The sequence below is a fragment of the Oceanimonas baumannii genome (assembly GCF_002245495.1).
GTDB lineage: Bacteria > Pseudomonadota > Gammaproteobacteria > Enterobacterales > Aeromonadaceae > Oceanimonas > Oceanimonas baumannii.
Genome location: NZ_NQJF01000001.1, coordinates 112,474 through 227,816 on the forward strand (window position 1 = coordinate 112,474; position 115,343 = coordinate 227,816).

General features: G+C 54.7%; 95 protein-coding genes, 2 tRNA genes, 1 other RNA gene, 2 pseudogenes and 1 other annotated feature (1 of these 101 running past the window's edge). Of the genes and pseudogenes, 38 read left to right on the top strand and 62 right to left on the bottom strand.

The window, feature by feature from the left end; translation table 11 throughout:
* Positions 1-31, bottom strand: partial view of an SRPBCC family protein gene (locus B6S09_RS00605; protein WP_094276562.1) — the beginning only. It extends 419 nt beyond the left edge of the window; only the first 31 of its 450 coding nucleotides appear in the window; it begins with the start codon at positions 29-31; the stop codon falls past the left edge of the window.
* A 137-nt stretch (positions 32-168) separates the two neighbouring features.
* On the opposite strand from B6S09_RS00605, the gene smpB reads away from it, so the two are divergent.
* The 4 genes from smpB (at position 169) to B6S09_RS00625 (ending at position 4,332) form a co-directional block, all read left to right on the top strand.
* On the top strand, positions 169-654 hold the full coding sequence (gene smpB / locus B6S09_RS00610; protein WP_094276563.1) for an SsrA-binding protein SmpB: 486 nt from the start codon (positions 169-171) through the stop codon (positions 652-654).
* Between the two features lie 48 nt (positions 655-702).
* Positions 703-1,063: a transfer-messenger RNA gene (gene ssrA, locus B6S09_RS00615) on the top strand.
* 432 nt (positions 1,064-1,495) lie between these two features.
* Positions 1,496-2,380 carry a restriction endonuclease gene (locus tag B6S09_RS00620; protein WP_094276564.1) on the top strand — a complete coding sequence of 295 codons (885 nt, stop codon included), beginning with the start codon at positions 1,496-1,498 and terminating at the stop codon, positions 2,378-2,380.
* A 389-nt stretch (positions 2,381-2,769) separates the two neighbouring features.
* Positions 2,770-4,332: a sensor domain-containing diguanylate cyclase gene (locus B6S09_RS00625; protein ID WP_094276565.1), complete on the top strand. Its 1,563-nt coding sequence runs from the start codon at positions 2,770-2,772 to the stop codon at positions 4,330-4,332.
* On the opposite strand, the gene B6S09_RS00630 is transcribed toward B6S09_RS00625, so the two are convergent.
* Positions 4,314-6,959 carry an EAL domain-containing protein gene (locus B6S09_RS00630; RefSeq protein ID WP_094276566.1) on the bottom strand — a complete coding sequence of 882 codons (2,646 nt, stop codon included), beginning with the start codon at positions 6,957-6,959 and terminating at the stop codon, positions 4,314-4,316. The genes B6S09_RS00625 and B6S09_RS00630 overlap by 19 nt on opposite strands.
* A 386-nt stretch (positions 6,960-7,345) precedes the next feature.
* Here B6S09_RS00630 and B6S09_RS00635 point away from each other — a divergent pair, with 386 nt between their 5' ends.
* The gene (locus B6S09_RS00635) at positions 7,346-7,945 is read left to right on the top strand and encodes a Yip1 family protein (RefSeq protein WP_094276567.1); all 600 of its coding nucleotides are present in this window, start codon (positions 7,346-7,348) and stop codon (positions 7,943-7,945) included.
* A 72-nt stretch (positions 7,946-8,017) separates the two neighbouring features.
* Here the strand turns inward: B6S09_RS00635 and purF are convergent, their stop codons facing one another.
* The 7 genes from purF to lrp form a co-directional block, all read right to left on the bottom strand.
* Positions 8,018-9,538 (bottom strand): amidophosphoribosyltransferase, encoded by a 1,521-nt coding sequence (gene purF / locus B6S09_RS00640; protein ID WP_094276568.1) that lies wholly within the window; start codon positions 9,536-9,538, stop codon positions 8,018-8,020.
* A gap of 20 nt (positions 9,539-9,558) precedes the next feature.
* Entirely contained in the window at positions 9,559-10,047 is a 489-nt protein-coding gene (locus B6S09_RS00645) for a CvpA family protein (protein WP_094276829.1), read from the bottom strand.
* A 177-nt stretch (positions 10,048-10,224) separates the two neighbouring features.
* Positions 10,225-11,523 (bottom strand): serine--tRNA ligase, encoded by a 1,299-nt coding sequence (gene serS, locus B6S09_RS00650; RefSeq protein WP_094276569.1) that lies wholly within the window; start codon positions 11,521-11,523, stop codon positions 10,225-10,227.
* Positions 11,524-11,644: 121 nt separating this feature from the next.
* On the bottom strand, positions 11,645-12,976 hold the full coding sequence (locus tag B6S09_RS00655; RefSeq protein WP_094276570.1) for a replication-associated recombination protein A: 1,332 nt from the start codon (positions 12,974-12,976) through the stop codon (positions 11,645-11,647).
* Between the two features lie 9 nt (positions 12,977-12,985).
* On the bottom strand, positions 12,986-13,594 hold the full coding sequence (lolA, locus tag B6S09_RS00660; RefSeq protein WP_094276571.1) for an outer membrane lipoprotein periplasmic chaperone LolA: 609 nt from the start codon (positions 13,592-13,594) through the stop codon (positions 12,986-12,988).
* Between the two features lie 2 nt (positions 13,595-13,596).
* A complete protein-coding gene (locus B6S09_RS00665) occupies positions 13,597-16,155 on the bottom strand; it encodes a DNA translocase FtsK (protein ID WP_094276572.1) in 2,559 nt (852 codons plus the stop codon).
* Between the two features lie 172 nt (positions 16,156-16,327).
* Positions 16,328-16,843: a leucine-responsive transcriptional regulator Lrp gene (gene lrp, locus B6S09_RS00670; RefSeq protein WP_439331554.1), complete on the bottom strand. Its 516-nt coding sequence runs from the start codon at positions 16,841-16,843 to the stop codon at positions 16,328-16,330.
* Between the two features lie 597 nt (positions 16,844-17,440).
* Here lrp and trxB point away from each other — a divergent pair.
* Positions 17,441-18,394 carry a thioredoxin-disulfide reductase gene (gene trxB / locus B6S09_RS00675; protein ID WP_094276573.1) on the top strand — a complete coding sequence of 318 codons (954 nt, stop codon included), beginning with the start codon at positions 17,441-17,443 and terminating at the stop codon, positions 18,392-18,394.
* Positions 18,395-18,455: 61 nt separating this feature from the next.
* Here trxB and dauA read toward each other — a convergent pair whose 3' ends face one another.
* Positions 18,456-20,201: a C4-dicarboxylic acid transporter DauA gene (gene dauA / locus B6S09_RS00680; protein WP_094276574.1), complete on the bottom strand. Its 1,746-nt coding sequence runs from the start codon at positions 20,199-20,201 to the stop codon at positions 18,456-18,458.
* Positions 20,202-20,308: 107 nt separating this feature from the next.
* On the opposite strand from dauA, the gene B6S09_RS00685 reads away from it, so the two are divergent.
* The 4 genes from B6S09_RS00685 to infA all read left to right on the top strand — a co-directional run bounded on the left by B6S09_RS00685 (position 20,309) and on the right by infA (position 22,183).
* The gene (locus B6S09_RS00685; RefSeq protein WP_094276575.1) at positions 20,309-20,479 is read left to right on the top strand and encodes a ribbon-helix-helix protein; all 171 of its coding nucleotides are present in this window, start codon (positions 20,309-20,311) and stop codon (positions 20,477-20,479) included.
* 9 nt (positions 20,480-20,488) lie between these two features.
* Positions 20,489-21,187 (top strand): leucyl/phenylalanyl-tRNA--protein transferase, encoded by a 699-nt coding sequence (gene aat / locus B6S09_RS00690; RefSeq protein ID WP_094276576.1) that lies wholly within the window; start codon positions 20,489-20,491, stop codon positions 21,185-21,187.
* Positions 21,184-21,894, top strand: a complete 711-nt coding sequence (locus B6S09_RS00695; RefSeq protein WP_094276577.1) for an arginyltransferase — start codon at positions 21,184-21,186, stop codon at positions 21,892-21,894. The genes aat and B6S09_RS00695 overlap by 4 nt, the downstream gene beginning before the upstream one ends.
* A 70-nt stretch (positions 21,895-21,964) precedes the next feature.
* Complete coding sequence (gene infA, locus B6S09_RS00700) at positions 21,965-22,183, top strand: translation initiation factor IF-1 (protein ID WP_014291892.1); 219 nt, start codon at positions 21,965-21,967, stop codon at positions 22,181-22,183.
* A gap of 156 nt (positions 22,184-22,339) precedes the next feature.
* Here the strand turns inward: infA and clpA are convergent, their stop codons facing one another.
* Both clpA and clpS read right to left on the bottom strand, forming a co-directional pair.
* Entirely contained in the window at positions 22,340-24,592 is a 2,253-nt protein-coding gene (gene clpA / locus B6S09_RS00705; RefSeq protein WP_094276578.1) for an ATP-dependent Clp protease ATP-binding subunit ClpA, read from the bottom strand.
* Positions 24,593-24,640: 48 nt separating this feature from the next.
* Positions 24,641-24,958: an ATP-dependent Clp protease adapter ClpS gene (gene clpS, locus B6S09_RS00710; RefSeq protein ID WP_094276579.1), complete on the bottom strand. Its 318-nt coding sequence runs from the start codon at positions 24,956-24,958 to the stop codon at positions 24,641-24,643.
* Between the two features lie 331 nt (positions 24,959-25,289).
* Between clpS and cspD the strand changes: the two genes are divergently transcribed.
* A complete protein-coding gene (gene cspD, locus B6S09_RS00715; RefSeq protein ID WP_094276580.1) occupies positions 25,290-25,505 on the top strand; it encodes a cold shock domain-containing protein CspD in 216 nt (71 codons plus the stop codon).
* 59 nt (positions 25,506-25,564) lie between these two features.
* Here the strand turns inward: cspD and B6S09_RS00720 are convergent, their stop codons facing one another.
* Entirely contained in the window at positions 25,565-26,161 is a 597-nt protein-coding gene (locus B6S09_RS00720; RefSeq protein WP_094276581.1) for a YqaA family protein, read from the bottom strand.
* A gap of 109 nt (positions 26,162-26,270) precedes the next feature.
* On the opposite strand from B6S09_RS00720, the gene glnD reads away from it, so the two are divergent.
* From glnD to dbpA, 3 genes are all read left to right on the top strand, one after another.
* Complete coding sequence (gene glnD / locus B6S09_RS00725) at positions 26,271-28,901, top strand: bifunctional uridylyltransferase/uridylyl-removing protein GlnD (RefSeq protein ID WP_094276582.1); 2,631 nt, start codon at positions 26,271-26,273, stop codon at positions 28,899-28,901.
* Between the two features lie 51 nt (positions 28,902-28,952).
* Positions 28,953-29,984 (top strand): 2,3,4,5-tetrahydropyridine-2,6-dicarboxylate N-succinyltransferase, encoded by a 1,032-nt coding sequence (gene dapD / locus B6S09_RS00730; protein WP_094276583.1) that lies wholly within the window; start codon positions 28,953-28,955, stop codon positions 29,982-29,984.
* 153 nt (positions 29,985-30,137) lie between these two features.
* On the top strand, positions 30,138-31,517 hold the full coding sequence (dbpA, locus tag B6S09_RS00735) for an ATP-dependent RNA helicase DbpA (RefSeq protein ID WP_094276584.1): 1,380 nt from the start codon (positions 30,138-30,140) through the stop codon (positions 31,515-31,517).
* A 15-nt stretch (positions 31,518-31,532) separates the two neighbouring features.
* On the opposite strand, the gene B6S09_RS00740 is transcribed toward dbpA, so the two are convergent.
* Together B6S09_RS00740 and B6S09_RS00745 are read right to left on the bottom strand one after the other, a co-directional pair.
* Positions 31,533-31,799 (bottom strand): DUF3081 domain-containing protein, encoded by a 267-nt coding sequence (locus tag B6S09_RS00740; protein WP_094276585.1) that lies wholly within the window; start codon positions 31,797-31,799, stop codon positions 31,533-31,535.
* Positions 31,800-31,815: 16 nt separating this feature from the next.
* The gene (locus B6S09_RS00745; protein ID WP_094276586.1) at positions 31,816-33,693 is read right to left on the bottom strand and encodes an SLC13 family permease; all 1,878 of its coding nucleotides are present in this window, start codon (positions 33,691-33,693) and stop codon (positions 31,816-31,818) included.
* 231 nt (positions 33,694-33,924) lie between these two features.
* Here B6S09_RS00745 and B6S09_RS00750 point away from each other — a divergent pair, with 231 nt between their 5' ends.
* Positions 33,925-34,761, top strand: coding sequence for a CvfB family protein (locus B6S09_RS00750; protein WP_094276587.1), 837 nt, complete (start codon positions 33,925-33,927; stop codon positions 34,759-34,761).
* A 56-nt stretch (positions 34,762-34,817) separates the two neighbouring features.
* Positions 34,818-35,969, top strand: a complete 1,152-nt coding sequence (locus B6S09_RS00755; RefSeq protein WP_094276588.1) for a patatin-like phospholipase family protein — start codon at positions 34,818-34,820, stop codon at positions 35,967-35,969.
* Positions 35,970-36,055: 86 nt separating this feature from the next.
* Here B6S09_RS00755 and B6S09_RS00760 read toward each other — a convergent pair whose 3' ends face one another.
* The gene (locus tag B6S09_RS00760; protein WP_094276589.1) at positions 36,056-37,426 is read right to left on the bottom strand and encodes a LysM peptidoglycan-binding domain-containing protein; all 1,371 of its coding nucleotides are present in this window, start codon (positions 37,424-37,426) and stop codon (positions 36,056-36,058) included.
* 63 nt (positions 37,427-37,489) lie between these two features.
* Positions 37,490-38,257, bottom strand: coding sequence for a hydroxyacylglutathione hydrolase (gene gloB / locus B6S09_RS00765; RefSeq protein ID WP_094276590.1), 768 nt, complete (start codon positions 38,255-38,257; stop codon positions 37,490-37,492).
* Between the two features lie 50 nt (positions 38,258-38,307).
* Here gloB and B6S09_RS00770 point away from each other — a divergent pair, with 50 nt between their 5' ends.
* Positions 38,308-39,024, top strand: a complete 717-nt coding sequence (locus tag B6S09_RS00770; RefSeq protein ID WP_094276591.1) for a class I SAM-dependent methyltransferase — start codon at positions 38,308-38,310, stop codon at positions 39,022-39,024.
* Here B6S09_RS00770 and rnhA read toward each other — a convergent pair.
* A complete protein-coding gene (gene rnhA / locus B6S09_RS00775) occupies positions 39,012-39,479 on the bottom strand; it encodes a ribonuclease HI (RefSeq protein ID WP_094276830.1) in 468 nt (155 codons plus the stop codon). The two genes, B6S09_RS00770 and rnhA, sit on opposite strands and share 13 nt — an antisense overlap.
* A gap of 134 nt (positions 39,480-39,613) precedes the next feature.
* Between rnhA and dnaQ the strand changes: the two genes are divergently transcribed.
* From dnaQ to B6S09_RS00795, 4 genes are all read left to right on the top strand, one after another.
* Positions 39,614-40,348: a DNA polymerase III subunit epsilon gene (gene dnaQ / locus B6S09_RS00780; protein ID WP_094276592.1), complete on the top strand. Its 735-nt coding sequence runs from the start codon at positions 39,614-39,616 to the stop codon at positions 40,346-40,348.
* Positions 40,345-41,469 carry a choice-of-anchor X domain-containing protein gene (locus B6S09_RS00785; RefSeq protein WP_094276593.1) on the top strand — a complete coding sequence of 375 codons (1,125 nt, stop codon included), beginning with the start codon at positions 40,345-40,347 and terminating at the stop codon, positions 41,467-41,469. The genes dnaQ and B6S09_RS00785 overlap by 4 nt, the downstream gene beginning before the upstream one ends.
* A gap of 115 nt (positions 41,470-41,584) precedes the next feature.
* Positions 41,585-41,661 (top strand) — tRNA-Asp (locus B6S09_RS00790).
* A gap of 528 nt (positions 41,662-42,189) precedes the next feature.
* Positions 42,190-44,712, top strand: a complete 2,523-nt coding sequence (locus B6S09_RS00795) for a TonB-dependent siderophore receptor (RefSeq protein ID WP_134113948.1) — start codon at positions 42,190-42,192, stop codon at positions 44,710-44,712.
* Between the two features lie 548 nt (positions 44,713-45,260).
* On the opposite strand, the gene B6S09_RS00800 is transcribed toward B6S09_RS00795, so the two are convergent.
* The 5 genes from B6S09_RS00800 to B6S09_RS00825 all read right to left on the bottom strand — a co-directional run bounded on the left by B6S09_RS00800 (position 45,261) and on the right by B6S09_RS00825 (position 50,507).
* A complete protein-coding gene (locus B6S09_RS00800) occupies positions 45,261-45,758 on the bottom strand; it encodes a sigma-70 family RNA polymerase sigma factor (RefSeq protein WP_208321659.1) in 498 nt (165 codons plus the stop codon).
* 779 nt (positions 45,759-46,537) lie between these two features.
* Entirely contained in the window at positions 46,538-47,362 is an 825-nt protein-coding gene (locus B6S09_RS00810) for an endonuclease/exonuclease/phosphatase family protein (RefSeq protein ID WP_094276596.1), read from the bottom strand.
* On the bottom strand, positions 47,343-47,738 hold the full coding sequence (gene yciA, locus B6S09_RS00815; protein WP_094276597.1) for an acyl-CoA thioester hydrolase YciA: 396 nt from the start codon (positions 47,736-47,738) through the stop codon (positions 47,343-47,345). Before yciA ends, B6S09_RS00810 begins: the two co-directional genes overlap by 20 nt.
* A 65-nt stretch (positions 47,739-47,803) precedes the next feature.
* Positions 47,804-48,613 carry an NAD(P)-binding domain-containing protein gene (locus B6S09_RS00820; protein WP_094276598.1) on the bottom strand — a complete coding sequence of 270 codons (810 nt, stop codon included), beginning with the start codon at positions 48,611-48,613 and terminating at the stop codon, positions 47,804-47,806.
* Positions 48,603-50,507, bottom strand: coding sequence for a transglycosylase SLT domain-containing protein (locus B6S09_RS00825; RefSeq protein WP_094276599.1), 1,905 nt, complete (start codon positions 50,505-50,507; stop codon positions 48,603-48,605). Before B6S09_RS00825 ends, B6S09_RS00820 begins: the two co-directional genes overlap by 11 nt.
* Before the next feature lie 251 nt (positions 50,508-50,758).
* Between B6S09_RS00825 and hpf the strand changes: the two genes are divergently transcribed.
* Positions 50,759-51,088 (top strand): ribosome hibernation-promoting factor, HPF/YfiA family, encoded by a 330-nt coding sequence (gene hpf / locus B6S09_RS00835; RefSeq protein ID WP_094276601.1) that lies wholly within the window; start codon positions 50,759-50,761, stop codon positions 51,086-51,088.
* Positions 51,089-51,272: 184 nt separating this feature from the next.
* Positions 51,273-51,394, top strand: a sequence feature (Phe leader region).
* A gap of 33 nt (positions 51,395-51,427) precedes the next feature.
* Positions 51,428-52,588: pseudogene (locus B6S09_RS18605) on the top strand (chorismate mutase); the annotation flags it as partial.
* 803 nt (positions 52,589-53,391) lie between these two features.
* Here B6S09_RS18605 and tilS read toward each other — a convergent pair.
* The 19 genes from tilS to rpsB form a co-directional block, all read right to left on the bottom strand.
* Positions 53,392-54,696: a tRNA lysidine(34) synthetase TilS gene (tilS, locus tag B6S09_RS00845; RefSeq protein WP_094276603.1), complete on the bottom strand. Its 1,305-nt coding sequence runs from the start codon at positions 54,694-54,696 to the stop codon at positions 53,392-53,394.
* A 2-nt stretch (positions 54,697-54,698) separates the two neighbouring features.
* Positions 54,699-57,575, bottom strand: coding sequence for a ligand-binding sensor domain-containing diguanylate cyclase (locus tag B6S09_RS00850; RefSeq protein WP_094276604.1), 2,877 nt, complete (start codon positions 57,573-57,575; stop codon positions 54,699-54,701).
* 155 nt (positions 57,576-57,730) lie between these two features.
* Positions 57,731-58,687, bottom strand: a complete 957-nt coding sequence (gene accA / locus B6S09_RS00855; protein WP_094276605.1) for an acetyl-CoA carboxylase carboxyl transferase subunit alpha — start codon at positions 58,685-58,687, stop codon at positions 57,731-57,733.
* A gap of 9 nt (positions 58,688-58,696) precedes the next feature.
* A complete protein-coding gene (gene dnaE, locus B6S09_RS00860; RefSeq protein WP_094276606.1) occupies positions 58,697-62,170 on the bottom strand; it encodes a DNA polymerase III subunit alpha in 3,474 nt (1,157 codons plus the stop codon).
* Complete coding sequence (gene rnhB, locus B6S09_RS00865) at positions 62,167-62,760, bottom strand: ribonuclease HII (protein ID WP_094276607.1); 594 nt, start codon at positions 62,758-62,760, stop codon at positions 62,167-62,169. The genes dnaE and rnhB overlap by 4 nt, the downstream gene beginning before the upstream one ends.
* Positions 62,757-63,902: a lipid-A-disaccharide synthase gene (gene lpxB / locus B6S09_RS00870; protein WP_094276608.1), complete on the bottom strand. Its 1,146-nt coding sequence runs from the start codon at positions 63,900-63,902 to the stop codon at positions 62,757-62,759. Before lpxB ends, rnhB begins: the two co-directional genes overlap by 4 nt.
* Positions 63,895-64,668, bottom strand: coding sequence for an acyl-ACP--UDP-N-acetylglucosamine O-acyltransferase (gene lpxA, locus B6S09_RS00875; protein ID WP_094276609.1), 774 nt, complete (start codon positions 64,666-64,668; stop codon positions 63,895-63,897). Before lpxA ends, lpxB begins: the two co-directional genes overlap by 8 nt.
* Positions 64,669-64,688: 20 nt before the next feature.
* A complete protein-coding gene (gene fabZ / locus B6S09_RS00880; protein ID WP_014293049.1) occupies positions 64,689-65,150 on the bottom strand; it encodes a 3-hydroxyacyl-ACP dehydratase FabZ in 462 nt (153 codons plus the stop codon).
* A gap of 25 nt (positions 65,151-65,175) precedes the next feature.
* On the bottom strand, positions 65,176-66,198 hold the full coding sequence (gene lpxD, locus B6S09_RS00885; protein ID WP_094276610.1) for a UDP-3-O-(3-hydroxymyristoyl)glucosamine N-acyltransferase: 1,023 nt from the start codon (positions 66,196-66,198) through the stop codon (positions 65,176-65,178).
* A gap of 13 nt (positions 66,199-66,211) precedes the next feature.
* Positions 66,212-66,712: an OmpH/Skp family outer membrane protein gene (locus B6S09_RS00890; protein ID WP_094276611.1), complete on the bottom strand. Its 501-nt coding sequence runs from the start codon at positions 66,710-66,712 to the stop codon at positions 66,212-66,214.
* 124 nt (positions 66,713-66,836) lie between these two features.
* Entirely contained in the window at positions 66,837-69,242 is a 2,406-nt protein-coding gene (gene bamA, locus B6S09_RS00895; protein WP_094276612.1) for an outer membrane protein assembly factor BamA, read from the bottom strand.
* 29 nt (positions 69,243-69,271) lie between these two features.
* Complete coding sequence (rseP, locus tag B6S09_RS00900; protein ID WP_094276613.1) at positions 69,272-70,621, bottom strand: sigma E protease regulator RseP; 1,350 nt, start codon at positions 70,619-70,621, stop codon at positions 69,272-69,274.
* Positions 70,618-71,811 carry a 1-deoxy-D-xylulose-5-phosphate reductoisomerase gene (gene ispC / locus B6S09_RS00905; RefSeq protein ID WP_094276614.1) on the bottom strand — a complete coding sequence of 398 codons (1,194 nt, stop codon included), beginning with the start codon at positions 71,809-71,811 and terminating at the stop codon, positions 70,618-70,620. The genes rseP and ispC overlap by 4 nt, the downstream gene beginning before the upstream one ends.
* 1 nt (position 71,812) lies before the next feature.
* Complete coding sequence (locus B6S09_RS00910; protein WP_094276615.1) at positions 71,813-72,667, bottom strand: phosphatidate cytidylyltransferase; 855 nt, start codon at positions 72,665-72,667, stop codon at positions 71,813-71,815.
* Positions 72,668-72,739: 72 nt separating this feature from the next.
* Entirely contained in the window at positions 72,740-73,501 is a 762-nt protein-coding gene (gene uppS, locus B6S09_RS00915; protein ID WP_094276616.1) for a polyprenyl diphosphate synthase, read from the bottom strand.
* 72 nt (positions 73,502-73,573) lie between these two features.
* The gene (gene frr / locus B6S09_RS00920) at positions 73,574-74,131 is read right to left on the bottom strand and encodes a ribosome recycling factor (RefSeq protein WP_094276617.1); all 558 of its coding nucleotides are present in this window, start codon (positions 74,129-74,131) and stop codon (positions 73,574-73,576) included.
* A 58-nt stretch (positions 74,132-74,189) separates the two neighbouring features.
* On the bottom strand, positions 74,190-74,921 hold the full coding sequence (gene pyrH, locus B6S09_RS00925; RefSeq protein WP_094276618.1) for a UMP kinase: 732 nt from the start codon (positions 74,919-74,921) through the stop codon (positions 74,190-74,192).
* Positions 74,922-74,993: 72 nt separating this feature from the next.
* Positions 74,994-75,872, bottom strand: coding sequence for a translation elongation factor Ts (gene tsf, locus B6S09_RS00930; RefSeq protein ID WP_094276619.1), 879 nt, complete (start codon positions 75,870-75,872; stop codon positions 74,994-74,996).
* Between the two features lie 104 nt (positions 75,873-75,976).
* Positions 75,977-76,702, bottom strand: a complete 726-nt coding sequence (rpsB, locus tag B6S09_RS00935) for a 30S ribosomal protein S2 (protein ID WP_094276620.1) — start codon at positions 76,700-76,702, stop codon at positions 75,977-75,979.
* A gap of 277 nt (positions 76,703-76,979) precedes the next feature.
* On the opposite strand from rpsB, the gene map reads away from it, so the two are divergent.
* The 7 genes and pseudogenes from map (at position 76,980) to aceK (ending at position 84,133) form a co-directional block, all read left to right on the top strand.
* Positions 76,980-77,765 (top strand): type I methionyl aminopeptidase, encoded by a 786-nt coding sequence (gene map / locus B6S09_RS00940; protein ID WP_094276621.1) that lies wholly within the window; start codon positions 76,980-76,982, stop codon positions 77,763-77,765.
* 86 nt (positions 77,766-77,851) lie between these two features.
* Positions 77,852-78,466: pseudogene (locus tag B6S09_RS00945) on the top strand (pseudouridine synthase); the annotation flags it as partial.
* A 5-nt stretch (positions 78,467-78,471) separates the two neighbouring features.
* Positions 78,472-78,918, top strand: coding sequence for an NUDIX hydrolase (locus B6S09_RS00950; RefSeq protein WP_094276623.1), 447 nt, complete (start codon positions 78,472-78,474; stop codon positions 78,916-78,918).
* Between the two features lie 199 nt (positions 78,919-79,117).
* Positions 79,118-80,224 carry a tRNA 2-thiouridine(34) synthase MnmA gene (gene mnmA / locus B6S09_RS00955; RefSeq protein WP_094276624.1) on the top strand — a complete coding sequence of 369 codons (1,107 nt, stop codon included), beginning with the start codon at positions 79,118-79,120 and terminating at the stop codon, positions 80,222-80,224.
* Positions 80,221-80,841 carry a high frequency lysogenization protein HflD gene (gene hflD / locus B6S09_RS00960; protein WP_094276625.1) on the top strand — a complete coding sequence of 207 codons (621 nt, stop codon included), beginning with the start codon at positions 80,221-80,223 and terminating at the stop codon, positions 80,839-80,841. The genes mnmA and hflD overlap by 4 nt, the downstream gene beginning before the upstream one ends.
* A 44-nt stretch (positions 80,842-80,885) precedes the next feature.
* Positions 80,886-82,256, top strand: coding sequence for an adenylosuccinate lyase (gene purB, locus B6S09_RS00965; RefSeq protein WP_094276626.1), 1,371 nt, complete (start codon positions 80,886-80,888; stop codon positions 82,254-82,256).
* Between the two features lie 161 nt (positions 82,257-82,417).
* Complete coding sequence (gene aceK / locus B6S09_RS00970) at positions 82,418-84,133, top strand: bifunctional isocitrate dehydrogenase kinase/phosphatase (protein WP_094276627.1); 1,716 nt, start codon at positions 82,418-82,420, stop codon at positions 84,131-84,133.
* A gap of 80 nt (positions 84,134-84,213) precedes the next feature.
* Here aceK and B6S09_RS00975 read toward each other — a convergent pair whose 3' ends face one another.
* Entirely contained in the window at positions 84,214-84,705 is a 492-nt protein-coding gene (locus tag B6S09_RS00975; protein WP_094276628.1) for a putative 4-hydroxy-4-methyl-2-oxoglutarate aldolase, read from the bottom strand.
* A gap of 425 nt (positions 84,706-85,130) precedes the next feature.
* Here B6S09_RS00975 and arcA point away from each other — a divergent pair, with 425 nt between their 5' ends.
* Entirely contained in the window at positions 85,131-85,847 is a 717-nt protein-coding gene (gene arcA, locus B6S09_RS00980; RefSeq protein ID WP_094276629.1) for a two-component system response regulator ArcA, read from the top strand.
* A gap of 105 nt (positions 85,848-85,952) precedes the next feature.
* Here the strand turns inward: arcA and fbaA are convergent, their stop codons facing one another.
* The 10 genes from fbaA to B6S09_RS01025 all read right to left on the bottom strand — a co-directional run bounded on the left by fbaA (position 85,953) and on the right by B6S09_RS01025 (position 99,330).
* On the bottom strand, positions 85,953-87,032 hold the full coding sequence (gene fbaA, locus B6S09_RS00985; RefSeq protein ID WP_094276630.1) for a class II fructose-bisphosphate aldolase: 1,080 nt from the start codon (positions 87,030-87,032) through the stop codon (positions 85,953-85,955).
* 60 nt (positions 87,033-87,092) lie between these two features.
* A complete protein-coding gene (locus B6S09_RS00990; protein WP_094276631.1) occupies positions 87,093-88,256 on the bottom strand; it encodes a phosphoglycerate kinase in 1,164 nt (387 codons plus the stop codon).
* Positions 88,257-88,300: 44 nt separating this feature from the next.
* Positions 88,301-89,320, bottom strand: a complete 1,020-nt coding sequence (gene epd / locus B6S09_RS00995; protein WP_094276632.1) for an erythrose-4-phosphate dehydrogenase — start codon at positions 89,318-89,320, stop codon at positions 88,301-88,303.
* A 158-nt stretch (positions 89,321-89,478) separates the two neighbouring features.
* Positions 89,479-89,646, bottom strand: a complete 168-nt coding sequence (locus B6S09_RS18395) for a hypothetical protein (RefSeq protein ID WP_166670250.1) — start codon at positions 89,644-89,646, stop codon at positions 89,479-89,481.
* A 104-nt stretch (positions 89,647-89,750) separates the two neighbouring features.
* Positions 89,751-91,139 (bottom strand): MFS transporter, encoded by a 1,389-nt coding sequence (locus tag B6S09_RS01000; RefSeq protein ID WP_243832748.1) that lies wholly within the window; start codon positions 91,137-91,139, stop codon positions 89,751-89,753.
* Positions 91,140-91,351: 212 nt separating this feature from the next.
* A complete protein-coding gene (locus B6S09_RS01005; RefSeq protein WP_094276633.1) occupies positions 91,352-93,529 on the bottom strand; it encodes a malate synthase G in 2,178 nt (725 codons plus the stop codon).
* Between the two features lie 354 nt (positions 93,530-93,883).
* Positions 93,884-94,588 carry a phosphate signaling complex protein PhoU gene (gene phoU / locus B6S09_RS01010; RefSeq protein WP_094276634.1) on the bottom strand — a complete coding sequence of 235 codons (705 nt, stop codon included), beginning with the start codon at positions 94,586-94,588 and terminating at the stop codon, positions 93,884-93,886.
* A gap of 10 nt (positions 94,589-94,598) precedes the next feature.
* On the bottom strand, positions 94,599-95,417 hold the full coding sequence (gene pstB, locus B6S09_RS01015; protein WP_094276635.1) for a phosphate ABC transporter ATP-binding protein PstB: 819 nt from the start codon (positions 95,415-95,417) through the stop codon (positions 94,599-94,601).
* A gap of 32 nt (positions 95,418-95,449) precedes the next feature.
* Complete coding sequence (pstA, locus tag B6S09_RS01020) at positions 95,450-97,099, bottom strand: phosphate ABC transporter permease PstA (RefSeq protein WP_094276636.1); 1,650 nt, start codon at positions 97,097-97,099, stop codon at positions 95,450-95,452.
* An 11-nt stretch (positions 97,100-97,110) separates the two neighbouring features.
* The gene (locus tag B6S09_RS01025; RefSeq protein WP_094276637.1) at positions 97,111-99,330 is read right to left on the bottom strand and encodes an ABC transporter permease subunit; all 2,220 of its coding nucleotides are present in this window, start codon (positions 99,328-99,330) and stop codon (positions 97,111-97,113) included.
* Between the two features lie 155 nt (positions 99,331-99,485).
* On the opposite strand from B6S09_RS01025, the gene B6S09_RS01030 reads away from it, so the two are divergent.
* The 3 genes from B6S09_RS01030 (at position 99,486) to ppx (ending at position 103,611) form a co-directional block, all read left to right on the top strand.
* Complete coding sequence (locus tag B6S09_RS01030; RefSeq protein ID WP_094276638.1) at positions 99,486-99,986, top strand: glycine cleavage system transcriptional repressor; 501 nt, start codon at positions 99,486-99,488, stop codon at positions 99,984-99,986.
* A 76-nt stretch (positions 99,987-100,062) separates the two neighbouring features.
* Complete coding sequence (gene ppk1 / locus B6S09_RS01035; protein WP_094276639.1) at positions 100,063-102,117, top strand: polyphosphate kinase 1; 2,055 nt, start codon at positions 100,063-100,065, stop codon at positions 102,115-102,117.
* A 6-nt stretch (positions 102,118-102,123) separates the two neighbouring features.
* The gene (gene ppx, locus B6S09_RS01040) at positions 102,124-103,611 is read left to right on the top strand and encodes an exopolyphosphatase (protein WP_094276640.1); all 1,488 of its coding nucleotides are present in this window, start codon (positions 102,124-102,126) and stop codon (positions 103,609-103,611) included.
* A 63-nt stretch (positions 103,612-103,674) separates the two neighbouring features.
* Here ppx and tadA read toward each other — a convergent pair whose 3' ends face one another.
* Positions 103,675-104,181, bottom strand: coding sequence for a tRNA adenosine(34) deaminase TadA (gene tadA / locus B6S09_RS01045; protein WP_094276641.1), 507 nt, complete (start codon positions 104,179-104,181; stop codon positions 103,675-103,677).
* Positions 104,182-104,348: 167 nt separating this feature from the next.
* Here tadA and B6S09_RS01050 point away from each other — a divergent pair.
* A tRNA-Pro gene (locus tag B6S09_RS01050) sits at positions 104,349-104,425 on the top strand.
* A 129-nt stretch (positions 104,426-104,554) separates the two neighbouring features.
* Here the strand turns inward: B6S09_RS01050 and B6S09_RS01055 are convergent.
* The 7 genes from B6S09_RS01055 to B6S09_RS01085 form a co-directional block, all read right to left on the bottom strand.
* A complete protein-coding gene (locus tag B6S09_RS01055; RefSeq protein WP_094276642.1) occupies positions 104,555-105,016 on the bottom strand; it encodes a GNAT family N-acetyltransferase in 462 nt (153 codons plus the stop codon).
* A gap of 122 nt (positions 105,017-105,138) precedes the next feature.
* Complete coding sequence (arsJ, locus tag B6S09_RS01060) at positions 105,139-106,347, bottom strand: organoarsenical effux MFS transporter ArsJ (RefSeq protein WP_243832747.1); 1,209 nt, start codon at positions 106,345-106,347, stop codon at positions 105,139-105,141.
* 12 nt (positions 106,348-106,359) lie between these two features.
* Positions 106,360-107,373 (bottom strand): ArsJ-associated glyceraldehyde-3-phosphate dehydrogenase, encoded by a 1,014-nt coding sequence (locus B6S09_RS01065; RefSeq protein ID WP_094276643.1) that lies wholly within the window; start codon positions 107,371-107,373, stop codon positions 106,360-106,362.
* A gap of 132 nt (positions 107,374-107,505) precedes the next feature.
* Complete coding sequence (locus tag B6S09_RS01070; RefSeq protein ID WP_094276644.1) at positions 107,506-108,474, bottom strand: PstS family phosphate ABC transporter substrate-binding protein; 969 nt, start codon at positions 108,472-108,474, stop codon at positions 107,506-107,508.
* 232 nt (positions 108,475-108,706) lie between these two features.
* Positions 108,707-110,023 (bottom strand): phosphate regulon sensor histidine kinase PhoR, encoded by a 1,317-nt coding sequence (phoR, locus tag B6S09_RS01075; RefSeq protein ID WP_094276645.1) that lies wholly within the window; start codon positions 110,021-110,023, stop codon positions 108,707-108,709.
* A 7-nt stretch (positions 110,024-110,030) separates the two neighbouring features.
* Positions 110,031-110,720 (bottom strand): phosphate regulon transcriptional regulator PhoB, encoded by a 690-nt coding sequence (phoB, locus tag B6S09_RS01080; RefSeq protein ID WP_094276646.1) that lies wholly within the window; start codon positions 110,718-110,720, stop codon positions 110,031-110,033.
* A 90-nt stretch (positions 110,721-110,810) separates the two neighbouring features.
* A complete protein-coding gene (locus B6S09_RS01085) occupies positions 110,811-111,245 on the bottom strand; it encodes an N-acetyltransferase (protein WP_094276647.1) in 435 nt (144 codons plus the stop codon).
* Between the two features lie 176 nt (positions 111,246-111,421).
* Between B6S09_RS01085 and rdgC the strand changes: the two genes are divergently transcribed.
* The 3 genes from rdgC (at position 111,422) to trhP (ending at position 114,505) form a co-directional block, all read left to right on the top strand.
* Positions 111,422-112,330, top strand: a complete 909-nt coding sequence (rdgC, locus tag B6S09_RS01090) for a recombination-associated protein RdgC (RefSeq protein WP_094276833.1) — start codon at positions 111,422-111,424, stop codon at positions 112,328-112,330.
* Positions 112,331-112,611: 281 nt separating this feature from the next.
* Positions 112,612-113,016 carry a YgiW/YdeI family stress tolerance OB fold protein gene (locus B6S09_RS01095; protein ID WP_094276648.1) on the top strand — a complete coding sequence of 135 codons (405 nt, stop codon included), beginning with the start codon at positions 112,612-112,614 and terminating at the stop codon, positions 113,014-113,016.
* Between the two features lie 100 nt (positions 113,017-113,116).
* A complete protein-coding gene (trhP, locus tag B6S09_RS01100) occupies positions 113,117-114,505 on the top strand; it encodes a prephenate-dependent tRNA uridine(34) hydroxylase TrhP (protein WP_094276834.1) in 1,389 nt (462 codons plus the stop codon).
* Positions 114,506-114,561: 56 nt separating this feature from the next.
* On the opposite strand, the gene B6S09_RS01105 is transcribed toward trhP, so the two are convergent.
* Positions 114,562-114,984 (bottom strand): hypothetical protein, encoded by a 423-nt coding sequence (locus tag B6S09_RS01105; RefSeq protein ID WP_134113946.1) that lies wholly within the window; start codon positions 114,982-114,984, stop codon positions 114,562-114,564.
* Positions 114,985-115,343: the final 359 nt, after the last annotated feature.

Sequence of the window (115,343 nt, forward strand, 5' to 3'; positions counted from 1 at the left end):
TCACCAGTGCGCTTCGGGTAATACTTGGCATAACCTCTCCTGGCATTCTGACCCGGCGATTTTAACACTTTCGGAAAGCAAGCTCACCTGAGACAACTGCTCAAAAAGACACCGGTCGCCAGTTCACCAATTCCAAAGCCTCAACGGGCACCGTATAATGGTTACACTATGGCAAAAAACAAAACCAAAAAGAAACCCGGCTCCAACACCATTGCGGTTAACCGCAAGGCCCGGCACGAATACTCCATTGAGGAAAAATTCGAAGCAGGACTGGAGTTACAGGGATGGGAAGTGAAAGCGCTGCGGGCCGGCAAGGCCAACATCGGCGATGCTTACGTATTTATGCGAAATGGTGAGGCCTTTTTGTTTGCCGCTACCATCAACCCGCTGAATATGGCGTCTACCCATGTGGTATGTGACCCCATGCGAAACCGCAAACTGTTGCTACACAAGCGCCAGCTGGATCGGCTGACCGGCCTGATAGAACGGGAAGGCTATACCCTGGTCCCTCTGTCCCTGTACTGGTCCAAATCCTGGGTTAAGGCAGAGATCGGTCTGGTAAAGGGTAAAAAAGCCCACGACAAGCGCCAGGACGTGAAGGAACGTGACTGGCAACGCGAAAAGGCACGGATGATGAAGCACAAGGGCCGCTAACACCCCTTGTGTTTTAGGAACATTTGAAATATCATCAAACTGTTACTTGGGGCTGATTCAGGATTCGACGAGATTCTCGAACTCCTAGGTGCATGCCGAGGTGCGATAGGCCTCGTAAAAAAATCGCAAAAAAATAGTCGCAAACGACGAAAACTACGCACTCGCAGCTTAATAACCTGCTGAGAGCCCTTCTACCCTAGCTTGCCTGTGACTTAGGGAATCGGAAGGTCATCCTTCACAGGATCGCGTGGATGCCGTGCCTGACGGTTGAAGCGTTAAATCCAATTCAGGATAGTCTGTCTGTGGCGTGTCAGTCCGCAGCAGCTGGCGAATTTAATGACTGACTAAGCATGTAGTACCGACGACGTAGGTTTTTCGGACGCGGGTTCAACTCCCGCCAGCTCCACCAATCGATTGGAAAGGCCCCGCAAGGGGCCTTTTTGTTTTCCAATCAATCACTTATCTTTTCATTAGCTCTTCCTGAAAAATCACCCGAAACCCGCTTACTGTCACACCTACTGTCATACCTGAAACACACTCCAGGGGCAGTAATATCACGCTAATCTCTTCCTCAAATTTTTCCAGCCCCCGTGACTGACGGTGGCTTTTGCTGTTCTCTCAGCAAGTAGTAGAGGCTGCATAACCTCAGTAAGCTGCGGATATTGGCCAGGATTAGCTGACCACTACAAAGACAGCTGCTCCGACTGTAGTTCTGTGACTGGAGCGCATACCAACAGAGACTCATTAGGTCATAATAATTCCTCCTGAACACTGAAGAGCATTATTCAAGTTGTTTCTGCGCTTTCGGTTGATACGCCCATCACCTCTGAAGGACATAGAAATGGCTAGAAAACGCCGGCAGTCCCCTCTTGAAGACATGATAGACATTGCTGCGATGCTACCCTGGTGGCTGAGCCTGTTGCTGGCACTGGTCAGCTACCTAATACTTAATCACTTTGCAGGCAGACAATTTGAAGTAGAAATGGCAGCAGGTTCCGGTGTGCCGACCCATCTGACCGAACTGATACTGCGGCCATTCTTGATAGCCATGCAGTTCTTTATTCCGCTGGCGTTCACTTTTGGTGCTGGAGTATCTGCCATCAAAGCGCTCAAGGGCCGGCGCCTTGCCCACCGATACGTCGCCGCTTCAGCAAAGCCCTCTACCTCCCCTCTTCCGGCTTCACCTGCTAACGACATGAGCTGGAAAGAATTCGAGCTGCTGGTGGGCCAGGCATTCCGACAACAGGGATACAGTGTCATTGACGGTGGTGAGCATGGCCCCGATGGTGGTGTGGATGTTCAACTGAGAAAGGACGGCCAATGCTTCTTTGTTCAATGCAAGCACTGGAGGGCCAGAAGTGTGGGTGTATCAGTGGTTCGCGAACTTTATGGTGTGATGGCGGGCGCCGGTGCAGACGGTGGATTTGTTGTAACCTCCGGTGATTTCACGGAAGAAGCCAAAACATTTGCCAGTGACAAGCGCCTCAGCCTGATCGATGGAAAAGCACTGGATTACATGCTTATGCAAACCAAAATAACGCTGGCCGAGGAAGGACTCAAACGTCAGCGACCTTCTTCTACCAATAGCTGTCCGCCAGCCCAAGTGCTCTGCCCCAGATGCACAGCTCCCATGGTAAAGCGCAAAGCACGCCAGGGAACTAACGCCGGGCAACTGTTCTGGGGCTGCACCAGATTCCCCAAATGCCGGGGAACCCGTTCACTATAAGCTGACTGCTATCAGTGAGTAACAATATCGCTTAAGACCGTGTATGCTCGCCTCCGTAAAAAAGAGTCACTGTATATGTGGCATGGGGAGTTTCAATTCATCCCGGTTTTCAAAGAAAGCTGACAGATTTATTGAAGCATTTTCAATCGGTCTTACCGGCTCCATCGTCGATCAGTATCATCTCCCTCAGCTCACCGAACATAATTCACCGGTTTACCTGTGTAAGCCCTTGATTTATCGCGTGGCTCATTGACTGGCAGCGAACCACGTCAGCCCCACTACTCAAGTTCAAAAGGCTTCAAATGGTACCTTTTTGTTTTGTCCATTTTTCATTAAACTACTCGTAAACCAATCCGCCGGCAATCTGCCACCGTTTCAGGTCCGTGTTCATGTTTTCTCGTCCTCTGCCTCGGCTTACCTTGCGCAACCTGATGCTGGCTATGGCCGTTTTCAGTGTCATCATTACATTGTGCAACAGTTTTTATGCTACCTATGAAGTACAGCGCACATTGCTGATCAATAACACCCTGGAAGCGAATCGGGTATATGCCGCCAAGCTGGCCGAGCTGACCGAAAGCTTTATTCAGTCCACCCGCCGTCAGCTTGCCTACAGTGCGGGCCTGTTAAACAATAATATGAATAATGAGCAGATGCTGATGGCCGAAGCCAGGCGCCTGCATGAACAGAGTAACGCCTTCAATTCTGTTGTGATAGTCAATGCCAAAGGCATTATCATTGCAGCGTCTCCGGACACCCTGCAGGTAAAGGGGGTTCAGCTTAGCTCAGCCAATGCCCGCCAGTCATTACAGGCTCAGGCTCCGCTGATAACCGACCCTTTTGTATCACCATCCGGAAATTATATTATCAGTCTGTCTCACCCAATGTTTTCAGATAATGGCGATTACCTGGGCTATGTAGCCGGCACAATTTATTTACAGCGTAGCAATATCCTGGGAGAAATTCTGGGCAAGCATTACTACCAGGACGGCTCTTATCTGTATGTGGTCGACAAACATAAAACCCTGATTTATCACCCTGAAGAGCAGTACATTGGCGAGCGAGTTAGCAATAATGCTGCCATTGACACAGTTCTGGCTGGTAAGGAAGGGGTACTAAATGTGGTCAACTCCCATGACGTGGATATGCTTACCGGGTTTGCGCCTGTTGCCAGCACTCACTGGGGAATAGTGGCACAGCGGCCCAAAGAAGCTACTCTTGCCAGTATCAATAATCATCTGTTCAACGTGTTTGTAAAAAGCATACCGATTGCTTTACTGACGCTGGCCGGGATCTGGCTGTCCGCGATATTTATTTCACGACCGCTCTGGCAGCTGGCTAAATCAGCAGAAAAAATGAATAAGCAGGATGTGCAACAAGATATTTCCGGTGTGCGATCCTGGTATTTTGAGGCAGCCCAACTTAAAAGTGCCATTCTACGCGGTATTGCCCTGTTCCATGATCACATTAATAAACTACATACCGATAGTCACACCGATGCCATGACTGGCCTGCTGAACCGCAGGGGCATGCAGCATATGCTGGATAGCTATGAACAACGCCAGACTCCCTTTGCACTGATAGCTCTGGATATTGATCATTTCAAAAATGTAAACGATACCTTCGGACACGATATTGGCGACAATGTCATTAAGCAGCTTGCCCTCATCATGCAGGAGCAGGCTCGCCGGAATGACATACTGTGCCGCAGCGGAGGTGAAGAATTTATGATTTTTCTGCCCGCCACTGACGCCACCAATGCGCTGGAAGTTGCCGAGCGCCTGCGCCGGAAAGTGGAAAATACCATCATGGATGATGTGGGCAGTATCCGCATATCTCTCGGCGTATCACATTGGCCGGGAAGAGCGATGACAATTAGGCGCGCACTGAAACAGGCAGATATTGCCTTGTACCAGGCCAAACATCAGGGACGCAATCAAAGCGTACTCAACTGATCAGAAAACAGTTGCTGCTCAAGCCACGCTTCCAGTTGTTCCGCCGGCTTGGGACGTGCCAGCAAATACCCCTGATAATGCTGGCAACCATGCAAGTGCAGCAATTGCCGCTGTGCTTCCGTCTCTACTCCTTCGGCAATCACTTCCAGCCTTAAACTATGCGCCATGGCGACAATCGCTTTAATAATATTCAGGCTATTGTCATCATCCGGAAGTGCTCGCACAAAGGACTGGTCAATCTTAAGCTGATCAAGGGGAAGCTGCTGCAAATACAGCAAAGACGAATAGCCAGTGCCAAAGTCATCAATGGCAAACCGTACCCCATACTGCTTCAACGTCTGCATGCGCTGAATGGCCATGGGCATATCATTCAGCAGCATCGACTCCGTAATTTCCAGCTTAATCCGCGCCGGATCCACTCCGGTTTGCTCAAATATATTCAGCACGTCCGTGATAAATTCCGGCTGATAAAGACGAGCGGCACTGATATTCACCGATAAGGTAAATGAACTGAATGCCGGTATATCAGCCCATTCCGCCATTTTCCGACAGGCATACTGCAATACCATGCGATCAATACAGTTCATTAAACCTGCTTCGTCGGCAACATCAATAAAGGCTCCCGGGGCCAGCACACCACGCTTGGGGTGATACCAGCGAACCAGAGCCTCTGCACCAATAATGTTGCCATGGTAGTCAAACTGCGGCTGAAAATAAGGCACAAACTCTTCAGCATCAATGCCACGGACCAAATCTTCCTGCAGCCGCAATCGCTGTGACACCACTTCCTGCATTTGCGGATCAAAAAATCGTAGCTTGCCCTTACCACCAGACTTGGCATCATACATGGCAAGCTCGGCCTGCTGAACCAGCTCGTCGGGTGTATGATCTCGACTGGTAAGCACCACCAGTCCGAGGCTGGCACTACACCTTAGCAGGTTTCCTTCATGGGTATACGGTTGCTCCAGCAAGGTCAGCAGACGATGGCTGACATGCTCCAGCTGGGCAGCTGCACGGTGCTGCTCGGCCGGTAATCCGGAGAATAGCACCACAAACTCGTCTCCGCCCAGACGGGCAACCATGTCACCCTGCTGCAACGTCTGGCTTAATCGCTGGGCAGCCTGCTGTAACAGCTGATCGCCTACCTGCAGTCCCCACAGATCATTAATAGCCTTGAAATTGTCCAGATCAATAAACACCAGACCAACACTATCCTGGTGCTCGGAAGCCAGGTAATTCTCAATGCGCCGGTTCAGGAAACGGCGATTAGGCAGCCCGGTTACTCCATCATAAAAAGCCAGATGATTAATACGCTCGGCATCCTTTTTGCGCTGTGTAATATCGGTGATGGACGCCACATAATGACTCACCTTCTGGTTATCATCTCGCACCGCACTAATAGACAGCCACTGGGGATAAACCTGACCGGACTTACGCTTATTAATGATTTCTCCTTGCCAATGACCCTGCTCGTTAATGCTTCGCCACATTTTCTGATAAAAACCGCTGTTGTGTTCACCAGAGCTGAGCAGCGAGGGCTTCTGGCCAATGACCTCTTCAGCTGAAAAGCCAGTGATTTCGGTAAATGCACGGTTAACCCGCAAAATACGGCTGCCTGCATCAGTAATGATCAGCCCCTCAAAACACTCAAAAGCAACAGCGGCAATGCGCAGCTCGGTTTCATTACGCACTCGCTGCGTTATATCACGGGTCAAAATAACCACGGCCGGCTTATCAAAACCGCAAGTTTCCATGACCTGAGCCTGGCTCTCAAAAATACAGAGGCCTTCATAAGTCTGAAGTTCATAGACCAGCCTGCTAGTATCATTACTGGCCAGTGTATTACGTATAAAACGGACAAAACGATCGGCAAGCTCGGGAGCAAACAACTCATGTACCCGCTTACCGATAAAGCCATCATTCGCGGGATAAAATAGGGAAGGCCTGGATGCCATGGCATCCAGATAGCGGCCATCTTCGTCCATCACAAACATCAGATCCGGCAATGCTGCCGTAATCGCTCTTAAGCGGGACTCACTGGCTTGAAGTTTATGCTGCTCCTTCTGCCTTTGTATCGCATCCTGAAGAATCATCGCCAATATCAGTGTTAATGGCACCATGATGGTCAAGGTTGGCCAAATATTAGCCAGCAAGCTAAGTCGCTCTTGTGCCCCCAACAATGTGGCGATGACTAACAAGCTGATGACATGTACCAACAGAATCACCGGCAACAAATTCAGCGCCCTGATACTGAGCCAGCCGCGAGAAACGCCCTCACGAAACCCCAGCCCCAGCAGTACGGGCAATATCATATTCAGGATACCGGTAAGTGCGCCATCACCTCCGATACCATAACGGAAAAGAGCTGCCATCAGGGTTGCCAGAGCGGCAGACACAGGACCGCCAAATAATCCTGCTACAAATAACACTCCGTTGCGGGCATCCAACAACACCCCCGGCGCGACATGAAATGGCTGCAGCATGCACACTATCGCGGCCACTCCGAACCAGAATCCTGTAGTCAGTATATACAGACGGGGGTGATGCCAACTCTTGCGCACATTCAGCGTAAGAATCCAGCCCATGGCCAATAAAATAATGGCTTGTTGAATAACGGATGTGAGCATGTGTCTCGAAAAATGACTGCCGGGAAAACACGGTAGTATGCACTCAAAAGCCACGCCAGACTCAAGGCATGATCCTATTTACTATTAGCGTAAATCGCGGGCAGTTTATCAGAAACCCCTGATGTTCCCTACAAAAAACAAGGGTTTGATCAATGTTCCATGTCCACAGCATGACTCCTACCCCGCTGTCTGCAGACGTCAGCGCACAGCCTGGTACGCAGCAGACAAAACATTAGAAAAAACTAATAACTGTGGTTTATACGTAGGAAAACTTGACGCCAGTCAAGGCATGACCAATAACTAACCAGAGGTGAGGAGAATCACTGTTGCTTCTTCTTCTCACATCCGCCAAGCCGGCGCACTTAACGCATTTGGGGGAAAGAGCCATGTTATTGAACCACATCTGGGGTTTGTATGCCCACCCCAAGGATGAGTGGCATACCATAGATGATCATCACGAAAGCCTTTCTTACAGCCTGACACATCTGGCATTCATTGCCCTGATACCGTCGTTTTGCACCTTCCTCTCTGCCACTTTGATTGGCTGGAATTTTGGCACTCAAAATACCATCATGATGACCACTCAAAGTGCGTTTATCATGTCGGCAGGCATGTATGTCACCCTGATCGCGGGTGTGTTTGCACTCGCCTACCTGACTTACTGGATGGCCAAAACGTTTGGTGCCACTCCTACCTTTACACAAAGTCTTGAACTGGCTGCCTATACCGCTACGCCATTGTTTATGACCGGGCTGGCAGTACTCTACCCAGAGCCGGTATTTCTGATGATGGTGGGTCTGGCAGGTCTGGCCTATTCGGTATACCTGCTTTACTCCGGGGTTCCTATCATCATGCATATTCCCGAAGAGCGCGGCTTTATCTACGCAAGCTCGGTAGTGACCTGCGGGCTGGTCTTGCTGGTGTGTATCATGGTGGGCTCAGTCATTGTATGGAGCTGGGGACTTGGACCCATCTATACTCACTGAAACAAATGATACGCATAAAAAAGCCGGGATACCCCCGGCTTTTTAACATGCTACTGTCTGCCAGACTACAGCTTAAGACTGGCCTTCGTTATACATTTCCAGATGGCTGTTATCGATACAGTCCTGCTGTTTGGCGGTGTCGTTACGCTCTGCATTGAGTGCATCCAGGTATTCCTGGTTTACATCCTGAGTCACGTATTCACCGGTAAACACAGAGGTCTCAAAACGGCGCAATTCAGGGTTGAAATGACGAACCGCATCTTCCAAATCTTCCAGCTCCTGAAAAATCAGGCCATCGGCCCCGATCAGCTTGCAGATTTCATCGGACTCACGGCCATAGGCAATCAGCTCGTTCACCGAGGGCATATCAATCCCGTAAACATTCGGAAAACGAATTTCCGGTGCGGCTGAGGCAAAATATACTTTTTTAGCGCCGGCATCCCGGGCCATTTCAATGATTTGCTCGGAAGTAGTACCACGCACAATAGAGTCATCCACCAGCAGTACGTTCTTGCCGGCAAACTCGGACGGAATGGCATTAAGCTTTCGCCGTACCGATTGGCGACGCTGCTGCTGACCGGGCATGATAAAGGTGCGGCCAATGTAGCGGTTTTTCACAAACCCCTGGCGATAAGGCAACTGCAGGTTATGAGCAATTTCCAGGGCTATATCACAGGAAGTCTCAGGGATAGGGATCACCACGTCGATATTAAGATCTTCCCATTCCCTGGCAATTTTGGCACCCAGTTTCTGCCCCATGCGAACCCGGGCCGCATACACAGACACCTTGTCAATAAAGGAGTCGGGACGGGCAAAATACACATACTCAAAAATACAGGAGTTATGTCCGGGCTCGGCAGCACACTGCTCGGTAAACAGCTGGTTCTGCTCGGTAATATACACGGCCTCACCGGGTGCCACATCACGGATCAGCTCAAAACCCACCGCATCCAGCGCCACACTTTCGGACGCCACCATATATTCGGTATTGCCCTCTTCCGTTTCACGCTTTCCCAGCACCAGCGGCCGGATACCATTAGGATCACGAAACGCCACCATGCCATGACCGATAATTACCGCCACTGCCGCATAGGCTCCGCGAACCTTCTCGTGCACCTTGCTGATGGCAGCAAAAACATGCTCCGGCTCGAGGTGCAGTTTTTGCGTCTGTTGATCGAGCTCGTGTGCCAGCACGTTAATCAGCACTTCCGAGTCGGAAGTGGTATTGATATGCCGGCGTGCCACACGAAACTGCTCTTCTTTCAGCTCGGCGGCGTTGGTCAGGTTACCGTTGTGTGCCAGCGCAATACCAAAGGGGGAGTTAACATAAAAGGGCTGTGCCTGAGCAACACTGCTGCTGCCGGCGGTGGGATAGCGCACATGACCAATGCCAACATTACCGATAAGGCGTTCCATGTGGCGCGCTTCAAACACGTCCCGGACCAGGCCGTTGGCCTTGCGCTGACGGAAGTTGTTACCGGAGATGGTTACGATGCCGGCAGCATCCTGTCCTCTGTGCTGAAGCACTGTAAGCGCATCGTAAAGCGCCTGGTTGACCGGGGTCGTACCTTGAATACCGACTATCCCACACATGTCAAAATTTCCTCGAATTACTATAGCTTGGGGGGTAAAAAGCTGGATGAATTCTGCAGCATATTAAAAAACCACTGTATAACGATGCCAAACTCGGGAATAAGCACCGACTCTTTCCACCACGGACTGTGAGAAAAAGCGGTCATGGTATCGCTAAACAGCAGCAGCGCGGCCACAATAAAAACGCCGCGCACGGCGCCAAAACAGACGCCCAGCACACGGTCAGTACCCGACAGACCGGTGCGGATGACCAGCTCGCCGATGATATAATTGACCAGAGCGCCCAGGATCAGGGTAAGCACAAACAAGATGGCAATGGCAGCCCCATTGCGGAACAGCGGATCGGTGATATCGAGAAACACAGCCAGATCGGCATAGAAACGGCTGGCAATGAAAAAGGCGGTCACCCAGGTGGCGAGCGACATGGCTTCCTTAACGAAGCCCCGGACCAGGCTGATGAGGGCCGACAGGCCTATAATGCCAAGTATTACAAAGTCTATCCAAACCATCATGTTAGTGCCGAAGCCCTCCTGATTGCCGCGCATTCTACCAAAGACACCGGGTAAAAGGCGACGAAAAAGCGGATAAAGTTCATTCAATATAAAAGTAGTCGGTCGTCATACAGCGGTGTTTCCATATAAAAAGGCCGGGGTACTGACCCCGGCCCTGTTACCTGAAAACGCACCTCAGCCAATAAACTCCAGGCCGCCCATATAGGGTTTGAGTACCTCAGGAACGCGAATACGGCCATCTTCCTGCTGATAATTTTCCAGCACTGCCACCAGGGTACGTCCCACCGCCAGGCCAGAACCATTCAGCGTATGCAGCAGCTGCGGCTTGCCATCGGCACCGCGCACCCGGGCCTGCATACGACGGGCCTGAAAATCACCGCAGTTAGAGACGGAAGAAATTTCCCGGTAGGTATCCTGGGCCGGCAGCCATACTTCCAGATCGTAGGTTTTGGCAGCACCAAAGCCCATATCGCCGGTACACAACGCCATCACCCGGTAAGGCAGCTCCAGCAGCTGCAGCACCTTTTCAGCGTGGCCGGTCATTTCTTCCAGTGCATTCCAGGACGAGTCAGGATGCACCAGCTGCACCATTTCCACCTTATCGAACTGGTGCATACGAATAAGTCCGCGGGTATCACGGCCATAAGAGCCGGCTTCGGAGCGGAAACAAGGCGTATGAGCAGTCAGTTTCATCGGTAACTGGGCCGGCTCAAAAATTTCGTTACGGGCCATGTTGGTCAGCGGCACTTCAGAAGTAGGGATCAGTGAAAAGCGGCGTACCTTGCCCTCTTCTTCTCCCTCGCCCTCAATGGCGGTATGGAACAGATCGGCAGAGAACTTGGGCAATTGACCGGTACCATACAGGCTGTCGCTGTTCACCAGATAAGGCACATAGCATTCGGTATAGCCGTGTTCCGTGGTGTGCAGATCCAGCATAAATTGCGCCAGCGCACGGTGCATGCGAGCAACCTGACCCTGCATGATCACAAAGCGGGAGCCAGAAAGCTTGACGGCCCCTTCAAAATCGAGGCCGGCCAGGCTTTCGCCCAGTGCCACATGATCCTTCGGCTCAAACCCCAGCTTGGCAGGCTCGCCCCAGGTGCGTACGGTGACGTTATCGTCTTCGCTCTTGCCTACGGGAACCGACTCATGAGGCAGGTTGGGAATCGCGGCACAAAAAGCCTGAATATCACTCAGCAGCTCATCCAGCTTGCCCTTGCAGCTATCCAGCTCTTCATTAATCGCAGTGACGGCAGCCTTCAGTGGCACTATGTCTTCACCGTTACGCGCGGCCTGACCAATGGCTTTGGAGCGGGCATTACGCTCGGCCTGCAGTTCCTGAGTACGGGCCTGCAGCGTTTTACGCTGTTCTTCAAGACGGTTGAACAATTCAGTGTCCAGCGTAAAGCCACGGTTGGCCAGCTTCGCAGCCGTGTCGTCAATGTCGCTGCGCAGATATTTGGAATCCAGCATGAGTTACCTTAAATTCGTCTAGTGCGTTGGTACGCAAGGGCTTGAAATCGGTTCAGAATACAGTTTATCAGCATCGGCCGCACCGGGCCAAGGACACCGGCCCTGAGCGAAGCCGGTTTGCTCAGGAGCTGTGCTTTGCCTGCTCGTCCAGCTTGCTCAGATAATCGAGCTTGGCCTGGATTTTCTGCTCAAACCCCCGCTCATTGGGCACATAATAGCGCCGTCCAGCCATGGCATCTGGCAGATAAGTTGCACCGGCAGCATAAGCACCAGGCTCGTTATGGGCATAACGATATTCAGCCCCGTACCCCAGCTCCTTCATCAGTTTGGTAGGCGCATTACGCAGGTGCACCGGCACCTCAAAATCGGGCAGCTCCCGAGCATCCTGCAGTGCGGCTTTCCAGGCGGTGTAAAGCGCATTGCTCTTGGGGGCACAGGCAAGGTACACAATGGCCTGAGCGATGGCCCGCTCACCTTCCGCTGGCCCGACCCGGGTAAAACAGTCCCAGGCGGCCAGCGCAACATCCATGGCTTTAGGATCGGCAAGGCCGATATCTTCCGACGCAATGGCCAGCAGCCGCCGGGCAATATAGAGCGGATCACAGCCGGCGGTAATCATGCGGGCATACCAGTAGAGACCCGCATCCGGACTGGAGCCACGGATGGACTTGTGAATGGCGGAAATTAAATCGTAATAGAGATCGCCCTGATTATCGAAGCGGGCCAGCTGCTCGCCGGTGACCTCTGCCAGCAGAGGCTTATCGATACAGCGCACACCCTGTTGCTCTTCTGCCATATCTGCCAGCAGTTCAAGATAATTGAGCGCTTTGCGGCCATCCCCCTCCACCAGCGTGGCCAGCGCGTGCTGAACACCGTCAGCCAGTTGAATGTTCTGCCCTGCCAGGCCACGTTCATCATTAAGTGCCTGGGCTATCATTGCTTCCACCTCATCGGTGTCCAGCCGCTTTAACAGATAAACCCGGGCCCGGGATAGCAACGCATTGTTCAGCTCAAAAGATGGGTTCTCGGTGGTGGCACCGATAAAAGTCACTGTGCCGTCCTCAATGTGAGGGAGAAAGGCGTCCTGCTGGGACTTGTTGAAGCGGTGCACCTCGTCCACAAACAAAATGGTACGCCGTCCGGCCAGTTTGTGTTCACGGGCCCGTTCAATGGCGGCGCGGATCTCTTTTACTCCGGAAGTGACCGCCGATACCCGCTCCACCTGAGCATCGCAGTAATGAGCAGCCAGCTCAGCCAGCGTGGTCTTGCCGGTGCCTGGCGGCCCCCACAGGATCATGGAATGGCAATGACCTGCTTCAAGGGCCCTGCGCAGCGGCTTGCCCGGCCCCAGAATGTGTTGCTGGCCCAGATATTGCTCAATACGCTCCGGACGCATGCGCGCCGCCAGCGGACGGAAGTCATCCTGCTCAAAATCCAGGCTCAGGGTACTCATATTGCTTCCTTAGCGCTGATCATCCACCATCACGCCGGCAGGCGGAGTAAAGTGAAAGGCACTGGCGGCCAGTTCGGGACTGTCATTAAACCCGTTCAGGGTAAATTCGCTGCGCTGGCCGCCCGACTCTACCACGGTAAACCGCGATAACCGGCCCTGGTCGTCAAAACGCAGGGTAAAACGCTGGATCAGCTCTGCCGGATCCTTACTGGTGACCTCATAATTGTCGCTGTTCTTGCTGACCTCATAGCCCTGCCAGCGGGATGAGTCTCCGCCGGAAATTAACAGAAACGGGGTATTTCGCACCGCCTGTTCAAGAGGAACAATACTGACCTGCTCCACAAAGGGATCATACATCCACACATCAGTACCGTCAGACACAATCAGGCTTTCATCGGGTGCCGTGGTATGCCAGCGAAAACGATCCGGACGGGCCAGTTGCATACTGCCTTCGGCAGTTTGCATGGGATCACCGCTTTCATCATATACTTGCTGGGTAAAATCGGCAGAAAAGCGTCCCAGTGCCGACAGCTTTTGCTGTAAGTCTGTCGCCGCACCGGCCTGCGCCAGTGTACTGGCAGACCACAATATCATGCCGGTGGTTATCAGTAGTTTCATGCTTATCCCCTCGCCGGCGGTGGTGCCAGCACTTCCCGTTGACCGTTGCTGCCCGCCGGGCTGACAATGCCCTGGGCTTCCATCTGATCGATGATTCGGGCAGCCCTGTTATAACCTATCTTGAACTTGCGCTGCACACTGGAGGTAGAGCCACGACGCGTTTCCGCGACAAAAGCTACCGCATGGTCAAACAGTTCATCCAGCTCCCCATCCGCACCTTCCGCGGCTTCACCCGGCAACAAGCCATCAGCCCCGACATCGCCGCTGAGAATATCTTCTATATAGTCGGGCTCTCCCCGCTCCTTCCAGGCCGCCACAACCTTGTGAACCTCATGATCATCCACAAAAGCACCGTGTACCCGGGTAGGATTGCTATCGCCGGCGGGAAGATAGAGCATGTCCCCCATTCCCAGCAAGGATTCGGCACCCTGCTGATCTAGAATGGTGCGGGAGTCAATCTTGCTCGAAACCTGGAACGACATACGGGTAGGAATGTTGGCCTTGATAAGACCGGTGATTACATCCACCGAAGGTCTCTGGGTAGCCAGGACCAGATGAATACCCGCAGCCCGGGCCTTCTGTGCAATACGGGCAATCAGTTCTTCCACTTTTTTACCGACAATCATCATCATGTCGGCAAATTCATCGATCACCACTACTATATGGGGCAGTTTTTCCAGCGCCGGCGGGTAAGTGTCCATAGACTGAGTGGGTTGCCACAGCGGATCCCGCAGCGGCTCACCGGCATCAATGGCGTCCTGCACCTTGGTATTAAAGCCTTTGAGATTACGCACACCCATGGCCGACATCAATTTATAGCGCCGTTCCATTTCCCCCACACACCAGCGCAGGGCATTGGCCGCCTCCTTCATGTCGGTGACCACTTCGGTCAGCAGATGCGGAATACCTTCGTATACCGACAGCTCCAGCATCTTGGGATCGATCATGATAAAACGCACGTCTTCCGGCGTAGCCTTAAACAGCATCGACAGAATCATGACGTTCACTCCCACCGACTTACCCGACCCGGTGGTACCAGCCACCAGCACATGGGGCATTTTGGCCAGATTAACCACCACCGGCTCACCGGCAATGTCCTGGCCCAGTACCATGGTCAGCGGGTGCTTACTGTTATGAAACAGATCACTGTCGATCACTTCACGCAAATACACGGTTTCACGGCGGGTATTAGGCAGCTCCAGCCCGACATAGGGCTTACCCGGGATCACTTCCACCACCCGCACGCTGATAGCAGACAGAGAGCGGGCCAGATCCCGGGCCAGATTGGTAATTTTGCTGACCTTAACTCCAGGTGCCAGATCCAGCTCAAAGCGGGTAATCACCGGCCCTGGATACACACCTACCACATTGGCCTGCACGTTATAATCCGCCAGCTTGGCCTCTACCAGACGGGCAATACGCTCCAGTTCTTCTTCACTGACCGCATGCTGACGCGGCTTGGGTGGATCCAGCAGAGTGACTTCCGGAACCGCGCTCAGCTGGCTGTTACGAGGCCGGGATAGCGGAACCGCTGCCGGCGGTTTGGCAGCCGGCACAGGAGGTGTATCCTGCTCCTCCTCAGCCGCCCAGGGAAGGTCCAGCTCGTCATCACTGTCATCATCCAGGCTCCAGCCATTGCTCTCGGCCAGGGTCGCGACAGGCTGCTCGTCTTCGTCAGCGGGTGCGGCATGCAATACCGGCTCACGGCGAACGGGAGGCGCTTTTTTCTTGATGACCGGACGGCGGGAAGGGGCTTCCGGAACCGGCTCCAGCAAGGGATCCAGCTCATCGCCCTCATCATCGCTGTCGGTGTCGGCCTCCTGCTTGCCGAGCTTGTCCCGAAAACGCCGCCAGCCGGAAAAGCCGGTTTCTTTGGACTCAGCAGCAGGTGTTTCAGCCGGTGCCGGCTCGACAGCCGCTTCCGGCTCGGTGCCGCGACGGGTCTGCCAGTCAGCAATACGGGCCGGTAATGCGGCCAGCCAGCCCGGTGCTTCCATCACCAGCGCTCCCAGGCGCTCGACAATCAGCAACCAGGACCAGCCGGTAAAAAAGGTGATGCCAGTGGCCAGGCAGCATAACAGCACCAGCGTGGTTCCCAGATTACCAAACAAAGGACCCAGTGCTCCGGCCAGCATGTCACCTATCAGGCCGCCGGCAGAAAAATAGTAAATATTACCGATATTCATGCTGGCCAGCGCCAGCAAACTGAGCAACACCATCAAAAACCCGATGATGCGCAGGCTGAGGGTAAGGTAGCAGATATCGATCAGCCCTTTAGGCCGCCACAGGGTTACCCAGCCCACAAACACCATAAAAGGTGGTAGCAGATAAGCGGAAAACCCGAATACAAATTGCAGAATGTCGGCCAGCCAGGCCCCTGCAGGTCCTGCCGCATTGCTGATGTCACCGCCCCAGGCAGTCTGCGACCAGCCCGGATCCGACGGGTGATAAGACACCAGTGACAGCATCATGAACACGGCCAGTAGAATAATGGCTATCAGCCCGGCCTCAAAGAGACGCTGCAAACCAGACATGGGAGTAAACAGCTTTTTCTCCGCCAAACGTCCGCTCCTCGTTGTGATGATTGTGCTCAGGTTATCAGGGGAAAGCGACAGGAAAAGTCGTCACCGTACAGTAATACAACGGCAAACGAGCGGCCGGGGCCGCTCGCTGGATAGTGGTCTTCTCGTCCCGCCGGTATCAAAATACCAGAGCGGGATACAATAGCACAGTTTAACGGGTATTGATTACCAGCCTGTTGCTCTGTTTGACCTCTTCCATCACCACATAGGTGCGGGTATCGTTTACCCCCGGCAGGCGCAGCAGGGTCTCTCCCAGCAGCTTGCGGTAGGCAGACATATCCGCTACCCGGGTTTTCAGCAGGTAGTCAAAATCCCCGGACACCAGATGGCACTCCTGGATTTCCTCCAGCTTCTGCACGGCATCGTTAAACTCATCAAACACATCCGGTGTGCCACGGTTCAGCGTAATTTCCACAAACACCAGCAAGGAAGCATCGAGAAACTGCGGATTGAGAATAGCGGTATAGCCTTCGATATAACCCTGCCGCTCCAGCCGGCGCACCCGCTCCAGGCAAGGAGTCGGGCTCAGGCCAACCCGCTTGGACAACTCCACATTGGAAATTCGGCCATCCTGCTGCAGCTCATTCAGTATGTTGCGGTCAATCCGATCAAGTTCCTTGAGGGGGCGATTGTTCGCATCCAACACTTCATCCATCCTTTGGCTCATTTTAGGTTCATTCCACTTTAGATACAGGATTTAACTGCATAAGGCATACCCGGCGGGGACCTGCTTTATGCGCGCTCAGAAAGTTTTTTGGTCGTCCGCACCATGACAGTGATCGCGACATTTGCTCTTGCCAAAATAAAAATTTGAAATTATTGATTACATATACAGTACATGGCAATCAGAAGCTTAACATGATAAATATCAAACAGGTAGCACAACTGTTTGTTTGTTACGATAAAAATGCCTTAATTTACACATTTTCCACAAGCTTGCAGGGGTTTAACCTGAATACAATAAAAAAACACCACCTGAAAGACACCCATCAATCCTGCTGACATTGAGGGACCATTTGTCGCAGACAGTCCATCAATATGCCAAACCAGGAAAGAGAAGCAGCATTTTATCTCGCCCTCTTCGCTTTTCAACCACACTTCATATATAACAAAGTCACATTGCATAACTATGCGTTATATCCCCCCTGTTGCTTTATTCACTGCTTACCGTGGCCAAAGGCGGCCTGAGTTCTTTATTCCATTTTCTCAATCCCCTACAATCTGAAGCCAAAATTATCGCCCATATGCCGAGGTTGGAAAAATCATGAGTCAAGCCAAACACGCCAAACTGCTTATTCTGGGCTCAGGCCCTGCCGGCTATACCGCCGCTGTTTATGCCGCCCGCGCCAACCTGAGCCCGGTACTGGTCACCGGTATTCAGCAGGGTGGACAGCTGACCACCACCACCGAAGTGGAAAACTGGCCCGGCGATGCCGAAGGTCTGACCGGCCCGGCCCTGATGGAACGCATGAAGGAACATGCCGAGCGTTTTGAAACCGAGATCGTATTCGACCACATCAGCAGTGTTGAACTGACTCAGCGCCCTTTCCGCCTGAAAGGTGACAGTGGTGAATACACCTGTGATGCTCTGATCATCGCCACCGGAGCCTCGGCCAAATACCTGGGCCTGCCTTCAGAAGAAGCTTTCCAGGGCCGCGGTGTTTCCGCCTGCGCCACTTGTGACGGTTTCTTCTATCGCAATCAGAAAGTCGCGGTGGTCGGCGGCGGTAACACAGCCGTGGAAGAAGCCCTGTATCTCTCCAATATTGCCTCGGAAGTTCATCTGGTCCACCGCCGGGATCAGTTCCGCTCCGAGAAAATTCTGATCGACCGGCTGATGGACAAGGTGAATAACGGCAACATCATTCTGCACACCGACCGTACCCTTGAGGAAGTGCTGGGTGATGATATGGGCGTAACCGGTGTACGCCTGAAAGACACCCAATCCGATGCCACTGAGCAGCTGGATGTGGCCGGCGTGTTTATCGCCATTGGCCATCAGCCCAACACCGGTATTTTTGCCGGGCAGCTGGACATGGAAAATGGCTATCTCAAGGTACAGTCAGGCCTGCACGGCAACGCCACACAAACCAGTATTGAAGGTGTATTTGCCGCCGGTGATGTCATGGATCATGTTTATCGTCAGGCCATTACCTCTGCCGGCACAGGCTGTATGGCTGCTCTCGACGCCGAGCGTTACCTGGACGCCCAGCTGTAAGCTCTGACCGCACAAGTTGAAGACTCACAACGGCGCTGTACACAGCGCCGTTTTTAATGCGTCATGCGCTCCTGCTCACGGGCCGGGGCCGCTGCACATAGTCCAGTGCCTCTCTCAGGGTGCCATAAAAGCTCAGCTGGTTTGCTACCGGTGCCATACCGGCCCGCGCCAGCGTTTTCAACGGCTGAAACTGCAGATCTGCAATCACTACTTCGGCGCCCAGTGTCCGGCAGTCATCAATAAAACGATGCAGAGCCAGCAAGCCCCCCGCATCCAGCACCGGTACCGCATCCATATACAGCACGACCCCCCGGTATTCCCGGGCCAGCAACGACAACTCGCTGAATACCTTATCAGCTGCGGCAAAAAACAAGGGACCGTTGATCTTGTATACGGCCCAGTCCGCCGGCAACGGGGTGGGCACCATTCTTTCATGACGGGAAATATCCACAATGCGGGTCATATCGGCAATGTTTTTCACGAACAGTACCATCGCCATCAGCATGCCGGCGGTAATTGCAATCACCATGTCAAAGGCAATCGTCAGCAAAAAGCAGGTGAGAAAAACCAGCAAGTCCCCTTTCGGCGCAGTTTTAAACAAATGGACCGCCTTGGGCGCTTCACTCATATTCCAGGCAACCACCAACAGCAAGGCAGCCATGGCCGGCATCGGCAGATAAGCCAGCAAACCGGCCAGCAACACCAGCCCAGCCAGCACGATCAAGGCATGCACCATGGCGGCCACCGGCGACACCGCCCCGGCCCTGAAATTAGCCGCCGAACGGGCAATGGCAGCCGTCGCTGGTATCCCACCGAAGAAAGGAGCAATCAGGTTGCCAATGCCCTGCCCCAGCAGCTCGCTGTTGGCACTGTGCTTCTTGCCGGTCATGCCATCCAGCACTACAGCACACAACAACGACTCAATGGCACCCAGCATGGCGATGGCAAATGCCGCCGGCAGCAGATCCTGCAATAACTGAACACTGACACCAACGGGATGACCATCCGGGCCCGGCTGCTGCCAGGGCCAGATAAAGGCCGGCAATACCGGCGGAATACCGGCTCCCGACGTGCCGTCGGGCAACAGATAACTGAACCGGCTGCTGATGGTGTCAATGCCGAACCCCTGCTGGTTCAGCAACACCGCCAGCAGACTGGCCAGCAGCACCGCCGGCAAATGGGGCGGTACGCCTGTTTTAAGACGGGGCCAGAGCAGCATGATGACCAAGGTAACACCGGCCACCAGCAGACTGGGCCAGTGCAGCTCGGGCAGAGCCTGCGCCAGCGCAGCCATTCTGGGAAAAAACGCCTCAGGCAGATCTTGTGTGGCCAGCCCGAAAAAATCTTTCAGCTGCAGGCCGGCTATTACCACGGCAATGCCGCCGGTAAACCCCAGGATCACCGGCTCAGGAATGTACTCTACCAGCCGCCCCAGCCGCAGCAATGCCATCAGCACCAGCAAACCACCGGCCATCAGCGTTGCCAGCAGCAGGCCGCCCAGACCATAGCTTTGGGCGATAGGATAAAGAATCACCACAAAGGCCGCTGTAGGACCGGAGATACTCAGCCGGGAGCCACCTGTCAGGGCAATGACAAAACCGCCGATAACGGCAGTATAAAGCCCGTATTGAGGCGCCACACCACTGGCAATGGCCAGCGCCATGGCCAGTGGAATGGCAATAATGCCCACCGTAATCCCGGCCAGCACATCGCTCAGTAATTGCCTGCGGCCATAGGGTGTACGCAGACAGGCCTCAACCAGGGCATGGCCGGGGCGCAGGGAAAACAGGTGGCTACGATGGGACATGGCTGGCTCCGCAATGGGTTAAGGCATGAACAGACTTCGATTGTATTCTCATCACAAATGCATTCAATGTTAATATGATTAACATGTGATATGCCCCGGAGGTTTTTATGGAGCAACGTACCGCCCGCCTGACCCTGCTGATCGATCCGCACAAAAAAGCCTTGTTTGAACAGCTGTGCGCCGAAGAAGACGTTACCCCGTCCCAGAAAGTACGGCAGTTTATTCGTGACTATATTGAGCAGAAAACCGGTGAAGACTGGCAAAAACCGGCAGATTGAGCGTTTATCATGTTCCTGACCCAACTTGATCAGCGGCTGTGGTTTCCCGACCCTGAGACCGCCCTGCACGATCCCGAAGGGCTGCTGGCCATCGGCGGTGACCTGCAACCAGAGCGGCTGTTACTGGCCTATCGTATGGGCATATTCCCCTGGTATGACCAATCCCAGCCGCCGTTGTGGTGGTCGCCGGATCCCCGTGCCGTTATTGAGCCCGATCGGCTGCACGTCAGCCGTAGCCTGGCCAAACTGAGCCGGCAACAGAAATACCGCATCACGGTGAACCATGCCTTTGAGTCGGTGATCCATCATTGCCGGGTACTGCGCGAAGACGGCCCCGGAACCTGGATAACGCCCGACATTCAGCACAATTACTGCCGGCTTCACCACCAGGGATACGCCCATTCGGTGGAAGTATGGGATGATCAGCAACTGGTAGCCGGGCTATATGGCATTAGCCTTGGTAAGCTGTTTTGCGGCGAGTCCATGTTTCATCTGGTGAACAATGGCTCCAAACTTGCCATGCTGGCCCTGTGCCGGCATTTTTCCCGGCAAGGTGGGCAGCTGATAGACTGTCAGCTGCCCAACCCGCACCTACACAGCCTTGGCGTCACAAGCTGGCCCAGGTCACACTTTCTGCATAAACTCAAAGAGCTGCAAACCGAGTCCGTTTCTGCCAGTTGCTGGCAACCACAAGAGCTGAGTATATGAGGGAAGTAAATCTGAAAGTGGGGCTGACCCCCAAACATCCCTGCAGTTATCTGCCCGGCCGGCAGGAACAGCTTCTGGTTCTGCTGGACCGTGAACTGCTGTGTCCCGAAGGTTATGAACAGCTGTTAACAGCCGGTTTTCGCCGCAGCGGTTCCGATATTTACCGCCCGCGTTGTCAGGCCTGTCAAGCCTGTGAATCATTGCGCATACCGGTGGCCACGTTTAATCCCAGCCGCAGCCAGAAGCGTATTCTGCGTCATAACCGCGATGTCACCATGGTGCTGAGTGACGCTGACAAGCCGGAATATTTCGAGTTGTATCAGCATTATATAGAGCAGCGCCATCAGGATGGTGCCATGTACCCCGCCAGCCGCCAGCAATACGAGGGCTTTTTGCTGTGCCAGTGGCTGCCTCCGCTGTTTCTGGAGTTTCATGCCGGTAACCGGCTGATTGCCGTGGCCGTGACGGACTGCCTGAATGAGTCGCTCAGTGCCATGTATACCTTCTATGATCCTGCTGAAGAGCAAAGATCCCTGGGAGTATTTGCCATTCTCAGCCAAATCCGGCTGGCTCAGCAATTGAACAGGCACTGGCTCTATCTCGGTTACCAGGTTGATGACTGCCGTAAAATGAATTACAAGCAACATTTCAGGCCCCATCAGCGGCTGCTCGACGGACACTGGCAAACAATGAAAGACAGAGCCTAATCTTTACACTGAATGCGAAATCCGGCATGATCGCAGCCGTTTTTATTGCCTGCGCTAACAAGAGGACTCAATGGCTAAAGAAGACAGTATTGAAATGCAGGGTACCATTCTGGAAACCCTGCCTAACACCATGTTCCGCGTTGAGCTGGAGAATGGTCATGTGGTTACCGCTCATATCTCCGGCAAAATGCGCAAAAACTATATTCGCATCCTGACCGGTGACAAGGTCACTGTCCAGCTGACTCCCTACGACCTGTCCAAGGGCCGCATCGTCTTCCGCTCCCGCTAAGCACTCTCCCCATTCAGGTTTAAGGCAACAGGCTTTACAGCCAGGGGCGAGCTCTCGCCCTCCATCGCCAGGCACTGCTTCATTTTGTTGCAATAAAAATGCCCGGTGCCTGAACGGCACCGGGCATGCAGCAAATGATCTGCCCCGGCTCGCGGGTTATGCCATGGATGCTTCCGACTGGAACTCGAAGTGCAGGTCATCGTCTTTCAGACTGACCCGTACCGAACCGCCGCCCACCAGCTCACCGAACAGCAATTCGCTGGCCAGCGGCTTTTTCAGTTGCTCCTGAATCACACGCCCCATCGGACGGGCTCCCATTGACTTGTCATAACCTTTTTCTGCCAGCCAGTGACGAGCCGTCTCGCTGACCTCCAGCGACACTCCCTTGGCATCCAGCTGCGCCTGCAGTTCAACAATAAACTTGTCTACCACCCGGTGAATGATGTCAATATCAAGGTGGTTGAACCAGATGATATGATCCAGCCGGTTGCGAAACTCGGGCGCAAAGGTGCGGTTAATTTCGGTCATGGCATCATGACTGTGGTCCTGTTGCTGAAAACCGATAGATTTGCGCACGGTTTCCTGCACACCGGCGTTAGTGGTCATGACCAGAATCACATTACGGAAGTCCGCCTTGCGTCCGTTATTATCAGTCAGGGTACCGTTATCCATCACCTGCAGCAGAATATTGAACACATCCGGATGGGCTTTTTCCATCTCATCAAGCAGCAGCACCGCATGAGGATGCTTGATCACGGCATCGGTCAGCAAACCGCCCTGATCAAAGCCCACATAGCCCGGCGGAGCACCAATAAGACGGGATACCGTATGGGCTTCCATATATTCAGACATATCAAAGCGGATCAGTTCAATGCCGAGAATACGCGCCAGCTGCTGAGTCACCTCGGTTTTTCCCACCCCGGTAGGTCCGGCAAACAGGAAGGAGCCAATGGGCCGCTTCTCGTTGCCCAGCCCGGCACGGGTTAACTGAATGGCATCGGTCAGCACCGAAATGGCCTTATCCTGACCGAACACTACCATTTTCAGGTTGGACTCCAGATTCTTCAGCGCTTCCTTGTCGGTGCTGGAGACCGACTTCTCGGGAATACGGGCAATTTTGGCCACAATGGCTTCAATATCGCTCACGCCAATTGTCTTTTTACGTCTGGAAGGCGGCAGCATGCGAATTTGCGCGCCGGCCTCGTCGATCACATCAATGGCCTTGTCGGGCAGGTGGCGGTCATTAATGTATTTGGCCGACAACTCGGCGGCCGCCCGCAATGCCTTGCTGGTGTAGCGCACATCATGGTGCGATTCATAACGGCTTTTCAGCCCCTGCAGGATCCTGGCGGTATCGTCCACGGACGGCTCCAGAATATCTATTTTCTGGAAACGCCGGGCCAAAGCCCTGTCTTTCTCAAATATCTGGCTGTATTCCTGATAGGTGGTAGAGCCCACGCAACGGATTTGCCCTCCCGACAGCAAAGGCTTGAGCAGGTTGGCTGCATCGAGCTGGCCACCGGAAGCGGCTCCGGCACCGATAATGGTGTGGATTTCGTCGATAAACAGAATGGCACCCTTCTGCTTTTCGAACTGCTTAAGTACCGCCTTGAAACGTTTTTCAAAGTCACCACGATACTTGGTGCCTGCCAGCAACGACCCCATATCCAGGGAGTAGATAGTGCTGCCGGCAATGATCTCCGGAACGTCGTCGTGCACGATACGGTACGCCAGGCCCTCGGCGATGGCGGTTTTCCCTACCCCGGCCTCGCCCACCAGCAAGGGGTTATTCTTGCGCCGGCGGCATAACACCTGAATGGTACGGTTTACTTCCTGATCCCGGCCGATCAGCGGATCGATACGTCCATCTTTTACCCACTGGTTCAGATTAATGACAAAGCCTTCGGTCTGATTGGTGGCCGCTTCATCATTTTGCTCTTCCTGCTGTGACGCAGGAGCATCTTCCTGCTCGCCATCCTTGCGAATGCCATGAGACAAAAAGTTGACTACATCAAGCCGCCCCACACCGACTTTTTTAAGCAGATAAGCCGCCTGCGACTCCTGCTCACTGAAAATGGCCACCAGCACATTGGCCCCGGTCACTTCGGCATTACCAGAGGACTGAACATGGAATACGGCCCTCTGCAGCACCCGCTGGAAGCCCAGCGTCGGCTGGGTTTCAATTTCATCGTCACCCACAGGAATAAGCGGTGTGGTCTGCTCAATAAAGCTGTGAGTTTCACGCTTCAGTTGCTCCAGATCCGCACCACAAGCCATTAATGCTTCCCGTGCGGCCGGGTTTTCAAGCAGGGCCAGCAACAGGTGCTCCACCGTCATGAACTCGTGGCGAGAGCGACGGGCTTCGTTGAAGGCATCGTTCAGTGTGCTCTCAAGATCTTTGTTCAACATAGGCACCTCCCCTAAAAAACCTCGATAACCCCTGACTACAGGTTATCTTCACGCCTGCTCCATGGTGCACAACAGCGGGTGTTCGTGCGTACGGGCAAACTTGTTCACTTGCGCAACCTTGGTTTCTGCAATCTCTGCGGTAAATTCTCCGCATACTCCTTTGCCCTGATAATGAACCGATAACATCACCTCGGTGGCTCTGTCCATGTCCATGGAAAAAAATTTCTGCAACACTTCTACAACAAAATCCATGGGTGTGTAGTCGTCATTGTTCAGGATGACTTTATACATAGGAGGGGGCTGCAGCGCTGTTTCTTCCGCCTCTTTCAGTTTGTCATCAAGGGTATGCTGTGTTCTCCTGCCCATATCATTACTCTAAATCACGGGATTGATTCCTGCTACCGGAGTAGCGTAACGGTCGCTTTTTCATTGCCCTTGATTCCACCCTACCGACTGTACCGAGCCTGTCAACCATGATGCCTTGCAGGCCTTGGGTTTTGCATTGAAGCGCCGCGCTTCATTCATGCAACACTTGACTCCCACTCCGGTTGCTCTAGAGTGGATAGCTGGCAGTCAATTAAGCTTCGAATGAAACTTAATTGTATGGCCGCATCCGGCGAAAAAGCGCTGTATTTATAATGGGCCACTGCCATTTTCTCAATGTTGTTTAGGATGTTTGAGTAAAAGGATGCACACTATGACAACCGGAACGGTTAAGTGGTTTAATAACGCGAAAGGGTTTGGTTTTATCTGCCCGACTGAAGGAGGAGAAGATGTGTTTGCACATTTTTCCACTATTCAGATGGACGGATACCGTACCCTGAAAGCGGGCCAGGTCGTTCGATACGAAATACAAAAAGGCCCTAAGGGTAACCATGCCGTGAGCATAGTACCCGATGGACAGCCTATATAATAAGCACGGGAAGCACACCATTTCCCAGTAAGAAGGGGCGCAACTGCGCCTCTTCTTCGTTATAGGGAATTCAGCCAGTAACTAACGCCATATCCCAACAGGGCCAGCCCCAACAGGGCAACACCCAGCGTTCTGGCATGCTGCTGCCACAACAACAGGGCCCGTTTTCCGGTCAGCCGGACCAGCAGCGCCAGCCCGAAATAACGAACGCCCCGGCCAATGGCCGATGCCAGCATAAACAACCAGAGTGAATAACCCACCGCGCCGGCAGCCAGCATGGCGACCTGAAACGGCACCGGGGTAATTCCCACCATCACGATGGCCATAAAGCCATCCTGCTTCAGCGTGTCACTGAAGGTATCAAACGCATCCTGCCCACCGGCAAACTGCAAAATCCCCACTCCCAGGCTGTCGAACAGCCAGGCCCCAAGGCCATACCCTGCCAGGGCACCGGCCAGGCAGCCGGCCAGGGCGGCAGCCGCCAGTTGCCACAAGCGCCGTTGCTCAATTAAGAACAGCGGGATCAGCAATAACTCCAGAGGAATGGGCACAATCACGGCCTCCAGCATAGAGGCCACAAACACCACCGGCAGTAACCGGCGAGAGCCGGTAAACTTCTGCAGCCAGCCCGGTAACTGCATTTGCATATCACTCATCATCCGGCTCCCTGTCTGTAAATGTTTCAGTGTGCCAGAGTTCTGGCGGCTTTTCCCCGGCGGTGGGCTTTGTTAAGTTAAAGACTGACACTTAACGTGGACCCAGCCCATGGACGCCAACCTGCTCGCCCCAGCCCTGTTATCCCCTGATGAACTTACCATTTCACGCTGCAAGGAAATACTTTCCCGCCTGCAAAGCTGGCTGGAACAGCGCTTTGAAGCCGGAGACGATATCAATGAACTGGTCTGTCTGCGTTCCCAGCATATGGATCAGCTGCTCACCGGGCTGTGGGCCCGCCATGGTCTGGCACAGCAGAATGAGTTGGCTCTGGTCGCCGTCGGGGGCTATGGTCGGGGCGAGCTGCACCCTTGCTCCGATATCGATTTACTGGTGCTGAGCCGGCACCGGCACCATGAAGCGTTCAACGAGCGCATCGGACATTTTGTCACTCAGCTGTGGGATCTGCACCTGGAAGTCGGCCACAGCGTACGTACCGTCGCCGAGTGTGTGACACAGGGCGAGCACGACATTACCGTGGCCACCAATCTGATTGAAGCCAGGCTGATCACAGGTTGCTACGACACCTTTGCCGATCTCTCACAGGCCACGGCACCGGATCGGTTCTGGCCCAGTCAGGCATTTTTTGAAGCCAAACGCAGCGAACAAGAGCAGCGTCACCGCCAGTTTCACGACAGCAGCTACAAGCTGGAGCCGGATATTAAGAACAGCCCCGGTGGACTGCGGGATATTCAGACCATCAGCTGGGTAGCCCGGCGGCACTTCGGCGCCACAACCCTGGGTGAGATGGCCAGTCATGGTTTTCTCAGTGATGCAGAATTCGACGAGTTGCAGGACTGTCAGAACTTTCTGTGGAAACTGCGTTTTGCCCTGCACACCGTGACCGGCAGGGCCGATAACCGCCTGTTGTTTGATCGCCAACGGGCCGTGGCCATGGCGCTGGGCTATGCCGGTGAAGGTAATCAGCCCATCGAATACATGATGAAGCGTTATTATCAGACGGTACGCCGGGTGGCCGAACTGAACGAACTGCTGTTACAGCTGTTTGACGAAGCCATTCTCGGGCACATTGCCATGGATGTAAAAACCCTCACACCGGAGTTCCGTCTGCGTGGCCGGCTGATCGATCTGGCCGATCCCGAACTGTTTATGCACGAGCCGGCCGCAATATTACGGTTGTTTTATCAAATTGCCGCCTGCCCGCAGATCACCGGCATCTATTCCAGCACCCTGCGCGAGTTACGCGAAGCCCGCCGGACCCAGCACATTTTTTTATGCGAACGGGCCGACTGCCGCCGTCTGTTTATGATGCTGTTACGTCATCCCGGCAGCGGCCGCCTGGCCCTGCCCCTGATGCATCGCTATGGCGTACTGGCCGCTTATTTTCCGCAATGGAGCAAGATTGTGGGCCAGATGCAGTTCGATATGTTTCATGCCTACCCGGTAGATGAACACACCTATCGCGTCCTGAAAAACATCAACGGCTTCCGCGAGCCCGGTAGCCAGCGCCGGCACCCGCTGTGTCATAACATCAGCAACCGGTTACGCAAACCCGAACTGTTACTGCTCGCCGGCCTGTTTCATGACATAGCCAAAGGCCGGGGCGGTGACCACTCCACTCTGGGGGCCGACGATGCGCTGGCATTCTGCATGGCGCACGGGCTGGATCGCTCCGATGCCCGCCTGGTGTCCTGGCTGGTACGCCAGCATCTGCTGATGTCGGTCACTGCCCAGCGCCGGGATATACACGATCCGGACGTTATTCGTGAATTTGCCACTCAGGTACGGGATGAGCTGCATCTTGATTTTCTCTATTGCCTGACAGTAGCCGATATTTGTGCCACCAACGATACGCTGTGGAATGACTGGAAAGGAAGCCTGTTGCGCGATCTCTACTTCTCTACTCAGAAAGCATTACGACGGGGACTGGAAAACCCACCGGATCTTCGCCTGCGCATTCGGGAAAACCAGCAGCAGGCCCGCCGTCTGCTGGATCATCTGGATACATCTTACGAACAGGTCAAATCCCTCTGGACCCGGTTTCCTGCAGATTATTTTCTGCGCCACACTCCCGAGCAAATCGCCTGGCACAGCCGTCATATTCTGGCTCATGCAAAAGAAGAACATCCGCTGGTGCAGATCAGCCAGCAGCCTGGCCGGGGCGGCAGCGAGCTGTTTATTTACAGCCCCGACTCCCCCAACCTGTTCGGCCGGGTGGCGGCAGCACTGGATCAAAAGAACCTGAATATTCATGACGCCCAGATCATGACCTCAAAAGACGGCTATGCACTGGACACCTTTATTGTGCTGGAGCCCGATGGTCAACCGGTCAGTGGCGACCGGCTGACTGATCTTTGCCGGGATCTGGCCGACGCCCTGGCCAGTAGCCTGGCACCGGTCATTCGTGCCAGGCCCCCTTCCCGCCGTCACCGTGAATTTTATGTCCCCACCCAGGTTCACTTTCTGCAGCCGGCCCGTCCCAGCAAACGTACCCTGATGGAACTGGTAGCGCTCGACACCCCCGGTCTTCTGGCCCGTATCGGTGCCGTTTTCAGCCGGCTGAGTCTGAATCTGCACGCCGCCAAAATCACCACCATCGGCGAGCGGGTGGAAGACTTTTTCAGCCTGACCAATGCTCAGAATTGCCCACTAACTGAGCAGGAGCAGCAGCAATTACGAGAAAAGTTGGTGGATGAACTCAAACAAAGAGACAAAATGTGATAAAAGGTGCATCAATATCAGGAACAGCTAAAAATTAACGGAGTGAACACCATGGCAAACTTTGCTTTCGGTCTGGGTGTGGGCACCAAGTCCGCCAAGGGAGACTGGCTGGAGGTTTATTACAACCAGCCGCTGCTGAACGCCGATGAGGCACTGCTCAAGGCCGTTGCCGGCAAACTGGGCTACGAAGGCGGTAATGCAGCCATTGAGATCAACGCCGCTCAACTCAGCGAACTGAAAACCGCTTTTTTGTCTGTTGATGCCAATGAGCAGGCCGATATTGCGGACATCCTGGAGGGCACCGCTCAGCCGTTGGTGGTCACCATTCTGGAAACAGACAGTGCTCCCGCCAGCACCGCCGAGGTATACCTCAAGCTGGCGCTGCTGTCTCATCGCCTGGTCAAGCCCCATGGGCTGGATCTGTCCGGCATGTTTGGTCTTCTGCCCAACGTGGCCTGGACCAGCGAAGGAGCGATTGCCGTGGACGAGCTGGCCAGACGCCAGCTGCAGGCCCGTGCCAAAGGACATACCATCAGTGTGAACTCCGTAGACAAGTTCCCCAAAATGACCGATTACGTTGTGCCTGCCGGCGTACGTATCGGCGACGCTTCCCGCATTCGTCTGGGCGCTCATGTGGGCGAAGGAACCACAGTGATGCACGAAGGTTTCATCAACTTTAACGCCGGAACCCTGGGCGTAAGCATGGTGGAAGGCCGCATCTCTGCCGGTGTCGTTGTCGGCAACGGTTCCGATCTGGGCGGTGGCTGCTCCACCATGGGCACCCTGTCCGGTGGCGGTAACATCGTTATCTCCGTGGGCGAAGGCAGCCTGCTGGGTGCCAATGCCGGCCTCGGCATTCCGCTGGGAGATCGCTGCACCATCGAGTCCGGCCTGTATATCACTGCCGGTGCCAAGGTCAGCGTACTGGATGATCAGAACAATGAAGTTCAGACGGTAAAAGCAGCCGATCTGGCCGGCAAACCGGATCTGCTGTTCCGTCGCAACTCCCAGACCGGACGCATTGAAGTAAAAACCAACAAGTCTGCCATTGAACTGAACGCCGAGCTGCACAAGCACAACTAAGCGTTCTTTATTATGGAAATAAAAGCGGTGCTGTTAATAACAGCGCCGCTTTTTTATGCAGGCGTCTATAAAAACATCAACCTGAATATAATTCTGTTATGATGCGTGCCCGCCGCTTTGGCCTTTTTCACCCTTAATACAACAGAGCCTTTTGTGACCAATACTGATTTCTCCACGCTGCCACTGTCTCCCGCCCTGCTTGACAACCTCGCCAGCCTGAATTTTACCCGGATGACCCCCATTCAGGCCCAGGGCCTGCCTCTGGTGCTGGCCGGCAAGGATGTAATCGCACAGGCCAGTACCGGCAGCGGCAAAACCCTGGCCTTTGGCCTGGGTCTGTTAATGCGCCTGAATACCCAACACAACCGGGTGCAGGCCATGGTCTTATGCCCTACCCGGGAGCTGGCGGATCAGGTGGCCAGAGAGCTGCGCAAACTGGCCAGAACCATGCAAAATGTAAAGCTGGTCGCCTTATGCGGTGGCTCTCCGACCTCGGCACAAACCGCCACTCTGCAATTTGGTGCTCATATCGTGGTTGGCACCCCCGGCCGCATTCTCAAGCACCTGCAACAAGAAACCCTGACGCTGGACGCACTCAACACACTGGTGCTGGATGAAGCGGATCGTATGCTCGATATGGGCTTTGCCGAAGACATTCAAAAGGTCGTCGCCTTTGCCCCCAAGGAACGCCAGACCCTGCTGTTTTCTGCTACCTATCCGACGGAAATCAACGAGCTCAGCCGGGGGTTACAGAACCAGCCAGCCTCCATCTCTGTGGCCGACGAGCAAAACGGCGGAAATATCGTGGAGTTGTTGTTTGAGGTAACCCCGGAGCAACGTAAAACCGCGCTCTCGACTCTGCTGGCTCATTATGCTCCCGCCTCCGCGGTGGTGTTCTGTAATACCAAACGGGCCTGTCAGGAGGTGGCCGATCATCTTAACAGCCAGGGCTTTGCCGCCCTGGCCCTGAACGGTGATCTGGAACAAAGAGAGCGGGATCAGGTACTGGTGCGCTTTGCCAATGGCAGTGCCAATATTCTGGTCGCAACGGACGTTGCTGCCCGGGGACTGGATATTCACGAGCTGGAGGCCGTCATCAATTATGAGGTCACTCAGGATCCTCAGGTACATGTGCACCGCATTGGCCGTACCGGTCGTGCCGGTCATCAGGGCCTGGCTCTCAGCCTTTACAGTGCAAAAGAAGCATACCGGGTGAACATGATTGAAGAGTATCAGCGCACGCCCATGGCCCATGGAGACCTGAGCTCGCTCGATGCGGCAGCGCTGCCCCGCAGCCCCGATATGGTTACCCTGAACATTGCCGGCGGCCGGAAGACCAAGATCCGCGCCGGCGATATTCTCGGTGCCCTGACCCGTGATGCCGGCATCAATGGTGAGCAAGTCGGCAAAATCGACATCACCGACATGCAGTCTTATGTGGCCATCCACAAAGATGTGGCCAGGCAGGCACTGAAGCACCTGCAACAAGGCAAGATCAAAGGCCGCAGCGTGCGGGTCAGCCGGCTGGGCTAACGCTCAGTAACAGGACTACGACTCGTTAAAATGATGGTGAATGTAATCAATCTTGGCCATAAACTGGTCTTTTAACGCACCGGTGGCGTAGTCAAAGTGATAACTTTGATGAAAGTTCAGCTGTAACTTAACGCCACTGCCTTCCAGCAACACGCTGTAACCATCAAAATCACTTTTGGCCACAATGCCTTCCAGCATGTGGCCCTCTTCATAAGGCTCACCAAAACGCCGGATTTTGTCGAACACTTCGAGAATAATGCGGTTATCCAGTTCATTTTGCATTGATTTTTCCTCTGTGTTAAAGCGGCCATACCCACAATAGCATGGGTAAGCTGACGGCCACCACCAATAACTCCAGCGGCAACCCCATGCGCCAATAGTCACCAAACCGAAAACCGCCCGGCCCCAGAATAAGGGTATTATTCTGGTGGCCAATGGGGGTCAGAAATGCACAGGAGCCCCCAATGGCCACCGCCATTAAAAAAGGATCGGCGTTCACTCCCAGCTGATTAGCCGTGCCCAGGGCAATCGGGCACATCACCGCCGCGGTAGCCGCATTATTCATGACATCAGACAAGGTCATGGTCACCACCAGGATCAAGGCCAGCGCTACCAGGGCACTGCCCTGAGCAACACCATCCAGCAGCCAGGCTGCCAGCAGACTGGCAGTTCCGGTGGTTTCCATCACCTCTGCCACCGGGATCAGTGCCGCCAGCAACACCACGACCGGCCAGTCCACCGCGTTATATACCGACCGGGGAGGTACTGTGCGAAATACCATGGAGGCCAGTACGCCACTGGCAAAGGCAACCGCCGCTGACAACCACCCCAACGCCGCCACCGTGACCGATGCCGCCATGATCACGCCGGCGACCAGCGCTTTTTTCTTATCGGGAATACGCAACTCCCGCTCAGCAAGAGGAACACAGCCGGTGCTCGACGCAAACTCCGCCACCAGCTCAGGAGAGCCCTGCATCAGCAGCAAATCACCGGCCCGAAAAGCCAGCGCCCGCAAGCGCTTGAAAGATCGCTGCCCCTGGCGGGATACGGCCAGCAGGTTCACGCCAAAACGGGTGCGCAATTGTATTCCCCTGGCGGTCCGCCCCAGCAATTCCGAACTGGGCAGAATCACCAGCTCCATCAGGACAATTTCATCGGAGGTATCAGCATCGGGCTTATCTTTTCTTTCTTTAACACCCGAGTCCGGTTCATTGTCGGCCTCGCTTTTGGCACTTTCCCGGCTTTTTTCTTTTTTGTCTTCCTTTTCCTTGTCTGCTTCCTTGGTGGCCCTGTCTTCTTCCAGTTTCAGCCCCAATGACGACAAAGCCTGAGACAGGGCGTCGGCTTCCGCTTCCAGCATCAGAATATCACCGGCTCGGGTACGCCGGCGCGGACTGGGCGGCATGACCCGGACCGAATTGCGCACCAATCCCAGTACCTGGGCATCAGCCTCAGTCAGTGCCTGCTCCAATTCACGCAGGGTCAGCCCCTCCGCCTTACTGCCTTCAGGCACCCTGGCCTCGGTAATGTAAGCCCCCGATTCAAACCCTTCCATACCGGCCTGCTTGCGGGCCGGTACCAGACGCCAGCCAATCAGCACAATAAAGACAATACCCAGCATGGCCACCGCCAGCCCGACCGGCGTGTAGTCAAACATGCCGAAACCGCCGCCGCCGCTGGCCTGACGAAAACCTGAAACAATCAGGTTGGGCGGTGTACCAATCAGGGTCGTCATCCCCCCCAATATGGTGCCAAACGCCAGAGGCATCAGAATTTTACCGGGAGGTAATTGCTGACGGCGGGCCATTTGCAGGGCGATTGGCATCAACAGCGCCAGCGCGCCAACATTGTTCATAAAGGCAGAAAGAATCGCCCCCAGAGCAGTCAGCGCGGCAATAGACATCACCGGACCGGACTGGGCTGGTAAGCAGGTTCGGGCCAGCACATCCACGGCACCGGAACTTTGCAGCCCCTTGCTCAGCACCAGTACACAGGCCACGGTAATCACGGCCGGATGTCCCAGGCTGTCAAAGGCCACCTCACTGGGCACCAGCCCGGTGAAAATACAGGCGAGCAGGGCTCCGGCCGCCACCATATCGTGACGCCAGCGCCCCCACATAAACATCACTATGGTAGCGGCCAGAATAATAAGAATGGTGATCTGTGATTGATCCATACCTGTTGTTTCTCCCGGGGTGGTATCCCGCTCAAACGGGGTTACACAATCACCAGCATTTTTCGAGTGTAGCAGCCTTTTCTTCTCGGGGAAGATAAAAAAGTTGATAAACCATTGAACTTTAAGGTTTATATTTTAACCATATGGCATGTCAGGAATCACCACCAAAGATGGTTTTTCCCCCTTTGGCACGCTAAGATCCCCACTCTTTTATACCGATTGGTGACTTCCATGATAAAGCTTGGCGATAACAACTCCCTTCCCCTGTTACGACTGGACGACAAGGGTGGCTGGCTGGACGGCAGCGACTATGGCGAGCTGTTTTTGCCCAAAAGCCAGTTGCCTGCGGGCTGCCAGCCGGGCGACAGCGTCAATGTTTTTATCTATCTGGATGCCGATCTGGAGCCGGTGATCACCACAGACAGACCCAAGGGACGGGTAAACCAGTTTGCTTCCCTCAGGGTGGTCACCGTTAACCGTCTGGGGGCGTTTCTGGACTGGGGAATGAAAAAGGACATTTTTGTGCCTCAGCGCAACCAGGCCAGCCCCATGCAAACAGGGCGGCACTATGTGGTATACCTTTATCTGGATCACGAAGGTCGCATGGTGGCGACCAGCAAACTGGAGCCGTTTCTCAGCAAAGACACGCCGGACTACCAGGCCGGAGATGAAGTCAGCCTGCTGATTGTGGCCGGCACCCCGCTGGGGCTGAAAGCCATCGTTGATGGCCGCTTCTGGGGGCAGCTGTTCAAGTCGGAACTGCCCGAACGTTTGCCCATGGGTAAAAGCCTGCGCGGATATATCAAGCAGCAGCGCAGCGACGGCAAACTGGATCTGACCCTGTTCAAACCCGGCCCGGGAAAAACCGACGAAGCGGCAGACAAGGTACTGACCCGGCTGGAGGCCGCCGGTGGCAGCCTGCCGGTCAGTGATAAAACCGATCCCGATACCATCTACCGCCAGTTTGGCATCAGCAAAGGTACCTTTAAAAAGGCCATCGGGGGCCTCTACAAGCAAGGTAAAATTGTGATTGAAGCGACCGGGATCCGACTGGCATCAAAAGACTAGGATGAGTCTGCCCTCCGGTTAACATCGCGGATACCTGATAAAAAGGGAGGTTTATCATGGAGCGGGAAGCCAGCAACGCTTGTGCCCTGGTACTGACCGGTGGCGGTGCCCGGGCGGCCTATCAGGTAGGAGTACTGAAGGCAATCGCCGAATGCTACCCCAGAGGCCATGCCATCCCTTTTCCTGTCCTGTGCGGCACCTCAGCCGGTGCCATCAATGCCACGGCACTGGCCTGTTATGCCTCTTGCTTTCACCTTGGCGTCCGCAAGCTGGAATATGTATGGCGGCATCTGCACACCAGCAAGGTGTTGCGGCTGCAGCTGGGCCGGATAGCGGCACATTCTGTCAAAAGCCTGATCAAAGGGGCTTTGGGTCAGCCAGCCCAAATTGCCTTGCCGCTGTTCGATAACAGCCCCCTGGAGCGATTACTGGAAACCCTGATCGATTTTCAGCGCATAGATAACAACCTGCTATACGGGGCGCTGGAGGTGCTGGCCATTACCGCCTCCAACTATAATACCGGCGACTCCACCACCTTTTTTCAGGGCCGGCCCTACCACGAACCCTGGGCCAGAGCCGGCCGTTCAGGCCGTTCTTCCATTATTGCTACCCCCCATTTAATGGCCAGCAGTGCCCTGCCCTTTGTGTTTAAACCCTGCCGGCTGCAGAATCACTTTTATGGAGATGGCTCCATTCACCAGCTGAATCCGCTAAGTCCGGCCATCCATCTGGGCGCCAACCGTATTTTAATTGTCAGCCTGGCCCATGAAGAGCTGGACCCGGCTCATTTGCCCAGCAACCCCAGCAGTTCGGATATTGCCGGCCATTTGCTCGACACCGTGTTTACCGATGCTCTCACGTCAGATATTGAACGTCTGCAACGTATTAACAGCACTATTGCCCTGATACCGGAGCGAAAACGTGAGCAGCTGTCACTGCGCCACATTGATAACCTGGTACTGAAACCCAGCAAAAACCTGGACGAACTGACCCATAAACACTTTCACCGGTTGCCATGGAATATTCGTGCTTTAATGCGTCTGTTTGGGGTAGAAGCCGGCGATGCCACCGGACTTGCCAGCTTTTTGCTGTTTGAACAGGAATATTGCCGGGAACTGATTGACCTGGGATATCAGGATACCCGGGCACGACTGGAAGAAGTCTGCCTGTTTCTGGAGCTGGATGAAGCGATAAGAAAAACGGGCTAGAACAAGGCATTAAGATTAAAGCCGCGGTTTAACCGCGGCTTCAGCATTATGAATGAGGCGTACCGGGCATCAATCCCGTCTGTGGTTCAGCCAGCGTTGGCGGCCACGATCAGTGTCTGGCCGGTGCGCAGAATGTGCTTACTGCTGAGCTGATTCCAGCGCAGCAGATCGGCAATGCTGACACTGAAACGGCTGGCTATCACAGACAGTGAATCACCGGCTTTCACCAGATATGTGCTGGGTTGCGCTGCAGCAGATGCTGATGCACTGACGGCAGGCACCAGCAGGGTCTGGCCAATGCGAATGGTATTGCCACTCAGGTTATTGGCCTGCTTGATGGCACTGATCTGGGTACCATGACGGCGGGCAATCACACCCAGACTGTCACCGCCTTTTACCCGGTAGCGAGCGTAGCTCATGCGCTCTTCGGCAGGCAAGTCGGCCATGGCCAGCTCAAAGGTTTGAGCATGACGTACCGGCACCAGAATTTCGGCATCAATCAGCGGCGAGGTTGCCGTTTGTTTATAAGCCGGATTCAGCGCTTTTATCTGGCTGCGGCTGACACCGGCCAGATCGGCGGCCATGTTCAGATCCACCTGCCCTTCTACCGTCACGGCAGTCACTTGCGGGCGGTTGGGAATAACCGGTACCGCCATGCCGTAGTGACCCGGACGTTTAAGAATATCAGCCAGCGCCATCAGCTTGGGCACATAATTCTGGGTTTCTTTCGGTAAAGACAAAGACCAGTAATCGTTGGCCTGGCCATGACGCTCGTTGGCACGAATGGCACGCTGCACCCGGCCTTCACCCGAATTATACGCCGCCAGGGCATGAACCCAGTTACCGTCAAAGAACTTGTGCAGGTATTCCAGATAGTCAAGCGCAGCCCGGGTGGAAGCCATAACATCGTACCGGCCGTCATACCAGCTGTCGTAGTGCAGACCGAAGTGTTTACCGGTACTTTGCAGCATCTGCCACAGGCCGGCCGCATGGCCATGAGAATACGCTGTGGGGTTAAACGTACTTTCCACTACCGGCAGCAGGGCCAGCTCCATTGGCATGTCCCGTTTTTCTATCTCTTCCTTGATGAGATAGAGAAACGGTCTGGCACGTTCGGTAACGGAATTCATATACTCGGGTTGCTTCAGGTACCAGTTACGCTGAGCAACAACCCTGGGGTGATCCACCGGGATCTCTAGTTCCATACTGTCAGCAATGTACTGCCACAAATCCTGCTGACTGGCACCGGCCTCAGAAGCCTGCGGCCGCTCATCAGCCGAGTGCCTGGTTTCCCGGCCAGCGGCTTTGCGTGAGGCGTAGTCTGCGGATTTGGGGTAGAGTCGCTTGCTTGTTTGCTCAGTACCGCCATGACCATGGGTCTGGCGCGTTGAATCGGTGGATACCGCCTGGCAACCGGCCAGGAGCAAGGCACCGGATAAAAGGCAAAGTCTTATCATCGTGTCTGCTTCTCAAAAAAACGGCGGCCAGTGTATGCTTTGTGAGCAGTTTAATCAAGTTCGTTAAAAATCGTCTTTCCAGCGTCTAAGTGCAGCGAATACCGCGTGCTCTTCATTTAACTCCCTTAAAGCAAACATTTCGGCGGCCGCCCTGACATCGGGCTGTGCCACCCGCAAAAACACATTGATGGCTTTTTCGCGCTCTATGCTTGATGGCAACGTGGGGACGTCTTGCTGACGACATTTCGCGACTTCTTTCATATAAGTCAGCAACCGGGAGTTGTCCGGCTCGACGGCATGACAGAAGGCCAGGTTTGACTGCGTATACTCATGCGCACAATACACCCGGGTGTGATCCGGCAGCGCAGCCAGGCGGGACAGTGAATGATGCATCTGCTCCGGCGTACCTTCAAACAAACGCCCACAGCCCCCCGAGAACAAGGTATCGCCACAAAACAACAGATCGTTGCCGTAATAGGCGATATGGCCCAATGTATGTCCGGGCACCTCAAGCACCGTCAGATCCAGTGCCAGTTCCGGCAGCAAGACCCTGCTACCTTCCTGTACGGCAATGGCAGCGGGAGCCGGCATACGCTCGCCGGCCGGGGCAAACACCTGGGCATCAGGATATGCCGCCAGCAGTTGACTCACCCCGCCGGTGTGATCCTGATGGTGGTGGGTAATCAAGATAGCCACAAGCTCAAGTTCACGTTCGGCCAATGCCGCCAGCACCGGAGCGGCATCACCCGGATCCACCACTGCCGCCTTATGACCATTGCCTATCAGCCAGATATAGTTATCGTTAAAGGCACGAAGCGATATTACATTCATTGTTATTACATCCTTGGCATTCCTGAGAGCCAAAGCTTACCAGAGGGATTATGGACACAGCCAGCCACACCGTTATTCCGGCCCCGCACAGCTGGAGCAGCCTGCCCCGGGGTCGCTATATTGCCGAGCAACTGCAGCACCGGCTGGATGAATGGGGGCCGGGTCTGTTTGGCTTCAGCCTGCTGAAAGTGGATGCTCTGAGTGCCGCCTTGTCGCTGAAGAGCAGTCGGCTGCGCCAGGATGTGGTCATGGCTCAGAGAGAGCTGGAGGGCGTTGATTTACTGGGGGATCTCACCGCCATGCCCTTTGCTCCGGGCAGCCTGGACGCTTGTTTGCTGGCTCATGTGCTGGAATACAGCGCACACCCTCATGCCATTCTGCGGGAAACAGAAACCGCCCTGCGCGATGATGGCTGGCTGATCCTGACTGGATTTAATCCCTATGGCAGTGCCGGTCTTGCCCGCTGGCTGCCAGGCTGGCGCAAACGTCTGCCTCACTGGCGCACCATGGTGGCACCGTCTCGGGTAGAAGACTGGCTGAAGCTGCTGGGATTTGAGGTGATTAAGCGGGATTACATCGGGTTTACCGGCCTGATGCCCTGGCTGGCCCACTGGCAGCGACAACGCTGTCCGCAGTTTTGTCCTTCCCCGGCCGCCGTATATATTTTGCTGGCCCGCAAACGCCGCTTTCCGCTTACTCCGGTCCGGGAGCAGCGAGCGGTGGCCCCCCCGGTAACCAGACCCGAAATGGCCCGTCAGCAAGAGTAACCGCTGTCTTCCTGATGTTGACTGCTATTCATCGCGGCTTCGCGGGCCAGATCGTCACAACGTTCGTTTTCAGGATGGCCGGTGTGACCTCTTACCCAGTGCCATTCCACCTTGTGCAGCTGGCACAACTCGTCCAGCTGCTGCCACAGATCCGCATTTTTTACCGGCGTTTTCGCCGCCGTTCGCCAGTTATTCCGCTTCCAGCCCTTTATCCACTGCGTGATCCCCTGACGTACATATTGGCTGTCGGTGGTTAAATCCACCTCGCAAGGATGACTCAGTGCTTTCAGCCCTTCAATCGCAGCCAGCAGTTCCATACGATTGTTGGTGGTCATGCTGTAACCACCGCTCAGCTCTTTGCGGTGCTGCTTGTAAATGAGCACGGCTCCATAGCCTCCCGGCCCCGGATTGCCAAGGCAGGAGCCATCGGTAAATAGCTGAACCTGTTTCATTATTGTTTTTCCGTAAGATAAAAGCTGTAAGCCCCGAGTCTGCCATAAGTTCAGGGTATGGAGCCAGCAGGTACTCTTATCATGGCGCAGCACAGGCGATATACTGACAAGCTGCATTTACCGGAGGAATAAAAACAGTGCTCACTGAATCTGGCTATCAGCGCCAGGTGGTTCTCGATACCGAAACCACCGGTATGAATATGGACTCCGGTCCGCATTACCTCGGCCACAGAGTCATTGAAATTGGCTGTGTGGAAGTGGTGAACCGGCGCTTAACCGGCCGGCATCTGCATATGTATCTCAAACCGGATCGGCTGGTCGATGAGGAAGCCATCCGGGTTCATGGCATTACTGATGACTTTCTTGCCGATAAACCGCTTTTTACCGACAAGGTTGATGAATTTCTCGACTTTATTCGCGGTGCCGAGATGGTGGCTCATAATGCCCCCTTCGACGTGGGCTTTCTTGATTATGAAATGGAGCTGCAGGGTCGCCCCGAACGCATGGCTGAGCTGTGCAAGGTAACCGATACCCTGGCTCTGGCACGCCAGCTTTATCCGGGCAAACGTAATAACCTGGACGTGCTGTGCGATCGTTACGGCATCGATAACAGCCACCGGACGCTGCACGGGGCCTTGCTCGATGCGGAAATCCTGGCTGATGTTTATCTGTTAATGACCGGCGGCCAGACCAAGCTGAATTTATACAGTGACGGCGGTGAACGCAGCAGCAATGGTAGTGAACTACGCCGCCTGCAATCCGGCCGGACCCCGCTGAAAATTATTCGCGCTCAGGGTGCCGAGCTGGAAGCGCATGAAAGCCGGCTGGATTTAATCGAAAAGAAAGGCGGTAGTTGCCTGTGGCGCCCATGATGATAAAAACCCTGTTTTTTGTTCTGACGCTGCTCCCCTTTACGCTGCTCGGTAAAGAGCAGCACGCCCGCTGGCTGAGCAACACCTTCCGGATTGATCCATCAATCAAGGAAGTAACGCTGTTTATTGAACGGGAATCCTCTTCGGTGCCCGTGGTGTTGATCAAACCCGACGGCAGCAAGCTTTATTACCAGCGCCATCCCGACAATGTGAGCTGGGCTTCCACCCCGGAGCGCGATGTCATTACCCTGTGGAAACCTCAGCCCGGCCCCTGGCAGGCCACGGGCAAAATTGCCGGTGAACATGGCATTACCCTGCTCAGCGTGTTCCATTTGCAGATGGATGCGCTGCCCACCAGGGTATTTCAGAATGAAGTCACTCAGCTGAATGGTCAGCTGGCCTATAAAAACACCACGTTGGATGCCAATTACTATCTTGATGGGCTAAGCCTGAAGGCGCTGCTTTATGCAGAAGACAATAACGCCGATAAAGACGCCTTCAGCCTGGCACCACTGGAGCTTGGCACTTTTAAAGACGACGGCACCGGTGCTGATACCCTTCCCGGGGACGGGATTATGACTGCCGAAATCATTTTTGATGCCCTGCCGGGGAATTATCTGTTTCAGGCGGAGATATCAAACGGCGTACTGGCCCGCTATGTTCAGAATAAAGTGCTGCTCTACCCGCAACCGGTGCGGGCCCGTTTTACCACGCCCGACTCTTCCCGCCAGTGGCGGCTGGAATTCGAAACAGACAGCGATGTACTTGTTGACAGCCTGACCATCACCGGTGAACTGATTAACCCGCTGGAGCAGTCAGTGGCCATTTCCGGCCAGGGCCGGAGTATTGACCTGCCGCCAGCCCTCCAGCCCGGCAACTACCGCTGGCGAGGCCGGGCATATGTGACCACCATGGACGGCCGCGAAATTCAGATCAAGTTGAAAGATCAGGTCGTGCGGGTAGTGCCCCCCCTGCCTGGCCCGGACGAAAACCACACGCTGGCTGCCACCTCTTTTCCTCTGTGGCAACAATGGTGGCTGTGGGCTTCTGCGGCGCTGGCGCTCATGCTCACCGTGGCCGGAGTGTGGTGGTGGCGCAGCAGAAAAGGTCATCAAAAGTGATGTTTTTAAACATCAGTGTATGAAAATCAACCTGACGGTTTAAAACAAACACTTTTGTGCTTGACGGAACAGGCCGCCGGCCATATTATTCGTCCCGCTTGCAGCGACAAGCACCGGAGCGGTAGTTCAGTTGGTTAGAATACCGGCCTGTCACGCCGGGGGTCGCGGGTTCGAGTCCCGTCCGCTCCGCCACATTTAAAAAGCCCTTAGCTAGTTGATAGCTAAGGGCTTTTTGCTTTCCTGTCGTTAGTAAAATCACACATCAACATTCTGTCAAGTCACCCCTCATGTCCAAACCGGGCTCTTTCTGGACCACTCCCGACACAAATCAGAACGATTATAAGTAGCCTATTTACCCGAATATCACAGACAGTTTAAGTGAGTTCTTTTTAAAATCAGCGGTATGACAATGAATTTATCTTAATCATGCCCTACTCCTTCTCCGGAGTGGTGCTGTTAACTACCTTTCTCTGTACCCGAAAACAGGTATCGCCATCCCTCTCATCTATTACTATCAGGGGGACAGTATGCCCTCCCCAGCACACAACCCTGGCATGCCAGGAAATTTTAAAGATTTAAAATCAATAACATAACAAATAACCATGTAATTTTAAGGTCATTATTGTCGAACAGAATCAAATAATAATGATTTTCATTGAGCTTTTTTCTCAACTTAAGGGGCATTAGGGAAAAGTTGCAGAAAATGTTCAGGAGAAACTCGTGCGGAAAAAGAAGTTAGCCTTTTGCATTCGGAGAGAAATTGAGAAAACAGCGCGTCACGTGACGACTGCTTCAAAATATCTTGGTATCGGCGTGACCCTCTTAAACTTGTCATTCATGCCGCAAAGTGCGCTAGCCGCCACCGAAACATCACAAATCGTCAATCTTCCAGAGGCTCCTCTCACAACCAGCCTGACTACCTTAGGCCGGCAATACGGCGTCAATCTGGTATTTACGGCCAGTGAACTAGACGGGTTAACAAATAGTCCTGTTCGCGGACAGCTCACCCTGCCAGAAGCACTGGACAGCCTATTGCAAAACATTGGCTTTGTCGCGGAAAAAAGCGGCGACAGCTACCTGATTCTCAGGCAGCAACCCCTGATGTTTGATAGCCATGTAACAGTGCTTGATCAACTGTTGGTCAAAGGACGAGCAGGTCTTGACCAGGTTAACAAGACTGCGACAAAAATGGATCTCAGCATCAGAGACACGGGGCGTTCAATTGTTGTACTGGATGAGCGCGCATTGCGCGAAATGAATGCAACAGCAGTTGATCAGGTCCTGGACTATGTACCTGGTTTCAGTAACAACGATACGGCAGCAGGCTCCCTGATGGTACGTGGCTTAGTAACAGACTATAACAACGTACTGATAGACGGCCTGCGCACACTGCAGGGAGTCAATGATGGAGATGGAGGGCGAACCGGATCTATTCTGCCAAGTACCTATAACCTTGAGTCAGTGGCCTTTCTCCGGGGGCAAGATGGCTTGTTATACGGCTCTGGTATTGGCGGTGGCATGATCAACCTGACCACCAAAAAACCGGAAGCTGAAGCGTCCACCAGCTTGGGAGTACATGGAACCTCTTATATTTCCAGTGATGTTGGCTACTTTGATCGTAATCATCTGGCGTTCAACCTGGATAGTACAGGCCCGCTCTCCGATAATGTGCTCTATCGTGTCATGGCTCAGCGCACTCCATCGGGAGACTTCTTCCAGAAAGGCTTGGAAGTAGACGAAAAGCTGCTTGATACATCAATGACATTCCTGATTGGAGACAATACACGCATCACTCCTCGCATCGAATACGCCGAGCGTAATTTTTCAGGCACTGGCAGCGTTGGCAAGGTATTTGAAAAGGGCTACTTCTCTTCGAATGAAGACTATGGGACCCCCACACAACGGGAATATCAGTACGGCAGCCCCGAAGATTTCAACAATAACACCACCATTAATGCTGACCTGACTCTTCAGCATGATTTTAACGAAGACTGGTCCCTGTCTTCACGACTGCGTTACAGCGAAACGGAAGCAGAGCAACGCTCCCTGGAACTGAGTATCCCCAGAAACCCGCTTGCCGGTGCACCGACCCAAGACAGACGTTGGCGCGGATATAAAAACGATGATAGCTACAAGTTGCTAGACATTGGAGTGCAAGGTCAGTTCACAACCGGCCCGCTTTCTCACCATTTACTATTTGGAGGAAGTTATCGGGACTTCAGTACTGACTACGGCGGTAACTACCAAAGCTCTTCGTCGTCTGAACATAACGAAGTTGATGTCAATAACCCGAATGATCAGATTACAGGTCCGGTACCAGACAATGTTCTGAACTATGAAATTACGCCAAAATCGGTCAAGGATATCAACATATACCTGAAAGATCGTATTACTTTCGGTGATCTTGTCATCACCCCGGGGGTGTCTTATGTTCAGCAGGATCAGGTACGTTCCAGAAGCAGCCGGCTGAGCTTCGTTAAAGTGTATGAAGACTCCTACAGCAAGTTCATCTGGGACTTAGGGCTGCTTTATAAGCTGAGCGACGATTTCAACGTTTTCGCGACGTATAGCTATGCCTATGATCCGCTCAACGTGCGTTACATTGGGCAATATGGTTATGAGTATCATGGTCTGGGCACAGACGACTATGTCCCGGTCGAAGGCAACAACTATGAAGTTGGCTTCAAGGCTGATTTCTTTGATAATAACTTGACCACGTCCGTCACTGCTTTCCAGCTCGATCGTGAAAATAAAACCAGCTTTGATTGCAACCTCGATGGAATCGAAGGGTGCCTGCTGACTCAGGAAAAGGGCCCCAACTTCCGTTCTAAAGGTGTTGAAGTCGATCTCACATTTACTCCAAACAGCCAGTGGTCAGGAAGCCTTAACTATGCTTTCACTCGATCAGCCTTTACTAAAGGAGCAGACAAAGGCATACAGTCTGATAATAGTCCCAAACACAGTGTTGCCTTATGGAATCGTTACCGATTGACTGGTGATTTAAATAATTTCAAGCTGGGTCTTGGTTTGCGTTATGAAAGTGAACGCCGTTTCAGTAGTAATGTTGTCCCTGCCTACATTGAAGCAGATGCAGGCGTTTATTACGACAATGAAGACTGGGAAGTCGCACTTCTTCTGAAAAATGCGTTCGATGAAAACCGTGCCGAAACTGGTAGCAGAAACTTTTTGGTTACCCCAAACGCCCCCCGCGCACTGACATTTTCCGTTAAACGCCATTTCTAAAGCCCTGACTGAGCCTCCTTACTGGTGCCCCCACCAGCAAGGAGGCAACAATATAATAAATAAGACTAAAACCTTACTCCCCCCTACAAAAGGTGATTAAACGCCTATTCATTGCAATAAAGTTTAGCCATTTATTAACAAACGCGCTCTCCAGCGACCTTACTTATACACTTTCAATAAACAATAGAGCAGCTGTGAAGAAAAGTTATTTATCGGGATTCACCCTTAATTTATTTTCCAGCCACTTTAAAAGGAAAGTACCAAAAACTCTGTCATCAAAGATGACCATTTCCCTGCTGGTAGTGAGAAAAAGCGGCTCATTTTCAATCCCAATATCATCTCACTTTCTTGTCCGCCTTACCTCCCCACCCTTCACTATCAAGGCGTCATCATAAAACACCATACTCTGACACCATCAGCACTCTGAAAAACTGATATTGGTTTCTTCAGGAGAAAGTTTCATACAACCAGGTGAATACCCTATGCCTTTTCCTTTCCTTGAATAGTCAGCAATAAAGTTATATCTCTGAGCACGAAATATCGGCTGGTTACGGCAGGAGCAATAATGCTTTACTGATATACCGTTTTACAGTAGACAGAGAAATATTGAGTCTGGTCGCTATTTCATTCTGAGACAGCCCATCAAGCTGAAAAAGAAAAAATGCCTGTCTAACCGGTTCATCCAGCTGCTGCAGACAACGCTCTATTCCCAACAATGTTTCAAGTGATTGATATTTTTCTTCCTCTGAAGGGAATACACTCTTGGGAATCACTTGAAGAGCGGACAGAAATGTACGTTCAATATCCTGACGCCGATAAGCATTGGCTATCAGCCCCTTTGCTATTGTTATTAAATAAGCACGAGGCTCCCTGATATTTATCGCTTCATTGCGGCGCAACACACGAATGAATGTATCTTGCGCCAAGTCTGCTGCTTGTTCACTGCATCCCACCCGGTATATCAGCCATCTGCTGAGCCAACCGTAGTAATCTGCATACAACTCTTCAAAGGCAAATGAACAGCCTTTGTATCCTGGCGACATCATAAAAGCCAGTTCCCTTTTATCCATTTGTAAGTAAATTTAATTTTCGATGTACATGTAAGTTAAACCACGCTTCACGATATTCTCAGTTACCGTAACGTTTTAAAGACTCCGCAAAAAAGCGGGAAATTAACGTCTGTAGGTTAACCCGGTAGTTGAAATAGTGCCGAAATTACGACGCGTAGTACTATGCATACATAAGGTGCAGCATGGCTTGGCAAAGCCATAAAACATAAACGCAAATAATAATGATTTCTAAATGCAATACTATCATTTATTTTCTATGTGACAAGTCAATCTTGAGCAGCACTGCTCACGTTAAGTGGGATGACCGGTTATCCAGCTCACAGGGCCGAAGGCAAGCGGATGTCAATGACGTGGTCGTCTGGTTCTCCGGATACACAGGGTCATCAGCCCATAAGAGGATGCACATGCTAACTCAAGGGGCAACTGATACCTGCCTAACTGAGCTTCAAGGATCCGCTGTGGAATCCGTGCAGTCTGTTAACCAGGCCGCCAGAGGGCTGAATGTATACGCCAACAAGTTACTCACCCGGTTCGGCTGAGTATTGCCATCAGCCGGCGACAGAAGGTAATAGCAAAATGGATAAGCGGCATCTCGTTTGCCAGAGAGCGCCCGGTCAGGAGAAGCGAGAGAAATTAAAAAGACAACCGTCTTCTTCGCCAAAGAGTTCAACTATCAATACGGCTTTTTATCCCGGATGAATCCAATTTTCCGGCGGGCACAAGTCAAATGTATCCGCCTGATACGCCAGCCGTGTTTAAAACGCAGCGGCACTGAATGTTGCCTTGAGCGGTGTGTGATCAGAGGCGTGGGTGCCGACACTGTGAGCCTGGATCAGGGTAAGATCACGGTAGAAAATAGCGTCCAGCGGATATCCCCAGAAACGGGTGCGCACATCCGGTGAAGGCATGGCTTCTGTCAGGTTTTCAGCCTCTGCCCAGCGACTGAGCTGCTGTTGCCGGCGGGCATTCCAGCGGTTAAAGTCACCCGCCACAATCACAGGACCACGGTGGCCGGCCATGGCCTTACTGATCATGTCGAGCTGCGCCTGATAGGTGCGTCCTCGCAGTGAAAAATTGACAGCATGCAGGTTAACAACCAGCAGTTGTTCGGCTGATCCCTGCAGAGAGTAACGGCTGAATAACAAGGATTTGGGAATACGGGTCGCCGGCTCTGTCATGCGTCCGGCACATACTTGTGCGGCGTGACTGCGGCTTGCGGTTAACACGCCGTTGGGCAATTGCTGCCAGCTGAAGGCTGCGGCCTGAAACCAGTCCAGCTGCTGCTGTGCCAGCCACTGATACAGGCCTTGCCGGCCGCTGGCTTCCTGCAACAGCAGCAAGTCCGTGTTTTCCATCCAGCGAGAGAGCTCCGGCTGCCATTCCCCCTGCTGCTTGTAAATATTCCAGCTTAGCAACGAAAACTGCGCCGGCAAAGGCGTGGAAGCCGTCAAAGAGGGATAGAGACAGTCATCGGCAGGCGTAAAGCGCTCACTCAGCAACGCCTGGTCCGGCACTTCGAGGCAGCCGGCAAGAGCAAGAGCGCCAGCCAGCACCAGCCCCTTAGTCACCGTTAACGGCACGGGGGCGTCCGTTTTCGTCTATGGCCACATAAACAAACTCGGCCCCGGCCACCGGGTAACGCGGCCCGCTCTCCGGTGTTAATACCGGTTTCACCCAGACTTCGACTTTAATGGTGATGGAGGTACGCCCTACTTTCACCAGATCGCCATAACAGCAGATAACATCACCCACCTGTACCGGGCGGGCAAATACCATTTTGTCTACAGCCACGGTGCACACCCGGCCATGGGCTATTTCGTTAGCGAGCAGACTGCCCCCCAAATCCATCTGAGACATGATCCAGCCACCAAAAATATCGCCATTGGCATTGGTATCGGCTGGCATCGCCATGGTGCGCAGCAACAAATCGCCTTGCGGATTCCGGGATTCACTCATTAAATACTGACTCTTGGTTCTTAACGACAGGCGCGCATCATAGACCGGGCAAGCCAATACCGCAATTACCGCCGGGCTCGCTGCGAAAGCCATTGAAACCAATCGGTAACCAGGTAGTTCATGTTCAGCCAACGACTGATGGCACTGCCATCGATGGTTTTGCCTTTTCCTCCGCCACTGAATATCGGTGGCGGCAGCGACTGCAACTGCGCAGCTTCACGGTAAAAGTCATGACGACTCGGATGATGAGGTGCACTTACATTCAGCACAGCCGGCCAGTCATCACGTGCCAGAATAGCCGGAATAAAGCGTAACAGATCCTCCTGAGCCACCAGATTGACCGGCTCGTCTCCCCCGTCAAAATGTCTGCCTGATAAAAACCGCCCCGGCTCACGATTACCCCCTACCAGCCCGGACAAGCGTAAAATAAGCACTTGCTCGGCTCCGCACCCCTGCACGGCTCGCTCTGCGGCGAGCATGCGTTCACCTCTGGGACCATCAGGTGCAGCATTCTGTTCGGTATTCACCCCACTGCCGCTGTAGACCGACGTAGCGCTGGTGAAAATAACCCGCTTTACCCCGCCGGCCACCGCTTTTTTGGCCAGCACCCCGAGGGTCCGGGCATAGTCGTTTACCTTTCCCGGCGGCACGCAAAGCAGCAGGGTCCGGGCTGACAGCACCACCGGCCATTGAGCCGGCACAGCTTCGCTGACATCCATTGCTACAACCGTCAGGCCCTGCTCTGTCAGCCGTGCTGCTTTATCCGCAGCACGGGTTGTACCGGATACCCGCCAGCCCTGCGCGTGCAAGCTGAGCCCGAGGGGCTCCCCCAGCCAGCCCAGCCCCAGAATCGCAATACTCTGCTCAGTAGACATCGTTCAGCTCTTTCGCGTTAAGAAAACGTTTGGGCTGACCCAGCATTTCCTGATAAATCACCGAATAAGCCAACACGTTCTGCACATACCCGCGGGTTTCACGATAGGGAATATTTTCCACCCACACATCCACCGGCCGGCTGCCGCTGTTTGCCAGCCAGCGGTTTATGCGCCCTGGCCCCGCATTGTAGGCAGCAATGGCAGGAATCCGGTTTCCGTCGTAACGCACCAGCAACTCACTGAAATAGCTGGATCCCAGCTGCACGTTGATCCCCGGCACATACACATCACTGCTGCGACGGTAATCGCTGATACCATGCTTGCGTGCCGTCTCTTTGGCGGTGGCCGGCATTAACTGCATCAGTCCCCCAGCCCCCACCGGCGAGCGGGCATCTTCATAAAAGGCACTTTCCTGGCGGGCAATGGCAAACAGAATGGGTTCATCCAGCTTCAGCGCTTTGGCCTGCTGGCGGAAAATATCCCGATAGACGATGGGAAAACGCAAATCGAGCTGATCCCAGGCCTTGGCACGAATACTGGCAAGAATGGATTTATCGTGCCAGCCCCGTTCCAGCGCCAGCGCGCCCAGTGCCAGCTGTTCAGGCTCACTGACTTTACTCAGCAGGTGATACCACTCACTGCGTGCTGCCGACTTGTTACCCAATGCCAGCCATTCTTCCACCCGCGGTAACGCTGGCCAGGTGTTAACAGCCGAGCGCCACTCGGGAGCCGGTGGCGGAGCCTGACGGTTCAGTGAATAAGGCCGCTGACTTCGCTGTGCAGCCAGAAAACCATAGTAATCGCGCTCACCGGCGGCCTTGGCCCAGGCTTTATCGGCAGCCTGTTGCTGGCCGGTTTCCGCCAACGCCCGGCCACGCCAATATTGCCAGCGACTGGTGTTTTGCTCGTCTGCAGGCAGCCTGTCTATCCAGCCAATCAAATGTTCCCAGTCCTGCTCCCAGATGGCGAGCCGCGCCCGCAGCTCAAACAGCGCATCGCTGCCAACCTCAGGCAGGCGCTTATCAAGCCAGCGACGATACTCATGGGTGCGGTTAAACATCAGACGACGAGCCAGGCTGCGTTCTATTTCTGCCTGTTGGGCCGCGTTCAGCCCCGGGTGACGCTGAAAACGCGGGTACAGCTCCATGGTCAGGGAAGGATCCTGATTGGCCAGCCGGGTCAATGCCACCGCAATGGCATCACTGTGGTGTTTGCCGGTATCAAAACGCTCCCGCTCGGCAAGAATGGCCGGGTTACTATCCAGCGCCATCAGCAGCTCGCCATCAGGGCCGGCCGATTTACTCAGCAGGCCGGCAAGGTATTTAATCAGCCCGCTCTCACCATTTTCATAGGCCAGCAGCATACGCTGCCAGATGTGTTCATCGGTCTGACCGCCCTGGGCCTTCCAGGTTTCAAATAACGGATCACAGGCATTGGGCCGGGAACGGCCGTATTGCCACAGCTTTTCGGCCCCTTCCAGGGCGCCGGCCTTATCGCCGGTTGCCCATTTGGCCCGGTAATGAGCGCATTGCAGCTCGGTGCTGTTGGGCAGGCTGGGATAAAGCGAAAGAAATTCGCGCCAGCGTTGCTCCCGGGTCAGACGAAACAAATATTGCCGCTCCAGCCGGTCAGCCAGTTGCGAGTCAGGATAACGCTCCATAAAGTCCTGAACGTCTTTGGTGCTGATCGAACTCAACCGGCCGGCCAGATAACGATAATCCAGATAAGGCACCAACGGATAGGAATCCAGCCGGGCTCTCAGTTCCCGGTATTGTTCGTTGTTGTCCTGCTTAAGGGCCTGCTCGGCCTGACGATATTGCTCTCGAAGTGGCGAAGCCTGAGCCGTCAGCCCCAGACTCAATAATAAAATGCCGATTCCTGCCCGTTTGAACACGCTGCTTACTCCCGCGACGATATGATGTCGCTATCGTAAGAAATGGCGGCGATGCTGCCAATGGGCTGGCCATAATTTCTTTTGATGAGCAAGACAGCTGGCGTCGTTTGATCCAGTTTCTCCGTCTGGCTCACACTTATTTCCCGGCCCCTGCTGATTGCGACGATTACTTGATCCAGCTCACGAAATCCTTTTATCAAGGGAGTAATCTGAAACCGTAAAGCAAAAGACAACAGCCAAGGGGGTCCTTTATGTCCATTGCCATTACCAGCCATGTTATTGACATCACTCCCGCCATTCGTGAACGGATTGAGAGTCGTTTTGAAAAGCTGAACCGTCGTCAGATTGCCTTAATCACCCCCCATGTGGTGATCCAGAAAGAAGGCCTGAACTATCAGGTAGAAGCCAGCGCCGGCCTGCCTGGCGAAACATTATTCGCTCAGGCCGAGGATGAAAACCTGTATGCCGCCATCAACGATCTGGGCCAGAAACTGGAACGGCAGCTGACCCGCTATGCAGAAAAACCGCTGGCCCAGCGCAGCCAGACTGCTCAGCCGGTAGCAGAGCAAGAAGAAGAATAAACACAGTACTTCGAGAGTATGCCAGCCGCGGTTTATCCGCGGCTAATCTCTTTCCGCACAACCTGAACTTCCCGCTCTTCTTTTTTCCCGGCAGGAGATTTTGCCCGATATTTCGGGAAACCACTTGCCAGCAGCGCCGCTTTTCAGTATTTCTATAAGTTGCATCACTTAAGAGTCACATTTATATGCTTATTCAGCTGTTTTTCTTTCGCTTCTTTTTTGCATCCTGAACCGGGAGGCGGCTGTCTGGCGAAAAACAAGCGAAAGACGAATAGCAAAGCCTCCCACCAGGGAGGCTTTTTTTATTGATACATGCTGGCGAGGAAGGACACCCTATTCATGAATCTGGACGACATTAGAAACAACATCACCCGCCTGGACCAGGAACTGCTGAGCCTGTTGGCACAGCGCAAAACCCTGAGCCTGGATGTGGCCCGCTCCAAACTGGAAAACCCGCGCCCCATTCGCGATCAGGAACGGGAGCAGGCATTGCTGGTGGATCTGGTCAGTCAGGGTCGTCAGCTTGGCCTGGATGCGCACTTTGTTACCCGCATTTTTCACACCATCATTGAGGACTCCGTACTGTCACAGCAAGCGCTGCTACAGGACTTGCTCAACCCCAGAGACAGCGTTCCCGCCATCAGCGTGGCCTTTCTTGGCCTGAAAGGCTCTTATTCCAATATGGCGGCCCGGAAATACCTTTCCCGCTTTCAGGCACCACTGATTGAACACAATTGCGAGAGCTTTCAGCAGATTTTTGAAACCGTGGAATCCGGCCAGGCCCAGTACGGCATCCTGCCCATCGAAAACACCAGCTCCGGTGCCATCAATGATGTTTTTGACCTCATGCAGCATACCCGTCTGTCGATTGTCGGTGAGCTGACCCAGCCTATTGAACACTGCCTGCTGGTGGCCACCGATACCCGCGTAGAGCAAATCAAAACGCTCTATACCCATTCTCAGCCTTATCAGCAATGCTCTCAGTACCTGAGTCGTCTGGCCGATTTGGATGTGAAATTTTGCGCGGCGTCTTCTAATGCCATGGAGCAGGTCGCCAGACTAAGCCGCCCGGACGTAGCCGCACTGGGCAGCGCCGACGGAGGCGCGCTGCACGGGCTGGTTCCGTTGGTAGAAGGACTGGCCAACCAGAAACAAAACATGACCCGCTTTATTGTAGTGGCCCGCAAGCCCATTGAAGTGGCAGAGCAAATCCCGGCCAAAACCAGTTTTATTATGTCTACCGGTCAGCAAAGTGGTGCTCTGGTGGAAGCCCTGCTGGTGCTGCGCAACCATGGCATCACCATGACCAGGCTGGAGTCACGTCCCATTATCGGCAATCCCTGGGAAGAAATGTTCTATGTGGATGTCGCTGCCAACGCCAACAGCGGCGATATGCAGAGCGCCATGAAAGAGCTGGGCAACATTACCCGCTTTATCAAGGTCATGGGCTGCTACCCCAGCGCAGAAGTGTCTCCCACTCGTATTCCTGCGCGGCTGCTGAACAAAACGCAGACCCCAAAGCAAAATGAGCCGGTACGCTACAGCCGTCACTATAAGGCCGATAACACCCGGGTACAGGTTGGCCCCTTCACCCTGGGAGGCGACGAGCCCTTGCTGATAGCCGAGCTGGAAAGCTGGCCCGGCTCGCAGCTGGATGAACTGGCCCGCAGCATTAAAGAGCAGGGCGGCCAGGTACTGGCACTGGACTGCTTTACCGACGTCGGCACGGAGCTGGGACTGGACAGACTGCAGCAATTGCACGCGACGGCCGAGCGATTCGATCTGGCGGCCATGACCCGGGTCACCAATGCTGAGCAGGTGCACAAAGCCGCCGAGCAGGTAGATTGGCTGCTGCTGGATGCCAAAGCGTCCTCCAATGATGAGCTGCTCAGTGCCGCCGGTCGTTGTACCCGCCCCTTGCTGCTGGAGCTGGCCGAAGAGCCGGAGCACAGCCTGAAAGTAGCCCAGCATATTTTGCAGCAGGGCAATCAGCAACTGGCCTTGCTGGACAGCCAGGCACTGCCTCTGTCCAGCCTGCTGGAGCTAAGCAGCCGGACACACCTGCCCTTGGTCAGCCGCTTAAGCGGGGACGCCACTACCCTGCCACGCCTGGGCGATGCCCTTCATGCTGCGGGCGTCAGTGGATTCTCCATCGCCGTCACCGACAGCAACCGGACACTGGAGCAATTGGCGCAAAGTCTTTACCGATAACAAAAAACGGACACCTGGCAGACTAAAAAAAGTCCCGACATGATGGGGTTATCCGGAATGACCGGTGCCTGCCTGTCGGGACTTGCTGCATTTTACCGCTGATATTGTATTTGCCAGCCCGACTCGTCGGGACGGGCAAGGTAATCGTCGCAGATAAACACTCCCAGCGCCGCCACCAGCTTGTCTTCATGCATCAGCAGCGGCACCCGTGGACGTTGCCAGGGAGGGATCCCATATTCCTGCCAGAGCTTCTTTAACGGACGCGAGCCACTGCGGCCCGCCGGGCAGGCGCGAAGACCGGTCACACCAAAGGCAATGTGCAGTTTTTCAGGCGCAATATCGGCCCGAACCGCCACCAGCTCTCTTCCCCAAGACAGACACAGGCGTCCGACGCCCAAATCCTGCCATTGCTCTGGCTGAAGTACAGGGACGGCCACCGGTTCATGTTCCAGTGCCGGGACATACAGATAACCCTGATAACGGCGCAGCGTTTTTTCGCCAATGTTAAGCACGGGATCGGCATCCTCACGGGCCAGTGCCAGTTCTTGCCAGGCCACTGCCAGCTGACTGCGGCTGAGCAACATGCCCTGTTCGCTCAGCCAATAACGCAGAACGTTATTGCGCCGGGCGGTACTGAAGGTCTCGAGACCGGCAATGCTGAGTCCCTTCGCGGTATTCTGCAGCACCGACATGTCTTCTTCCGCCAGCGCCTGCGAAAGTTCCAGTTGCTCGGCACACAGCGCTGCGCTGCGGCTGGCTGTTCTGGAGAAAGCAGGCCACTGCTTTAGCAAGCGCGGGACTATCTCATTACGCAAAAAATTGCGGTCAAAGCGATTGTCGGCATTGGACGGATCTTCCACCCAGTTTAACGTCTGCTCAGCGGCAAAGGCCTCCAGCTCGTTCCGGGAATGCGCCAGCAACGGCCTGATCTGTATCCCCTGCCCCAGCGCCCTGCACTCCGGCATGGCGGCCAATCCGGCAATACCGGCACCACGCTTAAGCGCCAGCAACAGGGTCTCCACCTGATCATCCAGGTGATGGCCGGTCAGCAGAGCGGCACCCGCCGGCAATTCAGCCGCCAGTGCGGCATAACGGGCGTCACGCGCGGCAGCCTCCGTGCTGATACGCGCGCCGGTGGCTACCTTCACCGGCAAAATCCGGCAGGGAACACCCAGAGAGCCTGCCAGCCGCAAACAGTGTGCCGGCCAGGCATCGGCCGCTGCCTGCAGGCCATGATGCACGTGCAGGGCACAAAGTTTGCGATCCTGCTCAGCAGCCAGCCGTGCTGCCAGTACCAGCAGCACCGTGGAGTCTAGCCCGCCACTGAAGGCAATATATATCGGACCTTGTGGATAGTGATCATGCAGGCACCGGCACATGCGCTCATACAATGTCATACTCACATCTCCACCCGGTTTCGCCCGCCACTCTTGGCATCATAAAGCGCCTGATCCGCCAACGCCAACAGCCGGTCTGGACTGAGTGCATCACTCGTATCTGCCACCCCCAGCGACACGGTCAGGCTCAGGCCCTCGGCAATCGGGCTGCAGTCAAGCTCAGCCACAGCCCGGCGAATACGCTCACAAATACGGGCGGCATCTTTCAGACTGGTATCGGGGAACAACAAGGTAAATTCTTCTCCCCCCCAGCGAGCGAGCTTATCCTGACTGCGGATCTGCTCCTTTAATACCTGCGCCACAGCCTTAATCGCTTCATCTCCAACACTATGCGACCACCGGTCGTTTACTTGCTTGAAGTAATCAATATCCACCACCGCCAGACAAAGATCATGAGCACTTTGCCCGGAATAACCATAAGCCTCAGCCAGCCATTCATCAAAGGCCCGGCGATTGGCAAGGCCGGTAAGCTGATCTTCCCGCGCCTGGCGTTCAAAGGCCTGAGTCTGCTGTTGCAGGGCATAGGTTTTTTCATCCACCAGCCGCTGAAGGGTAATGGCACTGCTCTTCAGCATGCGCAGGCGCAGTTGAAACAAGCCCCATATCAGCAACAATCCACCTCCTCCCAGAAGGATCCAAAACGCAGGACGCTGCCAGAAAAACGGCGCAATACTGAAACTCAGGCTGGCTTCCCGGTCACTCCAGGGGGTATAAGGATAAGATGCCGCCACGTTAAGCTGGTAATGACCCGGTGACAGGTTGGTATATTCCGCCAGGTTCTGGCTATCGCGCGCAACCCATTCCTTGTCGAATCCTTCCAGCCGGGTGCGATAACGGATGCGCTCGGGCATCACATAACCCAAGCCAGCAAACTCAATTTGTATACGCTCGCTGCCAGCTGGCAGGTCCAGGGACGGCTCCGGCAATACCGATATACCGTTGACCTTGATATCTTCCAGCACCACCGGCAGATTATTTCGCACCAGACTGGCCAGCCGTTTGGGCTGCACTCGTGCCACCCCGATGGCCGTCGCAATCCAAAGGCTGCCATCAGGGGCCAAAGTGGCTGCAGGCCCCGCCCCTCCATTGGCCTGGCTGCTGGCCATACCATCTCCTTCTCCGAACAGTTCAAAAGGAATGACATCCAGCTCACCATCTGCCACCTGATGCGCCTGCTGCAAGTCCAGCCTCAGTATTCCCCGGTTGGTGGTCAGCCAGAGCCCGCCTTGCTGATCGGCTACCGGCTGAAACATTTTTTCAATGGGTAACCCCTGAGGACGACCGACGATGGACAGACTGTCATCCCGATACCGGTAACGCAGCAGACCGCGGTCAGTAGCAACCCAGACGGCATCGCTGCCCGCTTGCTGATAAAAGCCAAAGGCATATTCGGCACTTTCCTGACTGTGTAAATCAAGTGTTCTGATCTCTGCCGGATCCCCCCGGCTCAAAATCGCCACCCCGACCCCAGTGCCAACCCAGATATCGCCGTTTTCCGCCTGGTGCAGCGCCATCACAAATTCACCGGGCAAACCGTTTTTCCTGCCATAAGTGGTCACTCGGCCCTGGTACAAACGGTTAAGTCCGTCGGCAGTACCTATCCACAGACTGCCATCCCGGGCCGGTAATATGGCGCGAACTTCATTGGCACTGAGACCCTGCCGGCTATCAATAATCTGCGGCGGCCGGTCAGGCGTGAGGCCGATAAGGCCATGAATAAAGGTCCCCAGCCAGAGGGTATTATCCTGCTGGGCGAGACTCAAAATAGATGGCACCTTACCGTCGGGAAGTTCAACCGGCACCGACTGCACGCCACTGGGGCGGATCTGACTGAGGCCGTTGCTGGTACCCGCCCAGATTTTCCCATTTTCATCGGCGAGTACAGTACGTACATAGTTTCCGGACAGCCCCTGTTCTTGGGTAAAACTGGTAAAAGGCGCGTCACGCAAACGCATCAGGCCACCATTGGTGCCCACCCAGATATTGCCCTCCGAGTCCTGCAGCAATGACACCACCCGGTTGTTGGGCAGACCCTGTTCCGTATCCAGCCGCTCCAGTCCATGCCTGCCCAGACGCACCAGCCCCCGGTCAATGGTGCCAATCCACAATTCACCGTCACTATCTTCCAGCAGAGTGCTGATGGCTTCCTCGGCCAGTTGCGGATGAAGAGGGGCAAAGCTGCCGCTCTTGTCACTGCCATACAACCCTCGCCCTGAACCCACCAGCAACTGTCCTTGCTGTGTTTGCAACAACGCCTGTACCGGAACAGCCGGGATCTGCCTATTCACGGTGATTTCCAGATCAGGCCCGATCTCCACCAGCCCGAGAGAGGTTCCCGCCCAGATCCGCCCGTCTTCTGTTTGCAGCAAACGGTAAACCGCCAGCCCAGGCAGACCCTGAGATGATGAAAAATGATGTTGTGTCCCTTGCTGGTCACGCATATAAATACCGTCACCTTCAGTCGCAAACCATAACCGTCCTTTCTGGTCACGCAGTACATGGTTCACCATGGCCGGCAGGCTTCTCTGGGGTTGCCAGTGAGGATGTTGATAACGACTGAAACTCCCCCGGGCCCCCACTACCAGCAAGCCATCGCCATCCGTAGTCAATCCACGAATTCCCGAGTCAGCCAAGCCGGTTTGCTCACCACGCACAAAAGTATGAAACCTCCGTCCGTTATAGCGTGACACTCCCTCCCAGGTTGCAAACCAGAGATAACCTTCGGCCGTTTGTGCCATGCTGTTGATACTGTTGTGAGGCAGACCATTACGAGTGGTCCAGCTGTCCTGATAGTAATCCCTCAATGGTGAATCAGCGGCGCTCAGTGGCAACAGCGGGAAGTAAAAGCACACAAGCAGCAGTAAATAACGAAGGTTCATACAAGACATTCCCTGGTAAGTGGTTCTATCTCAAGACAAAATATAACAGTTTAAAAAGCGGACATGAGGAAGAACCAACGGGTTCGGCGGGAAAGAAAAAAGCGCCTCTGAAGGCGCTCATGCAAGCTATAGACGTGCCCCTGGCAGCCGGCCTATCAGCAATAACCGTATTTCATCAGACGCTGGTAACGCTGCTCCAGCAACGCATCGGTATCGAGCTGCTCGAGATCGGCCAGATCAGCGATCAGACGCGCTTTCAGGCGTTCAGCCATCAGCAGCGGGTTGCTGTGGGCGCCGCCCATGGGCTCTTCCACCACATTGTCGATCAGACCCAGCTCATGGATCCGGCCTGCGGTAATGCCCATGGCTTCGGCGGCCACGGAGGCCTTCTCGGCGCTCTTCCACAGAATAGAGGCACAGCCTTCCGGGGAAATCACCGAGTAGGTAGAATACTGCAGCATATTAACCCGGTCACCCACGCCAATGGCCAGGGCACCGCCAGAGCCACCTTCACCCACTACGGTGCAGATAATGGGGGTTTTCAGACCGGCCATGACTTTCAGGTTACGGGCGATGGCTTCACTCTGACCGCGCTCTTCAGCACCCACGCCCGGGTAGGCACCGGGAGTGTCGATAAAGGTCAGGATCGGCATTTTGAAACGTTCGGCCATCTCCATCAGCCGCAGGGCCTTACGGTAGCCTTCCGGACGGGGCATGCCAAAGTTGCGTTTGATTTTTTCCTTGGTTTCACGGCCTTTCTGATGACCAATCACCATCACCGGGCGGCCTTCAAAACGGGCCACCCCACCGACAATAGCCTTGTCGTCAGCGTAGGCACGATCGCCGGCCAGCTCATCAAATTCGCCAAACATCATATCCAGATAGTCCTGAGTGTAAGGACGACGGGGATGACGGGCCAGCTGGGAAATCTGCCAGGGACCCAGGTTGCCGAATACTTTTTTAGTCAGCTCGTCGCGCTTCACTTCCAGACGACCGATCTCTTCATCCAGATCGATGTCGAGGCCTTCGCCTTCGCCCACATGGCGAAGTTCTTCAATCTGGGCCTGAAGTTCGGCGATAGGTTGTTCAAAATCCAGAAAATGGTGGCTCATGGCTGCCCTCTATTCAAACATCAGTTCGACCTTGTCCGGCCCCAGCAGGCCTTTCAGCGAGTCCAGCATCTGATCGGTGGGGGTTACCCGCCACTCGGTGCCCAGAGTGAGCTCGGCTCTTGCGCCAGGTCGGTTATAGGTCACACGCACAGGACATACGCCCGCCCTAACCGGCGTGAGTATGTCCAGCAATTGAGTAAAAAAGCCCTGATCGATGCGGCTTTTATCTATATACAATGCAAGGCCACGGGCAAAACGCTCCCGGGCATCGCTGATATCAAGCACTTCTCTGGCCGACATTTTAAGGCCGCCGGAGAAGTCGTCAAAACTTACCTGTCCGCTAATAACCAGAATTTTATCTTTTTCCAGCAAAGACTCATAGCGTTCCAGTGCATCAGAGAACAGCGTGACATCCAGACGCCCCGATTTGTCATCAAGGGTGAGAATACCCATACGGTTGCCCCGCTTGGTGGTCATCACTCTGGCGGCAATCACCAGCCCTGCCACCGTGCTGATGCGATCACGGCCACCGGGCTGCACTTCATTCAGACGGCCGCTGGTATAGTGCCGCAACTCTTTGGCATATTGATTAATGGGGTGACCGGTGAGATACAACCCCAGTGTATCGCGTTCACCGTCAAGCCATATCTTATCAGGCCAGTGAGGTACATCGGCAAAAGCGTGCTCAACACTGTCTTCTTCCACCAGCACGCCGAACATGTCACCCTGACCGAGAGCCTCGGCCTTGGCATGCTGATCGGCCGCCTGCATGGCCTCGCCCAGGCTGGCCATAATGGCCGCCCGGTGCGGGCCCAGCCGATCCATGGCCCCGGAAAGAATCAGCTTTTCCATCACCCGCTTATTCAGCTTTTTCAGATCCACCCGGTTACAGAAGTCGAACAGGTCCCGGAACGGACCGCCAGCTTCACGGGCAGCGAGGATAGACTCGATAGGGGCTTCACCCACCCCCTTGATGGCACCAATACCATACACAATGTGGCCATCTTCATTCACCGTAAAACGATAACGCCCGGTGTTAACATCAGGTGGGATCAACGTCAGCCCCATCCGCTGACATTCGTCCACCAGGGTCACCACCTTGTCGGTGTTGTCCATATCGGCGGTCATCACCGCCGCCATAAACTCGGCCGGGAAATGGGTCTTCAGCCACAGGGTCTGGTAGGACACCAGGGCATAAGCGGCAGAGTGCGATTTGTTAAACCCGTACCCGGCGAATTTCTCCACCAGGTCAAATATTTTCATCGCCAGCTCGCCGTCGATACCGTTGGCAACGGCCCCCGCCTCAAAACCGGCCCGCTGCTTGGCCATCTCTTCCGGCTTCTTTTTACCCATGGCCCGGCGCAGCAAATCTGCCCCCCCCAAGGAGTAACCCGCCAGTACCTGTGCAATCTGCATCACCTGTTCCTGATACAGGATGATGCCGTAGGTGGGTTCCAGAATAGGTTGCAGCGATTCGTGCTGCCACTGTTCATCGGGGTAGGACACCGCTTCCCGGCCGTGCTTACGGTCGATAAAGTTATCCACCATGCCCGACTGCAGCGGCCCCGGACGGAACAGGGCCACCAGAGCGATCATGTCTTCGAAGCAGTCCGGCTGCAGCCGTTTAATCAAGTCCTTCATGCCACGGGATTCCAGCTGGAATACCGCCGTGGTTTCATGGCGCTTGAGCAACTGGAAAGAGGCTTTGTCGTCGATGGGGATGGCGGCGATGTCGATCGCCGGCTTGCCTTCCTTCGCCAGTCTGGGGTTAATCATGCCCAGCGCCCAGTCAATGATGGTCAGGGTACGCAAGCCGAGGAAGTCGAATTTCACCAGGCCGGCGTATTCCACGTCATTCTTGTCAAACTGGGTGACCGGGTTATGGCCCTCAGCATCACAGTACAACGGAGAAAAGTCAGTGATCCTGGTCGGTGCGATCACCACCCCACCGGCGTGCTTGCCAGCATTACGGGTTACCCCTTCGAGGATACGTGCCATATCGATCAGCGCCCGTACCTCTTCGTCCTGATCGTAGAGTTCGGGCAGCTTGGGCTCGGCTTCAAAGGCCTTGGCCAGGGTCATGCCGGGATCGGGCGGGATCAGCTTGGAAATACGGTCGACAAAACCATAGGGATGGCCCAGCACCCGCCCCACATCACGCACCACCGCCTTGGCGGCCATGGTACCGAAGGTAATGATCTGGGATACCGCATCACGCCCGTACAGCTCGGCTACGTGATCGATCACTTCGTCACGGCGATCCATGCAAAAGTCGATGTCGAAATCGGGCATCGACACCCGCTCGGGGTTCAGGAAACGTTCAAACAGCAGATCGAATTCGAGCGGGTCAAGATCGGTGATTTTGAGCGCATAGGCCACCAGGGAGCCGGCACCGGATCCTCGTCCGGGCCCAACAGGAATACCGTTGTCCTTGGACCACTGGATAAATTCCATCACGATAAGGAAGTAGCCAGGGAAGCCCATCTGGTTGATCACGTCGAGCTCAATTCTCAGCCGCTCGTCGTATTCATCGCGCTTGTCCGCCCGTACTTGCGGATCCGGGAACAGAAATTCCAGCCGTTCTTCCAGGCCCTTTTCGGAGCATTTGACCAGAAAATCTTCAATGCTCATGTCGCCGGTGGGGAAGTCCGGCAGAAAGTATTCGCCCAGCCGTACCGTCACGTTACAGCGCTTGGCGATCTCCACACTGTTTTCCAGCGCCTCGGGAATATCGGCAAACAGCTCGGCCATTTCCTCCGGGCTTTTCAGATATTGCTCGGGGCTGTAACGCTTGGGCCGGCGCTTGTCGTCCAGGGTGTAACCATCATGAATGGCCACACGAATTTCATGAGCGTCAAAATCACTCTTGTCGAGAAACACCACTTCGTTGGTGGCCACCACCGGCAACTGTTGTTCCGTGGCCAGCTCCACCGCCATGTGCAGGTAACTTTCTTCGTCGGGACGACCGGTGCGCAGCAGTTCCAGGTAGTAACGGTCGGGAAAATGCTGCTGGTAAAACGCCAGGCATTGCCCGGCAAGCTCCTGGTTACCCTTTAGCAAGTAAGTGCCCACATCCCCTTCCCGGCCGCCGGACAGCACAATCACCCCCTCACTGTGCTCCGCCAGCCAGGCTTTATCGATAACGGGCCTGTGCTGAATATGGCCACGCAGATAAGCCTTGGATATCAGCAAGGTAATATTCTGGTAGCCGGTGTTATTCATGGCCAGCAGAGGCAGACGAAACAGCTGCTCGCCCATTTCCTCGCTTTGCACCCAGAAATCGGCCCCGATCAGCGGCTTGAGGCCTCTTTTATGGGCATCGCCGTAGAAACGCACCAGGCCGCACAGGTTCATTTCGTCGGTCAGGGCCAAGGCCGGGTAGCCCTGCTCCTGCACTCGTCCGGTAATGGGACCGATTTTGGTGAGGCCATCCACCATGGAAAAATCAGAGTGAATACGCAGATGGATAAAGCTAGGGATCATGCGCCCTCCAGCGCTCTGGCCACGGGCTTAAAGCTTTTCCGATGCTCAGGCAAGGCACCGTGCAGAGCCAGTGCAGCCAGATGCTCCTTGGTGGGGTATCCCTTATGACGGGCAAAACCATATTGTGGGTGCAAGATATCCAGGGCCAGCATTTCGTTATCCCGCTCCACTTTGGCGAGTATGGAAGCGGCGCTGATCTCGGCCACCCGGCTGTCACCCTTGACCACGGCTTCAGCAGACATGGGCAAACGGGGGCAACGGTTGCCATCAATAAATACAAAACCGGGCTGTACCGGCAGAGCAGCCACGGCCCGGCTCATGGCCAGCAAGGTGGCCTGCAGGATATTAAGCTCATCAATTTCGGCAGCCGTGCAGCGACCAATGGCCCAGGCCAGAGCCCGTTCGCGGATCAGCGGTGCCAGCAGCTCCCGCTTCTTTTCACTGATCTTCTTGGAATCGGCAAGGCCCGGAATGGGGTTGTCGGGGTCAAGGATAACTGCCGCGGTCACCACATCGCCAACCAGCGGGCCACGCCCGACTTCGTCAACCCCGGCCACCAGCACGCCGGAGGGATAAATAATATCGGTCATGTTTTTTTTGCCAGTTCCAGCACCGCCAGAGCGGCCTGTTCATCGGCATTGCAACGAATCTTTTTATGCAGTTGGGTAAAGTGAGCCACCAGCTCACTGGGATCGTTATCCAACAGTTTGCCGACTTCATCCACAATGTGCCCCGGCGTACACTCATGCTGGATCAGCTCTGCCACCAGCGTTTGATCTGCCAGCAGGTTGGGCAAGGACACATAGTCGGTTTTTACCAGCCGCTGGGCCAGCCAGTAGCTGAAATCTTTGAGTTTATACCCCACCACCATGGGTTTTTTGGCCAGCATGGCTTCGAGGGTGGCTGTGCCTGACGCCAGCAGGATCACGTCAGCGGCGGTCATCACTTCCCGGCCATGCCCTTCAATCAGGGTTATATCCAGTCCGGGGGCGATCTCTTGTTTGATATCAAGAAATTCCTGACGGCGCTTTTCACTGACCAGCGGCACCACAAACCTGAGATCCGGGTAACGCACCTTCAGCTGTTTACAGGCCTCCAGGTATACCGGTGACAACAAGGTCACCTCGGCATGACGACTGCCAGGTAATAGGGCCAGGTAGCGCCCCTCGGGATCCAGCCCCAAGCGTTCACGGGCACCCAGGGTGTCGGGTACCAGCGGCATCTGGTCGGCCAGGGTATGGCCGATAAAACGACAAGGAGCGTCGAAACGGTCGTAAAAGGCTTTTTCAAACGGCAGGAAAGCCAGCACCATATCGGTAGCGGCCTTGATTTTGTGAATACGGCCCTGCCGCCAGGCCCACACCGACGGGCTGACGTAATGTACGGTGGCAATGCCTGCCTTGCGCAGCTTCAGCTCCACGCCAATATTGAAGTCAGGCGCGTCAATACCGACAAAGACATCGGGCGGATTATCGCTGAAATGCTGAATAATACGTTTGCGGATCTGCAGAATGCGCGGCAGGCGTCCCAGAACTTCCACTATGCCCATCACCGCCAGTTCATCCATTTCAAACAGAGCCCGGCAGCCTTCAGCCTGCATCTGCGGGCCGGCAATTCCTTCAAAAACGGCATCGGGATGACGACGGCGCAGCTCGCGGATAAGCCCGGCACCGAGGGTGTCGCCGGAGACTTCTCCGGCCACAATCCCAATACGAAGCGGGGCGTCAGGCACGGATAATACCGCGCTCATTGGCCTTGAGGAAATCAACCATAATGGCCACCTCAGGCTGCTGTTCGCTCAGCTCCTGCAATGCCGGCAGCACCTCTTCCACGGTTTTGCCGCTGCGGAACAGCTCACGGTAAGCCTGCTTGATAGCCGAAATACCTTCTTTGCTGAATCCACGGCGACGCAGACCTTCGGAATTGATGCCAAAGGGCTTGGCATAATGTCCGGCAGCCATCACATAGGGAGGAACATCTTTATTCAGCGCGGCACAACCGGCGATAAAGGCATGACTGCCCACCCGGCCAAACTGATGAATCGCGGCGTGGCCACCAAAAATGACATGATCGCCAATATGAACATGTCCTGCCAGGGTGGCATTGTTGGCAAAGATGCAGTCACTGCCAATACGACAGTCGTGCGCCACATGCACATTCACCATAAACAGGTTACGACTGCCCACTGAGGTCAGGCTGTCATCCTGGGAAGTGCCCCGGTGAAAGGTGCAGGATTCACGAATAATGTTGTCGTCGCCAATTTCCAGCACGGTGCGCTCGCCGGCATATTTTTTATCCTGGCAATCTTCCCCGATGGAGGCGAACTGAAAGATGTGATTGCGCTTGCCAATGCGGGTTGGGCCCTTGATCACCACATGAGAGGCAATCCGGCAATCGTCACCGATCTCGACTTCCGGACCGATCAGGGTCCAGGGGCCAATTTCCACGCCGCTGCCGATTTTGGCATCGGGATGGACAATGGCGGTTTCATGGATCATTGCACCTTGTTCACTCACACTTAACCCTCGCGTTTGGCGCACATCAGCTCGGCAGTACATACCACTTCGCCGTCGACGCTGGCAACACCGGTAAATTTGGCAATGCCTCTGCGCTCTTTCAGATAAACCACATCCAGTACCAGCTGATCTCCCGGTACCACGGGACGTTTAAAGCGGGCATTGTCGATGGAGGCAAAATAATACAGCTCGTTGGGCTTGGGTTTGCCGACCATTTTAAATGCCAGAATACCGGTGGCCTGAGCCATCGCTTCCAGGATCAGCACACCGGGGAACACCGGCTTGTTGGGAAAATGGCCGGTGAACATGGGCTCGTTGAATGACACGTTCTTGATACCGCGCAGGGTCTTGCGCTCGGGGCTGATTTCATAATGAGCCACCTTGTCCACCATCAGAAAAGGATAGCGGTGCGGCAACAGTTCCAGGATTTCCTGGATGTCCAACTGGTTCAGTTCGTTACTCAAAATTTAACCCTACCAAAAAGAGTGCTTAGTCGTTGTTGTTCAATTTTTTTTCAAGGCGGCCCAGCCGCTTGTGCATATCGTCAATGCGCATAACGCGCGCCGCCGTTTTACGCCACTCCTTGTTGGGCTGCAGCGGAATACCGGAGGAATAGATGCCGGGCTCGGTAATGGGTCTCATGACCATGGCCATGCCGGTGATGGTGACACCGTCACAGATCTCCATATGACCATTGAACACCGAGGCACCGCCAATAATACAATATTTACCGACCTTGAGACTACCGGCCATGACGGTCCCCCCCGCCATGGCGGTACCGTAGCCAATCTCCACGTTGTGGGCGATCTGACACTGATTGTCGATAATCACATTGTCGGCAATACGAGTGTCTTCCAGCGCACCTCTATCGATGGTAGTACAGGCACCAATTTCAACCCGGTTACCAATCATGACTCCGCCGAGCTGAGGGATCTTGATCCACTCGCCCTTGTTGTTGGCATAACCAAAACCATCGGCTCCGATCACTGTCCCCGCCTGAACCAGACAATCGCTGCCCAACGTCACATCATGATAAATCGTCACATTGGCCCAGAGTCTGGTCCGTGCACCCAGGCGGGTGTTTTTGCCGATAAAGCATCCTGCTCCGACGATAACGCCGTCTTCCAGTACCACACCAGACTCAATCACCGCATTGGCACCGATAGCGACCCCTTCGCCGAGACTGGCGCACTCTGCAACCACCGCGCTGGGGTGCACATCCACCGCAGGAGCCGGAGTGGTATCCAGCGCCTGCGCGGCCAGAGCAAACCCCAGATAAGGATCGCTCATCACCAGACAGGCTACCGGACAGACGGCCTTGTCTTCCGGCCTGACAATCACCGCTGCTGCTTGTGTCTTTTCAAGCAGGTGTCGGTACTTACTGTCCGTCAGAAAGGCGATCTCACCGGAACCGGCCTTATCGAGCGTATTCAGCTTGTGGATGGGCTGCGCCGGATCTCCGTGCAGCTCGGCGCCCAGTGCCTGGGCCAGTTGTTGCAGTGTGATACTCATGGACTTGCTCTTATTACTTGCTGACGCGGCTGATCACTTGCTGAGTGATATCGAGAGAAGGATTAACATAAATCACGGCTCCCCGCTCAATCACCAGATCCAGCCCCTTCGCCTTGGTTATCTCATCTATCGCACCCTTGATGCGCGACAGCATTTTCTGACGTTCTTCCTGCTCACGTCTGGCTCTGTCCTGCTCCAGTGAGCGGGCTTTCTGCACAAAAGTGGATTGCATTTCATTCAGTTTTTTCTGGGCCTCGGCTTTTTGCTGATCGTTCATAAAAGCCATGTCTTTTTGCTGTTTTTCCACAAAACTGCGGCCCTGCTCTTCCAGCTGTTGTACTTCCTTCACCCGAGAAGCAAACTCACCTTTCAGTTTATTACGCACAACGTCACGCTGCGGCATTTTCTGAAATACTTCGGCAGTATCCACGACTGCGATTTTACCCTGTGCGTGAGCCAGGGTCGCCGTGAACACCAGCGTCAGTGCACCGGCCAGTTTAAGCAGTTTGTTCATTTAATTCTCCTTGTGGGGCGTTTTCACGTTGGGATTCGCTATGCTCTTCCCAACGTGCTGTTATTAATAACGGCAGATCCGATACATGGTTAGTCTGCCACTCTCCAGGCCTCAGTCTGCCTCTTCAGAAGGTACGGCCAATGTTGAAGTTAAACACTTCCGTCCTGTCACCTTCGACCTCGGTGATGGGGGTTGCCAGGGAAAACACCAGCGGGCCCAGCGGCGACAGCCATTGCATGCTCACACCGGCAGCAGCACGATACTCTCCCGGATCACCAAAGTCATAACATCCCTTCACGCAACCGGAAAAGTCAGCCGCATCGTACTCGGTATCCCATACCGTACCGACATCTACAAACAGGCTGGTACGCAAGGAGCGCTGTAGATCTTCACCGGCAAAAGGTGTTGGCAAAATCAGCTCGAGAGAGCCAGCCAGCAGGGCATTACCGCCAATGGCACTGCCGTCAGTGGTGAGCTGTCCATTTTCGTTATACACCGCCCGAGGACCGACCGAGTTGCTCTTGAAGCCCCTCAGGGTACTGAAGCCACCAGCATAATAGTTTTCAAAGAAAGGCAGTCGGTTGGTATCACCATAACCATCGGCAAAGGCAGCACGGAACTTACCGTGCAGTACCCAGTTGTGCTTGCGATCCAGCGGGAAATAATGGCCGTTATCGAAACTCAGCTTGTAATACTGCAGATCGGAGCCGGGCACCGTCACTTTGGCGCTCAGATTCTGACGGCTGCCAGCGGTGGGAAAAATGCCCCGGTTCAGAGTGTTGCGGGTCCAGCCGGCGGTAATGTCAAAATCATCAAAGCTGACCTTTTCGCTATCCAGCGCCTTATTATCGGCCCAGAATGCACGCAGCTGTTCCGACGGACGATCAGGCTGGCTCAGAGTATTGTGCTCATAGCCCACACTGAAGTTCAGACTGTTGTTTTCGTTCACCGGGAAACCGGTGAGACCACGAACACCATAAGTCGTGCTTTCATAGTCGATCGAGGCCAGATCATCATCGGGTTCAAACGAACGATAATAAACGCGGCCACCCAGGCTGACACCATCCACGGTGAAATAGGGATCGGTATAATCCAGTGACACGTTCTTCGAGTAGTCATTCATCTGGGAGTTGATACCCACCCGGTTACCGGTACCCAGGAAGTTATCCTGCTGTAATCCGGCCTGAATACTGAAGCCTGAGTCGGTACCGAAACCCACGCCAAAGTTGATGGAGCCGGCAGGCTGCTCTTTCACTTTGACATCCAGATCAACCAGGTCGTCCTGACCGGGGATACGCTGGGTGTTTACTTCTACATTTTCGAAGTAACCCAGACGGTTCAGACGAGTGCGGGACTGCTCCACATTCTCGCTGGACAACCAGGTGCCTTCCACCTGACGCATTTCCCGACGCAGTACTTCATCTTTGGTGATTTCGTTCCCGCTGAAATTAATGCGGCGCACATAGATCCGGTTACCCGGTTCAATATTCACCACCAGCTCAACCTTCTTGCTGGCTTCATCGATCTGAGGGAAGGTATTAATGCGCGGATAGGCGTAGCCAAAGCGGCCCAGAAAACGCGACAGCAGCTCTTCCATGTGTGCCGTATCGGCGGCAGAGTAAAGATCGCCCGCAGCAACAGGCACCAGCTCATTCATTTCCTGCTGGCGATCAATCAGGTTGCCCCGCAGACTGACGCCGGAGACGGTGTATTTCTCCCCTTCGTCCACGTTCAGCGTGATATAAACCCCTTCCTTATCAGGCGACATGGACACCTGAGTAGAGGTGATTTCAGCCTTGAGGTAACCCCGGTCACGATAATAGGAGCGCAGGGCTTCAATATCACCGGCCAGTTTTTGTTTCTGATAGCGCTGATCGCCCAGAATGTTCCACCAGGGCACACTGTCAGACAACTCCAGCTGATCCAGCAACTGCTCTTCACTGAACGCTCTGTTGCCCACAATATTGATTTGTTTGATCTCGGCAGCGTTGCCTTCAACGAACTCAAACTTCAGCTCAACCCGGTTACGGGGCAGAGGCGTCAGTACGGCTTTTACATCAGCAGAATATTTACCCACACCGTAGTAAAAGTCTTCCAGGCCTTTTTCCAGCTCACTCAAGGTGGTGCGATCCAGTGGTTCCCCCACCCGAACCCCAGCCCCTTCCAGGCTTTCGCGCAGCTGTTCTTCTTTAATTTCCTTATTACCGCTGAAACTGATACCAGCAATGGTAGGGCGTTCGGTCACCTGCACAATAAGGGTATCGCCATCCCGCAACAGCTGAACCTGCTCAAAGTTACCGGAAGCATAAAGGCTGCGAATGGCCTCGGCCAGACGAGCCTGATCCACTTCTTCACCTACCCTTACCGGCAGGCTGAGCAGCGCCGCGCCGAGCGTCACCCGCTGCAGCCCGTTAACCTGAATATCATCCACTACAAAGGGGGCCACACCGCTTTGTGCCTGGGCCAGCATGCTGGCACCCAGCAGGCAAGAAGCGGCGAGGGTATTTGTTACAGCCCTTGTTTTTGCCATAGCCTGACTTAATCCTTGTGTCTTGCCGCTCACAGGCGACCAATATCGTTAAACAGTGCCAGCCCCATCAATAACACCAACAGAGCCGCTCCAATTCTGAATCCCAGTTCCTGTACCTTTTCCGGCACCGGCCTGCCGGTGATGGCCTCAATCACATAAAACAACAAGTGACCGCCATCGAGCACCGGCAGCGGCAACAGGTTAATAATGCCGAGGTTGACGCTGACCAACGCCATAAAGCTAAGGAAATACACCAGCCCGAAACCGGCACTGGCACCCGCCCCCTTGGCAATCGAGATGGGGCCGCTCAGGTTATCTACCGAGACAATACCGGTCAGCAGTTTGCCAATCATGTTAAAGGTCAGCACCGTCAGTTCCCAGGTGCGTTCAACCCCTTGCCACAATGCCTGTAACGGCCCGTAGGTCAGCTCAAAACGGTAACGTTCATCTACCGGTGTGACCGCAGGCGCAAGCCCCACATAGCCCAGCACCTGGCTGTCGGTTTCTCGCCGGTCCGGAATGAGTGTTACGTTGAGCCTCTGACCGTTACGGGACACCACAAGTTCCACCGCTTGTTCCGGTGATGTCTGCACCAGCGCCACAAACTGTGACCAATCTGACAAGGTCTCGCCGTTTGCGCTTTGTAATTCGTCACCTGCCTGCAAACCGGCCTGTTCACCGGCACCACCGGACAGCACCTGCTCCAGCGTTAAGGTAGCCACCGGTCCTTCCGGCGTAAGCCCGAGTGCAGTAATAGGAGACTCACTGTCGGGATCAAACTGCCAGCGCTCAAGAGGCACTGTCAGTTGCTGCTGACGCCCACTGTTGTCCCGTACTCCGAATGTGCTCTGCTCTGCGCCGATGCTGCCAATAAGAGCAAAATTAACGTCTTCCCAGGTCAGGATGTCATTACCGTTAATCGAGGTGATTTCCATCCCGGGCTGCACACCAGCCATGGCAGCCGGTGATTCCGGCAGCACATCCCTGACCACCGGTTTAACCGATGGAACGCCAATCAGAAACATCAGCCAGAAAGCAAAAATGGCAAATAAAAAGTTTGCCATCGGCCCGGCCACTACAATGGCCATGCGAGCCCAGACGGACTTATTGTTAAAGGCCTGATCCGCCAGTTCCGGCGGAACTTCGTCCACCCGGCCATCCAGCATTTTCACGTAACCACCAAGCGGGATCATGGCCAGCACATATTCGGTGCCATCACGCCCGGTTCTGCGCCAGATTGGCTTGCCGAAGCCAATGGAAAAACGCTCTACCTTAACGCCATTACGCCGGGCCACCCAAAAATGGCCGTATTCGTGCACGGCGACCAATATCCCGAGCGCAACAATAAAGGCTCCAAGATTCCACAGTATTCCGGTCATGAATGTATCCTGATCAGTTGTGCGGCCAGCCGGCGCGCTTCCGCATCCAGCGCCAGTATATCTTCCAGCGTATGTGCCCTGACAGAGTTCAGGCGATCCATCACACTGCGGTTAATACCGGCAATATCCATAAAGCTGATTTGCTCGTTCAAAAAGGCCGCCACGCCTACCTCATTGGCGGCATTCAGCGCCGTAGTCGCTCCCTGCCCGGTATCACAGGCTTCTATCGCCAGTTGCAGGCAAGGGTAACGTGCCATATCCGGCGCCATAAAGCTGAGTTCCCCTAAACGGGTGAAATCAAGAGGGGCCACCCCTGACTCAATGCGCTCAGGCCAGGCCAGCGCATGAGCAATGGGCGTCATCATATCCGGCTGACCAAGCTGGGCCAAGACAGAGCCGTCCGAGTATTGAACCATAGAGTGGATAACGGATTGCGGATGCACCAGCACCTCAATCTGCGAAGGCGCAGCGTTAAATAACCAACGCGCTTCAATATACTCCAGTCCCTTGTTCATCATGGTGGCGGAGTCGACCGAGATCTTGGGCCCCATGGACCAGTTGGGATGATTGATTGCCTGCGCCGGCGTCACCGCAGCCAGCTCCTCAACCGGCGTGTAACGGAAAGGACCGCCGGAGCCGGTCAGCAAAATTTTACTGATCCCGGCCCCGGACAGGTTGCCGCGGCCGATCTGATGCTGCAGTCCGTCCGGCAGGCACTGAAAAATGGCATTGTGTTCACTGTCTACCGGCAGTAATTCGGCACCACTGCGATGCACAGCCTCGATAAACAGCTCGCCACTCATCACCAGTGCTTCTTTATTGGCCAACAACACCCGCTTGCCGGCGTTCACCGCAGCCAGTGTCGGCAACAGGCCGGCAGCACCGACAATGGCTGCCATCACCACATCTACCTCGGGTGCAGCCGCCACCATACAAATAGCCTCACTGCCCTCCAGTACTTCGGTCGCACTGCCGGCCTGCGCCAGCTCCCGACGCAAGCTGGCAGCGGCGGCAGGATCTGCCATCACCGCATAGCGGGGAGCAAATTCCAGACAGTCGGCCAGCATGGCATCTGTCCGGCGGCTGGCCGTGAGCGAAAATACCGAAAACAGGTCGGGATGGCGACGCACCACCGCCAGTGTACTCTGGCCAATGGAGCCACTAGCACCTAATATGGTCAGCTGTTGCATATCAGCTTTGCCCCGCCAGTTGATACACCACAATAAAGATGGGCAGCGCAGCAGTCAGACTGTCAATTCTGTCCATCATGCCACCATGACCGGGCAGAATATTACCGGAATCCTTGAGCCCGGCTTCACGCTTGAACATACTCTCAACCAGATCACCCAGCACCGACGCCAGCACGGCGACAACCGAAGCCAGCAGCACCGCATTACGCTGAGCGACAGGCAGCTCAACAGCAAAGGTAACAATCAACGCCAGCAGGCAAGCCGCAATCAGACCACCGACCATGCCTTCCATGGTTTTCCCCGGACTGACCCGCGGGCAAAGCTTGTGTTTACCAAGGGTTTTGCCGGCAAAATAAGCGCCGGTATCGGCCGCCCACACCAAGGCCATAACAAACAGCAATAACCAGGCACCATAGTACGGGTCCTGCTCATAGTGGAAGCTGCGCAACACCAGCAATGACCAGAAAAACGGCACCAGGCTAAGCAGGGCAAACAGCGCCTTAAGCCAGGGTCTGCTCTGCCAGAGCGCGGCGCTGGCTGGGTAACCCAGTACCAGCGGAACCGCACACAGCCACCAGACAGCACCGGCGTTTAACACCATCGAAATCCAGCCATGCAAGCCATCGGCCCAGATTTGATCAATGGGTACACTGGCCATCAATGCCACCAGTACCAGTGCCAGAAACACCATCACCGCATTGGATTTTCCGGTGTCGATAAAACGCCCCCATTCCCGGCCAGCCAGCAGGTAAACAGCGGTGGCAAAGAGGGCAAAAAACGGCAGAGGCAGCAAAAAAATAGCCCCCAGCACCACAGGGATCAGGCACAGGGCCGTGATAATACGAAGCTTTAGCAAGAAATGTCCTCTTTCAGACGGGTGATGGCATTATTCACTCACCCTTGTCATTTTTATCCGCTCGGCTCAGCTTTACTCTTGTTTCAGCATGCCTCTTATCTGGGCGCCGGTGCACCCAAAACGCCGCTCCCGACTGACAAAAGCGGCAATGGCATCGCTGAACGCCTCTTCGCCAAAATCAGGCCAGAGCACTGACGTAAAATACAGCTCTGCGTAGGCGAGCTGCCACAACAAAAAATTGCTGATACGCTGCTCTCCTCCGGTACGGATAAGCAGATCCACCGGAGCCAGATCGGCAAGCTGAATATGTTCGTTGATAAGTTCTTCGGTGATGGCTTCAGGTGTCAGCTCGCCTTGCTGCACCCGCCCGGCAAGCTGCTGCGCAGCCTGTGTAATGTCCCAGCGCCCACCATAATTGGCAGCAATATTGAGCGTCAGTCCGGTATTGTTGGCGGTAAGACTCTCTGCATCGTTGATTTTACACTGCAGATGAGGGGCGAAGGCACTGCGATCACCAATGATACGCAGCCGAATATTGTTACGGTGCAGTTTGCGCACTTCCGAGCCCAGCACAGCAATAAACAGGCTCATCAGCGCACTGACTTCATCTTCCGGACGCCGCCAGTTCTCACTGGAGAAAGCAAACAGGGTCAGCGCATCCAGACCGAGCCGGTAGCCAACACTGACTGCAGCCCGAACCGATTTTACCCCGGCCTTGTGACCGGACACCCTGAATTTTCCTCGTTGCTCTGCCCAGCGTCCGTTACCATCCATAATGATGGCCACATGACGGGGCAGACGCGCGTCGTCATTCGATGCTGCCGTAGCTGGCATAATCACTCCTGCACAAAAACAAACGCCGTGCAGGCAGCTACACGGCGTTGGCTACTATACCTGATGTAACTATCAGATTTCCATTAACTCTTTTTCTTTGGCAGCGAGGGCATCGTCTACCAGCTTGATGCTGGAATCGGTAATTTTCTGGATGTCGTCCTGACCACGACGCTCATCATCTTCAGAAATTTCCTTGTCTTTCAGCAGGGTCTTCAGGCTGTTGTTGGCATCGCGACGAATGTTGCGAATGGCAACGCGGCCCTGCTCGGCTTCGTTGCGTACTACCTTGATCAAATCCTTACGGCGTTCTTCGGTCAGCGGCGGCAGCGGAATACGGATCATGGCACCGGCACTGGACGGGTTGAGTCCCAGATCCGACATCATGATGGCTTTTTCCACTGCCTGGATCATGGAGCGATCAAACACGGTGACCGCCAGCGTGCGGGAGTCTTCGGTGGTAATGTTCGCCAGCTGATTAAGCGGGGTAGAGGCACCATAATAGTCCACGTGAATGGTATCAAGCAGGCTGGGATGGGCACGGCCGGTGCGCACCTTGTTCATCTGGGATTTCAGCGCTTCGATGCTTTTTTCCATACGGGTTTTAGCGTCGGTTTTAATGTCGTTTATCACGGTCGTTATCCTTTATTTACGGTGAGGGACGGGATCTCTCCCCTCCCCGACTTGAAAATTATAACTTGTTGCTGATAAGGGTGCCTTCGGTCTCACCCATTACCGCCCGACGCAAAGCACCCGGCTTGTTCATATTGAACACGCGAATGGGCAGATTGTGGTCCCGCGCCAGGGTAAAGGCAGCCAGGTCCATCACCTTGAGCTCTCGCTCGAGTACATCATCGTAGCCCAGATGATGATACAGCTCGGCATCAGGGTTCTTGACCGGGTCATCGCTGAACACACCATCGACCTTGGTTGCCTTGAGCACCACATCGGCTTCAATTTCAATGCCGCGCAGACAGGCTGCCGAATCGGTGGTAAAGAAGGGGTTACCGGTGCCGGCAGAGAAAATAACCACCCGGCCCTTACGCAGCAGGCTGATGGCATCGGCCCAATTGTAGCTGTCGCAAACTCCTTCAAGAGTAATCGCTGACATCAGACGGGCATTCACATAAGCACGGTGCAGAGCATCGCGCATGGCCAGACCGTTCATCACGGTAGCCAACATACCCATGTGGTCGCCCACCACGCGGTTCATCCCCGCTTTGGCCAGGCCCGCACCACGGAACAGGTTACCGCCGCCAATTACCAGGCCGACCTGAACGCCCAGTTCCACCAGTTCCTTGATTTCCTGAGCCATACGCTCCAGTACGGCGGGATCAATACCAAAGCCTTCTTCTCCCTGCAGGGCTTCGCCACTAAGTTTGAGAAGAATGCGTCTGTATGCGGGTTTCGGATTGGTACTCATGCTTTCTATTCCTGGTCATAGAAAGACCGCGACGAGATGTCGCGGTCCGAATAGCATTAAAAAGGCAGAGAATCAGCCTTTGGAAGCGGCGATCTGAGCCTGAACTTCGGCAGCGAAGTCTTCTTCTTTACGCTCGATACCTTCACCCACTTCGAAGCGGACAAAGCCCAGCGCGTCGGCGCCTTTCTGCTTGAGCAGGTCGGCTACAGAGATGGACGGGTCTTTAACAAAAGGCTGACCGGTCAGAGAGATTTCACCGGTGAATTTCTTCATGCGGCCTTCAACCATTTTCTCGGCAATCTCTTTGGGCTTGCCAGAGTTAACAGCGATTTCCACCTGAATTTCGCGCTCTTTGGCAACGACTTCATCGGATACGTCTTCAGGCTTAACGAACTGCGGGCTGGAAGCAGCAACGTGCATGGCCACATCTTTGGCCAGCTCTTCGTCGCCACCCTGCAGGTTGGCGATAACGCCAATGCGGGTACCGTGCAGATACGTTACTACGTTGTCGCCTTCTACCAGCTCTACGCGACGCAGGCTCATGTTCTCGCCGATCTTGGCAATCAGGTTGGTCAGCGCAGTTTCAACGGTTTCACCGCTGGCCAGCGTGGCGGCTTTCAGCGCTTCTACGTCAGCAATCTTGTTGGCCAGAGCCAGCTCAACAATCTGATCACCCAGAGCCAGGAAGCTGGCGTCCTTGGCAACGAAATCGGTTTCGCTGTTCATTTCTACCAGTACGGCTACGTTGCCAGTCTGGCGGGCCAGAATGATACCTTCGGCAGCAATGCGGCCGGCTTTTTTAGCGGCTTTAGCCTGGCCGGATTTACGCATGTCTTCGATGGCCTGCTCGATGTCGCCATTGGCTTCGATCAGTGCTTTTTTACAGTCCATCATGCCGGCGCCAGTGCGCTCGCGCAGTTCTTTTACCAGGGCGGCGGTAATGTTTGCCATTCGTAATGTCCTCGGTCTTGTTAAGAAAACAGGGGCACATAGCCCCTGTTAACCTATAACTTGCGTATGGTTAATAAAGGCGTGAGCATCGAGCTCAGTCTTTATTATTCTTCTACGACGTAGTTGTCTTCAGCTTGCACGGCCAGATCCTGGGCGCGAGCAGCATTCACGGCGTCAGCAGCAGCATTCAGATACAGCTGAACGGCACGGATGGCGTCATCGTTGCCGGGGATGATGTAGTCAACGCTGTCCGGGTTGGAGTTGGTGTCTACAACAGATACCACGGGGATGCCCAGGTTGTTGGCTTCCTTGATGGCGATGTGCTCGTGATCCGCATCGATAACGAACAGTACGTCGGGCAGACCGCCCATGTCCTTGATACCACCCAGAGACTTCTCAAGCTTTTCCATTTCGCGAGTACGCATCAGCGCCTCTTTCTTGGTCAGCTTTTCAAAGGTACCGTCCTGAGCCTGAGCTTCCAGGTCTTTCAGGCGGCTGATGGACTGACGCACGGTTTTCCAGTTGGTCAGCATACCGCCCAGCCAGCGATGGTTCACATAGAACTGATCGCAGTTGGTAGCGGCTTCTTTTACGGCTTCAGAGGCTGCGCGCTTGGTACCAACAAACAGGATTTTACCTTTCTTGGAAGCAACGTTACCCAGGTAGTTCAGCGCATCGTTGAACAGGGGAACGGTTTTTTCCAGGTTGATGATGTGAACCCGGTTGCTGGCGCCGAAAATGTAAGGCTTCATCTTGGGGTTCCAGAAACGGGTCTGGTGACCGAAGTGAACGCCGGCTTTCAGCATGTCGCGCATAGATACTTGTGCCATGATTTCCTCAAATATGTATTGGGTTAGGCCTCCACACATCCCATGACTCCGACCCGAAGGCACCCTGGAGCATGTGCCGATGTGTGTGTGTGTTAAATAAAGTGAATGTTGTCGCAATGCCCGGTTTTATTAAACCCAGCACCACGGCGCGCTTTATACCACAATTGCCATGGCCGCACCAGTACGACAGCCAATTTCGGTGCTGGAAGTTAGGAGCCGGCAAGGGTACACTTTTGGCCCTTCACGGGTACACCCGCCAGTCATTACAGAGACAAGTATGAGCATAGTCATAAAAACACCGGAAGAAATCGAAAAAATGCGCGTAGCCGGCCGGCTGGCTGCCGAGGTGCTGGAAATGATCGAGCCTTATATCAAGCCCGGCGTCACCACAGACGAACTCAACCAGATCTGTCACGACTATATCGTGAATGAACAAAGCGCCATTCCGGCGCCACTGAACTATCACGGCTTTCCAAAGTCGATCTGTACCTCGGTCAACCATGTTATCTGTCATGGCATTCCGTCCGACAAAAAGCTGAAAGACGGTGATATTCTCAATATCGACATCACCGTTATCAAAGATGGTTACCACGGCGACACCTCCAAAATGTTTACCGTGGGCAAGCCCAGCATTATGTCTGAACGCCTGTGCCGGGTAACCCAGGAGTGCATGGAAATCGGTATCAAAATGGTGAAGGACGGCGTGCACCTGGGTGACATTGGTGCTGCCATTCAGAAACATGCCGAAGCCCATAATTATTCCGTGGTACGTGAGTATTGTGGTCACGGCATTGGCAAGGAATTTCACGAAGAGCCTCAGGTACTGCATTACGGCAAGCCCGGCACCGGTGAGGTGCTGAAAGCAGGCATGTGCCTGACCATTGAGCCCATGATCAACGTCGGCAAGCGCCATAGCAAAATGCTGAACGACGGCTGGACGGTCGTGACCAAGGATCGCAGTCTGTCGGCCCAGTACGAGCACACCATTCTGGTGACCGAAACCGGCTGTGAAGTGCTGACCCTGCGCAAGGACGATACCCTGCCGCGGATCATCACCGCCTGAAGCGCCTTGCGTCCGTCGCCCCTGCTCAGGCAGGGGCCCATGTACAGGTAACCAAGCCCTGTTCATGGATTCCCGCCTGCGCGGGAATGACTCATTCTCACCGTGTTGACAGAACCCCCATGAAACCCACTTACTCCCGCCGCCCCCGCAAGCCAGCCTCAAGAAAACCTTCCGGCCCACCCGTGACCTTGCTGCTCAACAAACCCTATATGGTGTTGTGCCAGTTCACCGACGCCGGTGGCCGGGAAACCCTGGCTGACTATGTGAATGAGCCCGGGGTGTATGCCGCCGGCCGGCTCGACCGGGACAGCGAAGGCCTGCTGGTACTGACCAGTGACGGCGCACTCAATGCCCGACTGACCCAGCCCGGACGCAAAACCGCCAAAACCTACTGGGTGCAGGTAGAGGGAGATCCCAGCGAGGCCGATCTCGATAAACTACGCCAGGGGGTGGAGCTGAAGGACGGCCCCACCCTGCCGGCCCGGGTGAAACGCATGGACGAACCGGCAGTGTGGCCGCGCACCCCCCCGATTCGCGAGCGCCAGAATATTCCCACCAGCTGGCTGGAGATTAACATCACCGAAGGGCGTAACCGTCAGGTACGGCGCATGACCGCCCATATCGGTTTTCCCACCCTGCGGCTTATTCGCTATGCCGTGGGTAACTGGACCCTGGGGGATTTGCAGCCTGGTCAATGGAGAAAGCCATGAGTCATGCAGTAACCCTGGCGGTGATTGTGCGCGCCGGCGAGCGTTTCCTGATGGTGGAAGAGTGGCAGCAAGGCAGCGTCATGTTCAATCAGCCAGCAGGCCATCTGGAACCGGGCGAAAACCTGCTGGACGGAGCAAAGCGCGAGCTGCTGGAAGAAACCGGTCTGACCCTGCCTCTTGAACAGGCGGTCGCAGTGTACCAGTATACGGCACCGGACAACGGCAAGCACTTTGTGCGCTTTACCTTTTGTACCGAGGTGCTCGAGCCGCTCGCGACCAATCCGCAGGACCCCGACGGCGATATTATCCGCTGCCACTGGTTGACCCTGACCGAGATAGAAGCCCTCGGCGAACAACTGCGCAGCCCGCTGATCCTGGCTTCCTTCCGGGACTATCTTGCCGGTGAGCGCTTTCCGGTATCGGCACTGAAGCCGGCACCATAGCAGGTTATGACGAGTCCCAACATGTCGGCGAGCGGTTCGGAATGTTGGGATTCGCTTCGCTTATCACCAACCTGCGGCCCTGCAGGCTAAGGAAGACGATTTCCTGTTCAGCATTCCCCCTCCCCGGAGAAAGCTCCCTCCCCCTGACGGCATTTGTCTGGTAAAATAGCGCCCGTTTTGCAATCGGGTAATGGGCGTTATGAGCGATAACAGTCAGGTTAAAGTGATTGTCGGCATGTCCGGCGGTGTGGATTCCTCAGTCTCGGCGTATCTGCTGCAACAGCAGGGCTATCAGGTCGAGGGCCTGTTCATGAAGAACTGGGAAGAAGACGACACCGACGAGTACTGTTCCGCGGCAGAAGATCTGCGCGATGCTCAGGCGGTGTGCGACAAACTCGGCATCGAGCTGCATACCATCAACTTTGCTGCCGAATACTGGGACAATGTGTTCGAACATTTTCTGGCGGAATACAAAGCCGGCCGCACCCCCAACCCGGATATTCTTTGCAACAAGGAAATCAAATTCAAGGCGTTCCTGGAGTTTGCCGCCGAGGATCTGGGCGCCGATTACATCGCCACCGGCCATTATGTACGCCGCAGCTTTGACGAGGAACCGAAACTGCTGCGTGGTCTCGACGGCAACAAGGATCAGAGCTATTTCCTGTATACCCTGAGTTCACAACAGGTGGCCAAAAGCCTGTTCCCGGTAGGCGAACTGGAAAAGCCCGAAGTACGGCGTATTGCCGAACAGCTGGAGCTGGTTACCGCCAAGAAAAAAGATTCCACCGGCATCTGCTTTATCGGCGAACGCAAGTTTACCGATTTTCTGGCCCGTTACCTGCCCGCCCAACCCGGAAATATTGAAACCGTAAACGGCGAGGTTATCGGTCAGCATCAGGGACTTATGTATCACACCCTCGGCCAACGCAAGGGACTGGGCATCGGCGGCCTTAAAAACGCCGGCGACGAACCCTGGTATGTGGTCGACAAAGAGGTGGAACGCAACGTGCTGGTGGTGGCCCAGGGCGATCATCCCCGTCTTTATTCCGATGGTTTAATCGCCCGTCAGCTGCACTGGGTAGATCGCCGCACAGTAACCGAGCCCCTGCGCTGCACCGTGAAAACCCGCTACCGTCAGACCGATATTCCCTGCACCATCGAGCCGGTGGACGCCGACACCATTCGCGTGCTGTTCGATGAGCCTCAGGCGGCAGTCACCCCCGGTCAGTCGGCAGTATTTTACCTGAATGAGGTATGCTTGGGCGGCGGTATTATTGAAACCCGGTTCAACAAGGATCAAGCGTGAGTCACAGTCTGGAAAACCAAACCCTGGCCTTTGCCGGCATCTGCCAGGCCGCACGCCTGGTGCAGCAGGTCGCTCGTCAGGGTGTTATCGACGATAAGGAAGTGCTGGCTACTACCCTGAACAGCATACTGGTCACTGACGCCGAACAGACGGCAGACGTTTACGGCGGTCACGATAACCTGCGACTGGGGTATAACACCCTGATCGAACAGCTGAACGGCGACAGCAACAAAAAGGATGCCGAGCTCACCCGCTATCTGGTAGGAGTGGTGGCGCTGGAACGCAAGCTCGCCAAGCGGCGGGATCTGATGTCGATGCTGGGCGAGCGCATCAGTCAGGTAAAGCGTCAGCTGCATCATTTTGATCTGCTCGATGAACAGGTACTGGCTAACCTGGCCGGCATTTACAGCGACATTGTCAGCCCCATCGGACCACGCATTCAGGTGGCGGGCAACCCGAGCTTTTTACAGCAGCCTATGGTACAGCACCAGATCCGCGCCCTGCTGCTGGCAGGCATTCGCAGCGCCGTGCTGTGGCGTCAGCTCGGCGGCAAACGCCGGCATATTCTGTTTTCCCGCAAACGGCTGGTGGCTCAGGCCCAGGCCGCTCTGCGTTAGTGATGTTGTTTTAACTACCCCCCAACCTTCAGGAGTTTCAGTTGATGGAATTGTCAGCATTAACGGCCATTTCCCCGGTCGATGGCCGTTACGGCAGCAAAACCGAGGCGCTGCGCGCCATTTTTTCCGAGTTTGGCCTGCTGCGTTTTCGCGTAGAAGTGGAAGTGCGCTGGCTGCAGGCTCTGGCCGCCGAGCCGGCCATTGCCGAAGTTCCGGCCTTTTCCAATGAAGCCAATGCACTGCTGGACAGCATTATCGCCAATTTCAGCGAGGCCGACGGCCAGCGTATCAAGGACATTGAACGCACCACCAACCACGACGTAAAAGCCGTGGAATACTTCCTGAAGGAAAAAGTCGAGGCCCTGCCCGAGCTGGCTGCGGTAAGCGAATTTATTCACTTTGCCTGCACCAGTGAAGACATCAACAACAACGCCCACGCCCTGATGCTGAAAGCCGGCCGCGATGACGTCGTCGTACCCTACTGCCAGCAACTGGTTGACGAAGTAAAGCGCCTGGCCGCCCAGTACCGCGATCTGCCGATGCTGAGCCGCACTCACGGTCAGCCTGCCTCACCCACCACCCTGGGCAAGGAAATGGCCAACGTGGCCTATCGTCTGGAGCGCCAGCTCAAGCAAATTCAGGGTATTGAACTGCTGGCCAAGATTAACGGTGCGGTAGGCAACTACAACGCCCATATCTCCGCCTATCCGGAAGTAGACTGGCACGCCTTTTCCGAGCAGTACGTGACCGGCCTGGGCCTGACCTGGAACCCCTACACCACCCAGATCGAACCTCACGATTACATTGCCGAGCTGTTCGACGCCCTGGCCCGTTTCAACACCATACTGCTCGATTTCGACCGGGACGTGTGGGGCTATATTTCGGTTGGCTACTTCAAGCAGAAAACCGTGGCCGGCGAAATCGGTTCCAGTACCATGCCGCACAAAGTTAACCCCATCGACTTTGAAAACTCCGAGGGTAACCTGGGGCTGGCCAATGCCATCTTCAGTCATCTGGCCGCCAAACTGCCGGTATCCCGCTGGCAGCGTGACCTGACCGACAGCACCGTGCTGCGTAACCTGGGTGTGGCCGTGGGCTACTCACTAATCGCCTACCAGGCCACCCTGAAAGGGATCAGCAAGCTGGAAGCCAACCCCGATGCACTGGCTGCCGATCTGGATCAGAACTGGGAAGTGCTGGCCGAGCCGGTACAAACCGTGATGCGCCGCTACGGCATTGAAAAGCCCTACGAGAAGCTGAAAGAGCTGACCCGGGGCAAGCGGGTAGACGGTGCCGGCATGCGTGCCTTTATCGATGGCCTGGAGCTGCCCGAATCCGTTAAGGACGAGCTCAAGCAACTTACCCCAGCCAACTATATCGGACGAGCGGTCAAGCTCACCGACGAGCTGAAGTAATATCCCGCGGGCGAAGCAACCCTGCTTCGCCCTGCTTCACAAATTTGTGCATCCATCATGCTGCAGCTTGCGGCAGACCACAAAAACGACGCTTTCCCTTCGCTTTTTTTCCTTTGCTCTCACTAACATGCTATCCGGTTTTCAGCAGGAGCAGCGTTAGTATGAACAGCCGTACAAGAGACATGGCGCATATTGTCATGCGCGGATTCGATGCCTTTCATCGTTATTTTCTGGTGATCACTCTGGGGGCCAAAAGCCGCTTTGAGGCCCAGGACTGGAGCGGAGTACAGCTGGCCTCACGCCGACGCATCTGGCTATATGATGAGCATGTAAACAATACAGTACGCGCCGTACTCGACTATAACCGGGGGCCCTTACGTCACCAGGAACTGAAAGCCCTCAAACAGGCCTTTAACGATCTGTTGATCACCCATTCCAATCCGGATATGGCTGAATCTTTTTACAACTCGGTCTATCGGCGCTCCACCCGCCATCGCAGCATTCGTGCCGAAAACCTCTATGTGCATCCTTTTGTACCTTATCCGGGCAAGCAGGATCTGGCTTCATGCACCTGGCAATACCGGGTTGTTCCCGGCGAGCTGAACCAAACTCTGCAACATCTGCTGGCAAGATTCAGACTGGAATTACCCTTTGCCAGGTTAGAACAGGATCTGACATATCTGAAACACACTCTGAACGAAGCGGGGCTAACCGATTCCCCCTTCACTCTTACCGTGATCAATACCCTGTTTTACCGCAACAAGGGGGCTTACCTCATTGGCCGGCTGGAACACCCCGAAGGGCCACAGCCCTTTATTCTGCCCATCCTGCATGAAGCAGACGGCCTGGTGATCGACACCCTGCTGCTGAGTCAGGACAATGCATCCATTCTGTTTGGCTTTGCCCGCGCTTATTTTATGGTGTGGTGTCCCCGGCCTTCATTGCTGGTACAGTTTCTGCGGCCGCTGTTGCCCAACAAGTCTGACTATGAAATTTATAACGCCATCGGCTGGCAGAAACATGGCAAGACCATTTTTTACCGGGGTTTTTTACAGCATCTGCAGCGCTCGCGGGACCAGTTTGTACCGGCCAAAGGCATTAAAGGCATGGTGATGTGCGTGTTTACCCTGCCTTCTTTTGATGTGGTCTTCAAGGTCATCAAAGATCATGTAACTCCGCCCAAAACCGTGAACCGCGATACCGTCAAAGCCAAATACCGGCTGGTAAAACAACACGACAGGGTCGGGCGTATGGCCGACACCATGGAGTTCACCAATTTTGAACTGCCGCTCAATCGCATCGCCCCCGAGCTGCTGGAGGAATTACAGCGGGAGGTCCCCTCCCAGCTTACCTTCAAGGAAGACCGGCTGATTATTCACCACCTTTATACCGAGCGGCGCATGACGCCATTCAACCTTCATCTGGAGCAAGTGCAAGAAGAGCAGTTGCACCATGCCCTGGACGAATACGCCAGCGCCCTCAAGCAACTGGCTGCCGCCAATATCTTCCCCGGCGATATGCTGTTCAAGAACTTTGGCGTTACCCGCCACGGCCGGGTGATATTCTACGATTATGACGAAATCGCCTATATGACCGAATGTCATTTTCGCGACATCCCCAAAACAGATCACCTGCAGGACCAGCTCAACCCCGAGCCATGGTACTCGGTTGGGCCTAGCGATGTTTTTCCCGAGGAATTTAAAACCTTTCTGCTCTATAACCCGCGTATTCGTGCCGCCTTTGATGAACAGCATATGGAGCTGTTTACCGCAGGCTACTGGCGCCAATTACAAAATAATATTACCCAGGGCCGGGTAGAAGACATCTTTCCCTACCGGCGGCAACAACGGTTTAAATACAAGTACGGGGAGGAGTGACCCCCGCCCGGGCCTTCCTGCGCCAGCACCGGGTATACACAGTGCTCACCTCTCCGGGGAAGGATGGGAGGGGGATGCCCTTATAACTGCGGGTGGCTCAGCGGCTCGCGGGAAACCAGCACACCATTGGCATCGGAATACACATAATCCCCCGGATAAATGGTGACACCGGCAAAGGTGACTGGCACCTCCGTGACCCCTTCACCGCGTTTTTCTGAGCGGACCGGGCACGCAGCGAGCGCCTTGATGCCCAGGGCCAGGCCACCCAGCGTACCGGCATCACGGATCGCACCGTGGATCACAACCCCTTCCCAGCCGTTTTCCAGCGCTTTTTCTGCCAGCAGGTCGCCCATCAGGGCGCAGCGCAGCAAGCCGCCACCGTCCACTACCAGCACCTTGCCGGTTCCGGGCTGCGACACCAGTTCACGCACCCGGGAGTTGTCTTCATAGCAACGCACCGTTACCGCTTGTCCCCAGAACAGGGGCTCGGCACCAAAGTCACGAAATATGGCATCAAGCACCTTCACTTTATCTGCATGTTCGTCACACAGATCCGGTAATAAATCAATCATATACCCTCCGTTTTAATGCACCTTTCCGGCCCTGACGGCAATGCTCTGGACCAGTTCCAAAGTGTAACAGTACGCTAAAAAAACAGCAGTTTTGTTAAATTGAGGCTTGACCTGGATCAAATGAGCTCATAAAACAATTTAACAATATCCGCCGCAAACTGTTGTTATGCCTCTGTTAACTGTTAAAATAACATCAAACTATCAAAAGGACCTCTGTTCTTCCCGTTTTCTATTCTGTTGGGTATGACGCAGCAACTGCATGGGATGCATATAAAAAATAATAACAGCACTGTGGTCCGGCAAGCCCGGTACCGCTTGTTAAGGTAAGTTTATTACATAAAAAACTTACTCTGCGGTTAAAAGGTGAGTCCGCCCAGCCGCAGTGCCGATGACAGTATTTTTACATTCAGAGAACAGGTAAGCTCATGCAGACTCCACACATTCTTATCGTTGAAGACGAACTGGTCACCCGTAATACCCTTAAAGGTATTTTTGAAGCAGAAGGCTATGCCGTCCTGGAAGCCACCGACGGCGAAGAAATGTATAAAGCCCTTTCTGATCACAAGGTGAACCTGGTCATCATGGACATCAACCTGCCCGGTAAAAACGGTCTGCTGCTGGCCCGTGAGCTGCGTGAGCAGCACAATCTGGCGCTGATGTTCCTCACCGGTCGCGATAACGAAGTTGACAAAATCCTGGGCCTGGAAATCGGTGCCGACGATTACATCACCAAACCGTTTAATCCCCGTGAGCTCACCATTCGCGCCCGTAATCTGCTGAGCCGTACCATGCAGGCCCCCGACGCTCAGGAAGATGACAAACAGATAGACGCCTATCGCTTCAACGGCTGGACCCTGGACATTAACAGCCGTGCGTTGGTCAGCCCCAGTGGTGAAGTATTCAAACTGCCACGCAGTGAGTTCCGGGCGATGGTTCACTTCTGTGAGCATCCGGGTCAGATCCAGAGCCGTGCCGAGCTGCTGAAGAAAATGACCGGCCGCGAACTCAAGCCGCACGACCGTACTGTGGACGTCACCATCCGTCGTATCCGCAAACATTTTGAGTCGGTACCGGACACTCCCGAAATCATCGCGACCATTCACGGTGAAGGCTACCGCTTCTGCGGCGAGCTGGAAGGGTAACAACACCGGATTTCGGCTTGATACCGGGGTCACGGAAAATCAATGCATACAATGCAAAAAAATACCGGCCTGATGGCCGGTATTTTTATTTATTTCAGTGGTGCCTTACAGCACGTTGACGGCGTTCAACTCACGGAACGCCTGCTCCAGACGGGCGATCATGCTCAGCTGACCTTCACGCAGCCAGACGCGAGGATCGTAGTATTTCTTGTTGGGTTTGTCGTCACCATCCGGGTTACCGATCTGTCCCTGCAGATAGGCTTCTTTTTCCTTATAGTAGTTCATCACGCCAGCCCAGGTGGCCCACTGGGTGTCGGTGTCGATGTTCATCTTGATCACACCGTAGCTGATGGACTCCTTGATTTCCTCGGCTGAAGAGCCGGAGCCACCGTGGAACACAAAGTCCAGGGACTTGGGTGCCAGACCGAATTTCTCGGACACATACTTCTGGGAGTTGTCCAGGATTTGCGGGGTCAGCTTGACGTTACCGGGCTTGTATACACCGTGCACATTGCCAAAGGAAGCGGCAATGGTGAACTTGTCGCTGATAGCGCTCAGTTTCTCGTAGGCATAGGCCACGTCTTCCGGCTGAGTATACAGCAGGGAGCTGTCCATGCCGGTATTATCAACGCCATCTTCTTCACCGCCGGTGCACCCCAGTTCAATTTCCAGGGTCATGCCAATCTTGCTCATACGCTCCAGGTAGTGGGCGCAAATCTCGATATTTTCTTCCAGGCTTTCTTCGGACAGATCAATCATGTGAGAGCTGAACAACGGCTTGCCGGTTTCAGCAAAGTGCTTTTCACCGGCATCGAGCAGGCCGTCAATCCAGGGCAGCAGCTTCTTGGCCGCATGGTCGGTATGCAGGATCACCGGGACGCCGTAAGCATCGGCCACCGCATGGACATGACGCGCACCGGAAATAGCACCGAGAATGGCGGCCTGATGCCCTTCCAGTTTCAGCCCCTTACCCGCAAAGTAGGCAGCTCCGCCGTTGGAGAACTGCACAATAACCGGAGCATTCACCTTGGCAGCAGCTTCAATCACGGCATTCACCGAGTCGGTACCCACCACGTTAACCGCAGGCAGCGCGAACTGGTTTTCCTTGGCAATGGCAAAAATCTTCTGCATGTCGTCGCCGCTGACAACACCCGGCTTGACCACATCGGAAATTTTCTGAGACATTGTTTTGCTCCTGTAAGCTTGCTCGCGGCCGGTTCGGCCGGCCGCAGTGATAAATAGAATTCAGTCGTTGGCACGCTGCTCGAGCATGGCTACCGCCGGCAGGGTCTTACCTTCCACGAACTCGAGGAAAGCACCACCACCGGTGGAAATATAGGAAACCTGATCCTTGATACCGAATTTATCGATGGCCGCCAGGGTGTCACCGCCACCGGCAATGGAGAAGGCATCGCTCTCGGCAATGGCTCTGGCCACCACCTCGGTACCGTGGGCAAACTGATCAAATTCAAACACACCCACAGGGCCGTTCCACAATATGGTCTTGGCTTCTTTCAGGATTTTAGCCAGCGCCTCGGCAGAATCAGGGCCCAGGTCGAAGATCATGTCATCGGCTTCCACTTCGCTCACCGGCTTGATGGCGGCATCGGCCTGCTCGGAAAACTCGGTCCCTACCACCACGTCGGTGGCCAGAGGAATTGCGCACTCGGCGGCCAGCCTCTTCGCGGTGTCAAGCAGCTCGGGCTCATACAGTGACTTGCCTACACTATGACCGGCGGCGGCAATAAAGGTGTTGGCAATGCCACCGCCCACCACCAGCTGGTCGGCCACCTGGGACAAGGACTCCAGTACGGTCAGTTTGGTAGAAACCTTGGAGCCACCCACAATCGCCACCATGGGGCGGGCCGGCTTATCCATGGCTTTGGCCAGGGCTTCCAGCTCGCCGGAAAGCAGCGGGCCGGCACAGGCTACCGGTGCGTATTTCGCTACCCCGTGAGTGGACGCCTGGGCCCGGTGCGCGGTACCGAAGGCATCCATAACGAACACGTCACACAGCGCGGCATACTGGCGCGAGAGGGTTTCGTCATCTTTTTTCTCACCCTTGTTAAAGCGCACGTTTTCCAGTACTACAAGCTCACCATCGGCAATGTCCAGGCCGTTCAGGTAATCGGTTGCCAGGCGTACCGGTACGCTGAGCTTGCCAGCCAGGTAGTCTACCACCGGTTGCAGAGAGAACTCATCGGCATATTCCCCCTCAACAGGGCGTCCCAGATGCGAGGTCACCATCACTCTGGCCCCTTTGGCCAGAGCCGCCTCAATGGTGGGCAGCGAGGCCAGGATGCGGGCATCCGAGCCGACCTTGCCATTTTTGACCGGCACGTTCAGATCGGCACGGATAAGCACCCGCTTACCGGCCAGCTCGAGTTCATTCATTTTGATGACAGACATAATACGTCCTCTAAATTGGCAGTACTGTTGTGAAAGCGAATCGGTTAAATTGTTTTTCCCGCCGCCAGCCAGGCAAGACTGGTGTCCAGCATGCGGTTGGCAAACCCCCATTCGTTATCGCACCACATCAGCATCTTGATGAGGTTGGCATCACTCACCCGGGTCTGGGTACCATCGATAATGGAAGAGTGGGGATCGTGGTTAAAGTCTACCGATACCAGTGGTGCCTCGGTGTAACCGAGAATGCCCCGGAGCGGGCCTTCGGCGGCCTCGCACAATACACGGTTAACCTCACTCACCGAGGCATGCTTTTCCACGATAATACTGAGATCCATGGCGGTAACGTTAATGGTCGGGACCCGCACGGAAATGGCCTCAAATTTGCCGGCAAAGTGCGGCAGTATGCGTTCAACGCCTTTGGCCAGTTTGGTATCTACCGGAATAATGGACTGACTGGCGGCCCGGGTGCGACGTAAATCGGCGTGATAAGCGTCGATCACCTGCTGATCATTCATCGACGAGTGAATGGTGGTAATGTTACCGCACTTGATATTGAACACCCGGTGCAGAGTTTCAATCACCGGCACCACACAGTTAGTGGTGCAGGAAGCATTAGAGACAATGGTTTCACGACCGGTCAGCTGCTGATGATTCACCCCATAGACGATGGTGGCGTCTACATCGCTGTCAGCCGGATGAGAAAACAGCACACGCCCCGCTCCTGCCGCCATATGCAGTCCGGCATCGCTACGGCTGGAAAGCACCCCGGTGCAATCCAGCACCAGGTCCACTCCCAGCTCGGCCCAGGGCAGTTTATCCGCCTCAGGCTCGTGACACAGCCGGATGCGATCCTCCCCGATGCACATACTCTGACCTTCCAGCGTGACTTCCTGACCAAAGCGGCCATGGCTGGAGTCATAACGGGTCAGGTGGGCCATGGCCTCAGGCTCGGCCAGCTCGTTAATGGCCACAATTTTCATGTGTTTGTGAAGGCCGCGCTCATAAAAGGCGCGCAGCACGCTGCGACCGATGCGGCCATAGCCATTAATGGCGAGTCGAATCATGGCTGTCTGCTTCCTGCTGGGCTCAAGGATTGATATTTAAAACTGTGCCAAGTCTAACGAGGATTGAAAGCAAGGGGAATGGTGAAGGCAGTGATGCAGCCCTAAAAAGGAAAAACCCGGCCATCAACATGGCCGGAACATCAATGAAGGAGCAAAATTTACACAACTTCCAGCTCGGGCTCGGGCTCAGTAACCGTGGGGGTCACGTCGGCCTGCCCGGCCAGCTGCTGCAGCCAGTACAACACGCTGGCAGGGTAACAATCGTCCGCCGACCAGATACAGGGTGGCGGGGTCGAGACAGCACTCATACGCGGCACATTATCCATGGACTTGTCCTCGCTGATGGAACCGGACTCAGAATACCGTCATTCATTGACGGTTTAATGACAGTATCCCATTTGCACAACAAAGGCCAATTGAGACCCTTTGCTCAGCCCGAGGGGGCCGGATTCTGCAGCAGGATGTCATCATTTTCTTCCGCTTGAGCGTCACCCTCGTCCAGATCCAGCTCCATCTGACCCGCACTGGCTTCCGCAATGGCTTCTTCTTCCAGATCGGGAAACACCTCTTCAATGGGGACATCCACAAACTCATCGTTTCGCGGATCCAGCTCGGTGATCACCCCCGGTGTGTTAACCGGGGTAGCAATATAGGCGGCCTGCTCTTCCACCGGCACCGCCGGAGTGCGCCACTGCCACCACCAGCTGTAACCGCACAGCAACAGCGCCACACCGCCACAGCCGATATAGAGCCCCTGCGGCCCGAGCCAGGTCATCATACCGGAGCTGAACAGCGGTCCAAGGGAACTGCCCATACCATAACTGAGCAACAATGTCGTACTGGCCGCCACGATATGATGGGCTTCCATACGATCGTTGGTTATGGCCACCGCGACCGGATAGATGGAGGCGACCATGCCCATATAAAGCGCAGAAAAACCAATCAGAATACCGAGATGATACCCTCCGCCTATAATCACCCCAGCTGCACTCAGCACAATCACCAGATTGATCGCGATCATGATGCGACTCCGGTCGAGACGATCACACAGACGGCCCAGCGGCCAGGCAAAGATAATAAACGTAAAGATGGAGGCAGCCATAAAATAGGACAACTGCTCTACCGGCAACCCCAGCTGAATCGCATAGACCGGAGCCATGGAATAAAAGCTGCTGATCAGCACACCACTGCACAGCGCGGCCAGCAGGCCGACCGGCGCACTACGTACAATCTCTTTCAGGCTGATACGCTCAGTGTGCTCTACCGTGGGCGCTTCCATACGGGTAAGCGACAAAGGCACCAACGCGGCGGTCAGCAGAATGGCCCCGATAGTAAAGGGCACGAACGCCGCCGGATCGGTAAAACCAATCAGCAACTGACCGGCAGTTGCCGCCAGATAGGCACAGATCTGATAAGCAAAAAACAGCGTGGCCCGGTTATCACTACTGGCAACGGCACTGAACCAGCTTTCAATCACCACAAAACTGCCGGCTACCGCAATACCACTGAGTGCCCGCAACAGCGCCCAGATAACAATACTGTCCGTCAGCGGAAATATCAGGGTGGAGCTGGCCAGTACGGCACTGAACACCGCAAAGGCACGAATATGTCCTACCCGCCTGATCACCCCGGGCCCGTAGAGGGAGCCAAGGACAAACCCCACCGAATAGCACACCATAATACTGCCGATCAGAGTCGGCTCTACCTGCTTGAGCCCCAGGTTCACCCCCAGCAGGGTCATCACAAAGGTATTGCCGCCCATCAGCAGAAAAACACTGAAGATCAATGACGACAAAGAAATAACCAGACGCTTTATCATGGCGGAGACGGTCTTAGCGAGTAATAAAAGTAGCTCAGATTGACAGCATTCGGTCGCTCTGAACAAGCTTCATTCATTCAATATTCGGTGCCGATCACTGTTCCTCCAATCCGCTCGTGCTGCATGCCGGCTATCCCCGTCATTTTTGACACTGCCATAAATAAAAAAACCCCGGCAAAAGCCGGGGTTTGATATTAGCGGTGTCCTTGCTGTCAGCCCTGGGCTTTCAGCTTGCGACGATAAGCGTGCAGCAGCGGCTCGGTGTAACCGCTGGGCTGAGTGGTGCCTTCAAATACCAGAGCACAGGCCGCCTCAAACGCTACACCGTCAAAACCGGGAGCCATGTTACGATACAGCGGATCACCGGCATTCTGACCGTCAACAATAGCGGCCATGCGCTTCATGGACTCCATTACCTGATCTTTGGTCAGGATGCCGTGACGCAACCAGTTGGCAATGTGCTGAGCGGAGATACGCAGAGTAGCGCGGTCTTCCATCAGACCCACGTTATTGATGTCGGGAACCTTGGAGCAGCCAACACCCTGATCGATCCAGCGAACCACGTAACCCAGGATGCCCTGAGCGTTGTTGTCCAGCTCATTCTGAATCTCTTCAGCGGTCAGCGCGTCCTTGTCGGCCTGAGTCAGCAGCGGAATAGTCAGCAGATCATCCAGACTGGCCGGCTCACGGGACATCAGCTCATCCTGACGAGACTTCACATTTACCTGATGGTAGTGAGTCGCATGCAGCACAGCAGCCGTCGGAGACGGAACCCAGGCGGTATTGGCACCGGACAGCGGGTGAGCAATTTTCTGCTCCAGCATATCGGCCATGTTGTCGGGGATGGCCCACATGCCTTTACCAATCTGAGCCTTGCCCTGCAAACCAGCCGCCAGGCCCACATCTACGTTGTTATTCTCGTAAGACTGGATCCAGGCCTGCTGCTTCATGTCGCCTTTACGCACAACCGGGCCGGCTTCCATGCTGGTGTGAATTTCATCACCAGTCCGATCCAGGAAGCCAGTGTTGATGAACACAACACGCTCACGGGCTTCATAGATGGCAGACTTCAGGTTGGCGCTGGTACGGCGCTCTTCGTCCATAATACCCACTTTCAGGGTATTCTCGGCCAGGCCCAGTACCTTTTCGATACGGCTGAACAGCTCAACGGTAAACGCCACTTCTTCGGAGCCGTGCATTTTGGGCTTAACAATATACACACTGCCGGTACGGGAGTTGCGGAACTTGCCGTTGCTCTTAATATCGTGAATGGCGATCAGGCAGGTCACCAGGCCGTCGAGAATACCTTCCGGCACTTCGTTACCGTCTTTGTCCAGTACCTGATCGTTGGTCATCAGGTGACCCACGTTACGTACGAACAGCAGACTGCGGCCGTGCAGGGTGAAGGCTTCGCCCTGAGGGTTCAGGTATTCGCGATCCGGATTCAGGGTACGAATAATTTCCTTGTCGCCTTTCTGGATTTTCTGGCTCAGGGTACCTTTCATCAGGCCCAGCCAGTTGCGGTATACACCGACTTTGTCTTCGGCGTCTACAGCGGCAACAGAGTCTTCACAGTCCATAATGGTGGACAGGGCGGCTTCAACGATAAGATCTTTAATGCCTGCCTTGTCGAGCTGGGCAACAGGGTTGGCAGCATCAAACTGCAGCTCAATGTGCAGTCCGTTGTTGCGTACCAGTACGGAAGCCGGCGCGGCAACATCGCCCTTGTAACCCGCAAATTTGTCGGCATCGGCCAGAGCAGTGGTCTCACCGTTTTCCAGGGTTACCTGCAGCTGACCGTTCACCACCTGGTAGGAGGTGGCGTCAGCATGGCTGCCGGCAGCCAGCGGCGCGGCCTGATCCAGCAGATTGCGTCCCCAGGCGATGACCTTTTCGGCACGACGCGGGTTCAGGGACTTGGTCTTTTCGGCGCCGTCGGTCTCGGCAATGGCATCGCTGCCGTACAGCGCATCGTACAGGCTGCCCCAGCGCGCGTTGGCAGCGTTCAGGCAATAACGGGCATTGTTCACCGGTACCACCAGCTGCGGACCGGCCAGGGTAGCCAGCTCAGCATCAACATTGGTCGTGGTAATTTGATAATCTTCCACTTCCGGAACCAGATAACCAATCTCAGTCAGAAATTGCTTATAGGCTGCGGCATCATGGGGCTTGCCGGCGTGGGTATGGTGCCATTCGTCAATCTGCTGTTGCAGGGCTTCACGCTTTTCCAGCAGAGCGCGGTTTTTAGGGGCCAGATCGTTGACGATCTGCTCCAGACCACTCCAGAAAGCAGCGGGCTCCACGCCAGTACCAGGAATGATTTCATTTACTACCAGATCATGGAGAACGGTAGCGACTTGCAAAGTGCCGAGGTGAGTACGTTCCGTCATAATAGTTGCTTCTTCTATTTTAGTTGTCAGTAGTGTTCAATCGACCGATCACTAACCCTGATTGCTTGGGAGCGACAGTTTACCTGCGAAGGAAGAAAGAGGCAAAGTCGAATTACTAGATATGATCACAGGATCTTCACAAACTGTGCATAAAAAATTATTACTAAACATTTATTACTTACAATTCAACTACCTGTCATTTCCGTTCGAATCTTAACCTCTGCTTCATGATCCATCAAGATCCCTCACAGGCTTGCTGCCCGGCTCGTATTTCACGCGGCTTCTCCTGCTGCCGCATAACAAAAAAACGCGCCGGAGCGCGTTTGGATAAATTAGATGGTGCAGCGGTTGGACTCAGTCCAGCATACTGCGAATATCTTCATCACTGGTATGCCGAACATCCTTACCCTTGACGAAATAGATGATGTATTCACAAATGTGCTGCACCCTGTCCCCTACCCGCTCCAAAGAGCGGGCACACCAGAGCACATTGAGCACATGGGGGATAGAACGGGGATCTTCCATCATAAACGTCATCAGTTCACGAATAATGGACTCGTATTCCCGATCTACCTTGTCGTCTTCCTTGTGCACTTCGATAGCCGCTTCCACGTCCATCCGGGCAAACGCATCAAGGACTTCGTGCAGCATACGCACCGTGCGCCGTCCCATGTTTTCCATCGACACCAGCGGCGGCTGCTTTTTATTGGCGTTATCAAGCAGCATCATGCCGATACGCTTTGCCACATCTCCAATCCGTTCCAGATCGGTAATGGTCTTGATGATGGCCAGCACCAGACGCAAGTCAGAAGCAGCTGGCTGCCGCTTGGCAATAATGCGGGTGCATTCTTCATCAACCTGCACTTCCAGGGCATTCACCTTGTGGTCATTGGCCACGATTTGACGGGCCATGGCCATATCCTGCTCATGAATGGCGGTGATCGCATCAGTCAGCTGCTGCTCCACCAGTCCCCCCATGACCAGCACCTGATTGAGTACCCCTTCCAGCTCGGCATTGAACTGGCCGGAAATATGTTTATTGAGATTCAGCTTGTCCATTCCGGGCTCCTTAACCGTAACGACCAGTAATGTAGTCTTCGGTCTTTTTCTTGCTGGGGGTCGTAAACAGGGTATTGGTATCAGCGTATTCGATCAGCTCACCCATATACATAAAGGCAGTTTGATCCGACACCCTCGCCGCCTGCTGCATGTTGTGCGTCACAATGACCACAGTGAACTGATCTTTCAGGGTATTAATCAGCTCTTCGATCACCAGTGTGGAAATGGGATCCAGTGCCGACGTCGGCTCGTCAAGCAGCAGCACTTCCGGCTCAATAGCAATGGCCCGAGCGATTACCAGACGCTGCTGCTGTCCGCCGGACAAACCGAAGGCATTATCATGCAGCCGGTCCTTAACCTCATCCCACAGGGCAGCACCGCGCAGGGAGCGCTCTACCGCTTCATCCAGGCGGCGGCGGTCGTTTATGCCCTGCAGCCGCAGGCCATAAACCACATTCTCATAAATTGACTTGGGAAACGGATTAGGGCGCTGGAACACCATGCCCACCCGGCGGCGCAGGGCTGCCACGTCCACTTCTTTGCCATAGATGTTCTGGTTATGCAGCAGGATCTCACCTTCAATACGGCAGGTTTCCACCAGATCGTTCATGCGGTTGATACAGCGCAACAGAGTCGACTTGCCGCAACCTGACGGGCCGATAAAGGCAGTCACCTGGCCCTTGGCAATTTTCATGTCGACATTGAACAGCGCCTGCTTGGCACCATAAAACAGGTTGAGTCCGCGCACTTCCAGAGCGGTCTGCTCTTCGCTCAGACGGCCCAGGTCCAGGGTGGCGTCCTGACTCAGGGGGGTAGCTACGTTAATCATGTTTCTATACCTCTAAAGAGTGGCCGGCCGAATTACTGATCCAGCGAGCGGAATTTTTCACGCAGATGGTTGCGAATGCCGATGGCGGTCAGGTTCAGGCCCACGATCACCGTGACCAGCAGGAACGAGGTCGCATACACCAGAGGCCGTGCCGCCTCTACGTTGGGGCTCTGAAAACCCACATCGTAAATATGAAAGCCCAAATGCATAAACTTGCGGTCCAGATGCAAATAGGGGAAGTTACCATCCACCGGCAGGTTGGGGGCCAGTTTCACCACCCCCACCAGCATCAGCGGTGCTACCTCACCCGCGGCCCGGGCAATGGCCAGAATAAGACCGGTCATGATAGCTGGGCTGGCCATCGGAATAATAATGCGCCACAGGGTTTCGGCCTTGGTCGCACCCAGCGCCAGCGAGCCCTGACGTACCGAGGAGGGAATACGGGACAGCCCTTCCTCGGTGGAAACAATCACCACCGGCAGGGTCAGAATGGCCAGGGTCAGCGCCGACCACAGCACGCCAGGCGAGCCAAAGGTCGGGCTGGGCAGCGCTTCCGGGTAGAACAGCCGGTCGAGAGAGCCGCCCAGCATGTACACGAAAAAGCCCAGGCCAAACACACCGTATACAATGGACGGTACACCCGCCAGGTTAATAACCGCGATACGAATAATTTTAGTCAGACTGTTTTTACCTGCATATTCATGCAGATAAATGGCGGCTACAACGCCCAGCGGGGTCACAATGATGGCCATCAGGATCACCATGAACACCGTACCGAAAATGGCGGGGAACACACCACCTTCGGTGTTGGCTTCCCGTGGTTCACCACTGACAAACTTACCGATTTCTCCAAACCAGTGACCGGTTTGAGCCAGCAGGTTCATATTATTGGGCCAGGCCACATCCAGCACTTCACCCAGAGAAATGGTCACTTCCTGGCCACGCATATCACGCACCACCACACTGTCGCGGCGGGCTTCATCACGCAGGGCAAACAGCTCCTTTTCCAGCACCTTATAATCGGCACGTAGCTGCTCTTCCTCGGCCTGAATGGCGGCCAGGGCCTCGTCGGTCAGCTCACCGTCCAGGTCCAGCTTGCGCTGCTTGAGACGCAGACGTTCAAGCTGATGGTTAATGCTGCCAATTTCGCCTTTCTGCAGATCCTCCATCCGCTCGTTAAGCTCATCAACCCGTGCAATCCTCGCCAGCAACTGCTCGCGGACATCACCGGACACAGCGCTGTCGTTTTCCTGCACCCGTTCAACATAACCATAGAAGTTACCGTTGTGAGAGCGCTCGATCACCGCCATGTTGACCGGCTCGCTGCGGGACACGATGTTGGTTTCCAAGATCCAGCGGAAATCCAGCGGCACAAACTCCCGGTTACCGGTTTTCACCAGATAACGGGTCAGGGTGTCTTCAGTCACCCCTTCCAGCGTCAGGCCGGCACCACGCAGCTGGGCCACCGGCACCGCTTCCCGGTCATGGATTTCACCAATCACCGTATAGCGTTCTCCTTCCGGCGTACTCAGTTGCCATTCATAAATTGTATGTGGCCAGAAGTAGGTAAGACCGCGCCAGCCAATCATCAACAGCAGGCCCAGTACCGCTACCAGACTGAGGCTCACCGCCCCGCCGGTCATCCAGATCCAGGGCGTACCCGATTTGAACCATTTACTCATCGTTTCGCCCCTTACATTGAGCTGTACTTGTCACGCAGCCGCTGACGCACGAACTCCGCAACCGTGTTAAACAGGAAGGTGAAGACAAAGAGCACAAAGGCCGCCAGGAACAGAACCCGGTAGTGAGAGCTGTTCACCTCTGCTTCCGGCATTTCCACCGCAATATTGGCGGCAAGGGTACGCATGCCGTTAAAGATGCTTAAATCCATAACTGGGGTATTGCCGGTAGCCATCAGTACAATCATGGTTTCACCCACCGCACGACCCAGGCCCATCATCACCGCAGAGAAAATACCGGGGCTGGCAGTCAGCATCACCACCCGGGTCAGGGTCTGCCAGGGCGTGGCACCCAGTGCCAGCGAGCCATTGGTCAGGTGACGGGGCACCGAGAACACGGCATCTTCGGCAATAGAGAAAATGGTCGGGATAACCGCAAAGCCCATGGCAATACCCACCACCAGAGAGTTACGCTGGTCAAAGCCAATACCCAGTTCGTTGGTCAGAAAGCCGCGAGCATCGCCGCCGAAGAACAGGTTTTCCACTGCCGGACTGAAGGCAAAACAGGCCCAGCCTACCAGTATCACCACCGGCAGCAGCACCAGGCTCTGCCAGCCTTCAGGCACGGCGTTACGCAGACGTTTGGGCAGGTAACACCAGGCAAATGCCGCGAGCAATATGGAAGCCGGCAGTAACACCAGCACCATCACCACACCCGGTAAATGGCTTTCAATCAGCGGAGCCAGCCACAGACCGGCGAGAAAACCCAGGATTACCGTAGGCAGGGCTTCCATGATCTCCACCGTTGGCTTAACCACCTTGCGCAGCCCGGGAGACATGAAATAGGCGGTGTACACGGCCCCGGCTATGGCAATCGGAACTGCAAACAGCAGGGCATAAAAGGCCGCCTTGAGGGTCCCGAAGGAAATGGGCACCAGACTCAGCTTGGCTTCAAAATCGCTGCTGCCGGAAGTGGACTGCCAGACAAACTGGGGCTCGGGATAGCCTTCATACCAAACCTTGGTCCACAGTGCATTCCAGGTCACTTCAGGATGCTCATTTTCTACTTCAAAAGTAGAAAGCCGGCCACCTTCTGCTATCAGTAACAGATTGTTACGCGGCGACAGAGCCAGGGATGATACATCCTTGCCGGCCAGCTTTTCGGAATAAAGGTGGGTGTCACCTGTGGTATGGAAAATATCCACCTCACCACGGGTGCTGACGGTAACGAAACCTTTACGGTTACTTTCGTTAGCCATGCTGCTCACCGGGCCGGAAGCCTTGAAATCGCGAATAAAAGTAAACTCGCGCTTACCGTCTTTCGCCACTTCAAACCACTGTGAAATCACACCGTTATCATTGCCGACCATGAGTGAGTTGCCGCCGGCCAGCAACATCATGGTACTGATGTTGCCCCCTTGGGCATTCATAGGAATGACGGAACGCAACCGCACCTGATTGATGTTACGCACATCATATACGGATACATCATTACCACTGCGCACGAACATAAAGCGAAGGTTCGGGGTCACCAGCATCTGGTCTACCTGCGCCGGCAGGCTGGGAATAGCCACCTGGGTTGGGCTCAGTTCTACTTCACCGGTAAGGAAATTCTCCTTGCCCGAGAAGCGGGTAAGCACCATATCCCCACCGGCCACCACAGCGGCGGCCAGCACGTCTTCGCCATTGCTTGCAAAACTCAACCGCTCCAGTGCCCTACCCTGTTTATCAACCTGCAGGGTAGCTTCACCAAATGGGTAAGTCAGGCCGGGGGTAATGGTGCGCACATTGTCCGGATAGCTGACATTAAACTTAGGCGCCAGTACCCGCATGGTGCCGTCATTCAGCCCATAGGCGACCATAGACTTATCATTATTTGCCGCCGCCGTGGCGATCTCATCCTTCACTTCTGTGCGGCTGAGCAGCCCGCCATCGTGCAGCAGAGAGTAGAACCGTACGGTGCCACTTTCAGAAAACACGAATGCCTGCTCATTTTGCTCTTCCACTCCCAACAACAAAGGAGTCCCTTCTCCGGCAAGCGCAAACTCGCCCTCCGGGGTTACCCGGGCACCGTCGAAGATAGGCTTAACCACATATAACAAATAAAAAAAGATCAGCAGTAACGCCACCAGCACAACAATGCCACCGGCGGTTACGCCCATCTGAGCCGCTCTGTCCTTAAGCCAGCGTCTGCGGCTGCCGGTCAGGGCCATGGTCTGAATTTGGGTTGACATTCCGTCACTCCGTTTGTTTTGCAACTGCCTGCATTCTATGGCGGTGAAATGACATTTTTGTTACAGAGCACAAAAGGCGCAAGCTCGCCTGTAAAAAAATCCAGCGGGGTGTATCTTGAACAGTGCAATGTTTTCATTACTTAAGGAGAGAGCCCATGAAAACCCTGGTCGCCACCCTGATAGGTCCCGATAAAACCGGCCTGGTCCGGCAGCTAGCAGCTCTGGTTCGCCAGCATCACGGCAGCTGGCAAGGCAGTGCAATGAGTGAGCTGGCCGGCTATTTTGCCGGTATTGTAGAAATTCGTGTCCCCGCCGAACACAGTGCAGCCCTGGAAAAGGCCCTGGCCTCTCTGCCTGATTTCCAGGTACAGCTGGTTGAAGGCAAGAGTCCCTCCCCACAAGGCCAGCAACTGCGGCTGACCGTGACCGCCAATGATCGGGTCGGTATTCTTGATGAAGTCACCGACATCATTAACAGCCTGAATATCAACGTAAAAAGCCTTAAAACCGACAGCCACCCGGCCCCAGTTACCGGTATTGCCCTGTTTGAAGCACAGAGCACCCTGACCCTGCCCCATGGTCAGACACTGGGAGATCTGCAGCAACGGCTGGAAGCCCTGAGCGATGATTTAGTAGTGGATATTGAGCTCACTTAGGCTGTCATTAAAATGTCATAATCATTTGTCATAAAACAAACCTAAAAATGGTGAAGCAGATATAACGGGAATAATAATGGGCACGGAAAAATGGTACCTGGAAAAAGAACTCAGCTGGCTGTCATTTAATGAGCGAGTATTACAGGAGGCCATGGATAAAAGTGTCCCCCTGATCGAGCGGGTGCGCTTTCTGGGCATCTTTTCTAATAATCAGGATGAGTTTTTCCGTGTACGTGTAGCCGATATAAAACGCCGGGTCATGATTGATGCAGACCAGGGAAAAATCAACGGGGCCGCCTCACTGCTGCAGCAAATTCAGCAGAAAGTAGTGCGCCTCGGTGACACTTTTGATGAGGTCTATAAAGAGCTTATCGTTACCCTGGCACGACAGAACATTTTTCTGCTGAATGAATGCCAGCTTGATGCCGAACAGGAAAGCTGGGTAAGGCGTTATTTCGAGAATGAAGTACGTGCCTACCTTTCCCCCATTATCCTGGACCACGGCATCGATCCGGTTCGTTTTCTCAAGGATGAAAACACCTACCTGTGTGTAGGCATGAATAAACAATCCCTTCACCATTATGCCCTGGTGGAGATCCCCACTGATGTACTGCCCCGCTTCGTGGTGCTGCCTCCGGGAAAAAGCCGGCGTAAAAAAAGCATCATTATTATGGATAATGTCATTCGACTGTGTCTGAATGAACTGTTTGCCGGCTTTTTTGAATACGATGAGATCAACGCTTACTCCTTTAAAATGACCCGGGACGCGGAATATGATCTGTCGGATCAGCTGGATCAGAGCCTGCTGGAAAAAATGAGTGACGGCCTCAAGCAACGGCTGACGGCCCTGCCGGTACGGTTTGTCCACGACCGTGAAATGCCCCCCGAAATGGTACAGGGGCTGGTGCGCCGGCTGCGTATTCAGGGCCACGACACCGTGATGCCCGGCGGCCGCTACCACAACTTCAAGGATTTTATCGGCTTTCCCAATGTGGGACGCAAACACCTGGTGAACCGGCCATTGCCGCCGCTGCGCTGCCGGGAATTCCGCGACAGCCCCTCCTCCTTTGACGCCATTCGCCGGCGCGATATTCTGTTGTATTTCCCTTACCACAGTTTCAGTCACGTCACCGAGTTCGTACGTCAGGCATCCTTCGATCCGGCCGTGGTCGGCATCAGAATGAATGTGTACCGGGTCGCCTCAATGTCACGCATCATGTATTCACTGATGGATGCCGCCAACAACGGCAAGAAGGTGACCGTGGTGATCGAGCTGCGCGCCCGTTTTGACGAGGCGGCCAATATCGAATGGGCCAAGCAGCTGACCGAAGCCGGCATTACCGTGGAATTCGGTGTACCCAGCCTGAAGGTCCACTCCAAGCTCTGTCTGGTCACCCGGCGGGAAGAAGGACGGCTGGTGCAGTATGCCCATATTGGTACCGGTAATTTCAACGAGAAAACCGCCAACATTTACACCGATTTTTCACTGCTCACCGCCAACCAGGAGATCACCGGCGAGGTGGCGGCAGTGTTCGACTTTATCCGTCAGCCTTATCAGCGCACCAAGTTCCAGCACTTGCTGGTCTCCCCGCTTAATCACCGGCGTGGGGCCTATGCCATGATCGATGCGGAAATCGCCAATGCCCGCCAGGGCCTGCCGGCCCGTATTATCCTCAAGCTCAACAATCTGGTGGACAAGGGGCTTATCCACCGGCTCTATGGTGCCAGTCAGGCCGGGGTCGATATCGATATCATTATTCGTGGCATGTGTTCACTGATGCCCGGCGTCCCCGGGATCAGTGAACGTATTCGCGCCATCAGTGTCGTTGACCGCTTCCTTGAACACCCCAGGGTGATGGTGTTTCACAACAACGGCCAGCCGCGGGTCTTTATTTCCTCGGCCGACTGGATGACCCGCAATATGGACTTTCGTGTCGAGGTGGCCACGCCCATTCTGGCCCCCGAGCTGCGCCAGCGCATCATCGACCTGCTTGAGCTGCAACTCAACGACACCTGTAAAGCCCGGATAATAGACGCCGGCCAGAGTAACCGCTACGTCACACGGGGAAACCGGCGTAAGATACGCTCACAAACTGCCACTTATGACTACCTTAAAGCGCTGGAGGGATAAGCGCCCATGACCGATCAGTACGTTGCCACCATCGACCTTGGCTCCAACAGCTTTCACATGGTGATCGCCCGCTATCACGGTGATAGCCTGCGCATTGTCGACCGGCTGAAGCAACGAGTACGTCTGGCCGATGGCCTGGACGATGACAACCGCCTTGGCCAGGAGGCCATGGAGCGAGGACTGGAATGCCTGAGGCTGTTCGGTGAACGGCTGCATGGTTTTCCTTCCACCCGGGTGCGGGTAGCAGGTACCTACACCCTGCGCGAAGCAATTAATGCCCAGGAATTCGTACGCCGGGCCCAGAAAGTACTGGGCTTTCCCATCGACATCGTCAGCGGCAACGAAGAAGCCCGCCTCATCTATCAGGGCGTGGCCCATACCCAGCAAACCCAGGGCCAGGTGCTGGTGATTGATATCGGTGGCGGCAGTACCGAGCTGATTATCGGCCAGGACTTCGATTGCCGGCACGTTTCCAGCCGCAGTATGGGCTGTGTCAGTTTTACCCGCCAGTTTTTTGCCGATGGAGAGCTCAGTGAAACGCGTTTCTCCCAGGCCATAGAAGCAGCCGAATACCAGCTGGTGCCGGTGCTCGGTCGTTATCTGGATCTGGGCTGGGATCAGGTGCTCGGCAGCTCTGGCACCATCAAGACCCTGCTGGAAATATGTGCCGCCGCCGCCAATGAGCCGGTCATTGATCTGCCCGGGCTGCTGCACCTCAAGGGATTACTGATCCAGGCGGGACATATCGATCAGGTGGACATTCCCGGCCTGAGCGAAGATCGCAAACCGTTGATCGCCGCCGGCCTGTCCATCCTGCTCGGCATTTACCGAAGCTTCAACCTTGAACGCATGGGCTTCTCCGACGGTGCGCTGCGTGAAGGTCTGCTGCATACCTTCTTCGACCGGGTCAAGCATCACGATATTCAGCTTAACACCCTGCAGGCGCTCAGCCGGGAATACGAAATTGATCAGCGCCAGGCCGCTCGGGTACGGGACACCGCCGGCGTCCTGTTCAATCAGGTATGCGATGCCTGGCAGCTCGATATGGATTTTGGCAATCTGCTGGGATGCGCCGCTCAGCTGCACGAAATTGGCCTGCACATCAACTTTACCGGGGTCCATCGTCATTCCGCCTACATTATCGGTAATGCCGACCTGCCCGGATTTACCCAGGAAGAGCAGAAGGCGCTGGCAGCACTGGCGCGTTTTCACCGCAAGGCACTCAAGCTATCCGAACTGGAGCCACTAAATTACCTGCCGGAACAACAGTTGTGGCGCCTGGTGCGACTGCTCCGGCTGGCGGTGGCCCTGCATCGTCGCCGACAGGATGGAATACTGCCGGAACTGCTGCTGGAAGTCAGCACCGATGACGAGCTGCGTCTTCACCTGCCCGCCAGCTGGTGCAACAGCAATACTCTGCTATTCACCACCCTGGAGCGGGAACAGGCCTATCAGGACAAGGCCGGCTGGAAGCTGACGCTGGTACGGGCATAAATCTGCCCGTTTGCCACCAGTTCAGCGAAGAAACACAAAAGGTTAACCGGTGCGAACAGCAAATTAACCATCCGTTGAAGAGCATTCAGCCGCCAGTTTTCTGGCGGCTTTTTTTTCCGCCCTGCGGCGCTTGAAGAAATTGCTGAGCTGGATGGAGCAGTCTTCCGCCAGCACCCCCGCCAGCCAGTCGATGCGATGGTTAATGCCCGGTGTGGCCAGCAGATGCAACACGGAGTCCACAGCCCCGGTCTTGGCATCACTGGCACCGTACACCAGCCGCTGAATACGGCTATGCACCATGGCTCCGGCGCACATGATGCACGGCTCAAGCGTGACATACAACGTGCAGTCCAGCAGACGGTAATTGCCCAACCGCTGACCGGCCCCGCGCAAGGCCATAATCTCGGCGTGCGCGGTCGCGTCGTGATGGCCGATGGAGCGATTCCAGCCTTCCCCCACGCATTCACCGTTATGCACCACCAGTGCCCCTACCGGCACTTCTCCTTCCTGTTCGGCCCGTGCCGCCAGCGCCATTGCCCGGCGCATCCAGTATTCGTCTTGCTCTTTCATTCACCGCCTCCTGAAGGCGGGTATTATGGCAAAAGCCGGCCTCGCTGCAAGCAATGCGATAAAAGGCCGAAAAAAACATCATCACGAGTAATAAAACGTCAAACAAACGAAAAATAGAAAAAGAGGCTTGCAGCCAGTCAGGCAGGTCTTTATAGTTGCTCCCGATTCGGCGTGTAGCGCAGCCTGGTAGCGCACTGTCATGGGGTGTCAGGGGTCGGAGGTTCAAATCCTCTCACGCCGACCAGATCATCCTCAAAAAGCCCACCTTATGGTGGGCTTTTTGCATTCCAACCGAACTTATTGTCCGAAGCATTTTTAGACCCCGTTTCCACGGGGCATAACAGGAAGCGTGATTGCTCTGCTGGCATACGGCCTATGGCTTGAACTCCATCAGCAATATCTGCACCGGCTGACCATGGCGCTCACGCCGCCGTTGCTCAACCGCAGTAAATCCCATCGCTTCGAAAAACGGACGGGCATTAATACTGGCATCACAATAAAGCCGGTACAGCCCTCTTGATGCGGCTTCGGCTTTAAGCCGCTGCATCAGGGCCCGGCCAATGCCCTCACCCTGACGTTCATGGTGAACATAAAACAACTCGATACGACCATCATCATCCAGCTCGGCGAAGCCGAGCAACTGCTTTCCTTCCATCGCCACCAATGGCCGGGTGCGAATAAAACGGCTGACCCAACGCGGCTCGTCATACTCCTCAGGTGCCCATACCGCCAGCTCGCTTTCGCTGTAATCGGCCTGGCTGATCCGGTGCACGGTATCGTGGAACAACTGCCAGATACTGCCCGTTTCACCACTGTGGATCTTCCTGATTTCCATAATTGCTCCTGCTCTGATACTGCTTACATGCTTCCTCCTCTATATAGCCACAGTTATTGCCAATAAAAAAGTGGCCTTACAGCCACTTTCCGTCCCCTGATACCATTTCTTATACTTTTGGGCTAAGTGCGGCACGCTGTGCCCGGCTTAAGTCGGTGCGTAAACACCGCGGCCATCAGCAAAAAACCACAGGAAATCCATAAGCAGGCAATTAACCCGGCCTGTTGATAGACCCAGCCCGACAAGAGCGTACCCAATAACCGCCCGCCGGCATTGGCCATGTAGTAAAAGCCCACATCCAGCGACACGCCGTCTTCACTGGCGTGGCTGACAATCAGATAACTGTGCAATGACGAGTTCACTGCAAACAGGGCACCAAACAACAGCAGCCCGCCGGGCAACAGCCAGTATGGGCTCACTCCTGCCGACAGCCCCAGCGCTATCAAGGCCGGCACCAGTGCCAGCGGCAATACCCAGCCCAACGCCGCCTGTACGCCAGGCACAGTGCCTGAGCGTTTTCCGGTCAGGTAAGGTGCCAGTGACTGGATCAGGCCATAGCCGATAACCCAGCTTGCCAGAAAGCCGCCCACCTGCCAGTGATCCCACCCGAACACCGTGGCCAGATACACCGGCAGCGCCACCACGAACCAGACATCCCGTGCGCCGAACAAAAACAATCGCGCAGCCGAGAGCAGGTTAATATTGCGGCTCTTGGAGAAAATATCCCGAAACCTGGGCTTGGCTTTGGCCCGGCCCAGCTCCTGCTTCAGCAGGACCAGACTTGCCAGCCAGACCAATGCCAATGCCGCTGCCATGGCGGCCACCGCGCTGGTAAAACCAAGTACCGTCAGCAACCCCCCGCCAAGAAAAAAGCCCGCTCCCTTAAGGGCGTTTTTAGAGCCGGTAAGCAGGGCAACCCAGCGATACAAGCTGCCTTCGGCACTCTTTGGCACCAGTAACTTAATGGCGCTCTTGGCGCTCATCTTGTTGAGATCCTTGGCAATGCCCGACAGTGCCTGAGCTGCCATCACCCAAGGCACCGTCAGCCAGGCCGCCGGCACCAGCAACATAGCCAGTGCTGCCACCTGCAGCACCAGCCCCAGGTTCATGGTACGGTTTAACCCAAGTCTGGCACCCAGCCAGCCTCCGGCCAGATTGGTGATAATCCCGAACAGCTCGTAAAACAAAAACAACAACGCAATCTGTAACGGCGCATAACCCAGCTCATGAAAGTACAGCACCACCAACATGCGCAACGCGCCGTCGGTCAGGGTAAACGCCCAGTAGTTGCCAGTAATAAGCGCGTACTGGCGAACATCGGCAGACAGCAAGCCCGCCACCGCTCAGCGGACCTTGTCGAGCAGGCCGACCTTATACGCCAGCTCGGCGGCGCGGTTGGCATAACCCCATTCATTGTCGTACCAGACATACAGTTTGACCTGAGTACCGTTCACCACCATGGTAGAAAGCGCATCGATAATGCCGGAACGCGGATCAGTTTTATAATCCACTGACACCAGCGGCCGCTCTTCATAACCCAAAATGCCGTTCAGCGCTCCTTCTGCAGCCTGTTTCAGTAACGCATTGACTTCTTCCGCCGTGGTGGCCTGCTCGACTTCAAACACACAGTCGGTCAGCGAGGCATTGGCCAGTGGCACCCGAACGGCATGCCCGTTAAGCCGGCCTTTCAGCTCGGGAAAAATATGAGTGATGGCGGTGGCCGAACCGGTGGTAGTCGGGATCAGGCTTTGACCACAGGCCCGGGCCCGGCGCAAATCTTTATGGGGCGCATCAAGAATGGTCTGGGTATTGGTAATGTCATGAATGGTAGTCATGGAGCCATGCCTGATCCCCAGCTGTTCGTGGATCACTTTTACCACCGGTGCCAGGCAGTTGGTCGTGCAGGAGGCGGCGGTCACAATAGGGTGTTGCTCAGGATCGTACAGGTGATCATTCACCCCCATCACCACGTTGAGCACGCCGTCTTCCTTGACCGGAGCCGTCACCACTACCCGCTTGACCCCTTGCTCAAGGTAAGCCGCCAGCAGGCGTTGCGTTTTCATTTTGCCCGAGGCTTCAATCACCACATCACAGCCAGACCAGTCGGTTGCGGCAATGGTGTCGTGCTGTGTACAGCCAATGCGCTGCCCACCCACTATGATGCTCTGCCCATCGGCATGAGCTTCATGCTGCCAGCGGCCGTGTACCGAATCAAAATTCAGCAAATGCGCCAGAGTAACGGCATCGCCGGCGGGATCATTTATGTGTACAAACTCCACATCTTCCCGGTGCCAGGCTGCACGCAGAGCCAGCCGCCCCATGCGACCAAAGCCGTTGATTCCGATTCGTATGGCCATTGTAATACTCCTTGAGTACGTTAATTTATCAGTGTCACCGGCGAGGATATATGAAAAAACGTATAAGTTAAATGTGAAAAAAGCCCCGGATGACCGGGGCTCAGACAAACAATGTTGAAGAAAAAGGAAACCTTACAGGCCCAGCTTTTTCAGGTCGGCTTCTACCACAGCGGCAGGAACCGGTACATAGCCGTCTTTATCTACGATTTGCTGACCCTGCTTGGATAACATCAGTTTAACGAACTCAGCTTCCATCGGACCCAGCGGCTTGTTCGGGTGCTTGTTGACGTATACGTAGAGGAAGCGGGACAGCGGGTATTCACCGCTGATGGCGTTATCAGAGTTGGCTTCCACATAATCGGTAGAGCCGGCTTCAGCCAGCGGCACAGCACGTACACTTGAGGTGCTGTAGCCCAGACCGGAGTAACCGATGGCGTTCAGAGAGGAAGACACAGACTGCACAACAGAAGCGGAGCCGGGCTGCTCGTTCACGTTATTCTTGAAGTCACCCTTACACAGAGCCTGATCCTTGAAGTAACCGTAAGTACCGGACACAGAGTTACGACCATAGAGCTGGATATCACGGTTGCTCCAGTCGCCATCCAGGCCGGTCTGGCCCCACTGGCTGATTTGCTCGGCCATACCACAGGCCAGCGTGCTGGAGAAAATCGCATCAACCTGATCCAGGCTCAGGCCTTCAATGGGGTTGTCTTTATGGACAAATACCGCCAGCGCATCGATGGCAACACGAATGGCTGTAGGCTTGTAGCCATAGCGCTTTTCAAACGCTTCAATTTCATTGCTCTTCATGGCACGGCTCATCGGGCCGAACTGGGAAGTGCCTTCAGTCAGGGCGGGCGGAGCAGTGGACGAACCGGCAGCCTGGATTTGTACGTTTACGTTGGGATACTGGCGTTTGAACTCTTCGGCCCACAGGGTCATCATGTTGGCCAGGGTGTCAGAGCCAACAGAAGACACGTTACCGGAAACACCACTGACTTTCTCATAATCCTTCAGCGAAGCATCAACAGCAGCTGAAGCGGAAGTGGCCGCCATGGCCAGGGTCAGTCCCAGTACACTTGCCAGTTTGTTCAGTTTCATCCTTAATCTCCAATAAGTTCGGTCTTTTAAGACGCGGCCAGTATTGCCGCCGGTAATGACAATCCTATGAAGACAAAGTGACGGTTTTATGACAAGCCATATAAATGTCATACCGGCAAAAGCAGAAATAGATGGCATGCTTCACCAGAGAGAAAATAGCAAAACCGTCAGCAAAAAAATTCCGGCCCTGAGGCCGGAATAAATAGTTGATTAACAGCTTAAAACAAACGGCTCAGTCACCTTGCTGTGTACCGCCATCGGTGACCAGCAAGCGCGCGGGCAGGCGGAAGCTGAAACAGCTGCCTTCACCGGTACGACTTTCAATCTCAAGGTGACTGTCATGATGGCTGAGGGCATGTTTAACAATAGCCAGTCCCAGTCCGGAGCCACCAGTCTGACGGCTGCGGGCCTTGTCCACCCGGTAAAAACGCTCGGTAAGACGGGTAATATGCTCAGGAGCAATCCCATCACCATCATCCGTGACGGAAAAGCAGCCGAGCTCACCCTGACGAGCCCACTCCACTCTGATATGACTGCCATCCGGTGTGTGACGCACCGCGTTATAGACCAGGTTGGAGGCGGCACTGCGCAACTGCTCCGGCTCTCCCCGTACCTTCAGGCCCGGCTCAATCACAAAACTGAAGCGGTGCCCCCGCTCACCACTGAGCGCAACCGCCTCCTGCTCCAGCATCTGCAACACGGCCGGCATATCCACTACCCGGCTAAAGTCAGGCTGAGTCGCCGCTTCATAGCGGGTCAGGGTCATCAGCTGGTTAACCAGCGCATCCATCCGCTGGGTTTGTTCCAGCAACACCTTCTGGGTTTTCTGCCAGCGTTGCTCCGATGGCAGTTCTTCCAGCATTTCCAGATAACCTTTCAGCACCGTCAGTGGTGTACGTAATTCATGGGAAACATTCGCCACAAAGGATTTACGTACCTGCTCCAGGCTTCTCAGTCGGGTAACATCCCGGACCACCAGCAGCGCCTGATCTTCGGTATAGGGCATAATGCGGCACTCCAATAAACGCTCTTCGCTCAGTGGTGATGGCATTTCCAGCGGTTCGCGAAAATCCGCTCGCTTCATATAGCTGATAAACACCGGCATCCGGATAAGGTTGCCAATATGCTGGCCGGCATCGTCGGGCCAGCGAAATCCCAACAACTGCTGAGCCAGCTTATTGCACCAGATGATGCTGCCATCCCGGCGAATAACCACGGCCGCATCGGGCAAGGCCTCGGCCCCTTCACGAAAACGACGCACCAGCCGGGCCAGTTCCCGACGACGGGCACGCTGACGCTGCTGCAGCCGGTAAATGCCATTGAAAATTCCTTCCCAGCTGCCTTTGCCTTCAGGCGGCGTCATGCTGCGGTCCTGCCACAGCCATACCGATAACATATGCTGGAAGCGGTAATGCATTGCCAGCTGGATCACGGTTCCGGCCAGCAGACCAGCAGCCAGATTGCCGGCCAACAGACCGGCCAGTCCCAGAAAGGAGTAAAACAGGGCCCATCGCCACCATCGGCTTTGGCCGGTATTGTGTTGCTGCATCAAAGCCTCATGGGCGCACAGAGAAACGGTAGCCGGCACCCCGCACCGTCTGGATCAGCTGATCATGTCCGCTGGCGGAAATGGCTTTACGCAACCGGCGAATATGCACATCCACGGTGCGATCTTCCACAAATACATTGGTGCCCCATACGTTATTAAGCAACTGTTCGCGGCTGTATACCCGCTCCGGATGGGTCATAAAGAAATGCAGCAATTTGAATTCGGTCGGGCCCATATCAAGCTGCTGGCTGGCAGCACTGACTCGGTGGCTGAGAGGATCGAGGCGCAGCCCCTGCACTTCAATGACATCTTCCACCGAAGTGGGAGCCACCCGGCGTAATACTGCCTTGAGACGAGAGGTCAGCTCTTTGGGAGAAAACGGCTTGGTAATATAATCGTCAGCACCGACATCCAGCCCTTTTATTTTATCTTCTTCTTCGGCACGGGCGGTCAGCATAATCACCGGGATCTGACGGGTCAGCTCATCCTGTTTCAGGTGTTTGATAAACTGAATACCACTGCCCCCGGGTAACATCCAGTCCAGTAAAATAAGCTCGGGATAAGGCTCTTTAATCATCTCCAAAGCCTGATTGTAATCTTCGGCTTCCAGCGTTTCGAACCCCTTTTCTTCCAGTACGAAACACAGCATTTCACGAATGGGAGCTTCGTCCTCAACCACCAGTATTTTCCGTGTCATTCTTACCCTGCCTCTTGGTATGGATCTTTTTAGCTCTGGCCATTATTGGAAGCAAGTATGACATTTTTATGAAACCATGACGTAAAGGTTTCACGATAACGTGCTATTAAACCCCATACACAACTGAGGCTGCCCGGTACCCGGGTCGGTACTTTCATCGGTAACGGCAAATCCGTGCTGACGATAAAAGTTCACAGCAATGTCATTTTCGCAATAAACCTTAAGCAACAACTGCCTTCTCCGGCGTTTGGCCGTGGCCATCAATGCCCGGCCAATTCCCCGCTGCTGACAGTCGGGCCGCACAAACAAGGCGGCCAGATAATTATCTGCCAGGGCGACAAACCCCTGTATATTGCCCTCCCGTTCATATACCCACACCTCTGCCAAGGGCAGATAGCGCGCACGCATTTGCTCCTGCTGCTGCCACCAGTAAGCGGCTGGCACAAAGTCGTGTGCCTGCAATGACGCAAGCAGCCATACATCCAGGATGGCATCGGTATCTTCCGGCCTGGCCTGTCGTATCATGACGCATTCCTTCAGGGCTGACTGATAACTTCAATTGTATGGACTCACAGCCTGCCCGCGCGGAGATTTATGCACCTCTGTGAGCAGGATCCGCCTTTATGATCCAGGAATGAACACTGATCACAAAGTCGGATTACAGTACAATGCCGGTTTTTCGGCTCGTGACCGAGGACGCCATGTGGTTTAAAAATCTGCAAGTTTACCGTTTTACCCGCCCCTTTGAGCTCAGCCTGGAAGAGCTGGAAACCCAGCTTGAAAGCATGACCTTCAGTCCCTGCGGCAGTCAGGACCAGGCCAAATTCGGCTGGATTTCCCCTCTGGGAAAACAGGGACAAGCCCTGACCCACAGCGCCGGCAATCAGATTCTGCTGTGTGCAAAAAAAGAAGAAAAAATGCTGCCGGGCTCTGTCGTCAACGATGAAGTGGCCGAGAAAGTGGAATTACTGGAAGCCGAGCAGGGTCGTGCACTGAAGAAAAAAGAAAAAGATGCCATCAAGGAAGAAGTTATCGTCAGCCTGCTGCCCCGGGCTTTCAGCCGTTTTCAACAAACCTGGGCCTGGATTAACCCTGACGATGGGTTTATCGCCGTGGATGCCAGCTCCGCCAAGCGCGCCGAAGATCTGCTGGCGCTGCTGAGAAAATGTACTGGCAGCCTGCCGGTGGTTCCGCTGGCCATGACCACGCCGCCCGAACTGACCCTGACTGACTGGTTAAAAGAAGGCGCAGCGCCCGCCGGTTTTGCCCTGGAAGACGAAGCCGAGCTGCGCTCCGCGCTGGAGCATGGCGGGATTATTCGTGCCAAACAGCAGGATTTACTGAGCGAGGAAATGAAGGCTCATCTCGACGCCGACAAACTGGTCACCAAGCTGGCTCTGAACTGGTCCGAGACCATCAGCTTTATTCTTGGTGATGATATGAGCATCAAGCGGCTCAAGTTTTCGGAAGAGCTGCGCGAGCAGAATGATGATGTCACCAGCGAAGATCCCGCCGCTCGCTTTGACGCCGACTTTGCCTTGGTCACCGGAGAGCTGTCCCGCTTTATTCCCGAACTGATCGACGCCATGGGTGGTGAGGAAAGCCGTTAACCGAGTTGCCAGGACACTGGCCGAACGCCGGGCAAGGGGAACGCCCGGCTCGCCGTAAATCCATCCATGGTGGTAACAGACCGCCATGGATGGAGGTCAGGACGAACAGGCAACATCGACGTTTCACGCAGCAACAAAGCTGCCCCTTCTGTATGACGAAAGCTGTCCTACACTTTTCATTTTCAACACGTTCCTGTCCGGTTGTCACCGGCAACGACGGTTTCCTTCGCAAATGGACACCATACTATGGTGTCGTCATATTCCATGAAAGGAACGTCTCCATGCGTCACTGTACTCTTGCCGGCCTGACAGGGCTGCTATGGCTTTCCGCCCTGCCCGCCCAGGCTCATGACGATGGCTATCGCCACAGTTACAAACATGAAGCGGATTATCATGGTAAATACAGACACGAATACCGCAGAGACCCTCTGCCCATCACCACGGTAGCCGAAGCCCGCCACCTTGCCGACGACAGCCGTATTATTCTTTCCGGTCGAATTGTGCGCCGGCTGGACGATGATGAGTTTTTGTTCAGTGACGGTACCGGCACCATCAAAATAGAAATGGATGACGATGACTGGCGTGATCTGCGCCGGCACCGGCGAAGCCGCATTCTTATCTGGGCCGAAGTGGACAGGGACGATGACCACACCGAACTGGAGGTAGAGCGGGTTCGCCCGGCATAACACTAACCATGACTCGAAATTGCCGGCACATGAGAGTAAAATGCCCACCCCGGCCGCCATCAGGTGGTGGCCTGCTGACCTGACATCAGACGAGAACATTATGTTTGTACCCGAATTACTCTCCCCCGCCGGCTCTCTCAAAAACATGCGTTACGCCTTTGCCTATGGTGCCGATGCTGTATACGCCGGACAGCCCCGCTACTCCCTGCGGGTGCGCAACAACGAATTCAACCACGAGAACCTGCAGATTGGCATTAACGAAGCTCATGCACTCGGCAAGAAGTTCTATGTCGTGGTCAATATTCAGCCTCATAATGCCAAACTGAAAACCTTTCTGCGCGACATGAAACCGGTGGTGGACATGGGCCCGGATGCGCTGATCATGTCCGACCCCGGCCTGATCATGCTGGTACGCGAGCATTTCCCGCACATGCCCATCCACCTGTCGGTACAGGCCAACGCTGTTAACTGGGCCTCGGTCAAGTTCTGGCAGGACTATGGCATCGAACGGGTGATTTTGTCCCGGGAGCTGTCACTGGAAGAAATTGAAGAAATTCGCCAGCACTGCCCTACTATTGAGCTGGAAGTGTTCGTACACGGTGCCCTATGTATGGCCTATTCCGGCCGCTGCCTGCTGTCAGGCTACATCAACAAGCGCGATCCCAATCAGGGAACCTGTACCAACGCCTGCCGCTGGGAATATAAAGTACACGAAGCGAAAGAAGACGATGCCGGCCAGATCGTACACAAGCAGGAGCCCATTATGGTGCAGCCGGTGGAAGCTGAACCCACCCTGGGTGCCGGCAAGCCACACGATCAGCCGGTGCTGCTGGAGGAAGGCAACCGTCCTGGCGAGTATATGGCCGCTTATGAGGACGAGCACGGCACCTATATTATGAACTCCAAAGACCTCCGGGCAGTACAGTATGTAGAACGCCTGACTCAAATGGGTGTGCACTCCCTGAAGATTGAAGGCCGTACCAAGTCCTTTTATTATGTCGCCCGCACCGCTCAGGTGTACCGTAAGGCCATTGACGATGCCGTAGCCGGTAAGCCGTTCGACTCCACCCTCATGAGCACCTTGGAAAACCTGGCGCACCGCGGCTATACCGAAGGTTTCCTCAAGCGTCATGCTCACGGTGACTACCAGAATTACGACTACGGTTATTCAGTCTCTACCAGCCAGCAGTTTGTCGGCGAGATCACCAACCGCAACGGCGACTGGGTAGAAGTAGAAGTTAAAAACAAGTTTCTGGTCGGTAACAGCCTGGAGCTGATGACCCCCAAGGGCAACATCACCTTTACCCTGGAGCAAATGAAGAATCGCAAGGGTGAGCAGGTTGATGTGGCCCCGGGTAACGGCCATGTGATGCATATTCCCATTGATGCCGATATTGACGTCACTTACGGCATTCTGATGCGTAACCTGGGTGAACAGCAAAACACCCGTAACCCGCATACAAAACAAGCCGACAGCATTGAAGGATAACTGTGGCATGCGAAACCGGGGCTGAGCGCCCCTTTTCGCTTACTTCATTCCTTTAATTACTTCAGCCACCCCATCGCTTCCATTAGCTGCGCCATCGTTTCATTCACCTTCTGATTAACAAACATGGCGCGGTTTGCTGCTGGATCCGGATCGGGAAAGAAAGCAGCATCCAGGCCTTTCACCAGACCATGGGCCAACGGAAAATAACTGTCTGGTCCGGCTGTGACTGTCTTTTGCAACTCGGGCCTGAGCAGTTCTTTGGCTGACGCATCAGTAATAATATCGGCGGCAGTGGCCAGTTTATTGGCATGGCTGGCTTGCTGCCACTCCAGGGCCGTTGCCTGATGCAAGGTACCGCCTTCATGCCACTCTGCAGCATGTGCAGCGGATGTAACGGCAAGATACTCCGGGGCAAGCGTACTCATGCCCAGTGTTAACACCAGGCCTGATATGGCCATTTTAAATTTTGTTTTTATCACACTCATCTCCGTGCTTATTATGCCGGATAGCGCTTTTTCACTGGCGCTTTCCGCCGCTATCATACAAACTTAAATCACAGGTAATACCTTTAAAATCATAGTATTATGCAACACCTCCTGCTTATTAACCAGTTTTATGGCCAGCATAAATGTCATGCCGGAGCCGGCCTGGCACATAGGTAACAACACAAAAGCGTATGTAAGCCGGCAGTATGATATGACTACCACTCAGCGCTCAAATATTCATCATCATGGGGCTTTGCACCGGTTTGTGTTACAGTTCGCGTCATCTCAACACCTCGTAAATAAGCGGAAAACAGCAAAGGCTCATACATGCCGGTTTGTTACCGATACTAAAG

What these genes read in the sequence shown, in the direction of transcription:
- B6S09_RS01095 (WP_094276648.1), top strand. Translation starts at nt 112,612, where the DNA reads ATGCGTCACTGTACTCTTGCCGGCCTGACAGGGCTGCTATGGCTTTCC.
- clpA (WP_094276578.1), bottom strand. Translation starts at nt 24,592, where the DNA reads ATGTTGAACAAAGATCTTGAGAGCACACTGAACGATGCCTTCAACGAA.
- cspD (WP_094276580.1), top strand. Translation starts at nt 25,290, where the DNA reads ATGACAACCGGAACGGTTAAGTGGTTTAATAACGCGAAAGGGTTTGGT.
- B6S09_RS00685 (WP_094276575.1), top strand. Translation starts at nt 20,309, where the DNA reads ATGGAGCAACGTACCGCCCGCCTGACCCTGCTGATCGATCCGCACAAA.
- hpf (WP_094276601.1), top strand. Translation starts at nt 50,759, where the DNA reads ATGTCCATTGCCATTACCAGCCATGTTATTGACATCACTCCCGCCATT.
- B6S09_RS00645 (WP_094276829.1), bottom strand. Translation starts at nt 10,047, where the DNA reads ATGGTTTGGATAGACTTTGTAATACTTGGCATTATAGGCCTGTCGGCC.
- rpsB (WP_094276620.1), bottom strand. Translation starts at nt 76,702, where the DNA reads ATGGCACAAGTATCTATGCGCGACATGCTGAAAGCCGGCGTTCACTTC.
- ppk1 (WP_094276639.1), top strand. Translation starts at nt 100,063, where the DNA reads ATGGGCACGGAAAAATGGTACCTGGAAAAAGAACTCAGCTGGCTGTCA.
- B6S09_RS00655 (WP_094276570.1), bottom strand. Translation starts at nt 12,976, where the DNA reads ATGAGTACCCTGAGCCTGGATTTTGAGCAGGATGACTTCCGTCCGCTG.
- B6S09_RS00740 (WP_094276585.1), bottom strand. Translation starts at nt 31,799, where the DNA reads ATGCAAAATGAACTGGATAACCGCATTATTCTCGAAGTGTTCGACAAA.
- tadA (WP_094276641.1), bottom strand. Translation starts at nt 104,181, where the DNA reads ATGAAAGAGCAAGACGAATACTGGATGCGCCGGGCAATGGCGCTGGCG.
- B6S09_RS00950 (WP_094276623.1), top strand. Translation starts at nt 78,472, where the DNA reads ATGAGTCATGCAGTAACCCTGGCGGTGATTGTGCGCGCCGGCGAGCGT.
- B6S09_RS00635 (WP_094276567.1), top strand. Translation starts at nt 7,346, where the DNA reads ATGTTATTGAACCACATCTGGGGTTTGTATGCCCACCCCAAGGATGAG.
- dapD (WP_094276583.1), top strand. Translation starts at nt 28,953, where the DNA reads ATGGCAAACTTTGCTTTCGGTCTGGGTGTGGGCACCAAGTCCGCCAAG.
- dauA (WP_094276574.1), bottom strand. Translation starts at nt 20,201, where the DNA reads ATGTCCCATCGTAGCCACCTGTTTTCCCTGCGCCCCGGCCATGCCCTG.
- B6S09_RS01005 (WP_094276633.1), bottom strand. Translation starts at nt 93,529, where the DNA reads ATGACGGAACGTACTCACCTCGGCACTTTGCAAGTCGCTACCGTTCTC.
- accA (WP_094276605.1), bottom strand. Translation starts at nt 58,687, where the DNA reads ATGAGCCACCATTTTCTGGATTTTGAACAACCTATCGCCGAACTTCAG.
- trxB (WP_094276573.1), top strand. Translation starts at nt 17,441, where the DNA reads ATGAGTCAAGCCAAACACGCCAAACTGCTTATTCTGGGCTCAGGCCCT.
- aceK (WP_094276627.1), top strand. Translation starts at nt 82,418, where the DNA reads ATGAACAGCCGTACAAGAGACATGGCGCATATTGTCATGCGCGGATTC.
- B6S09_RS00785 (WP_094276593.1), top strand. Translation starts at nt 40,345, where the DNA reads ATGATGATAAAAACCCTGTTTTTTGTTCTGACGCTGCTCCCCTTTACG.
- rseP (WP_094276613.1), bottom strand. Translation starts at nt 70,621, where the DNA reads ATGACCGGAATACTGTGGAATCTTGGAGCCTTTATTGTTGCGCTCGGG.
- serS (WP_094276569.1), bottom strand. Translation starts at nt 11,523, where the DNA reads ATGCTGGATTCCAAATATCTGCGCAGCGACATTGACGACACGGCTGCG.
- B6S09_RS00755 (WP_094276588.1), top strand. Translation starts at nt 34,818, where the DNA reads ATGGAGCGGGAAGCCAGCAACGCTTGTGCCCTGGTACTGACCGGTGGC.
- B6S09_RS00820 (WP_094276598.1), bottom strand. Translation starts at nt 48,613, where the DNA reads ATGTCTACTGAGCAGAGTATTGCGATTCTGGGGCTGGGCTGGCTGGGG.
- phoR (WP_094276645.1), bottom strand. Translation starts at nt 110,023, where the DNA reads ATGCAGCAACACAATACCGGCCAAAGCCGATGGTGGCGATGGGCCCTG.
- B6S09_RS00890 (WP_094276611.1), bottom strand. Translation starts at nt 66,712, where the DNA reads ATGAACAAACTGCTTAAACTGGCCGGTGCACTGACGCTGGTGTTCACG.
- B6S09_RS00750 (WP_094276587.1), top strand. Translation starts at nt 33,925, where the DNA reads ATGATAAAGCTTGGCGATAACAACTCCCTTCCCCTGTTACGACTGGAC.
- epd (WP_094276632.1), bottom strand. Translation starts at nt 89,320, where the DNA reads ATGATTCGACTCGCCATTAATGGCTATGGCCGCATCGGTCGCAGCGTG.
- ppx (WP_094276640.1), top strand. Translation starts at nt 102,124, where the DNA reads ATGACCGATCAGTACGTTGCCACCATCGACCTTGGCTCCAACAGCTTT.
- gloB (WP_094276590.1), bottom strand. Translation starts at nt 38,257, where the DNA reads ATGAATGTAATATCGCTTCGTGCCTTTAACGATAACTATATCTGGCTG.
- map (WP_094276621.1), top strand. Translation starts at nt 76,980, where the DNA reads ATGAGCATAGTCATAAAAACACCGGAAGAAATCGAAAAAATGCGCGTA.
- yciA (WP_094276597.1), bottom strand. Translation starts at nt 47,738, where the DNA reads ATGAGTGAATCCCGGAATCCGCAAGGCGATTTGTTGCTGCGCACCATG.
- B6S09_RS00620 (WP_094276564.1), top strand. Translation starts at nt 1,496, where the DNA reads ATGGCTAGAAAACGCCGGCAGTCCCCTCTTGAAGACATGATAGACATT.
- trhP (WP_094276834.1), top strand. Translation starts at nt 113,117, where the DNA reads ATGTTTGTACCCGAATTACTCTCCCCCGCCGGCTCTCTCAAAAACATG.
- lolA (WP_094276571.1), bottom strand. Translation starts at nt 13,594, where the DNA reads ATGAAACTACTGATAACCACCGGCATGATATTGTGGTCTGCCAGTACA.
- B6S09_RS00760 (WP_094276589.1), bottom strand. Translation starts at nt 37,426, where the DNA reads ATGATAAGACTTTGCCTTTTATCCGGTGCCTTGCTCCTGGCCGGTTGC.
- B6S09_RS01030 (WP_094276638.1), top strand. Translation starts at nt 99,486, where the DNA reads ATGAAAACCCTGGTCGCCACCCTGATAGGTCCCGATAAAACCGGCCTG.
- aat (WP_094276576.1), top strand. Translation starts at nt 20,489, where the DNA reads ATGTTCCTGACCCAACTTGATCAGCGGCTGTGGTTTCCCGACCCTGAG.
- arcA (WP_094276629.1), top strand. Translation starts at nt 85,131, where the DNA reads ATGCAGACTCCACACATTCTTATCGTTGAAGACGAACTGGTCACCCGT.
- B6S09_RS00770 (WP_094276591.1), top strand. Translation starts at nt 38,308, where the DNA reads ATGGACACAGCCAGCCACACCGTTATTCCGGCCCCGCACAGCTGGAGC.
- phoB (WP_094276646.1), bottom strand. Translation starts at nt 110,720, where the DNA reads ATGACACGGAAAATACTGGTGGTTGAGGACGAAGCTCCCATTCGTGAA.
- B6S09_RS01070 (WP_094276644.1), bottom strand. Translation starts at nt 108,474, where the DNA reads ATGAAACTGAACAAACTGGCAAGTGTACTGGGACTGACCCTGGCCATG.
- B6S09_RS01065 (WP_094276643.1), bottom strand. Translation starts at nt 107,373, where the DNA reads ATGGCCATACGAATCGGAATCAACGGCTTTGGTCGCATGGGGCGGCTG.
- B6S09_RS01025 (WP_094276637.1), bottom strand. Translation starts at nt 99,330, where the DNA reads ATGTCAACCCAAATTCAGACCATGGCCCTGACCGGCAGCCGCAGACGC.
- phoU (WP_094276634.1), bottom strand. Translation starts at nt 94,588, where the DNA reads ATGGACAAGCTGAATCTCAATAAACATATTTCCGGCCAGTTCAATGCC.
- purF (WP_094276568.1), bottom strand. Translation starts at nt 9,538, where the DNA reads ATGTGTGGGATAGTCGGTATTCAAGGTACGACCCCGGTCAACCAGGCG.
- B6S09_RS00630 (WP_094276566.1), bottom strand. Translation starts at nt 6,959, where the DNA reads ATGCTCACATCCGTTATTCAACAAGCCATTATTTTATTGGCCATGGGC.
- B6S09_RS00990 (WP_094276631.1), bottom strand. Translation starts at nt 88,256, where the DNA reads ATGTCTGTCATCAAAATGAATGAACTCGAGCTGGCCGGTAAGCGGGTG.
- rnhB (WP_094276607.1), bottom strand. Translation starts at nt 62,760, where the DNA reads ATGACCGATATTATTTATCCCTCCGGCGTGCTGGTGGCCGGGGTTGAC.
- B6S09_RS01000 (WP_243832748.1), bottom strand. Translation starts at nt 91,139, where the DNA reads ATGATAAAGCGTCTGGTTATTTCTTTGTCGTCATTGATCTTCAGTGTT.
- lpxD (WP_094276610.1), bottom strand. Translation starts at nt 66,198, where the DNA reads ATGAGTATCACACTGCAACAACTGGCCCAGGCACTGGGCGCCGAGCTG.
- B6S09_RS01055 (WP_094276642.1), bottom strand. Translation starts at nt 105,016, where the DNA reads ATGGAAATCAGGAAGATCCACAGTGGTGAAACGGGCAGTATCTGGCAG.
- pstB (WP_094276635.1), bottom strand. Translation starts at nt 95,417, where the DNA reads ATGATTAACGTAGCTACCCCCCTGAGTCAGGACGCCACCCTGGACCTG.
- B6S09_RS00720 (WP_094276581.1), bottom strand. Translation starts at nt 26,161, where the DNA reads ATGAGTGATATGCAAATGCAGTTACCGGGCTGGCTGCAGAAGTTTACC.
- tilS (WP_094276603.1), bottom strand. Translation starts at nt 54,696, where the DNA reads ATGACATTGTATGAGCGCATGTGCCGGTGCCTGCATGATCACTATCCA.
- bamA (WP_094276612.1), bottom strand. Translation starts at nt 69,242, where the DNA reads ATGGCAAAAACAAGGGCTGTAACAAATACCCTCGCCGCTTCTTGCCTG.
- pyrH (WP_094276618.1), bottom strand. Translation starts at nt 74,921, where the DNA reads ATGAGTACCAATCCGAAACCCGCATACAGACGCATTCTTCTCAAACTT.
- B6S09_RS00745 (WP_094276586.1), bottom strand. Translation starts at nt 33,693, where the DNA reads ATGGATCAATCACAGATCACCATTCTTATTATTCTGGCCGCTACCATA.
- B6S09_RS00695 (WP_094276577.1), top strand. Translation starts at nt 21,184, where the DNA reads ATGAGGGAAGTAAATCTGAAAGTGGGGCTGACCCCCAAACATCCCTGC.
- pstA (WP_094276636.1), bottom strand. Translation starts at nt 97,099, where the DNA reads ATGAGTAAATGGTTCAAATCGGGTACGCCCTGGATCTGGATGACCGGC.
- dnaE (WP_094276606.1), bottom strand. Translation starts at nt 62,170, where the DNA reads ATGATCCCTAGCTTTATCCATCTGCGTATTCACTCTGATTTTTCCATG.
- B6S09_RS18395 (WP_166670250.1), bottom strand. Translation starts at nt 89,646, where the DNA reads ATGGATAATGTGCCGCGTATGAGTGCTGTCTCGACCCCGCCACCCTGT.
- B6S09_RS00800 (WP_208321659.1), bottom strand. Translation starts at nt 45,758, where the DNA reads ATGATGTCGCCAGGATACAAAGGCTGTTCATTTGCCTTTGAAGAGTTG.
- mnmA (WP_094276624.1), top strand. Translation starts at nt 79,118, where the DNA reads ATGAGCGATAACAGTCAGGTTAAAGTGATTGTCGGCATGTCCGGCGGT.
- lpxA (WP_094276609.1), bottom strand. Translation starts at nt 64,668, where the DNA reads ATGATCCATGAAACCGCCATTGTCCATCCCGATGCCAAAATCGGCAGC.
- B6S09_RS00850 (WP_094276604.1), bottom strand. Translation starts at nt 57,575, where the DNA reads ATGAACCTTCGTTATTTACTGCTGCTTGTGTGCTTTTACTTCCCGCTG.
- B6S09_RS00625 (WP_094276565.1), top strand. Translation starts at nt 2,770, where the DNA reads ATGTTTTCTCGTCCTCTGCCTCGGCTTACCTTGCGCAACCTGATGCTG.
- smpB (WP_094276563.1), top strand. Translation starts at nt 169, where the DNA reads ATGGCAAAAAACAAAACCAAAAAGAAACCCGGCTCCAACACCATTGCG.
- purB (WP_094276626.1), top strand. Translation starts at nt 80,886, where the DNA reads ATGGAATTGTCAGCATTAACGGCCATTTCCCCGGTCGATGGCCGTTAC.
- B6S09_RS00975 (WP_094276628.1), bottom strand. Translation starts at nt 84,705, where the DNA reads ATGATTGATTTATTACCGGATCTGTGTGACGAACATGCAGATAAAGTG.
- infA (WP_014291892.1), top strand. Translation starts at nt 21,965, where the DNA reads ATGGCTAAAGAAGACAGTATTGAAATGCAGGGTACCATTCTGGAAACC.
- fbaA (WP_094276630.1), bottom strand. Translation starts at nt 87,032, where the DNA reads ATGTCTCAGAAAATTTCCGATGTGGTCAAGCCGGGTGTTGTCAGCGGC.
- tsf (WP_094276619.1), bottom strand. Translation starts at nt 75,872, where the DNA reads ATGGCAAACATTACCGCCGCCCTGGTAAAAGAACTGCGCGAGCGCACT.
- glnD (WP_094276582.1), top strand. Translation starts at nt 26,271, where the DNA reads ATGGACGCCAACCTGCTCGCCCCAGCCCTGTTATCCCCTGATGAACTT.
- B6S09_RS01085 (WP_094276647.1), bottom strand. Translation starts at nt 111,245, where the DNA reads ATGATACGACAGGCCAGGCCGGAAGATACCGATGCCATCCTGGATGTA.
- uppS (WP_094276616.1), bottom strand. Translation starts at nt 73,501, where the DNA reads ATGCCAGCTACGGCAGCATCGAATGACGACGCGCGTCTGCCCCGTCAT.
- clpS (WP_094276579.1), bottom strand. Translation starts at nt 24,958, where the DNA reads ATGGGCAGGAGAACACAGCATACCCTTGATGACAAACTGAAAGAGGCG.
- lrp (WP_439331554.1), bottom strand. Translation starts at nt 16,843, where the DNA reads ATGAGCCAAAGGATGGATGAAGTGTTGGATGCGAACAATCGCCCCCTC.
- ispC (WP_094276614.1), bottom strand. Translation starts at nt 71,811, where the DNA reads ATGCAACAGCTGACCATATTAGGTGCTAGTGGCTCCATTGGCCAGAGT.
- rdgC (WP_094276833.1), top strand. Translation starts at nt 111,422, where the DNA reads ATGTGGTTTAAAAATCTGCAAGTTTACCGTTTTACCCGCCCCTTTGAG.